Genomic DNA, 115343 nt, shown 5'->3' with positions numbered 1-115343 from the left:
TCTCCTTCGCCTCAGGTGCAGCTTCTCTAATGACCTGCCTCAACGTCTGCAATTTATTTTGAACATCAGGCGGGAACTGTGAAATGAAGGTGTCAATTAATTTACTCTCTGATTTATCCGTTGATGGATTTGTCTCTTCATTATTTTTCATATGGCGCTCCTTTAACGTTCGGATCTATAAATGATTGAGTAAGGAATGGTTTACATAGGAACTCGAACAGGTTAATCTTCTATACAATAGCCTCAGTAATATTAATTTATAGCCGATGAGGAGTGGTCTTATTGGAATCTGCAAAGTTTAGAACATTCTATAATCTCTCTATAATTTTAGGAGTTATATTAATTGTTAGTGGTCTCATTCTTTTTATACCTAGAAGTGTTAGATCCGATACTCCCGATAGTTATTTTTATCATATATTTATTTTACGCTATGTACTACCGATTTCGGGAACGCTTCTTATCCTCATCGGGTCATCTATGTATTCCATATATCGAACGCTAAAAGAAGAAATCAATGCACTCACAGAGAAGCTGAACTTAATAGAAAGAGAATCACGGAAATAGAAAGTTAAGCATACAAGCCAATATATTAGGTATTAAAAAGAGGGGTATCTGCCTCAATATCATTAAGATCAGACTTAGCTTAATGATATTAGGCATCTGCCCCCTCTTTTCTCCATTCAATTCTAATCTCTTACCTTACGAGAATCTGTCTTACTTCTCAAATCTAAACCAGCCAAAGTCAAAGTTACTGCCCGGCAGGAAGATGAACGTCACCTTCTGCTGACCTGTTACTGTCTCCAGCTCAAAGACCTGCTCTTCGTATCCGTTCGACTGCGTGAACTCTACAAGCTGATTGCTCTCGCCATCTGGACCTGCAAACCGGATATGAATCGTATTCTTGTCAATCGGTGAGCTGCCGTAGAATACAACTCTTGAGGCGCCTTCCGCCGTGAAGTCCATATCACTGAACTCCAGAGATACGTTATTACCGATCCCCTCTACGTGATCACCTGCAATGGTGAAGGTATCACCATAGATGTGATCGCACTGTGCGGCTGCATTCTGCTCGAAGGCTCTATTCTTCTTCTCGAACGTAAAGCCCTTGACGTGGATCTTCTGATTCAGCACAAAATAGATCGAAGTGATCCCGTTCAGTCGTTTGGACAGGCGGTACGTCTCCTCTTGATACACATTCCATTTGGATTCCTTCTGGTACACTACATCCGCTAGCAGGGTACTGCCTTCTTCCTCCGGCAGGCCCTCCCAGATCTGAATGAAGTATTCCTCATTGGAGAGCGCAAAGATCGGAATGGTCATCGTGTCCGAACCGTAAGCACCAAAGTCGATGTTCTGGAAGCCTACAACGGTCTTCCCATCACGGCTCGTTGCGAAGCCTTTCTCATTCCCGTTGCTGACATCGCCTATCGCATCATCGTACAGACCTCCGGTAATAAAGCCATACGGATCTTTGAAGGCAGTGCCGAGCCCTTCAGCTCTGAATTCCAAGTGGGAGATCAGCTTGGTCTTGTCGGTTCCGTTCTTGCTCGTGGCGCGTACCAGGAATTCACCATCACCAAGTGCGCTGATTGTAGCCGTATGCCCGTCTGCCTCAATCTTCGCGATGTTAGACTCAATCCCGGCATCGTTAACGACAGACCACTCAAGATCCGTATAGGACGTATTCGCCGGATACAGAATCGCTTCTACGGTTAGTACTGTATTCGATGGATTCAGCACCTGACCTTTACTACTAATGAGCTCAATTTTGCGCAGCGGAACCTCAGCTTCACTTCCCATCACAATCGCCATGGCCTCGTTCTTCGTGTTTGCATCGATGCTGCCCAGCTGTGCTTCATCCGCTGCAGGAACAGACTGGAATTCAGCAGATTGTCCTATAAGACCCTCAGAGCTCACCTCAATCTTAATCGCTCCCGGCTCCTTCGTCGCACCAATAATCGCCATCAGCTTGCCGCTGAACAGTCGTTTGCTCTGTCCTTTGTATTGATCATAATCTGTGCTGTCCCCGCTATCGAGACCAATCAGGCGCCCCGCGCCGCTTACGCTGACATTCACACGATTATTTGCATTCTGTACCACGTTCCCTGCTTCGTCTTCCACATTAATCTCTACAAAAATAAGGTCCGTGCCGTCAGCAGTAAGCTCTGTCTTATCCGGCAGCAGGCGAATCTTCGCTGCATCCGTATAGGATTTTTGCACATCTGTCGCAATAACATGGCCATTCTCGTCATATGCAATCGCCTTAAGCTCACCTGGCTCGTAAGGCACCTTCCACCAGCCGACCAGCTGCGTACCGTTCTCATGATCAATGTCATATGTTCCGATCGTACTGCCGTTCAGCTGCAGCTCAATTCTCGGTGCATTGGAGCACACGCGTACATCGATCATTTGACCAGGGCTGAAATCCCAATGAGGGAAAATGTGAACCATCGGTGCTTTCTTATAATCTGTCCAGGCCGATTGATAGATGTAATAGGAATCTTTTTTGAAAGTAGCGGTATCCAGCTGTCCAAAATAAGAGTTCTTCGTATGATACGGCGTCGGCTCACCAATATAATCGAAGCCGGTCCACAAGTATTGTCCAAGGGAGTACGGCGTGTCTCTTTCGGCCAAAATACATGCCTCCGCCGACTTCGCTCCCCAGCTGGTCGTACTGTTGCCAAGCGCAGAGCACTGCTCATCATCGTCGGCCAGGATCGCTTTTTCAAACGGGAAATGATAGATTCCTCGGCTCTGTACGACCGAAGCCGTTTCGCTTCCGTAGATGATCCAGTCCGGATGCTCTTCATGATGCTCGTCATAATACTTCTCAGCATAGTTATAGCCCGCCACTTTCACGATGTCTGCACATTTCTGCGCATTCTCCCATGGCATGTAGTTAGAGCCGATTGTGACACGTCCATTCTGCTTCGGATCAAATTCCAGCACATAGTCCATCAGCATTTGGGTCACTTCTTGTCCGCGCTCATCTGCATGCGTATCATAAATCTCGTTGCCGATACTCCACATAATAAGGCTTGGATGGTTGCGGTCCCGCATCACCCAGCTCTTCACGTCCGTATGTGCCCATTCCGGGAAAAATCTTGCATAGTCATAAGGCGTCTTGGATCTCTCCCACATATCAAAGCCTTCAGAAACAATCAGCATTCCCATCTCATCCGCCAGCTCCATGAACGCCTTCGCCGGCATGTTGTGAGCTGTACGAATGGAGTTCACGCCCATCTCCTTCAGCAGCTCAAATCTTCGGCGCAGAGCAGTCACGTTAAATGCGGCTCCGAGAGCTCCCAAGTCATGATGCTCGCAGACGCCGTTCAGCTTCATCTTCACACCGTTCAAGCGGAAGCCGTCGTTCGGGTCCATACTGACCGTGCGGAAGCCAATATTCTGAGTCACCTTCTGAGCCGTTTCCCCAGCCATCTTCAGTTCAGTGACCAGCTGGTACAGATAAGGCTCATCGGTACTCCACAGTATAGGGTTCACGGCGGTCAGCTGCTGGCGGTTCGTTAATGTGGATTCTGTTCCTGCCGCAAGCTGATCTGAAGAAGCAGCGATAACCTTCCCCTGATCCATAATGGTGTGAACGAGCTCACCGTCCTGCAGAAGCTCTACATCTGTATCCACTTCAACCAGCCAGCCCTGTTCCTGCTGAGTCGTAGATACATAAATTCCGTTCGTCACGATATGATTGCTCTCTCTGGTCTTAAGCCATACGTCACGGTAAATCCCTGCTCCAGAATACCATCTGCTGTTCGGGCTTTGGTGTACAACCTTAACGATAATTTCGTTCTCACCAGGTACCAGTGCCTTCGTGATCTCATGCTCAAAGGCAGAATATCCATACTTCCATTCGCCCACAAGCTGTCCATTTACATAGACAGAGGAATTCATATAAACACCGTCAAAAGCGAGAAGCACCTGCTTCTCACCCTCGCTGTATGTAAATTTCTTGCGATACCAGCCAATGCTGTTCTCATATAAGTCGAGCGAGTTATAGATTAACCAGTCATGAGGAAGATCGACCGGGACATATTGAAGCTCTGCCGCTGCTGCTGCATCCAGTTCACTCGGATCCTGTCCTCCTATCCCCGCGTCCTTTGCTTCAAGGTGCATCTTCGCAAATTCCCAGCCATCATTAAACAATATTTGTTGATTCATAGGTCACCTCTCACATTTACTCATTTGATTATGATGATTGCGTTTACATATATAGGTACTGGCAGGCAAAAAAAAGAAGAAGCAAAGAAGGCTCCGCCACCGCACCCTCATTCACTTCCTCATTGTAACATGAAAACGTTTGATTTCTTACCCGGATTCTTCGCAACAAAAAACCGCAATAATTCGACATTCACTCTACCTCACGCAGCAAATCCCGAGTATCTTCTCCCAGCTCACCAAGCCGCCATATAGCATACTTATGAATTCCCTCACGACTTGCTGCCTCCATCCAGCCTTGGAGTGTCTCGTGATCGGCGTACCACACCGTATGGGGTGCTCCATCCTCATCCGTGTAATTAAAATACAAGCTGCCGCTCTTCGTATCTCGTTCAGGAGTGATCTCATATCTATCCAGCAAATCAGCAGCTGCCTTCTCCGTAAGAGAGACCGTGCTGCTGCCTTCGGACCAATCAAATCCACCCGCCGAGAAAGCCATGATGGGATCACCTGGTAGATGACTCATCCTCGCAGCAAGCTCCTTAATAAATACCATATCTGCTTTCGAACCTGGTCCGCTGTGCCCTCCATACAAATTGTAGGCCATCATAACATACTCCGGTCCCTCAGGCAGCTTCAGCTCCTCAATAGGTGCCTTGGGTTCAAGTACAATACGCAGAGACACATTCATCTCGTCAAGCTCAAGAGCCAGCTCCTCATAAAACCGGATCATATTCGGCCAATCCTGATCTTTTATCTGCTCGTAATCAATCTCGATTTGATCCAGGCCATATCGCTCTACGATATTCGTAATGCTCTCCATATGTCGTGCTCGCGATTCGTTCGTTGCGGTAAGTCGTGTCAGCAGCTCAGGGTCCTTCTGGACCGCACTTCCATCGTCATGAATGATATCATTGACCAGCGTCAGTCCAATTCGTGCATCAGAATCTGCTTCCACACCCGTCAGCTCATGCAGCCGGGGAAGAGCATTCGACATCGTCTCTGTAAAATACAGCTCATCCCGCTCATCAAAATAAGCTGCAAACAGCTGTACATCAACGGTCCCCTTGTGCAGGGCAGACCAATCCTCAATGCCCGCTTCCCACTGCCAGTCGGTAATCCAGACAGACAGATCCTGGGCTGGCAGCTCTGAGGCCTGCCCAGGAGCTTTAACTGGAGCCTGAGCATTCTTGTTCTGCAGCAGGAAGAACAGCAGGACAGTGAGTAAACCGATCACCAGGAGGACAACAAATACAAATGCCGGCTTCCCATACCGTCCACGTCGCCCACGATTTCCACGTTTCCCGCGCTTTCCATAGCTTGTCCTAACCACATCGTATCTCCATTCTATAACTCGTCATGATTGATCCCAGCTCATCAAAATGTTTCGACTGCCCAATCAATGGCTGAATTGAAAGCATTCCTTACCGAATAGGATACTCTCTCCCAGCCCGTTGGAATATTGCTGTACAGCTTGGAAGGTTCCTCAGCATCCGGTTCACTTACATATACTTCAACCTCTTTAAAGATCCCGTCATAGATCGTGTCCTTCTTGTTCTGCTTGTGATAAGCAGCATAGAGCATAAGCTTACCTTCATCTATGGAAGGATCAACAGGCAGCTGCTTAATCCATTCTGCATCATCTACAGTAACGCTAAGCTTGTCCTTCTGCAGCGATATCTGAATTAGACGTTGATCCGCAATATTAATCGGATATTCCTCATCTGCATCCCGATCTCCCGCCGTTGTCTGCTCCTTGGTATACACAGAGGCTTTATCATACGCCAGGTCTTCATGGGACCAGATCACCGGATCCAGCTTCTCTTCATAGATGGTTTCTTCCTCGTGACCGGCTGTCTTCTGTACGACTCGCAGACTGTTATTTACAAGATCGACCCGCAGGTAGCTCCCCTTCTCTTCATCGTTTCTTAAATACACTCCCTGACGACCCACTACATTGCCTGCAGCTTCGAAGCGCATTGAAATGTCGTTTGAGCCTGTAGAATCAAACAGCGCAAGTCTTCCCATCCCCCCGGCGGGTGATGTGAGAATGATCTCGCCTTCTTTAAACTCAGCTGCCCCTGTTATTAGACGCCACTTCTCTGCTTCGCGCTCATCTCCTTGGACGAACTCCAGAGCCTGACCCGAATCCTGCACGATCTTCATCAGCAGATGATTGGTTGACCAATAGGGGGCGGGCTGAACCCGGCTTAGATTATACACTTGATCGGCCTGAGTATTCAGTGCATTGCCCTCCCGATTAAAGTGAAGGTTGAACAGCTCTCTGATCTGCTGCTCATTGGCATTCGTCACCAGCCTGTTCATCCCGTTTCCCAGCGCATTGGCGTGCATGATCATATATACGCCGGGAACATAACCAAGTGAATCCGTATATATATTTTTCATCAGATCATAATCGGTCTTAATTCTGGCTTCCATCTGCGTTCGGTCTTCAGCAGGGATCATATTCTTGTCCCTTATAAAATCCATTAAGTAATGATTGTAGTACTCGATATCTGATTTATCAGGCAGCTCGCTCTCATCCTTCTCTCCGATGAACCGGCCTTCCTCATCAAATACGTTAATATAACTCAGCCGATAGCCATTCGACCCCAGCTCCCAATATCCCGTCTTCGTCATCTTCAGCATTTCCTTCGGCTGCACAAACTTCCGTTCGCTGTTGCCGATCTTGTTGGCATAAGAGAGAAACGTTGCCTTGTAATTAAACCTCTCTAGCAGAGGCTGAGCGAATAAGCTGGAATCGTTCCGACCATCTTCGAAGGACAGAAACAGTGCCTTCTCCGGCAGAGGCTTCCCTTCATGGTAATAATCAAGGATGTCCTGCTGCGATATCGTTACGTACCCCTGATCATACAGTGCCTCCAGCTGATCCTTCAGCTGATCCTTATCCACAAGCTTGGCTGTACCTGCCCGTCCGACACCAAAGTAGGATATCGCTATAAAACCGTCCGTTCCCGTCCACGCAGCCCGGTCAGGCTCCTCGTACTTATCGATATTAAACAACGTTTTTATGAGCAATAGGGCTAATAGAATTAGAACAATGAACTGGATAATCGACTTGCGCAGCTTCCGTGCATTCTTCTGGTGAACATCCATAGCGGCAGTCTTATGCTTATTGATCATTTAGGCCTGCCATCCTTTTTTCATTTTTCGTTTGTTCTTGCGCTCTTCCTTCTTCTTCCTTGCCTCAATGTCCTGTGGTGTCTCCCGCGTACCCCAAGTGGACTTCCAGAAGGTAAACCAGGCCACAGGCATCTGCCACAAGAGAATGAATTCATAAAATACGCAGAACACAAATCCGAACACCCACAGCTTGCTCTTCCTGAACAAGAGGTGTGCAAGACTCATCAGCAGTGCCATCATGAACAGTCCCATCAGGAAGGTAAAAGGAAAGACATGATGAACAACCGGCACATAGACGAGGTTATAGAGAACGATAACAGGCGCGGCAATGGGAACAATGACTCCAATATAAAAGAATAATGCCATGAACGGTTCTTTGCGCCATATAAAGGTTCCTGCACGCAAGGACTCACGCAGCCACGAGCGCTTCCACCGCATCTGCTGCTTCAGGAAGACATCCATTTTAGATGGAACAATCGTGGAGCATATGGCCGTATCCTGATAACCTGTCCGGTGGGTTTTTAGAATGTAGTTCGTCATACTTCGATCGTCGCCGAAGGTCGCAGGCTGCCCCAGGAACTTCTGATTCAGCCAAGCATCCGCGTGCTGAAGCACCAGTTCCTTGCGATAGCAGGACAACGGACCGGACAAGCAGGTTACACTGTCGAACCAGGATTCCGCTGCTTTCATAATACGAAAAGCGATAAAATAGCGAACGGTCTGCAGCTTGGTGATCGTGTTCGTATACGTATTCTCCACGTCCGTTCGACCAGCAACGCCGCCCATCTTCGGATCCTGGAAGGGCTGCACCAGATGGCGAATAGCCGTTGGCTCAAGAAAGCTGTCCGAGTCAACAAAGACGACAAGGTTATGCTTCGCCATCTTTACCCCTCTAACCAGAGCTTCCCGCTTGCCCCCATTCTCTTCAAGCACAACATAAGAGAGTCTCTCTGCGGTCCCATACCGTTCCGCCTCTTGATGGATCATTTCAATGGTCTCCTGGATGCGCTCTACTGACCGATCTGTGGAGCGGTCATCGACTACAATGACCTCCAGCTTGTTCACCGGGTAATCCTGATTGATACAGCTAAGGATCGTTCGATGAATCCATTCCTCTTCATTGAAGCATGGGATAATAATAGACACACCCGGCGTATACAGCGGATCCACCTTGACATCCCTGTACATCGCGCCGAACAAGTACCGGGTCAGCAAGAAGGCTGCCGCAATCAGACTATATAAGTAAAGAACTACATTATATTTGAAATAAATGATACTCTCTGCTCGCATCAGCATAATCAGCAGCACCGCGAATAGGAGGATGGCACTGGCAGAATAGACAGAATATCCCCAGCGCTTTTTCTGAAGATAAGAGGTCAGCGGCTTCTCAAAATCAAGGGCGATCTGCACACTGCCTTCTGAATCCTCGGTTTGCTCCTGTGTGACAATACGGACCACCTTCGCATCCATATTGACTGACGATTCGAATCCCTCCGGCATAGCCCCCGGCGGGATCTTGAATCTGGCATTCACTCGGCTCCCAACCTGTAAATGATGCTTCGGATGGTACAGCTCCATTAACAGTCCGGTCGAAGAAATATCGATTGACTTGCCTCTAAGTGCATGCCTGCTCTTTCGGCCTTTTGGTGTAACGTTCACTTCAAATTCTGCCAAATAACGCAGACTGAGCTTACGCAGCCGATTAATGTAATCAACATCTATTCCTTCCGTTCCCTCAGCCGCCGCAATACCGCGCCGATCTGTTGAGCCCCGAACCTTCTCGGGGTCTGGCACATAGGACAGCTTCCGCCTGTCTGGACGGGTCTTGGTCAGCTTTTCTCTTGTCAGCTTTTCTTTTTCCTCTTTGATTTTGTCTTTTCTACTTATCATATCGAAGCTCCTATCTGTGGACTACAAGCTCCAGTAGAGAAATCCGCTCTGCTCATACATGTGTCTGTCATATATCCCCTTGATATCAAACATAATCTTCGGCTGTGTATGGCTATATAGCTGCTGCACCTGGTTGAAGCTCATTGCTCTAAAAGATTCGTGGGCTACAGCTACCACTGCGATGTTTAAATCTACTAGATGCGCAGGATCGGAAAGCTCCACGCCGTATTCCTGATAGGCAGTAGCCGCATCGACATAAGGATCGGCTACCAATGGGGTAATCCCATATTCGCTTAGCTCATTCAGAATATCCATCACCTTGGAATTGCGGATATCACTGCAATTCTCTTTGAAAGCAAGTCCGAAAATGCCGATGCGCGGATATCACTGCAATTCTCTTTGAAAGCAAGTCCGAAAATGCCGATGCGCGTATTTCTCAAATCCATCTGCTGCTTCACCATCATCTTGATGATATTCTGGGCGATGTACTTGCCCATACCGTCGTTAATCTGCCGTCCAGCCAAAATAATTCGCGAATGATAACCGCTGTCCTCCGCTTTGTAAGTCAAATAATAAGGGTCTATACTGATACAATGGCCGCCGACCAGACCCGGACGGAACGGAAGGAAATTCCACTTGGTCCCTGCAGCTCTGAGAACGGCATTCGTATCGATATCCATCTCATGAAACAGCATGGACAGCTCATTCATGAAGGCAATATTAATATCCCGCTGTGCATTCTCGATGACCTTAGCTGCCTCGGCTACCTTGATGCTCTCGGCACGGTGAACCCCGGCCTCGACGATCAGCTCATATAGGCTGGCGACGGTCTCCAGCGCCTCCTCATCATTGCCAGATACAATCTTCACAATATTCTCCAGCCGGTGGACTTGGTCTCCCGGATTAATCCGCTCCGGTGAATACCCCACCTTAAAATCCCTTCCGCACGTAAGTCCCGAAACTTCCTCGAGAATAGGTATGCATACCTCTTCCGTTACGCCGGGATATACCGTAGATTCATAGACTACGAGCGAGCCTGGTGTCAGCCGCTCGGCTACAAGCCGGCTCGCCTTCTGTACTGCCTCCAGATCAGGAACGTTCCCGCTCTTGACGGGTGTTGGTACGGCAACAATATAGCAGCGTACCCCAGCAAGCTGGTCCCTATCTGACGTAAAGTCTACGCCGCAATGCCGTACAGCTTCATCCCCGATATCACCAGTCAGGTCGATTCCATCCTGATAGGCTTTTATTTTTTGACGATTCACATCAAATCCAATAACATTCAACTTTCTGGCAAAAGCAGCCGCAATAGGCAGCCCGACATAACCAAGTCCAATCACTGCGAGCTTCTCGTTCCCAGCAGCCAGTTCCTCAAACAATCCCATTATTTTACCTCATCACTGTTTATCCATGTTTTGTTCTGTTCCATTAAATCTACCAAGCTGACAAATGTATACCCTTTGGCTCGCAGCTGATCAATAATCCTTGGAAGAGCTTCAACAGAGTGAATACCATCCAGGATGTGAAGCAGAATAATGCTGCCATTTTCCGTTTGGTCCATAACCATATTCACAATGTCGTCTGCAGAATGGGATACGTCCCAATCCATTGCTGTCACATCGTACATCGCAATGTGCTCATATCCTGTCGCAGCAATCACCTTGGCACTCTGAGCATCGATCGCTCCCGTAGGCGGACGGAAGAGCATCAGCGGCTGCTGTTGGATTGCCTCCGTCAACACCTCATGAGCTTTCACAATTTCCTCCTGCAATTCCTCTGCTGTCAGCGAGGTAACAACCGGATGCGTATACGTATGATTCGCAACATCATGTCCCTCTTCAATGATTGCACGAGCCAGATTGGGATTATCTACTACGCCTCTGGCTCGCAGAAAAAAGGTAGCATGTACTTTTTTCTCGGCCAGGATATCAAGAAATTGGGTTACTGTCTTATCGGTGGCCCAGTCATCCAGTGTCAGAGCCACCTGCTTCTTGTCGGTCTTGACCTTATATATCAGCTCGTATTCGGCGTTCTCATAATCCGGATTGATCTTAGCTGCATCATAGCCGGGTATTTCCTCAAGCGGCTTACGGACTCCGCCATTCTCTGCCAGTTCTCTAAGTGGAATTAACTTATAGCCGATATCCTCCGCGGCTGCCGCAATATACTTAATCGATTCAACAATCTCAGGATTGATATCGGTATTTAAAGTAATAATCCCGCCCCGATGAATATAACGCTCTACATATTCACCAATCTCCTCTGCGCTCTTCATATCCCGATCCTTCGGATTAATGCTGTAGCTGACCACTGCCTTCATCCCCAGATGAGCTGCAGCCAGGGCGAGATCTTCAGGAATATCTCCGGATCTGGTACGGACGTAAACGGGCTCAGCACCCGTATGCTCCTTAATCACCTCATTCGCGAGCTTAACCTCCTGATAGATATCGTTGTAATTCATATCGGTGATATCTAGCTGATTCAGCAGATTATTCTCAATTTCATGTCCCCTGTCCACAATCGCCTGAGCAATATCCGGCTCCTCTGCGACCCTCATGCCGGGCAGGAAAAAAGTAGCCTTAATCTTGTACTTGTCCAGCTCATCCAGCAGGCGATCCATCGTCTCCTTGTCACCCATTCCGTTAAAGGTCAGTGAGAGCTCTCTGCGTCCTGTATATACATAGGGAATCTCCTGACTCTTCTCTCCTTCATAACGCTGCACGACAGGATCCGGATTTACATTTGGATCGTTCGTGATTGTGTCCTTCTTCGCAGTGCTGCATCCTGTCAGCAGAACCAGCAGAGACAGAATGATCAGTCCGGCCTGCCTGTAATATGTAGCTGTGCTTGGCATCTTGCTATGCTCCTTTTCATTATTCGACACGCTTCTCTAGCATGCATAAAATACAATGACCCACTTACATTTCCATGAAATTCTATTCTTCTATTAACCAGACTTGAAGACCCAAGCTCACTTGCTAACTAAGCATATTGGATTAACAATTTTCTAAAAAATGTCACTACTTCAGAACTATTATAAAGCAAAAACACGCACAATATATTAACAATTTTGCGATTTTTGGACATAAAAACAGCCGATTCATCATTATTTTTGTCACCTGTAATATATTAACATTTTAATATTAATATAATTAGTCCTTTATTTTAATATTGCGATGATGTTCGTTCTATACAGTAGGCATATTCTGATCTCAATGGATGGACAACAGGGAGGACTAGAGATGATGGTAGATCAAATTTTGAGAGAAGTACTTGATAGAAGATCTCAGGAAATTGTGGAGATTTGTGAAAGGGAGCATCTCGAGCTCTATAAGCTTTTTAGCGAAACACTAGAAAATATGAGGGAGCACATGCCCGAGCATTTATATCATAAAACAGGACTGCTGGAGGATCTCTTTCTTCACAGCAATATTCAGCTGATTAAGACTGCGCATAAGCTTGGTTATGATGATGCACAGTCGCTCAAACAATGGAATGAGCATCTTGATACTACTGCCATATAAAAATAGCCGATACACGTGATATGGAAGCTTAGCAGCCCAACGGATATTGTGGGTGCTCCTCTCGAAGTGCTCCGTTCGATATGATATGATGATTACCATTGAAACGCATATAGACGGGACAGGTGAAATTATGGAGCATTTAATCAGGCCGGAGGTTCAGAGCATTGAAGTATCCGGTATTCGAAAAATGGCCAACAAGGTCAGTCAATATGAAGATGTATTGTCACTTACGCTCGGGCAGCCCGATTTTCCAACACCACAGCATATTCTGGAGGCAGCCAAGCAAGCCATCGACAGTGGGGAGACGGTGTACACGCCGAATGCGGGAACACTCAAGCTGCGTACAGCAGCGGCCGAGTTCATGACGCAGAAGTACGGACTTACATATGATCCTGCGGATGAGATCATCGTGACCACAGGCGCCAGTGAGGCGATTGATGTGACTTTTCGGACGATTCTTACGGAAGGCTGCGAGGTACTCCTTCCAGGCCCGATCTATCCGGGGTATGAACCCATTATTCGCATGTGTGGTGCACAGCCGGTGCATATCGATACGACCGGCAGCGGCTTTAAGCTGACGGCCGATTTGATTCGTCCGCATTTGACTGAGCGTACTCGCTGTATCGTGCTGGCCTCCCCTTCCAATCCGACGGGCTGTACACTGAGCTCCGGGAAGCTTAACGAGATTGCAGATCTGGTTCGGGAACGTGAGCTGTTCGTCCTGTCAGATGAAATCTACAGCGAGCTTGTATTTGACGGTACGCACACTTCCATTGCAGCTCTGCCTGGGATGCGTGAGAAGACCATTGTGATCAACGGCTTGTCGAAGTCGCACTCCATGACTGGATGGCGCATCGGGCTGCTGTTCGCTCCGGTTTACCTCGCACGCCATATTGTGAAAGTGCATCAGTATAATGTCACATGCGCGAGCTCTGTCAGCCAAGCGGCGGCGGTTGAAGCGCTGACGGCCGGCATAGATGACGCACTGCCAATGCGTGAGGAGTACGCACGACGCCGTGATTATGCCTATGAGCGGTTGGTTAATGCAGGCTTTGAGGTCACACAGCCAAACGGGGCCTTCTACATCTTCCCATCTGTGGCTAAGTTTGGACTTGATTCCACCACGTTCGCTCATCGACTGCTTGAAGAGAAACGGGTGGCGGTCGTGCCGGGCGCCGCGTTTGCACCCTTCGGCGACGACTATATTCGCATCTCCTACGCCTGCTCTATGGAGGTGCTTCGTGAGGCGCTGGACCGCATCGAGTCGTTCGTACAAGGACTGTCCAGCTAAACTCGGATGAATGCTACAAAAAAAAACTGCTTTTGCGCATGAGCGCAGAAGCAGTTTTTGGTATGGAGACCTTCCTTATGAAGAACGATGGCGCAAATAGTTAGATACAACGTTAATAGCCACGCCGATCGCTTCCTCCTGTGGCTCGAGCTTCGCATGATGCAGTCCATAGGGCGTGTCGACCCCAAGCCAAAACATCAACCCAGGAATATCGCGGAGAAAATATCCGAAATCTTCGCCCGTCATGGCTTCCGTGCATTCAATCAGTTCCACGCCTTCAACATGTTGAACGAAGTTCATAAATCGCTCGGCTTCTTCTTCATGGTTGTACACCTGATAATAATTGGAGCCGTAATCCAGCTCGGCCTTACAGTTAAAGCCGGCCTCTACGCCTGTCAGCAGTGCTTCAATCCGGGCTTTTACATCCGCCATTGAATCGGCTGACAAGGACCGAATTGTTCCTTCCAGACGAACCCGTTCTGCAATAATGTTCTGTTTGGTTCCGCCTGTAATTTTGCCAAGTGTCACAACAACGGAATCCAATGGATCGACATTGCGCGAGACGATAGACTGCATCTGCATGACCAGACTCGACGTCGCAACGATCATATCGATGGCCCGATGCGGATAAGCGGCATGGCCGCCTTTACCTGTCAGATCAATAAACAGCTCTGATGTGTTCGCGAACAGGATACCTGGCTTCGTCGCAATCGTTCCTACCGGGTATTCGGGAGCAATATGCAGCCCCATCATGAAATCAGGCTTCCACGCCTTGAATTCCTCGCTGCTAAGCATGGGTAAAGCGCCGCCCGGCCCCTCTTCCGCTGGCTGGAACACGAACAGAACATCATCATTAATCGGCTCTCTCACGATTTCTGTGAGTACCCCAAGACCGATAGCCATATGCAGATCATGTCCACAAGCATGCATGTAACCCGGATGCGTTGACCGGAATTCATAGCTCGTCTCTTCATCGATCGGCAGCCCGTCCATATCCGCCCGGTATCCCAAGCACCGCTCACCAATTAAACCCTTCACTCGAACCAAAATACCCGTACGCCAGGTTTTGACCTCCAGCCGCTCCTGCGGCAGTCCGCCGATGTATTCCAGCAGCAAAGCCTGAGTCTTAAACTCTTCAAAGCCTGGCTCCGGAATCTGGTGAAGCCTCCGTCTTATCTCTACAAACTCGCTCATTCGATCACTCCTCAAGTCACTCGTTAAGCCTTATCGTATCAAGTTATATGCGCCTGCTAACTCAAGCTCTGGCTTAAGCCGCCCATAAACAAACACGCGCCACTGTTGATGGCGCGCGCTTGGATTACTTTTAACTTGCTTATTTCAGGTTACGAAGACCTTCAATAATTGTAGTCTTGGACTTGGTCTTGTCGTCAACCATTTTGATTACACGAGCTGGAATACCCGCAACGACTGCGTTCTCCGGCACATCTTCAATCACGACTGCACCCGCAGCGATTACAGCGCCTTTGCCCACGCGCACACCTTCGAGAACAACAACGTTTGCACCGATGACAACATCATCCTCAATGACAACCGGTTGTGCAGAAGGAGGCTCGATAACGCCAGCGAGTACCGCACCTGCGCCAACGTGGCACATCTTGCCGACTTGAACGCGTCCGCCAAGCGTTGCATTCATATCAATCATCGTACCTTCACCGATCGAAACACCGATATTAATAACCGCACCCATCATGATAACGGCATTGTTGCCGATCTCTACTTTGTCACGAATGATCGCGCCAGGCTCAATACGTGCATTGATTCCCTTCAGGTCAAGCATCGGAATTGCAGAGTTACGACGATCATGCTCCACCTCGTAAGTCTCAATTCCTTTGTCGTTCGCAAGCAGCTCTTGCACTTCTGCCCAATCGCCAAACAGCACGCCGCCGTCACCATAATCAAATACTTTAACGCCTTCTACTGGAGAAGTGATTTTACCGTTGAAGTACACCTTTACAGGCGTAACCTTTTTGCTATCTTTGATGTAATTAATGACTTCCATTGTTTTATCCATGGCTGGTATGTTTTTCTCCTTTTTCTTCAAGCTTATTTTCCTTGCGAACATTGTAGCATACGCGCTCGAACAGAGTCTACTTTTCACACGGCAGGTCTCGACCACATATTCGCTTAAAGCTTACTTCTCGGACTAGATCCACCTGGTGTATGTACTATTGAAGTGGCAATGTCAAATAGTAAGAATAAAATTCGTCATCGATAACATATCCGTGCTTCTCATAAAGCGTCCGTGCTGCCTTATTATCCGGCGCTGTAGATAATGCGATTCCTTTTGCCTGTGTTGTCGTCGCAAACTCCCGTACCTGCTGCAGCAGTAAATCTGCAATCCCTTCTCTGCGATGTGCTTCCATTACATATAGATCATTAAGGACCCATGATCGCTGCATAGAGATAGATGAGAAGGTAGGATAGAGCTGAGCAAACCCAGCGGCTTGTCCATCAGAAACAGCACGTGCGATAAATATTACCGATTCTGCATGATTAAAGCGGTTGAACAAAAACGACCTGGCTCCCTCAAGATTGGATGATTGCCCATAGAACACACGATAAGAATCAAATAGTGGAACCAAATCATCTAAATCATGAATGGTTGCCTGGACGGCAGAATACTTCATTGTCATTTTTAAGAAAGGCCCCTTTTCTAAAGAATAAATCTATAACAGCAGCCCTCTGTTCACTTTACTTCGTTAATGGAGCGCATTATCAAATTATATCTGGCTTTTCAATTTTCATCCATGAATCTTTTTCTATAATTAAATTACCCGAATCACGAACCAGAACAGGCCAAACAGCATGATCCCCCCGGATATCACGGCATTGCTGTACGTATAGACTTTCTTGAATCTTCTCAGCCACAGGAGCAGCGGAATAACCACGGCCAATACTGACAGCTGACCGATCTCCACGCCGACATTGAACGAAATCAGTGCAAGCACAATGGAATCCACAGGCGATTCCTGCAGCACCTGGGCAAACCCGAATCCATGGATCAGACCGAACAGCAGCGCAATGAGCCAGCGCCGATTCACTTGCTTACGGAAGATGTTCTCTACAGCTACATAGGCAATACTGAGTGCAATAAACGGCTCCACGAAGCTCGATGGCAGACGTACTATATCCAGTGCAGCCAGTGCAATGGTCAAGCTGTGCCCGACGGTGAAAGCCGTCAGAACCTTTACATAGTCCCAGGGACGCAGCTTAGCCAACACGAGTGCAAGGATAAACAGCAGATGGTCAATCCCGAACCAGATGTGCTGGACTCCGATCACCAAGTAGTTCCAAGCCGTGACGGCCCAGCCCGGCAGTTCAACCGTCGTACTGCTGCTTCCTTCAGCTGTAATTTCACCGGCAGCCACCTGCTGTCCGTTGGTAAATACAATATCCTTCGAGGCCTCTCCCATTCGAATTGCAGCAAAATTCTGATGATTGGCGTCCATATCAAAGAAAAAATTATAGTTAATTGAATAATCATCCGCCGCTTCTGCAAAATCATATCCGAGCAGCATATGCAGATAGCCGGTGTCATTTCGTTCCACAATCCTGATATCATCAATGGTTGCAAGCTCGGCAGCCTGGCCTTCTCCTTCTACAATTAAGGATTCCTCAATCAAGGATCTGAGCTCGTCCTGTGTCCATGCAACCTCGCCCTCGGGAGGCTGATTACCTCCACCCAGTATGAACACCCCGCCAGATCTTACATCCATCCACTGGGCTACCTCCTGCAGATCAAGCTCTATTTCGTATATCAATCCGCCCTGCTCCACCTGGATGTTGGAATATCCCAACGTATTCATGTGTGCACTTGCCGGTTGAGCAAAAATAGAGGATGTCATTACAAAAAGGATGAGGGCCGCAAGCCACTTGGTGTATCCTCGCAAATCGATGCAGGGCAAGCTTCTGCGCAAGCTCGAAGCACCCGATTCTTCCTCTGTCCTGCCGCATTGACCGTATAATTGCATGCCATATCCTCCTGTAGCGATCTCTTGTACCTCAAATGCAATTAATATAGCATCCTATGTTTATCCGATGATGAAATTATTGTTTAATAATGTAAAATATTCATCTCTTAAAAATAGAAAGGGAGAAAGCCCTTCCTGCAGGCCTTCTCCCTAACCGTGTTATTGCATTTGCTCCAGCATCAGAGCGAGAACCTTCGCTGTCTCAGAACGCAATGCCATGCCTTTAGGATCAAAGCTGTTGTTTCCTTTACCTGCAATGAATCCCAATGCCGTTGCCTTCTTGACCGCTTCCTTGGCCCAATCGCTGATCTGATTGTCATCGGAATAGGCCGTTCCGTTTCCGGTCTCGAGCTCCTTGCCGCTCATATGCTCCAGGGCACGCACAATCATGACAACCATTTCTTCCCGGCTGATCGAATTGCCTGGTTCGAATTGGTCTGCACTTGTGCCATAAACAATGCCCGCCTCATAAGCTGCTTGTACAGCTTCTGCATACCAGCTTCCAGCCTTAACATCGCTGAAGGTATCCGAGCCTGTGGATGCTGTAAGACCAAATGCTCTTGCCAGCAGCGTTACGAATTCGGCTCTTGTAGTCGATTTTGCAGCGCCAAATGTGGTGTCGTTAATGCCGTTCGCGATACCTTGGAAGCTGAGCAGTTGTACATAAGGGTAAGCCCAATGTCCCTCGGTGACGTCAGTATAGAGCTTGTTAAATTCCAGTACGACATACGTACCCGCCTCTTCTACTGATGCTGTATAGCTTCCGTCTGCATAACTTCCGCCAACCCATGTTACTGTACCGTCTGCCGCAATCTGATAAATACCGGACAGAGCAGTATTCTTCACGTTATCGGCCGTAAGCTTAATCGTTACCGAAGCATCCAGCGGCTCCGCTGTGCCATTCACACCGCGTTTGCCAATCTCCACCTTAGCTGGATGGCCGACCACCTTAAAGCTTGCTTTTTGTTCCCTGCTGTAATCTCGGACTGCTCCGTCGACAGCCTCTTCCGAAGCTGATTCAGTAGAAACATACAGTTGTTCATTCGCACCGAGCTCACCAGCCAATGCAGCTCGTTCTTCTGCACTCAAGGTGATCACGGCACCGTCTGCAAGCGTAATCGTCAAGCTCCGGTTTCCAATACGGGTAAGCGCTGCTGAGGTTAAGATCAAGCCTGTCGTATCGTCCTCTGCTCTCAGGCTTACACTGTCACCATCTGCTGAGATATCTTCCGGCGTAATTTCGGTCCACCCTCTGTCCGTCGATGTATCACCACCAGAGCCGTTGTTATTATTACCATTTCCATTACCGTTACCATTGCCATCGCCATTGCCGTTACCATTACCATTTCCGTTTCCATTGCCATCACCGTCACCGTCTCCATTGCCATTTCCACCGCTGCCCGTGGAGAATTTCCAGATTGGCGAGAGTGTCGAGCTGCCGGATGGATCCGTTGCTTTGGCATACCAGAAATAATTCTGATTCGCGTCTAGTGAAGACCAGGTCGTGCTCGCCCTGCTTCCACTTTCTACGGCTTGCTGTGCCCCGATCTCGTTAGTGCTATAGAGATTCACTCCGATATAATCCGTTGCTACTCGCTTGAGAGGATCCTGTGTCTCAAAAGGAATGTAGAAATCGTCGGAACCGTCCTCAAAATAATTCCAGTCATCGAGATAAGGTGAGTATGTCTTTACATGAATTTGTTCTTCCGCTGGATCGAATTCCAGGAATCGCATGTATCCTGAACCACCCATAGGTCCGGATTGATAATCGGCCAGCATTTCTACGACAACGCGCCCGTCTTCCAAATGCTTGACGTTATAACCTACGCCATGAATATGACCGCAGAGGACCATTTTCACATTCGGATTCTTCGCTACAATTTCATCCCAGATCATTTGACCTTGACCGGAGTACGCCCCGGAAGGAGAAATATATTCATGCGTTCCGATAATAGCGTAGCGGTCCGGATATTTCTTCAGCACTTCATTTGCCCACTCCACTGTATCCTCCTGGATGCTCCAGCCCAGATACAAAATGATGAAATCCTGACCGTTGGCAGATACAAGATCATAGTGATCGCGGTTGTTGTTCAAATCGTCTCCGTAAGTCGGCTGACTCTCAAACCGATCACGTCCAAAATATTTCCAGTACTCCGTATAATCGGCAGCATTGAAGTTGACATCATGATTCCCTGCAACGACACCATATGGAAGACCGGCTTCCTCAATAATCTTAAAGCTCTCATCGGCTATCGCCCATTCGTCCGGTCGATACCAGTCGTCCACAATATCCCCGGTATGAATGAGATAACGGATATCCATCTTTTCCTTCATATCAGCGATATACTGCATCTGTGACCGGAAAATATCCGGATAGGAATCTGCGTAGTACTGCGTATCTGTAGAGAAGGCAAAGGTGAATTTGCCATCACCGTCCGGATCTTCGGAAGTGGAGGCATCTTCAGCTACAATTAAGTCCTGAATAAGCACTTGAATCGTCTCGTCTCTTACCATGTCTGCAGCGTTTACGGCAGCACTCAGTTCGAAGTCTTCGGCACCTACGCCTCTGGCTGCAGCTTCCCATTTGCCCGTGTTATAGTTCCACGTATACATGGTCACCTGACGGCCTTCAACCGAGTGTCCCTGCCACACGACTTCAACGGATTCAATTCCACTTGCATCTTCGTCCAGCTTGAATTCATAGCGCTGGTAAGGGAACAGGCCACTCGCATCTGTAACGTAATATTCCCCGTCCTGCTTCGCAACGAGCGCTTCTGCTTCCGCTGTAAATCCTTCCTCACCTTCTGGATTCAGTTCAATTGGCGGCTCACGGTCAACGGCATTGGAATAGGCTTCAATATCCGACTGCTCGTTGTAATCATAACGATAGCCTTGACCAAAGGACACGTCCACTGTATCTCCATTCGGATCACTTGCAGTTACGCTGAGCACTGCATCACGGCTCACTCCTGCTGCACCATCTGCTGGAGTCGGATCCTCAGGAGCGTTCGGTGCCGTTTCATCCGTAGTAAACACACCTTTACGAGTTACCGTATTTCCTGCCGCATCCGTTGCCACTACTTCAAAGATATGCTCGCCCACAATGAGTTCTGAAGCCTGAACCATCGTTGGCAACTCTACTGCTGATCCATCAAGCGTAGCCTTAACCGAAGCGACACCAGATACAGCATCCTCAATAACCGCATTCAGCTCAAATTCACCAGTATACAGCTCGCCGTCTTCAATAGAGAAGCTCTCAAATACAGGCGCGGTATTGTCAACAACAGCGGTTACCTCAGCAGAGTTACCCGAACCTGAGGACAATGTAAATAGATGATCTCCATCCGTTAGTGCTGTTGTGTCTACCTCCGCGTAGATGCTGTGGAATACATCTGCCGGTATGTTAAATGTAATCTCGATATATTCGACATATCCACCGCTATCACCAATCTTGTGGCGGTCAGCCGGATCGATATCGGTAAAGCTATCTGCATTTAATGTCTTGGCACGTGCTGAAGTCCAATCGGCTGAAGTGCCGTCTGGCAGCAGCAGCTCCACTCCTTCAATTCGATAGTCATCGTTGTTGTTCGATGTACCGAACTCCAGCGGGCTCTCTTTCGTTCCGGCCGTAATTTTGATCGTATTTTCTCCTGGCTGCAGAACGTGCTTCGGAATATCAACATACTTTTGCTGATAGTAAGTACTCACTGGCAATAGCGTAACCAGCTCATCATTGATGAATAAACCATTCTGGAAGCCGCTGTTTATATCGTCAACCCGATAGGTTAGTGTTGGCGCTGTATGCATCGCCGGACTAGTGATGAGCTCATTTCCATCGACCGAGAGGGTCAACGTCTCGCCTGCAGCTTCCGTATTGCCCTGAACAACAGCTGTTCCACTTAAAAATTCGACATTTGCAAAATCAATCCACAACGGTCCATAATTCACAAAACCGAGGCTGTAGTTGTCAGATTGGACGATATTCTGTCCATCCGTTGCTTCAAAGTAATAATCAACATGCGCTGCGCCAAGCAGCAGTGCCTTGTTCACTTCAGCGGACATGAATACATCCGAGCCTTCCGCTGTGCGCTTCATATTGACTTCAGTGTAATCCGTATCCATATCCCGTTTGAAGAACAAGGATACCCGTTTTGCCATTTGATCATCGGTCACCGTTGCTTCAAATGTCAGCGAGCCAAAAGGCGTATCTTCTACTTGCTCTTCATGAATGATGACCGGCTGGTTCGTATCATCCGCTACTTCGACAAGCTGTTCAGGCACCTGTGCCTCAATAAGCTGGCCTGGTGTAGCTGTCATGCGTGCAGAACGCTTCACCATTTTGGTAGAACCGTCCTTAGGATATTCATATACGACACTCGTACCGTCGTTCTCTACCTCATCAACACCGACGTTGAACCAGGCTTGCACGATTGGATTGCGGGCATGGTCGACGACATAATGCGAATCCTCGGCAAGAATGATCCGGCCTTCATTCGTATTGTTCATACCGATGGAGTAGATCGACATGACCCGATCCTCTGGCAGGTTGACGCCCCAGTGGCCGTTAAAGCTGCTGACCGGCTCGTCCTTGCTTAGATCAGACTGTACCCAGATGACAGCCGTTTCTCCGGCCGGAAGCTCCAGGTTATGCGGCAAATCCCAAGCATCCGTTCCGCCATGATAATAGACATAAACAACCTGGTAATCTTTCAAATTCACAGTTTGCGTTGAATTGTTGTACACCTCAATGTACTCATACATATCGCTTCCCGTACTGTCTGGCACGAGCTCTGTAATTAGCAGCTCTGGAACTACTGAGGATATGGACTCGAGCACTTTGATTTCGAAAGGCTCGTTCTTCACATCCTTTTTCACAGTAATATGAACTCCGTCCGATGCTTCGAAATAATAGTATAGACGGCTTGCGCCTGTCAGTACTTCTGCCGAAACAACAGCTTCGTATGAATTTCCTGTTTGCTGAGTCATCGCCACAGAAGTGAAGCCTGACATCACATCTGTCTTATAATAGAGCTTCGCTTCTGATACGACGGTATTATCCGTGATTTGAGCGGAGATTGTATAGTCCTCCATCCCGATACTGCCTGCCCCGCGAGTGTGTTCAATAACTGGAGGCAGATAATCATCCGGGAGTGTAACCGTTGTTGAAGGCTTCTGTTCATCCAGTACATAGCCTGGTGTGGGGGTTACTTTTACGCCCCATTTAACCATATCCTCGCTTACATAATTCGGTAAGTACGTAACCGAGGTATCCGTCAAATTATCAGGCGCTGGATTATCTGGAGTTGCATTGTCGTTATAAGCCGCGGATACAACCTTCTGTCCTGATTTGGTTACAACGTTAACCATTCTTGAAGATGTATTCGCAAGGCTGCTGTCCCCTCTGAGATTAACGAGGTCTGCTTCCTCAATCTGCTGATCGCCTGTCAGCTTGTAAGCAGCGTTGAATTTGTCCGCCGTGCCGTTCGCATCCGTCGGCTCCATCCGCAGCACCAATGCTCTGCCGGGCTCCATCTGAACGTTGTCAGTGAACTGCCAAGTATATTGGGTAACACCGCTTAGATCTGTGTAATCAATGTAGTAATCCTGCAGGGAAATGATTTGATCACTGTTGTTGTACAGCTCAATATATTCCCATGCAGGGACGTCAGCACCATTAATATTGGGTCCATTGAACACCATTTCCGTAATCAGCAAATATGGAGGCTCTCCATCAAGCTCGACTTGAAGCTCATAAGTCGCATCTGCCTCTAACGGACTCCGCGAAGTACCATATTCATTTTGAATCGTGAAATAATATTGAATTTGCTGTGCGCTTGCCATCGCCTTAGCCGGAATAACACCTGCTACGGAATAATTCCCTTCGGCGCCCTCTGTAATGGTCATCTCCGCACTGCTGTACAAGGTCTCATAGTCTGCCTTGTAATACAGCTTGGCAGCAATCACACCCGTATCACTTGTCACCTCAGCTTCAATGGATACGTCCTGAGGATTCGTGGTCGTCACCGATGGCTCGTAGCTGATGTGAGGCAGCTGTTCAGGGTCATCTACCTGCGGAAGGGGGACTTGCCCTTCCAGAATGGTTCCCGGTGTCGGGATCTGCTTGGTTGCCAGCCTGTCCATCAGAGCGCCGCTTACCGGATATTTATAGACGACACTGGTCTTGTCACCGTTATCTGTCACATCCTTCGGACCGATGACAGCATCGTTATATCTTGCAGATGATACGATCCGGTCATCACTCGTCTTCTTGATGTTAGCCGTGTAGGTTCCTGTATTGACTAGATTGCCTGAGGGTTGATTCATGATTAGTATCTGATCCTGGGTAAGGGATACTCCGTATTCGCTGTTGACGAGCGTGAGGCTGCCATTTTTTCTGAGCAGCACTACCGTTTTCCATGGCTGCAATTCCTGATCGCCTAAGGTCCAGTTATATACGGTTGTACCATTATAGTTCTCGTAGGATACATAGTAGTCTGATAAATTAATCGTTTCGGTGCTGTTGTTGTAGACCTCAATATATTCCGAGTATTCATCATTCGGAGCGTTAAACACGATCTCGGTGATCAGCAGCTCCGGAATTTCCCGGTCAATAGTAAGCCCATATCTCTCTGTGCGGCTCAGCCCTTCTTTATTGCGGGCCGTTATGTAATAATCTATGCTGTCTGAATAGCCAATAGAGGTAAGTCCAATCGTTCCTGAGAGGCTGTAATTTCCTGCTTCTCCTGTGTCCACAGACATTTCAACAGCTGTATAAGTTATTGCTGAGCTGTCTTTAAAATACAGCGTAGCCGATTCCAGAGGGGTTGGGCTGTGTACGGAAGAGGTGATCACAACATCCTGCAGAGGCATCGTGCCGGCAGATTGATGGCTGATCACCGGAAGCAGAGACGGATTCTCTGCTGATGGATCCGGCACTTGACCATCCAGCAGCGTTCCTGGCGTCGGGATGCCGAAGCTAAACCATTTTTCCATCACAGCGCTGTTCGTATTAAATTTATAAACCACGCTTGTCTTATCCTGATCGTCACCGTTCTCCGAGCTGTTCACTGCTGCATCGTTGTAACGAACCGATGATAAGGTCTCGTTATCTGCAACCGTCTTAATTGAGGCGGTGTACGTACCTGTGTTCACCAGGTTGCCGCTAGGCTGGGTCATGACTGCAATCTGATGCTCGGCCAGCGAAACACCGTAGTCACTGTTCACTTGCGATAGACTGCTGTTCTTGCTGAGCAAGACTATCGTCTCCCATGCTTCTGTTTCCTGATCTGGAAGCGTCCAATCCCGAACCGTGCTTCCATCATGATTCTCGTAATGCACATAATAGTCGGATAAATTAATGCGCTGTGGGCTGTTATTGTAAACTTCAATATATTCGGATACCTCTCCAGAGCCCGGAGCATTAAATACAATCTCCGTAATCAGAAGACTCGGCGTCTCTCCAGCAGGTGGCTGCTCAATCAATAGCTCATATACCGTCCCGTCTTCAGCCGGACTCCGAGTTGTTCCGTTCTCGCTTGTCACCTCAAAATAATAATTCACCATTTCAGCATCGTGCATGACAGACTCCGGAATAATCCCGGATAATTCCGCGTATCCCTGAGCGGGATTGCCGATGTTCATTGGCGCAGCTTCGAATGTTTCATCATTACTACCCTTATAGTATAGTGTGCCTGTAGTAATCGCAGTTTCACTATATACAGACAATGTAACCGACATGTCCATAGGTACGGTTGACTCCGCTTGCTGCTCATAAATAACCACCGGTGCTGCACCAGCGGCTTCAGTTGGAGCTTCAACTGGAGTCTCAGCAGGTGTTTCGGCTGGAGCTTCAGCAGGAGTCTCGGCAGGTGCTTCAGCTGGAGTCTCGGCAGGTGCTTCGCCTGGAACATCAGCAGGAGTCTCGGCAGGTACTTCGCCTGAGGTCTCAGCAAGGGCTTCAGCATATGCTGACTGTACGCCAAGCCATGGCACCGCTCCTCCAGCCGTGCCTGTCACAACCAATACGGCTGTCATACATACGGCTGTCCATCGCTTCATTTGGTTCAAACTAAACATTCCCTCATCTTCATCTCCTCATATTGTATAATGATGAACCTTTTAAAGGGTATCCGAAGAGGAAAGAACACGACAATGGACATTTGATTGGAACCTATGCATTTTTTTAGCTATTTACCGCGAAAAAGCATGAAATGAATAAAATGCAAAAATTCTGAAATATCGACACTAAATTTCTTAACATTCCGATTACATTACATACACATTTATGAAACAATTCTCTATTAGTATTTTGTAAGATACAGCTTGTTTTCGGGGGAGGTTCATTGAGATGAGAATGAGGTGGGACGGCAAATCCATAATGACCATGACGACGATATTTGCACTTATTGCTATCCTGTACCTGTTCACCACCTCCCTGCTGAATAGAGCAGTTACTAATGAAGCGATAAAAGAACACTTATTCCAGTTGGAGCATACCGCCGAACGGCTGAGTGCCTCGCAATCGTCATCGTCACATATAGATATTCCTTATCAGCTTACAGAAGCAGCCCGTCAGGGATTTCTTCCTGAACACCTGATCGTGCTCGCTGCAGATGGGAAGGAGCTGTACCGTTCAGACACAGCAGCACGCTTCCTGCCCCTCCCTTCATTTCAGCCTGGCCAAAATACAGCCCAGATGAATAACCAATACTATTTTTATACGGACACAATAAATGGATTGAAATGGATAAGTACCGTAGGTAATACGGAAGTAGAACGGTCATCCCTCTTTCTAAATACGATCTTAGCCGTTTTGTACTTTTTACTCGCTATCTGCATCTCAGGGCTGTTCCTGTTCTACACGCAGATTCGCACTCCGATCAAAGCGATCGGACAAGCATTAGCCAGTCATGTTTCAATGAACAATACAGATTCCCGGCTTCACCTCCATTCTGCCGCACTTGAAGTGACCCGCCTATCAAAAGAACGCGACCATTATATGAAGTGGACTGCCAAGATCATGCCTTCCATCATCACCTTAGATCATATCAATGAAATCAAGCATCTCAATCCTGATTTAGAACGAGCAGGACTGCATCCCTCTATCAGCAGCACTGTTATGGTTCTGTATAATTTCCTTCCGGATATGGGTGCAGAAGCAGATGACTCAATACACAAACCTTCATACAGAGATACCATGCACCATTTGATCGTTACGATGCGCCAACTCGCCGAAGCGTGTGGACCATCTACCCATACGTTTCAAATCGAACCTATGCACGTCATCTCGATGTTCTATAACATAGACCGGGACGTCCTTATTGCCAATCTAGAAGAACAAATTCCTGCATGGGAGCAAGAGCTGCTTCATAGCGGGAAACTGCAAATCGCTGTCAGTGATTCGTATCCTGAACCATGTCAGCTCAGCGGGATCTACGAGCAGACCCTGCGCTGGATTGAGCAAGCCTCTACATCTCGGCAGATTCAGCTGATCACGAGGCCTGACGAAGGACAGTTAACCGATCCACTTCTGCCAGAGCAGCAATCAACGGTTCTTATTCAAGCCTCAGATGAGAGAAACGAGGTGAGCCAACCAACGGTCGGAATTAAAGACACGCTTGCCATATATGTGCTTGATATCATTCAGCAGAAGTATCACCAGGACCTGTCACTTAACTATCTGTCTGATCTGCTCAATATGTCCAGTACTTACTTATCAACCTATATCAAAGAAAAAACCGGTAGTACCTTCAGCGAGCATCTGCATCGTGTCCGAGTGGAAAAAGCACAGGAGTTGTTAATAACGACCGGCATGACAATCAACCGGATTGCCGCTCAGGTGGGATATGTCAATTTCTCCTCCTTCAATCGAATGTTCAAGAAGGAAACCGGCATGACACCAGGCCAATACCGTAAACAAGAAATTATACATATTCATAAAAGCGTTTGAATCTAATCCATCACTCATTAAAGTAAGGTAAGGTATTCTGAAATGGAGTCGTGTATGAAAATATTACCTAAATCTCTTTCGACATAAGGCGACAAATTTTTCGACTCTGAGAAGGTATGATGTATACGAGAATGTTAATTTCTGATTGATATGAAAAACCGATGAAGAACCCCTAAGCAATAACGAACTTAGAATAATGGACATCAACTGGAGGGCTTAGCGATGGTAGAACAAATGATGAAGGATGCATTTGAAAAAAGATCACAGGATATTGTAGAGATCTGCGAGAAGGAACACAATAACCTTTATATGCTTTTCCGCGAGACTCTGGAAGCGATTAACAATCAAACTCCCGACCAATTGGACAACAGCCTCGGATTACTAGAGGATCTCTTCTTGCATAGTAACACCCGTGTAATGAAGACCGCATATAAAATCGGATTCAAAGATGCTCAAGCGATAAATAAAGAATTCATTAACTTTCAAGGATAATTCCATCCCCCAAGTGAAGAACGGACTTCACTACAGCCCATATTCCTGCATTGGAGTTTGGGCTGTTTTGTTAAGTCATACTTCATTCTATATTTCATTTCTTTATACCTCGTTGTATATTTATGCATTATTAATTATAATAATTCATCATACACATGAAAGGATTAAGGATATGAATAATAAATATATTGAAGAGCTCTCTCTGAATCATTGGCCGTCCTTATCCACCCTTCTCTACGGCGGCTGGCTGCTGCGCTTAGCGAACGGCTTCACGAAGCGGGCAAACTCCATTCATCCCCTATATCATTCAGCGGGTGAAACAGCCCGCAAAATTACAGAATGCGAGAAGCTATATGCAGCTAATGGTCTGCCCGCTGTTTTTAAAATCACCCCTTTTATTCATCCTGCAGAGCTGGATTCCACATTAGATCAAGCCGGTTATTCCGTGGTTGATGTAACAAGTGTTCAAACCGTAGATCTGGCGCATATCCGTAAGCCTCGGCTAACTTCAGTCCAAATCTATGAATGTCCCCACGATGAATGGTTAAACGATTACTATAAGCTGAATCAGGTAAAGGCAGCAGATCGGATCACCATGGAACGCATGTTATCCAACATTAAAACCCGAAGAGGATTCATATCCTTATATGACGATGAACAAGTGGTTGCCTGCGGACTTGGCGTTGTGGAGAGAGAATACATCGGGCTGTATGATATTGTGACGGATGCCAGATATCGCAATCGCGGCTTCGGTGAACAGATGATATTAAATCTTCTGAGTTGGGGTAAGGATCATGGGGCACGGTTCAGCTATTTGGCAGTCATTGCGAACAACGCACCTGCACTAAGACTCTATTCCAAGATCGGTTATACGGAGAATTATAAGTATTGGTACCGGGTGAGAGCCTTGACCACATCCTGACGACATATCAAAAGGCATGAACCGAAGTAGATCATCGGATCCATGCCTTACAGACTTCATATTCGTAGGGGTCTGACTTCAAAAGACTAAGTACGCTCTTCCGTGAGGTAAGTCTTAACTGACGGAGCCGTGTAGTCTGCGAACTGCTGAAGAAGACCTTCCGAGGTGTGATCAGTAAGAACCATCGAGCGATATTTCGGCTGCATGAATTGCTCACGCTCCATCACATCGAACATAGACACCAGCGAATTGAAATAGCCATTGATATTCAGCAACCCGCATGGCTTTTGATGTAAACCAAGCTGTCCCCAAGTAAATATTTCAAAATATTCCTCCATCGTTCCGGGTCCACCCGGAAGAGCAATAAATCCGTCCGCCAATTCAGCCATCTTGGCTTTACGCTCATGCATGGAATCTACCATAATGAGCTCGGTTAATCCCTTATGTGCAATTTCACGAGCTTGCAGAAAATGAGGCAATACACCAATTACCCGTCCGCCATGTTCCAAGACCGCATCAGCAACGGCTCCCATCAGACCTACATTAGATCCGCCGTAAATCAGAGTGACCTGTTGCTCGGCCAACACCTTACCCAGCTGTGCAGCACTTTCTTTGTATATCGAAGAGCTTCCTTCATTGGAGCCACAGAATACAGCGATTGATTTCATTATCCCACTCTCCATTCCTATTATTTAGATGTGTAACGGGCTTGAAGCTTCTCTTTATGCACTTCTTGTTGAGCAAACATTCCCTTAAAAATTTTATCATACCCGCGATCCCCAATCCATGCACAATCACCATCTGAATGCTGAGAAACATGCCAAAAACCTAGAGCTCCCTCTTAGGAGGTGTACTCTAGGTTTTTATTATTTTGCGATATCAAATTAATGCGCTGTATATCCTCCGTCCACAAGAAGGGTCGTACCATTAACGAAGCTGGCATCTTCACTGGTCAGGAACAAGACGGCTTTGGCAACCTCTTCCGGTCTTCCAAGTCTGCCCTGCGGATGAAGTGAGGCCAAATATTGTTTTGTCTCCGCATCCACTTCTTTTAGCAGAGGCGTTTCAATGTATCCGGGACATACAGCATTAATGCGGATCCCCTCCTTGGCATAGGCGGTGCATAGATTTTGAGTTAACAGCTTAACTCCGCCTTTGGCAGAGGAATAAGCTGTTGGATTAGGGAGAGACACAAAGCTGTGAATAGATCCTGCGTTCACGATCGCTCCTCCGCCGCCTTGTTTAAGAAACTGCTCAATCGCATATTTATCGGATAGAAAGACGCCTGACAAGTTAATATCAATGGTACGCTTCCATTTCTCGTAAGACAGCTCATGAGCAGGCGCATCGTCCGCCACACCGGCGTTGGCATACATAATATCCAACCTGCCATACTTCTCCACCGTTTGGTTGATCATGTTCTGAATGTCTTCTTCCTTCGTTACATCCGTCTTCACGAAGAGCGTATCATACCCGCTCGCATTCAATTCAGCAGATAATTCCCCGCCTCGCTCCGAGAAATCTGCGATGACCACTTTCGCCCCTTCTTCTACAAAAAGACGCACAGTCGCTTCACCAATTCCACTCGCACCACCTGTAATAATCGCTGCTTTATCCTTCAGCTTCATAAGGGTCTCTCCATTCCTTGTTGAAATATTATGCTATTGCCGATACTGCAAAAAAGCGCCTGCTTCCAATAGGAGAACGAGGCGCGATGTCTTCATGGCTCATCTTTATTATTGTTGCCTTAACTCGTGAAAAATTAACATCTCAAGAGATATTATTCCGGGATGTTTCCGCCAAGTACACGTCCGCCGGAATCCCCTGACGGATCGGTCATGTGATCATCTTCACCCGCATGAATAATGAGTGAGCGCCCGAGTACAGAGTGGGTATCCTCTTTTTCAAGAGTGGCATCTGGCAGCAGCACCTCTGCTTCTACCGTCCCATCCTGTCCTGCTTCAAGATTGTGCATATCTCCGACATGACTTCCTTCTGGGTGCTCCAGCCCATGATGCTTGTCTGTTGGGTTAAAATGTCCACCTGCTGTCTCAAAATCGGTTCCCTGTACGGGATTCTCATGCACATGGAATCCATGCTTTCCTGGTGTAAGCCCTGTAGCCGTAACCTTCACGACGACTCCCTCATCTGTCTGCTCTAATGTGGCAAAGCCCGCTTCTTCTCCCTCCGCATTAAATAACGGAACCGCTGGCACGCCTAATGATATCGAATGAGACTCCTCGTCCCAATATACTGGCTGATTGACAAGCTCAGATACCATCCGAACGGGTACATAAGTTGTGTCGTTATGAAGGATGTACTCTGGTGCAGCTGTTCCTGCATTATCGTACTCTCCATTTGCAGAGGATTTGTCCTCTCCATTAACATATACACTTAATTTCGCGGCCGACTGCTTCAGGCTGTCCAAGGTAAGATCTGGACTTGCTGCAGCCAGAGAAAATCCCGAAAACAATACAGCTCCGGCCAGAAATGCCCCTGCCATATGCTTGGTTTCATACTTTCTTTTTTTCATTTCAGCGCCTCCTGTCCCTGTAGTCTCACCGCCCCTTACCCTTATTTTCCAGTCGTCAAACTGTTCATCTATGAGCTAACATTACTCATCCGCACGAAAAAAGACACCCGAGGAATACCCTCGAATGTCTTATGGGAATGGGATGTCTAACATCTCACATATTTGCGTTTAAAGCCCAGCTGGTTCTTGTCCACCGCTTTTTGAATATTATCGGTCGCGAGCAAGATCGCCGGCTTCTTATTGTCCCGTTTCATTTCAACAGGGCCTATGGCCTGTGCAGTAAGGACTGCCTTATCGTGAAGCGCGACATAGGACACAGCCGTTGTGTAGACAAAATTGTTCATCGAGGATTTGGTCCGCTCAGGAGATTCGTGAATCGTCTCTTTCACCATGTCAAGCATACGGGCAATCTTGCTCTCCTCAAACTGTATATCTGGGCGACTGCCGAGCAGCCAGCAATAGCAGCTCCATCCTGCTGACATTCTCAGCTCATCTCCACTTGCAATCCACTTATCAGCCACCTCTTGTGCAATATCGGTCTCAGCGAGGGTGACTGCAACGACGTAATCAGACAGCATGTAAAAATAAGCTCCATCGATCCAGCGCTCAAAGTCCGCTTCTGTCATGGATTTTGCATCTGCAATGATGCCCGCAAAGTACATCGCGTCATAGTTTCCTGTCGCATACAGCTGCTCAGCCAAAGGCTGATCAATCTTGATCTTCTTCGCCATGGGCTTCATCGCGCCTGTCGCCACACCAAACAATGGTTCATGGGCGCCATTGGACATGTACATCTTCTTGAGTCGTTCCTTGCCGAGAGCTTCAAGCTCCTGCATGACAGATTCAAAATTCATCGTTTACACAGCCCTTTCTGTTCATCTTAATCTATCAAATTCTCCGTAGCCAGGGTAAATCCTTCGATGACGGCATCTTCGTCAACTTCAATGAGGATGCATCTTTTTCCGCGATAACTCACCTGTTTCAAATACTTTAGATCCTGCGGACTCACTGAAATGGTAGCGACCTTCGTATCAATCTTAATCGATTTGGAGGTGAATTTCGGCATAACGCTGCTCGCTTTAAGCTCATAATTTTTGTCGTTAACGACTGTTTCAAACGCTAGCTCTACCTTTTCTGCCGTCACGTTCTCCACACCGCTCGATGTCAGCATCCGTTCCACATCTTTATAGTCCAGCCTTGGGGGCTCTTCCTGATCGCTTGTCTCAATGACCTGATGAATCTCCTCATAGACATGAGCAATTGTTGCAGCATCGAGCTGTTCTCCTGCGACTTCCTTCACGATATCCTCAAAGATCGTACGTTCCTCTTGTGCCGTCACCGTTCTCTCTGCCTTCAAGACTTCCTCGATGAATTGGTAGTTTGGCTCGTTGGCTCTCCCTGAGGAATACAGAACACGGTTCACGTCAGAATAATTATCGGTCACGCTTGGATAGAAAAAGCCTTGCTCCGGCGTGTTCAATTTGATGATAGGATCAACAAAGACATTATACTTATATTCCCGCTCGACATAATCAAACATAAGTGTTTTCTTTTGCTGCTCTGTGGAGTTCACACTGCATAAAATAAATGAATTCGCAAAGACCTCATTCTTCTCGCTCTCTTCGACCTCTTCATTTCTTTCCTTCGTCGGTCGGTAGTACTGCCCCCGAACAAAAGTGATCACTGTATCTTGCTTATAATGAGTATCGGCCATCATTCTCTCCACGAGCAGGATCATCAGATCCGTCCATTCATCGGGATCCCCGGTCACCAGCGCTTGATGAAGGAGCTCACGTGTCGGTTCCTCCGCTTCCTCCTGGAACTTTAACTCGAACAGCTTCTGATCCAGTTCACCGGTTAACAGCTTCTTGAAGTTAGCCATGTGCAGCTCCTGCTTCTCCCGATCCAGCAGCTCAAACGGCTGACGCTCATAATGATAGATCTCGTTGCTCTCCTTCATAATATACACGTTAAGAATTTCGTATAGCTTCAGCATTTCGTGGTCCATTTTAAACTGCTTACGTATGTGTGCGAGTTCTTTTTTTATCATAATTGATCAGACATCTCCTATAGTAGATTACCCCTGCCAAAATAAACGTTACAGAAGCCCTTCATCCAGAAGGGCTCCTCACTTGATATATCTAAATACGTTTGTTGTTCAACTAACTTATCATACCATAATACCTTCTATAGGGGGCCCGTAATCATAGTATCGTTCTAGGCACCACAGCCACTGATTACGGCAAAATAATTCATCAGGGAAGTCCTACTCTTGCTCGGCTTCATCATGCTGCTTGCTTGCAAAATCATCGAGCAAAGCACGCGCTTCATTCGTTGACTTGGTGTTCATTAAGTTATTTCTTAGTTCACTTGCCCCGCGAAATCCACGAACATAAATTTTAAAGAAACGAGGAAGAGGCTTGAACGAACGGGATTCCATAGCAGAATACTGATCATGGAGATCCAGATGCAGCCGTAACAGGTCAAGCAGCTCCTCACTGCTATGCTCTCTTGGTTCCTTCTCAAAGGCAAATGGATTGTGGAAAATACCACGTCCGATCATAATACCATCCACCCCATATTGCTCAGCAAGCTTCAGACCGGTTTGACGGTCAGGAATATCTCCGTTAATTGTCAGCAGCGTATCCGGTGCCACTTCATCACGAAGCTTCTTAATCTCTGGAATGAGCTCCCAATGGGCGTCTACCTTGCTCATTTCCTCTCTCGTCCGCAGATGAATGGATAGATTAACAATGTCTTGCTTCAGAATGTGGGTCAGCCAATCACGCCATTCATCTACCCTGCTGAAACCAAGCCTTGTTTTGACACTTACGGGCAGTCCTCCGGCTTTGGCTGCCTGAATGATGTCAGCAGCAATGTCAGGACGGCAGATCAGTCCGCTTCCCTTCCCATTCTCCGCTACATTCGCTACAGGACAACCCATATTAATATCGATTCCTTTAAAGCCTTCTTTCGCCATACCGATACTCATTTGACGGAAATATTCCGGTTTATCTCCCCAAATATGGGCTACAATCGGCTGTTCATCCTCCGTAAAAGTAAGCCGCCCACGCACACTGTGGTTCCCCTCCGGGTGACAATAGCTCTCGGTGTTCGCAAATTCAGTAAAAAACACATCCGGTCTTGTCGCTTCACTCACGACATGGCGGAAAACAACATCCGTTACATCCTCCATCGGTGCCAGTATAAAAAAAGGACGTGGCAAATCACGCCAAAAATTCGTTGTCATATCTAAAACCTCTCTATAGTAACAGGACAAATCTTTATCCCTATATTAAAAAGCAAGCTGTTCGTGCTTCTTCTACACTTATAGCATGTTTGAGCACTTTTTATCAAACGATCGCATCCATTGATTTTACAGTAAATGTTTAACAAATCAAATGATCAGGTCCTGGAAGTTCCACAGCAGAATAATCGCAGACCTCTCATCACAAGAAAAAGACTGCCTGCAATTACCTCGCCGACAGTCTGAATGGGATCTTCGCTTCCCTCTTTGCTTTATATTATTTCAATATTAATGTGCCCAATATTAATGTGCCCAGTATTGCTCTGCAATACGCTGACCTTGCTTAATCTTCGCCCATTGCTCATCTTCAGTCAGTTCATTTCCGCCATCGCAGGACGCAAACCCACACTGATGAGACAAGAGCAGTCTGTCCTTATCAATAATTTTGGAGGCTTCATCCAGCATTCTCAAGACACGCTCTTCATCATCCAGTGTATTCGTCTTGGAAGACAGCAGGCCAAGTACAATCTCCGTATTCGGCTTATCTTGGAACACCGCAAGCGCCTCAAGGGAGCCAGCACGCTCATCATCCCACTCCAGGAAGAAACGGTCGTATTTGAGCTGCTTCAAGAACAGATTCGCAATCTTCGCATAGGAGCCGCCGCCCATATTACGGGAGTCATAGTTACCACGACAGTTATGCGTCCACATTTTGAGGCCCAGGCTATGACCGAAGTCAATGACCGTGTTGTTGATATCAATGAATTCAGCAGCAAGAGCCTGCACTTCCTCTTGATTGATGTTCTCACCCGTGTAAGGAGAGTTCGGATTGTCATCAGCGAAGAGCTCCCACAAGCAATCGTCAAACTGCAGAATTTTACCGCCCGCCGCAGCAAACTCCTCAACAAATTCCTTATAAGCCTTAACCAATCCGTTCTTAAGCTCCTGTCTATCCTTATACACGGATTCTGTGCCGCCAATGTTATCCGACCAGGACAGCTCACCAAATATATGAGACGGAGAAGGTACGCACAGCTTCGTTTCACGATCGCCAGCCTGCGCTTGAAGCTTCTTATAAACATCAATAAAATGGTGGTTCTTACCGCTCAGTTCACCCGTAATGCGCAGTCCAATATCTCTGCGTGTCTCATATTTCGAAGATCCATCTGTATCTCTGAAGAAATACCCGTGATCTGCGATGTAGCGTTTGATGCCTTGGAAGCCCCAGACGAAGTCCAGATGCCACATCGATTTGGAGTATTCTCCATCCGTAATTACAGATATATTGTTAGCAATCTCCTTATCGACTACAGCTTGAATCGCTGCGGACTCAGACTGCTCATATCCCTCGAAGTCTTGGTAAAAGGGATAGGTAATATCATCGCGATGCTCGATTTGATGCTTATATTCTAATAAGTCCGACGGACGAAGCAAACTGCCTACGATTTGAAATCTATTACACATGATAAAAGTCCCCCTCTAGATCGCCTATGTCGTTTTTGATTCCTTTGATTCTAGCATGGAGGTTTACATCCTGTATAAGACTTAAAAGCAATATCTAGTTATAGCTAAAAGCTATAGCGAGCTCAGAAATTTATCTTTTGGTTATTATGGAGGGATGAGCTGTTCCGATTCGTCAGCTTCTGTCTAAACCTTTTCGTTCTCGATAGATGAGTCTTCTCATTAAAGCATCGATAGGGCCGTTCCACCCCCGCTTTTCCAGCCAGACTGCGAGACAGACACCCGAGAACCAGATCAACACTGCAATAACAAACACCCCCGCACTATCCAGCACACCTCCTAATCCCAGAGCGACTGGTGATAGCAAGAGGACAAGCATTGCCTCCTGGTAGATGTAAAATGTAAGCGATCGTCGGCCTACGGATGCAAGTGCCTGCGTTATCCTAGGAGCGATGCGGCGGGCTGATATGCTGAACAGCGCAATAAGAGCCGTATATCCTAACCCGCCTGCAACACCCGTGATGATGTGGACGATTACAAACCAGCTGATTAGTCCAGATTCCGGATGCCACATGTTCGCGCCAGTCAGAGCGTAAGGAAGTGCCCCGATCAGCGATATACTGATTCCTCCGATGGTAATTCGTTTCAACTGGGGACGGAAGCGCTCAGGATGATCCAGCCACCGTTTGTGGGCAGACCAAACTCCTAGAGTGATAATTAACAGCATCGGATAGAGCAGCAGATTGATCAATATCATAATCGGAAATGCAATGAAGTGCTCCGAGACGAGAAGAAGATAAGTATGGGAAGGCGTGTATCCCATGTCCAGCTCTTCCCCTGTCAAGATCGGATATACCGTTACCCAGGCAACCGGAATAATAATTATATACACTAGACCAATCAAGATTATAGCCCTGCGTTGTATCCGCTCCGGTTTAAACAGCAGCCATCCTAGAATAAGACCAGAAATGCCATACACGGCAAGGATATCCGCTCCTCCAATAAAGACAAGATGTATAAATCCAAAAACAATGAGCAGCCACGAACGACGTCGTAACAAGCGCTTCACTTCTGTTACAGGTACACCCTTATCCTGTTGGCGTGCTGCCATAGCAGCCAATCCGTAACCGAACAATGCGGCAAACATTGGATATGCGCGGTTATCCACGAACAGCAATCCAACCAAATTCACGATGTCATCTAGCCAATGCTCTCCGAGTGGACGAGTCAGCGTAAATGGCTTCGCCATAAACAAAAATACGGGGGCATGAGCAATCACGATCAGCAGCAGCATAAATCCTCGGCCTAAATCTGGAGCAAGCGATCTCAATCCGTCAAACACCTCACTTTTGGAGTGTATAATTATTGATTGACTTGATCAGTCAATAATTATACTAAGATGGATTCCAATAATTGTCAACCAAATTTTCTGAAGGAACAAAAAGACCCTTCCGCTTTCCTCTCGGATCGCAGAAGGGCTTCGTTCGTTTATAATCAGGTTATGTAGCGAATTTGTTATTTTTGAATCACTCTGAGCAGCATACGTATATTCCAGTCCAAATTTTGATGAAGCCAATTCACATCGTCAGCAATCAGTCCAGACAATATGGTCAAATAAAGATTAGCCAGCATCTCAGGGTCTTCTTTAATCATCTCTTCGCGATGCTGTCCTTCAATAACGATAGGTACTAATAAAGATACATATTTCTCACTCGTCTGACTGATCAGATTCTTTGTCTCTTCATCAAGATCAGGATGCTTCATACAGCTTTGGATCATGCGAAATACATCATGACTTCCTGCGGAGATGGCTGAACGGGTAAAGTGCGCTATTTTGTCCAGCGGATTCGCTGACGAAGCTCGGACCTCCTCGATCAATTGATCAGCACCTTCCATTGCCCAGAGGAGGCTATGTGTAAGCAGTTCTTCTTTAGACTCGAAATAATGATACATCAGACCGTGACTTAGATCAGCAGCCTTAGCGATCATACTCATCTTCGTGCCCTCTACCCCGTACTCCGCAAAAACCCTCAGCGCGGCATTCAGGATTTGAATTCTGCGTGCTTCCCGAATATGCTTGGATTGCTCTTCCTTGTAACGTGCCATGATTTGGGGACCTCTTTTTTTGAATTATGTTCCAGTATAGCATATATTACAGGCAGGTAATCTGGCAGTTATAGAAAAAAACAGCCAAGTGTTATTGAACTGTACCCCATTTGTTAGACACGACTAACAATGGAGGTCCAGTCCATATCATTGGCTGCTCTTCGTGTTACGAAGCTGACTTGTTTCTTTTTTATAACGTGCTGCGCCGCAGCTCATAAAAATACTGAACTATAGGATGCTTTAACTTGATCTTCTCTGCCATGTTTAAGATTCGTTTCTTGCCAAGACGCCGATCCACTAAGGCTAGTACATTCAATAAGATATCATTACTCTCCAGGCTTTCTTCTATAGAAGTGGATAAGAACTTATTCGCTGTAACGACAAAATTGGATTTACTTAATGAGGTCTGTGCTGACAATAGCTCTTTCGCAAGCACCGTTATTTTTCTGCTTCGTGCAATGACGACGAGACGATCCTCCGGAACGGTTCCTTTGGTATCACTTCTTACCCCTTCAATTTCTTCATTGCTGATCGGAATTTGCAATTCTGGGTCACTCTTAATCTCCTGCTCTGTTTGATACCACCGGATGGAGCTGGTTGTATCACTCATATTGAAGACATTCTTTTTGTCTACGGCAATATAACAATCTCCTGATTTATTCATTGCATAACGGTAACTGGTTGCCCGGTATTCAACCCTTCCAACTAACGCAGGTGAGAGGAAGCTCTCCAGCTGCTGCTTCAATTTACTCCAGGACATGTCCATGTTCCTCCTATATTCTCTTAACAAAAGCATCCCATCAATAGGCGGCCTTGATTCTGCTCTTAGGCTTCAATCATACCGTAATGTGATGAAGTCTTCAAAGCATCAAATAACCCGTACATGGACTATTCCTGGAGGGTTCCTTCTTCCAATGAATCTATTTATTCAAACAAGTCCGGTAAGATGTTATATATATACTGGTTCACCCAATACCAAGCATGCGTGCCGCCGTCAGCTGCGATAAAGTAGAAATTCCCCTTTTCCTTATCCGAGGAATAGATGAAGGTATCGGTTAACTGCTTCATGGCATCGATCTGAGGCTTCAAGTTTGGATAAGCCGTATCTGCACTGCCTGTAGCACTAAATACGTAGAAATCCTTCGGTCCATATCCGGCATCTGTCGCAGCCTTCGCCAAATATTCAGCCGTTTCCATGGGTTTAATGCCCCCGCCTCTCTGTTCCACGACCCAGCTGTCACCACTTAATGGCATAAAATATTTGAAATAATCAAGCGCATGCACAAAAGTATTCCAGGTCGTCACAGAACCCATGGAGAATCCACCGAATGCCCGGTGCGCTCTGGAAGCTTTTAAATCATCCAAACTGGCTGTTTCGGAATAGGTATTATACTCGGTCTCCACCAAAGGAAGCACAATGTTAATCAATTCCTCGTGGAATGTAGCCGTGTCATTGGTCCCGCCATAGAAGGAAGGTGTTACTACAATAAGAGGCTCAATATCTCCTTTGGCAATCATGTTATCGATAATCATCTTCAGCTCTTTCGTCTGGCCAGGTCCTCCAAAGATCGTATCTACATTCTCCCCGCCGCCGTGCATTAAATATAGGACGTTATATTTCTTCGTTGTATTCGCAGGATCGTATCCATGAGGAAGGTATACATTCACTCGCTTGTCGTCTGTGCCGTTCTCTACATTAGGTGCTTTGTACGTTAAGCTTTGAATCGTTCCCGGTTCTTCACTCTGCACCCGATATTCATCTGGAACTCTTTCGAAATGTTTCTCGTTTGCCGCTTCTTCTGTCATTTCCAATTTACTGATTGCATGCTTGAGAGCAGCATACTGATCATCGATTTGATCTTGATTTAGCTTACTATTGTCTAGAACATTTTCTGAAACGACCTTCATTATGGCATCTTGTACGACACTAGCATTTCTATATCGTTTATAATCCATCTCTATCGTGCTCTTCACCAAATTCAGAAGGTCATACGGATTCACACCGCTGATATCCTCCTTGGTCTTGCCAGTAAGCAAAACTTCTCCAAATCTTCCTGTATCATTCCATGCGTTGCCTGATGAATCGAAGACATTGATGCTGCCGATTCGTTCTGATCCTTTAGCATCATTCACTTGCAGTTCTATGCCCATCACGGTTCCATTTTCCGGTTTCGATCGGAGTGCAATTCGTGTTTCAACTACATATCCGCCTTCCACCTTTTTCGCAGAAGAATAAATCTGCTCGCGATTGCCGTTATCAATAGACTGAACATTTTCATAATTCACCCGATAGTGCAAATCGTCCGTACCATACTCTTGTGTCTTATTGTTATACTCATCAAGGAATACCTCTACGGAATCCTGCATATAAGGGGTTTCCGATTGTACCGATAAATCTTTGTCCTTCACTTCAGCAAGAATATACAGCGCATGATCATCCCATAACGCCTTAAACTCGGCAGAAGTGTCGAGATTGTCTGATACATGTTTTGGCGTAATCGCTTGCGCTCTGCTCCATACCTTATCCTTATTGCCGTCAATTACAGGTGATCCGAAATAAGCCACCATTCTTCCGTTAGAATCGAATCCATTCTCGTCAACAGTGACCTTTCCCGGTTCTGGAGATGGTTTCTTGGATGCGTTATTCACCACAATCTTGGTTTGTTGAACCGTCGTTTTCCCATTATTAGTGATTAAGCAAGTAATCGTTGCCGAACCAGGAGAGATTGCTGTAACAACTCCGTTTTGATCCACGGATGCCACAGCACTACGGTCACTGCTCCATTGATAACTTACACCTGATTGTTTGTCCCCCATCTTCACAGTATAGGTTTCTCCAACATACATCACTTTATGGCCCTCCTTTTGAGTTAGAGCTGCAGAAACATCCGACCACGAACCGAAACCACTTGTAAATACGAAAGGCAGAGCAGCCATTGTCACCAAAACAGGCTTTAATAACATTCTTGCTCTTGTCATCTGATATCCCCTCCTAGTACCTATAGCAAGACGAATTTAGGTATAGTCTGGCAGCGGTTCGCCTGACTTAAATAGAAGAACTCCCCCGTCAGATCATCTCTACGGGGGAAGTCTTCTTTTGAAAATCAACTGAAATCATTCAACTTCTCATTTACATGTTCCAAATCCGGTAGAGAACCACCGCTGCTTCAGCACGTGTCAAGGTTTCGGATAGGGCAATCTTGCCATCTTTGCCGTTGACAATTCCACTGTCTACAAGGGAAGCTACACTATCCATGGCGTAACCGGAAATACTAGCTGCATCAGAATAAGGAGCGAGATTTCCGTTGCTCGTAACCGGCTTACCTACTGCTTTCAGGGCTTTTGCTGTAAGCACCATCATATCTTGACGCGAAATGCTGCTGCTTGGTTTGAATGTGTTATCTTCAAATCCAGCTGCGATACCCAGTTCTTTGGCAATAGCCACGGCCTGGGCATAATATGCGGCAGGCTGTACATCGCTGAAGGATGCCGTGCTTGGATCCGAACTCTTCAATTCAAGTGCTCTAACGAGCAAGGTGATGAAATCTGCTCTCGTGATCGAAGCTGCAGGAGCGAAGCTGTCATCAGAGATTCCTTTAATCATATCGCGTGCAGCCATCGCTTCAACGGCTTGTTTTGCCCACAGGACCTTTTGCATATCGGCAAAAGATTTGGTTACATTGGCTGCAGCATAGGTTCCGAATTGTGCTGTTTTAAACACAACGGAGCCGGATTTAGCATCATACCGTCCACTCGGTACGACAGTTGTCTGTCCTTGATTGTCAATGTTTAGAATGACGATTTGATGTGCATTGACAAGTTCCTGTGCGGCAGGTGTGTACGGGATAGATACTGTTACTGGCGCCGCAGGATTGTTCCAGGCCAGGACACGGTCACCAGCTGTAAAGCTTAGGTCGATTACCGGACGACTGCCTACATTAGCACGATCACCTGCACTCAAGCGATCTGCTGAGCCTTTGTTTATCTGAATAGAGACTTGGTCTGCTTGTTCTGTAATATTAGAAAGCATGTTGGACGGAATCTGAAGTGTTGCATTGGCCGTCTTAAGCACAAACTCAACATTATTGTTGTCTTGCAGGCTTGAAGTCGGAAATTGCACAACATAGGATTGTGCATTTGCCTGCGTCAGCACTTCAATGCTCACCTGTTTCTTGCCATTTGCATCAGGAGTAGAATTCTCAATGGCTTTATTCAGGCTGTCGCTCGAAACGGTTGCTGTCGCTGTTCCATTTTCGACTTTTATTACCGGTACAATAACGGATCCATTGCCCGGAAGCTCTGGTTGAGGCTGTGGCTGCGGAGTGGTACCTGGGGATCCGCCGTTGCCTCCGTCACTGTTACCTCCCCCCTCGTTACCTCCGCCATTGTTACCTCCACCATTATCGCCGCCGGAAGAGGGTTTACCCGTCAGCGTCAATTCACCGAATACGGACGTATCCTGGTAACCTTGACCAGATGGGTCATTCCATGCGTTCACGCTGATTCTATTGCCGTCTTTTGCATCATTAATCTGCGCATCGAAGCCAATTTTAGCATTGTTCGCAGGCGTTACCTTTTTGAATGGAATCTTCATTTCAACCGTGTAGTTGGTACCGGATACAGAGACTTCGGATTCAAAACCTTCAGCGATCTCCGCAGGATTAAAGGAGGCTAAGTTCTCGAAGTTCACTCTGTATTGTCCATCATCCTCTTGGTAGCTCGCTGTTTTCCCGTTATTCTCATCGACGAATATTTCTACAGAGTCCTGCTCCCATACATTCGGGTTCGACTTGTTCAGTTGATCGTCTTTGATTTGTACCAAGACGTATAGATTTTCGTCATCCCAGAGTGCTTTGGCTGTTCCCGTAGCACCTGACCATGCCATTTGCTTGGTATCCAGCTTCAATTCTGGAGCGTTGCTCCATACGCTGTCCATGGAACCATCAATCACTGGTGTTCCATAGGAAGCGCTTGATTTCTTGTATTCAATCTCTTCCGGTGCATTGTCCGCCAAGTACTTTTCAGGATCATTTACTGCGTAGTAAGCCTCTTTGGCTTGAAAATCCTTGTCGAACAAGGTTGGATTCTGCTCAGCTCTCCAGCTCGTACTGTCATTCAATCCCCAGAAGGTAACACGTGGAATATGCTCACTGTTCTTCTTGTAGAGATCCATCAATTGAGCATACAAATAGGCCTGCTGTTTCTCTTCGCTTTCAGTCATGACTGAGTTGGTGCCTGCCATAATGTCCAGCTCAGTGACACTAACTTCTACACCCAAAGAACTGAAACGCTCAAGTGACATTCTGACATTGTCGATCCGAGTACCCAAATTGTAGTGGGCTTGCATGCCGATGCCATCAATCAGTTTCTCGCCCGGGTGATCTGCCGCGTACTTCTCATTCAGCTCTTTAACCATGCTGTAGATCGCGGTAGATTTATTCTGGTTGTCATCATTGTAGTCATTGTAGTACAGCTTGATATCCCAACCATTTTCGTCGATGACTTCTTTGGCCGCAAGGAATGCCTCCTCAATAAAGTCAGGGCCGATGGCTTGAAGCCAGCCGGAATTACGTAATGCATTCTTCCAGTCGGTTGGATTCGCAGGGTTATCGTTCATCGCTTCGTTGACAACGTCCCAGGAAATCACTTGGTCCCCAAAATGCTCAACGACCGTCTTCACATGTGTTCTTAGATTCGTTAGCGCCTCTTCACGACTTAACGGCTCACCATCCGCTGCCGTATGCAGCCATGTAGGTGACTGTGCATGCCATACAAGCACATGACCATGGATATCAAGGCCTGCATCTTGTACTCGCTTGACAAGCGCATCTTCTGCGGTGAAATCGAATGCTCTGTTTGTATCATAGGCATAATCCGGCTTCATATCATTCTCGAATGTGACGACATTGTAATGCTTCGTCAGAAGCTTGAGCCGAGTCTCGTCGAAGGTAGCAGGATTAACTATGTTACCTATCAGGAATTCATCTGCGTAAGTATCTTTGAGGTTAGGGAGATTCTCTTGAATTGGAGGTGCAGCAGCTACAGGTCCCAAATATTTTAGAGAAAAGTCATCTAAAAAGAAGGTCCGGTTGCCGCCGTCGTCGTTTGCAGTTTCGATATAAGCATTGAGTACGCTTGGAGTCGTAGTGAGCGTATACTTACCAGTTAAGTGTACCCATTCTTGATCAGTAACGATTGCATTTTGTGATACATTCGCATAGCCGCTGTCCGCATATTGAACACTGATCCGAAGTGTTGTGGGTTCCTCACCAGGGGCCATTTTCACCCAAGCAGACAGCTCGTATTCGTGATTCTTTGCCATTTTGCCAGCCGCATCAACTAAGGCTGCGTCATATTGTGTCGTCGTCGTAACAAGCAGGCTTTGCTTGCCGTCAGGTGTATGGTTATCATCCTGAGAGAGAACTACCGTTTCACGGCCGTTCCGTGCTTTGAATCCATCCAAACCATTCTCAAAGTCAGCGGAGATACCTGTCTCATCTACAATCTCAGGTGCAGTTTGACCCGGAGTCACATCCGTAATGATGACTTCATCAATGTAAATATCCGAGGTTAAAGTATTGCTGGAGGGTTCAACATAGATGATGACCTCATTTGTTCTAGAAGGAACTTCATAGCCTTTGGTTTCAAGCAGCGTCCAATCGGAAGCGGTTACAAGCTTGTTGCCGATAAGCCAAGGATATTTCTCATCATCCGCTAAGATTTCAGAATCCATCTTGGAAGCCAGATGGAACTGACCTTCTCCTGAACCGAGTCTAACCTTAAGGGATATGTCATACTTACGGTCGGATTTCATCTTGTCCGTAAGTACGAGAGCAGGAACAGCCTTCTCATCGGCTCGGTTAAAGAACTTCAAAGATTTCGTACCTTCGGAAGCTACGTCATCTACGACCGCAGTATCTCCGTTCGAGCCCCAGGAGAGCTTGTTCCATCCTCCTGTATTTCCATCTTCAAAGCTTTGGTTCAGGACTACCGTAGGCTCGGCAGGTGTTTCTTCTTGGGTAATTGTGATATTCCCGATATAGAAAGATACTTCCTTACCGGCTTCATCCGATTTAATTCGAAGTGCTGTATTGTCCACATTGGCTACAGAGAGATCGGCAGATAATGTAATGCCTTGCCCTGCCTTAAAGTCGGAAGAATAAATCCCTGTGTATCCTTCTCCATCCATGCCCTTATTGGTTACAACCTCCAGGACAGCCTGCCCCGCCGCCGGTGGGTTAGAATCAGCATCCACATAGACGGAAGCAGTTACCGTATATTCTTCGCCAACCTCCAAGCCAAGGTCACCGAACGCAAGGTCCACGCCATCCCAGTTATTGGATCGGTTACTAACTTTCAGAACTGCTCCGTCCTCATTGCCGTCAAACGGCTTGCCTGTTACAGCTTCCAGCTGGGCACCGCCTGATTGAGTTGCCTTGCCTTGACCATTCTGGAATGTTTCTTGATATACAATTGGTGAATCAGATGCCGCTAGATCCGCCGCATTAACTGCTGGAGTAAACAAGCCGACCGGAAGAAGCAGAGCCGCTGCAAGTAACCCAGAAACGGCCTGCTTAAATGATGTTCTCATTCGAAGCAATCCCCCCACACTAAAATTTTTATCACTCATGTGAAGCGCTTACATAATTTGATGTGATCAACCTCCCTCCAACCCAGATAATACCATTTTGTGACAAGGAATTCTTACTCCAAATTAAAGGTGAAACTTAGTTTTTTTCAGATATACTTCAAGGTAACTCGAAACTCACTTTGCTTGAGCGGGAAATGGAGGAATACTCGCTATTTTTCCTTCTTCTCTATATCCAGTCTTCATAATGTTTTTTTATAAATTGAATCTCATTCTCGTAGTGTGCCAAATGTCCCTCATCCATCATTTTTTGAAAGGCTTGATTACCGTTAGCTGCAAAGTTTCTTATCGTATCACATAGTACAACCAATCGATCAATAATCCACTCCTTCATATTGTTAGGAACGGGTAATCCATAAGATTCAAAAAACAATTGTATTCGGCGCCGGCGCTCTTGCGCATCTTTTTCACGCTGATACTGTATTACTTCCATCGTTTCAGAAGAAAAGTCAGGTGTAAAACGACCCAGCGGTACGGACGTGTAAAGGGTATATGCAATATCCCACAGGCGCGGACCTGGGCCAGCCATGTCAAAATCAATGAGTGCTGCGGCCTTCCCATTCTGAAAGACAAGGTTATAGAACGCGGCATCGTTATGACATATTACTTCGTGTTCGGCACCGTCAGGGCCTGTAAGCTGCCATTTGGCTTCAGGACTTGGAACAAAGGATCGGGTCGCATCATGAAATTGTCGTAACAGGTGGGCAAAGTCCACAAGCGTCTCGTCCATCCACCAAGTATGCGATTCTAACTCCGGCTTGTTCATATCACCAGTCACAAATGTTAATATCTCACGGCCAAATTCATCAATGCCAAGAAATTTTGGTGCTCCCTCGAACCCTTGTCTTTCTAAATGCGTAAGCAATTCATGAACACTTGTGCTCCAATATCCTGTAGGACGTCGAACGGTGTCTCCTATACGAACGATATGATTTACGTTTCCGCCGCTTAATACCTCTTCTTGAGTCATAAGGTTTCACTCCTCGCTTCTATAATGTGCTATTCCCCAACAAAAAGAGTCAAATAAACTGTTTTTCAGTCTTTTTTCAAATGAAGTAAAGGGCGCTGGATACGGGCAGCGGGAATTACTGGGGGAAATGCTGGCACTGTACCGCGAAAAGAACCCGGACGTAATGGTAAAAGTAGACCAGCTAGTAGAACTTCTAGGGGGCGAATATTAAAAATGACCGCAGACCGCCTTATAGATCAGCAGCTTAAAGTAGTCGAAGAAGCCGTAGGAAAACATTACGTAAGCCCGCAGCTGGTATTATGCGCTACAGAATTCGCGGAAGAACAGGGGGAACTGCTGCAGAAGTACGACCCAGTACAGCAGCTTTTCTTTTTAACCGACGGGGAACCTTACAGCCACGAAGCCATAGTAAAATACTGCGAAGACAAAAAAGCCGCTGCAAAATAAGCGGCTTTTTTCTGCCTTCTGGCATATTATGAATACGGGAAGCATAAAATTTTTCCAAAGGAAAAAAGCTTTTTGACGACGAAAAATTTTTACTACCCTTATCCAAATAAGCAAAAACAGCCCCGGGACCCCCAGCCCTGGGCTTCTTTTTTATGTTTTTAGGAATAACGTAATACAGATCGTAATACATATTTAACAGATAGGCAGCAGCCTACGGAAAGGGGTAATTTTATGAAAAGTAATATTATACCTTTTAGAATTCGTAAACAGCTGGACGACGACCTTAAGGAACAATTCGAACAGCTGCCCGAAGACCAGGACCGCAGCGAAGTAATAAGGGCAGCTTTAATGAAAAACGTATACTCACTATGAAGCACACTGGAAAAGGAGGATCTAAATGACAAATAACAACCTGTTAAGCTTTTATGATCCCTATGTTTATCAGACCTTATCAACGATCGTTGGTAATGTGGTTACTGTTCAAACCATAAGAGGCAGCGTTCGTGGTTTATTGAAAAACGTATTACCAGATCACATTGTTGTCGAATCTAACGGAACTCCCTTTTTTATTCGTACCCAGCAAATTATTTGGGTTTTTCCTGGTTAACAAAATGAAAGTGGAGGGGAAATCATGTTTAAAAGAATCAATAAATTAGCAATTGAACTTCCTGTACCCGCACACGGCGATATGAATGCTGCAGCTGCAGTACAAGAGCTCTTGGGCGGCAAGTTTGGGGAGATGTCCACCTTAAATAACTATATGTTTCAGTCTTTTAACTTCAGAAATAAAAAAAAGCTAAAACCCTTCTATGATTTAGTGGCAAGCATTACAGCAGAAGAATTTGGTCATGTAGAGCTTGTTTCTAATGCGATTAATTTGTTATCGGTAGGCAATACTTTTCCAGGTGATCCGGATATCACTCCACTTCAAAATGGGAAGGATGCAAGAAATACCTACCATTTTATTTCTACAGCTCAAACCGCAATACCTGGTGATTCCATGGGAAGACCTTGGACTGGGGATCATGTTTTTAATAGTGGAAATTTAGTCTTAGATTTAACACATAACTTTTTTCTTGAGGTTGGTGCACGTACACATAAAATGAGAGTTTATGAGATGACAGATCATCCAGTGGCTAGAACCATGATTGGGTATTTACTTGTTCGTGGAGGGACACATATCCTCGCCTATGCGAAAGCGATCGAAATTGCTACAGGGGTAGATTTGACGAAAATGCTTCCGGTTCCTAATCTAGATAACTCAAAATTTGATTATTCCAAACCGTTCATTGAAAAAGGCTTAAGCAATGTGTTATTCACATGGAGCGAAACAGATTATAGGGATATCGGAATGATCTGGAAAGGAACGAATCCGGAAAACGGGCAGCCGCTTGAAGTGAAAATTGGTACCCCGGAAGGCGCACCCATTCCAGACTTAGAGGAATTACCTGAAGAATTTGCTCCTGGCATTACTAGGGACGATTATGAATTAATTAAAAAACGTCTCATGGCAAATTTATAACGTGTTCTCTATTTGAAGTGCAAAGCATGAGAAAACATTTAAAACAGGATGCCAAATCGTAATTGATTTAGCATCCTATTCTTTGTTGTTATATATTCAAACGTCAAATATAGCCCCCACCTACAAACAAAAGTTTTATTTTAGTCTATCATCGTACATGAATTGAATTTGAATACCGAACGGATCCTCAATAATGCCATATGCTTTGCTAAATACATTGCTGGATAAAGGAACCATGATTCTTACCCTATCATCTGTAGTCAAGCTGTTGTAAAAATGTTCGATTTCTTCTAAATCAGCACTTTGAATACACAATGAGGTGTTGTTGCCAACTACATATTTTTCTGTGGCATCCATCGGATCTTCTGCGATCATGACTTTTGTTTTTCCAATGGATAAGACGGAATGAGTAATATAATGCTTATTTTCATCCGTAAGCTGCATCGAGCTGTCACGTTTTGCTAGGTCTTCATAGGTTACCAGTAACAATTCCTCTGCATTTAAATGCTGTTTGTAGAAATCAATCGCTTCTTTTGCTTTTCCATTCATAGATAAGAAAATAGCTACTTCTAGCGTTGCACTCATGGTACCGTCTCCTTTTGGATCATATTGTAAGGCCATTTGATGTATACCTTGAGCTTATTATAAAATATAAAGGTATCAACTATTGACACCTTTATAAGGAGATTTACGGTGAATAAATCAGAAAGATTAAATGACATGATTAGATACTTGAATGGCCGAGAGTTCTTCAATCTAAGTGACTTAATGGAACAATACGATATCTCCAAAAGTACGGCATTGCGCGACATTAGCTCCTTAGAGCAATTGGGTATGCCCATTTATTCAGAGCAAGGCAGACATGGACGATATGGCATCTTAAAAAACAGATTATTATCGCCTATTATTTTTACGATGGATGAAGTGTATGCTCTGTATTTTGCCATGCTGACGTTAGAAGCCTATGAATCAACGCCCTTTCATTTAAGTGTCAATCAACTAAACGAGAAGTTTGAAAACTGTCTTTCTAACGAACAAAATAAACAAATTCACAGAATGAAAAAAATCCTGCAATTTGAAATGTACAAGCACCATCATGCGAGTCGTTTCTTAGACAAAATACTAAAAAGCATACTTCACGAGAACAGCTGCCGTATTCAGTACACAAAAAACAACCAGGAAAAAAGTTACCATGTTCAGTTTTTCAAAATTTCCGCCAAGTTTGGTCAATGGTATGCTGCTGGAATAGAGTTAAATACGAATAAACATAGAGTATTCAGGTGCGACAGAATAACTTTTATTGAAGAAGAGGACGCTGAATCTCCCTTTTCCATAGAAGAACTCGTCAGTCGCTCATTAGAAATTTACCGTGCTGAGAACAGTATTGAATTTAAAGTCGAGATTTCAGAAGAAGCTCGAGATATTTTTTATAAAGAACATTATCCTTCGATGAGATTAGAGAGTGGCAATAACACAGTTATACGGGGTTTCTATCATCCAGGAGAAGAAGCTTTTATAGCCGACTATTTTATGAGATTTGGACCTTATGTAAGATCCATACAGCCTGTTTCATTGAAACAAATGATCCAAGATCGAATCGAGAATCTTTTAAATCACTATAACAACAAGTTGTAGATTGTAGAAGTTGATAACTTCGCAGGCTTATTGTAGTAGAGGAATTAGGCTCGTTAACGGGTCAGGCTCATATAGGAAATAAAAAAGAGGGCCACAGCCCTCTTTTTTTATACCGTCAATACTTACTGAATTAATGATCCCTTCCAACTAACACCGCTACACTCTCCACATGCACCGTATGCGGGAACATGTCCACCGGCGTGACCTCCATCGTCTTGAACCCGCCGTCCTCCAGGACGCGCAGATCGCGAGCCAGAGTGGATGGATTACAGGACACATAAACCACACGCTCCGGACGCATCTCCAGAATCGTATCCAAGAGTCTTGGGTCGCAGCCCTTGCGCGGGGGATCGACGACGATTACGTCAGGGGTAATGCCCTGCTCCTTCCACTTCGGAATGACATCCTCGGATGGGCCGGTCTCGAAGGTGGCGTTCGTGATCTCGTTCAGATCCGCATTCTTCTTCGCATCCTCAATCGCTTCCTTCACGATCTCTACGCCGTAGACATGCTCGGCGTGCTGAGCGAGGAACAATGAGATCGTCCCGATTCCGCAGTAAGCGTCAATGACGGTCTCTTTCCCCGTCAACCCGGCATACTCTACCGTCTTGCCATACAGCACCTCAGTCTGTACCGGATTGACTTGATAGAAGGAACGCGCAGAGATGGCAAACTTGATGTCTCCGATATAATCATAAATGACCTCACTGCCCCATAACACTCGGGTAACGTCTCCGAAGATAACGTTGGTTTTTTTCGTATTCACGTTCTGACAGATGCTGGTCACCTGTGGGATCTGCTCCCGAATGCCATGTATCCATGCTTCTACATGTGGAATGCTGTCTCCATTCGTGACGAGCACAAGCATGATCTCGCCGGTGCGGAACGCCTTCTTCACGACCACATGACGAAGCAGTCCTTTGCCTGTTTCTTCATTATATGCTCGAATTCCGACACTACGGCCGATCTGCTTAACCTGCTCCACGACCTCGTCATTGTGCTCATGCTGAATCATGCAGCGCTCCATGTCCACGATGCGGTGACTGCCCTTGGCATAGAAGCCGCCGATCAGACCGCCGTCGATCTCACCCATCGGCACCTGTGCCTTGTTCCGGTAACGCCATGGCTCCTGCATCCCTAATGTCTCAAGCACTCGAATACCTTCATACACAGGCTTGTCCCCAGCACTGTGAGTATCTTCCATATCTGTAGCGGAGTTATCCACTTGTGGATAATCGGGTTGTCCATCGATCACATTCAGCTTGCCGATCCGCGTCAAGTTATCCACGACGATCTGGCGCTTCCATGCCAGCTGTCCTTCGTAGCTCATATGCTGCAGTTGACAGCCGCCGCATTGATCATAGATCGGGCATGGCGCAGCGACGCGGTCCTTACTCTCTGTAATAATCTCCAGCAGCTTCGCATAGCCATACTGCTTCTTCGTCTTCAGTACCTTCACACGGACCTTCTCGCCCGGGAGTGCACCTGCAACAAACAATGTATAGCCATCCGCACGGCCGACACCCTCACCGTCATGATTCATCCCGATGATATCAATGACCGTCTCGTCGTTCTTCGCAACGGGCAGTCCGTGCACAGCAGAAAAAGATGCCTCGCCTTGTGGCCGCATCCCTGTTCTTGACCTTACTCCAGTCTGCTTGTTACCTGTCTTCCCGGCACGACGATCCTTCCCTTGAAGACGTCCTCCATTAGCCTTACCTGCTCCTGCACTCTCTGCTCCAGCCTTTACTTCACTACTCCGGCGGTTTTTTCCACGACCGCTGCGGTTGTTGTTCATCTTTGTGTAATTCCTCTCATTTGTTGATTTTCTCGATTTAAAATGTAATTGAATTCCAGTTATTACTCCATTAACAATTCAGCTGTATACTGAATCAGATTTCACATTACTCGAAGTACCTGCCTCAGTCTATCTGTAGATTTGGATATGATGGGGCATATTTCTGAAGCTTGCCGGAAGGGACCCGCCCAGCTCTCCGTCCAGATTAAGCAGCACTTCACCCGGTGAGGTAACCTCCATATAGTCTGTTTGGAAGTGAATGACCTTCTTGTCACCCAGATGCTCTCCGCGGAGCGCCATCGTTACAAGGCGAATCATCTCCGCCAGATTACATTTCTTCAGTGCAATGACATCGAATAATCCGTCATCAATCGTCGCACCCGGTGCCAGCTTCTCGAATCCACCGACCGAGTTCGTATTGGCGATCAGGAACAGCATGAATTCATCATGAATGTCCTCCTGCCCCCTGGCCTTGATGTAGAGCTCCTGCGGGGTAAGATTAATCATCTTCTCCATGCCCTTCATGTAATAAGCTAGCTGACCAATCATGGTCTTCAGACGGCTTGGTACTTCATAGGTCAGCTCTGTCAGCGTTCCACCACCGGCAATGTTGATAAAATAACGATTATTCACAAGACCCAGATCGACAGGACGTGTCTCCTGGCGGATCACCATATCGCAGTAATCCTCCCAATGCCTTGGGATTCCGAGCGCTCTTGCAAAATCATTGGTCGTCCCCAGCGGAAAAATGCCCAGCGGCGGCCGATTTTCTTTACCTGCCATCCCATTAATGACTTCATACAGCGTTCCGTCTCCACCTGCAGCAATGATCATATCGTATCCGCGATCAATCGCTTCCGATGCTTCCCTAGTCGCATCCCCTTCGCCCGTCGTTGCGTGACAGGATGCTTCAATTCCGCCCTCATCCAAACGCTGCAATATTGACGCGAGTCTTCGCTTCGCCTCTTCCCGACCTGACGTCGGATTATAGATTAATCTCGCCTTTTTCATAGTCATGATCCTTACGCCACCCACTTTTAGCAAATATCCCAATGATCCCATACAACCAGCCTTGGGCACTTATCTTATAATTTCACTCCAGTTCGTAATACCCTGAATACCGCGTTATAAAATGAATCCGAGCAAACGATAGAAATAGTATCATAGCGACAGCGATTATGAAATGAATTCATCTTCTTACTATTCCCAAAAACACGGCCGCTTAATGTCTAACTCAACCTGTTTCTTACATCCAATAGTTTATTATACAACAAAAAACCGGCCGTCGTCTTTATTTCAGTTCGCATCATACCACTGTTTTTAGGACAAACGGCCAGGCCTCTATTCCTTATTCTATTGTATTCCATATGCATTTCCAATAATAACCGAATATAAATAACAATCACGATAGAATTATGTCCTGCTATGCGTCCGCCAAGGCTCTCAGCATATCGTCCACTTGCTCCTCAATCCACTGATGCAGCAAAGGATGCGGTAAGAGCGTACGATCTCCGCTGTACTCCACATCAATTCCATCCAGCCGCTTCGGTATCTCTACATTCGTAAAATACCCTGCACTCAAAAATAGCGGCATCGCCAGAACCCGGTACCCTTGTTCGATGTAGCCAGCTGCCTTATCCTTGATATGATCTGGATTCAACAGCGCGTAATCCGCTTCGGATACTCCACTGATCTCCTTCACCAGAGAAGCGAGCGTAGAGAAGCCCTGCTCCCATCGCTGCCGAAATCCGTCGTGACGGCTGCCATGTCCAATCAGCAGAATGACTTCCTTAGAAGGCTCCTGCGAATAGGGCTTCAGCTTGTCCCAGATCATCGTGGCAAGCAGCGGATCATCATGCAGCGGATGTCCATAATGGATACGCGACTTCACCCGAAAAAGCTCAAGATCCGTCTCCTTCTCAGGAACAGGCTTGGCTCCAAGGGCATATTCAATCTCATCTACATGTGTACTTCCCGCAGAGATAAACAAGGGAACAGCCAGTATATCGGTGACTCCATTCTGCTCGAGTTCATCAATTCCATCCTGAATAAGCCTTCCCTCTACATTTTCGAGAAAAGAAGCGTATACAGGTACTCCGTCAGGCAGCGACAGCTGCATGACGGCATGATCCACAAGCTCAGTCCAGCCGGAATCCTTAGATCCATGGCTGATAATCAGAACTCCCGGCTTCTTCATCATTTAACGTCCCAGGCGCTCCAGCGCCATCTTGTAGCCGTCATTTCCGTAATTTAAGCAGCGCTTAACACGAGAGATCGTTGCCGTACTTGCACCCGTCTCCGACTCAATCTGATTGTAGGTATTGCCTTTACCCAGCATACGGGCCACTTCCAGACGCTGAGACAAGGATTGAATCTCGTTCACCGTGCACAGGTCGTCAAAGAATACATAGCACTCCTCAATGTCCTTAAGTGTCAAAATGGCTTCGAATAATTGATCTATACTTTTATCATTTAGCTTCTTCAGCTGCATGTCATCATCCCCTAAGGTTACTATGAATCCTATTTCATTGTAACTACACGTTATTGGTATTTCAAGCATTACCGTTTTCACGCGATGCAGAATAAAATCGTTTACGGGCCTTCATCGTTATACACAGCCGGGTAAGATCTTAGCACACCGTACGCCAAACTACATTATACCATAACGCACAGGTTTGCAATGAAATGTGATACCTTTTGCTACTGACTTATTAGAATCATGGACTTATCTATACCCAGACTTCATGTTAATTCGTTCCCCTGTGGATGGAATCCTGTTGACTCTATTCTATTTATCGGTAAATATCCGTACTTTTTTATCGAAGAGGCCTGCATACACCATCGGGATTCACATGTATTCGCTTGTACATATGCTAAGAGCTCATGCTGTATGCATTCCCTCACTGTTCCTTAAGTGGTACAACCGCTTGGGCCGGAGCCCAAATCCGCCAATATCCCGGAAAATCTCGCATTTTCTTAAACGCAGAGCACCTCATCAACATACACTATACTAAACCATGCGCAAAGGAATGTGATCTACCGATGTCTCAACAACATTACAGAAGACGCAGCCGGCAAGCTCGGGCATTCACGGACCCTAATCAGTATTCACCCTATCCTGGGATTCCACACTATAACCAGCCGTCTGCGCCTGCGCCGGCTCCCACTGCACAACCCTATGCATTAGTACCCACTCAGCCGCAAGCACCTTATGCGGTGCCTCAGCAGCAGGCTCCTGTATATCCTGCGAATCAGGTGACACAGCAGGCAGCCGAAACCGAGGCAGCAGCCGCCACTGGAGGTCTGCTTGGCAATTTAGGCGGTATTGGCAATAACCTGAGCAATCTGAAAGGTCTGTTTGACCGAATTGGCGGTATTGACGGGATCGTTAATGGGATGGGGAAGGTCCAGCAGGTTGTCAACGGAGTCCAGCAGATGGCCCCGATGATGAAGCTGTTTGCAGGACTACTTCCCTTTGGAGCTGCAGCTGCAGCAAATAAAGCAGCAGAGTCCACATCACCCACATACGACGATACTTACTACCGTCCGAGGAAGAAGCGTAAACGCAGGAAGACGACTTCCACGGGCAAAAAACGCCGCAAAACCTCGTCCTCCAAGCCCTACTCTCCCTCATCCTCCAAAAAGAGAAGGAGATAATCCAAGCCGGCTGATGCAGAACACCTCATAAAGCACCCTTCGCAGCTGGATCTTCAGCGCGGGGGTGCTTCTATTTAGGTTAAGGCAGCTCTTGAATGGAGCAAGATTTATTTATTTAAACCAGCCTCTCTTCTTAAACCAAATCATCATTCCACAGCCCAGCAGGAGCATTACCACGATGACCGCTGTATATCCATATCGATAGCCGAGCTCTGGCATATAATGAAAATTCATCCCATAGATGCCGGCGATCAGTGTAAGGGGCATGAACAAGGTCGTAATGACCGTCAGCGTCTTCATAATGCTGTTCATTCGATCCGAATTCAGCGAAATGTAGCTGTCCCGCAGATCTGCCGTCATCTCCCGGTCAGCGTCCAGCATATCTGTCAGCTTCAGCAGATGATCGTAGATATCAATAAAATACAGCTTATGATCACTTCGGCTCTGCCCCTGTATATGCTGTGAGTTAACAATTCGATACAAGAGATCCCGCATCGGCACGATCGTATTGCGCAAACGAAGCAGCTTGCTTCGAATGAGAAATACGTGATTGACCAGTTCATCCATCGGGGCGTTACCGCTCCTTCCTTCCAGCTCGGCCAGCTCATCCTCAATGGCAAACAAGACCGGGAAGTATCCATCGACCAGCTTATCCATCACTGTATAGGCCGCCGCAATGGGCGCTCTGCTCCAGATGGTGCGCCTCTCCGCCTCTCCTCCGATACGCTCCCAGGCCTGATTCAGTTCGTCAAGCGGCTCATGATGATAGGATACCAGCAGGTTCGGGCCAAGAAACAGATCCACCTCGTGCGGCTTCTCCTCCTCCTCACGGATCGCATGAAGCACCATGAATTGAATATCCTCATAGTAATCCAGCTTAGGGCGCTGAAGGACGTGCAGGCAATCTTCAACAGCGAGTGGATGAAAATGAAAATAATCCTTTAGCAGCCGGGATTCCTCTTCTGTCGGAGCACTGAAATCTGTCCACACAAAATCATAATCCTCAATCCGAATATCGAGCAGATGTAACTCTTTGACCAATTTATGATCATGGGTTATTGCCATCGTCCGAATAATGGGGCATCACGCCTTTCCCTATCTATCACAGATATCACGGAACAAAAAAGCCCTGCTTCCTCATCTCTGTTCATTCCCAAATCGTTGAAAGAGAAGCAAGCACGGACTGTATAATTTCAGCTGATTTATCTATCCACAAGTGGATAACTTTTTTATTTGACTTTTATTACTCTTAGATGTCCCCATATTCACAGAGTTATAAACATTTTCCACATGGAGCGATCGAAAAACCCGGCAACAACGCGAAATGAATCCACAGCTTCGCGGTGATCCGGGTTCTATTTATTGTATATCTATTTATATAAAACGAAGTGCTTAGAAGAATAACCACATAATAAGGCCGGCAAGAAAACCGCAGATCGGAATGGTGATAAACCAGGTTACCACAATACGTCCTGCCAGCGACCATTTCACGGATTTGAAGCGTTTAGCTGAGCCTACACCGAGGATCGCCGAAGTGATCGCATGTGTGGTGCTGACCGGAAGGTGCAGCAGCGTTGCGCCGAAGATGACGGATGCCGCTGAGAAATCGGCCGCAAAACCGTTAATCGGCTCAATCTTAAATATTTTTGTACCCATGGTCTTGATAATCTTCCAACCGCCGACTGCTGTACCAGCTGCCATCGCTGTTGCTGCTGCGATCTTAACCCACAGCGGAACATCCATCGTATCCTGCAATCCAGCTGCCACGAGAGCGAATGTAATAATCCCCATCGCTTTCTGTGCATCGTTCGTACCGTGTGTGAAAGATTGAAGTGCAGCTGTAAAGATCTGCATGGTACGAAAGCCCTTGTTGACCGTATGCGGACTGCGCTTGGCAAAGATCCATTTCAGTAACATCATCACGACATAACCAATCACGAACGCAATAATTGGAGATAAGATCAAACCTTTAACAATATCAGTAAATCCGCCCCAATTCAGCTCGCTTCGTTCTCCAATAAATACGGCACCGGCAAGCGCACCAATCAGTGCATGAGATGAAGAAGACGGCAGCCCGAACCACCAGGTGATCAGGTTCCAGGCAATCGCAGCAATAAGCGTTGCTATTACGATATTAATCCCGTTATCGAGCTTCGTCGGGTCTGCAACGCTGCCCCCGATCGTTTTCGCAACCCCAGTAAACATCAGTGCCCCGACAAAGTTCATGCTGGCTGCAAGAATAATAGCCCGGCGCGGTGTCAGTGCTCTCGTCGATACCGATGTTGCAATGGCATTCGCTGTATCGTGGAACCCGTTAATGAAATCGAAGGCCAACGCCAGGAAGATGACAATCCCTAATACCCATAAAGTAGTATCCATAATGTATCTGCTCCTTACGAGTTCCGCATAATGATCGATTCAAGACGGTTGGCAACATGCTCGCAAGCATCGGTTGTCGTCTCAAGACGCTCGTAAGTTTCTTTGCGTTTAATCAGTTCAATTGGATCTGTAACCGTGTCGAACAGGTTCTTGATACAAATACGAAGAAGCTCGTCCCCTTGATTCTCCAGATCGTTCAAACGAATCGTATACTCGCGGATGGCAAGCAGCTTCTTCTGAGAGAGCAAATGTACCGCTTTTTGAATTTCGTAAGCAGACTCGCGAATAATTTCAGCAAACTGCACAATATATTGATCCGGTTCTGTCAGATTGTACATGTAGAAACGGGATGCCGTTGCTTCAATACCGTCCAGCACATCATCAAGCGTCGTAGCAAGCGCCATGATATCATCGCGTTCGATCGGCGTAATAAACGTCTTGTTCAGCTCTTTAATAATGGTATGTGTGTAATTATCACACTCGGTCTCATACTTCTTCATTTGATTCGTAAATTCGACCATGTTGTTCAGGCTTCCGGCATGCTGGGCAAAATAGTCCGCAGCTTGTACAACCGTATTCGCCATGCTTTCCAGTGACTCAAAAAATATATCCTTCTTCTTCTTCAAAGCCATTCTTATATCCCCTTCACAGAAATATTGCGTGAAATGTAATGTAATGAAATGAAATGACAACATTTGATATCTTAACATACTTTACACCGCGTTTACACAAAAACCGAACAATTTTCATAATTCTACGTTGCCATCTTCATGTAGAGTGACCTGATCGCGCATCATTTATCCAAATAACTCACAAAACTTCCATGCTTATCCTTGATATTCCTAGATATAACCATCACATGTGTAAAAAGAAACATAGCTAGATCTTCATGGCTTAGATAAGCGATAATGATCTGACTATGTGGTTAATGAAACGTAATATGCTCTTCGAGTGCCGGAGAATCGGGCACAATGCTGAAGAAGCTTTTTCCCGGAACGAGCGGCAGCTCCTTCTCGTCCTTATAGAACCGAATGATGTCCCCTGAGGATTTCTTCCACTCTGCACGAATCAGCTGGCCCTGCTGGAACAGCATCGCCTCACCGCCGGATGACAGATCAAGGGCGAGTCTGCCTACATCGTCCAGCACCCTATGCGAGGTCGACAGCACAACAATATTCGAAGCAGCCAGGTGCGTTCCATCATTTGCATCCAGATCCTCAGCACCATTCACACTCCTTAAATATTGCTGCATAGTACTGTCGTATTCGTAGCTTACAGTATAGCTGTCATTCAGATAATAAATATCAAATGAACGGACTGCTTCTCCGCTTACCTCCGCTCCTTGCTCCAAATACGAATATACGGGTGCGTTGTTCTCTAGTGAGTATCCTCGGTTCTCTGCGCCTTCTCGCAGCTGATCGACAGAAGAATACAGATTGTGCGGTGCTTTGCGGTCACTGCTTCGGAAATAATAAGGTCCGCCATTCGAGATTTCATCGAGATATGGCTTCCCTTCATTTTGCAGTATCGAGTAGGCAGCCGGGCTTCCTCCCGCATGCGCCAGTATACCTCCATAGCTCTCGCCAAGCTCGATGAGGTACGGGCGAATGCTGCGGATTGGACCTAACGTTTCGGCAGCTCCCCCGCTTTGGAAGATCGCAATCAGCCGGGTAATTCCCCCCTCAGCCAGCACTTCATATATATGATCGGCTTGACTAAGTCCGGATTGGGGTCTTGCTGCCGGGGCATTATTGATCATTACCGCAAGAGGTCTTTCATCAACGGGCTCTGCAGAGCGAATACCTGTTAATGGAGCAGCATAAGCCAGCTCAGGCTCGGGCTCAGCTTCGGGCTCTTCTGTTAACTCCTCAGCGGGCCCCGGCGTCTCCACTACCGGCTCTGACGGCTCAGCTTCAGGCGTGCTATTGGATGAGCAAGCGGTTGTGAGCAGGATGAGTAAGAATAGGATGTATAATGAGGGCTTCCATTTTTCTACGATCTGCACGTAAGTGTGTTCCTCCTTCATCATCAGGGAAAGTAGCAGCATGCTTTTCTACCATTTAATCACAAATTCAAGCGAAATGTCTTTGATTTCCTGCGATAAATTGCACAGATCAGATGAGATTCATGGAAATAGGCGTTTTTTTTGATACATTGTGATTTTTATCACAAACATACGATGGGATATGTTTTAAGATAAAGACATCAAAAGAGTGATCACTTTTATAGATAGAACGAGCAAAAGAGTGTACAAAGATAAAGGCATTAACTTCTATCGCTCAATCTATCTTGATATTAACTAATTATCTTCAGACAAGGGGAATCCTACGATTCCTCACAAAAAAAAGGATGGAGTGGTTTATATGTTTACAACATGGCTGAGAGAAAACAAGGTTGCAATGTGGCTGCTGACCGTACTTCGGGTATATCTCGGATATGACTGGATGACTCACGGCTGGCAGAAGCTGACGGGCGGAGGCTTTGATGCTACAGGATTCCTGACAGGAGCAATCGAGAAATCGACAGGTGAGGGTGCTACAGTTCAAGGCTGGTGGGGTGCTTTCCTTGAAGGCTTTGCCCTTCCGAACGTAGAATTGTTTAACTTCCTCGTACCGCTTGGCGAATTCTTGGTCGGTGTAGGTCTCTTACTTGGATGCTTCACTACCTTGGCTGCAGTGATGGCGATGGTCATGAACTTCGCGTTCCTCTTCTCGGGAACGGTGAGCACGAATGCACAGCTGGTACTTCTGCAGATCTTCATCGTTGTCGCTGGATACAATGCAGCTAAGATTGGTCTCGATAACTGGGTAATCCCTTATATCCGCGGAATGTACAACAAGTTTAGACATCGCAAGGACCCGGTGGCAAAAGTGAACACGAAGACACAGCACACCTAAGCCTCGAAATAGATGATATAGAAACAGGGCAGGCCGCCTGATAAATCTTCCTCCATCGAAAAAACATGGGGAGCAGGTTTATCGGGGACCTGCTTTTTGCTGTAACCATTCATACCGGCACGCTTCCGTGGTATACTCTCTTCACGACCCGCTTCTATGGGCATTTAATCATGATGGAGGTGTGACAACCCCTTGGCTACGAATCGCCGTTTAATCACGAGCCTTGACTTTGAAGAAGCCATGACTCGCAAAAGACGCATTCGCGTTTTTAAAGATAACCAGCAGATCGACTCTGGTGGTGTTATTATTCGCTATGATGAGATGACCATTGTCATTCAATCCAGTGTTAGCGATATTGCCTATCATCAGCGGCAGGACTGTGAGTTCTTCGAGCTTAAATCTTAGGACCTGCCGGCTTGCTCGTATATAAACAATACAAGGCATCCCCTGGGGGAAGATCGTCTCTTCCATTAGGGAATGCCTTTAACTTCGTTATAAGTTAACCGAATTGCCAGCAATTCAGACTCAAACTGCCGTACTGATAGGCTTGAAACAGCTTCTGTGCTCTGCGTTCCTTGTCTGCTGCTCCCATCGCATAGAATAAGGGTGCAAAATGCTCGGAAGCATAAGAAGGGACCGCATCTTGGGCATTCGGGGCTTTTTTCTCGTAATCATAGAGGTCTCGAAGATTCCACTCATCCAGCTTCACTGTGAGCCATTCATCAAACTCGGCAGCCCACGCTGCGGGTTCTGAATCTGGACTAAGCTTCCTCAAATTATGTACCAGCCCGCCGCTGCCAATCACTAATATATCCTCGTGTCTTAAAGGCTCCAGCATACAGCCGATACGGTATTGCTCCTGCTCTGACCGCATGGAATCGACAGACAAGCTGACGACCGGAATATTCGCTTCTGGATACATATGCCGAAGAATGACCCAGGCACCGTGATCAAGTCCTCTTCCTGTAACGAGCTTGTAAGGCAGATTGTGCGCTGCCATCAATTGGCCAATCCGCATCGACAGCTCCGGATCGCCCAGGGCAGGATATTCAATCTTGTACATTTCTTTAGGAAATCCGTAAAAATCATGCATCGTTGTATGAAACTCATCTGCAGACAGTGACTGCACCGGCTCATCATAATGAGCGGAGAATAAGGCAATACCTTTTGGGACCGGTAAGCTGGCACCAAGCTCTCTCAAGAACGCTGTGTAGTTGTTGTCCTCTATTACGAGGGTGGGTGAACCGTGCGCAATAAACAATGCAGGTAAAGTCATCGCTGCCAAGCCTCCAGACACAGGTAGAATGGGTGTATGTGTTTATTTTACATCTAGAGGTGAACGAAATAAAGTTGATTGATTCAGTACTGAAACATTTATTTCTTCCATTAGATCATCCAATGCTGCCAGTCTTGATTGGCGGTACGCTGCTCTGTTAACCACGCACGGGTACGCTTGATGAGCTGCTCACGTTCCGGTCCCGAGGAAAAGGTATGGTCTCCTTGAAAAATAATATCCTTATCACAGCGACCCTCGCTGCGCATCCAGAATACCTTCTGATATAAAAAGGCGTAATCGACCGGGATCGTATCATCGCTCGTTCCGTGAATGACCAGCACATCGCCTGAGAATTTGAGCGCCTCCTGAAACGGCTGGAAATCGGCGAGCGATTCAAAGTATGCCGGAGTAAAGCGATAGCCTAAATAATCTGCCGCCCCCTCTTTGACAGAGGTGTCGTATTTGTCACGGCCTGTTATTTTTATAATGTCATTAAAAGGATACCCTACAGCAGACCACAGAATAAGCTTAGTTACTCGCTTGTCCCTTACTGCGGTATGAAGTGCTGTAGCTCCTCCGAGACTGTGACCTAGCAGCGTCACCTGCTGAGGATCGACATCACAGCAATCCAGGGCATAGTCAAGCACGCTCTTCGTCTGATTTATCATCGACTGCAGCCCTTCAGCGCCATATTCACCTGTACTCTCACCACAGCCGATATAATCAAACCGAAGCACCAGGTTCCCGTCCTCCGCCAGTTCTCTCGCCGTTTTGACAAATAAACGGTCAACACCAATACGATTACCAACAAACCCATGGCAAATAACGATCAGCGGTACTCGTGCCGGCTTCTTGCCTTCTGAGATTTCGGATACCACCGGATAATGGATCGTTGCTGCTATTTCCTCTTCCCCATGCTTAATGCCAATTTGTCGTTCCATATGACTTCCTCCCAGTAAAAAGTAACACCTAAACGAATACCAAACTATATTTCAATTAATTCCGATAAGTTTAATGTGAATTAGTTGAAGATAGTGTAGCACCATTCTTTACCGAAAGTCAATCCACTCCATGGAATTCTCTATGGCCTATTCATAGCTCCGGCGAAACATCGCATGGGTTTCTGATTTGCCCTTCCATTCCACAGGCTCCGCTTCAGTCTCCCCGCGCGGTATTACTCCCTCATCATCTGATCCAAACTCCGTATCCGCTATTGTCCGATAGACGGGTGCTACATTCGCAATCTCAGCACTGATCTGGGCTGTTCCCTTCACCCGCTGGGTCTCTGCAGAACGGCTCACTTGATGAGCCCATGCAAATTCCTCATTACGACTCGTTGTTTCTTCAATATGTTCTGCCTTCACAACCTCATCCTTGACTCCTCTCGACTGGCTGTTTAACAGATACTGTCTCGTTGCATCGTTCTGTGTCATGATCGAAACCCTCCTTATATATGCGTACTGCTCTTAGATAAGCACACGACATAGTGTGTGACAGGAGATAACTGGCTATACACTCCCGCTCTGACCCTGAATTGGCCTCATAAAACTTAATGAGACGGATTAATCCAAGCTCTGATTCGGAATAATAACAAGCAGCAATCGAAGATTACAGGAAAGGAAGATATCACATGAAGCTCATGTTCCACTGGATTGAACATCACCTGGGAAGTGTATTTCTCTGTCTTGCCGTCATCGCTGCCATAATATATGTAGCTGTTCATCATACTCAGCTGTTCTATAAAGAATAAGCCTACACCTAACTTTGCTAATTCCACCTTACTCCCGTATACTTTATTCATATGATGTACGGATATAGGACAGAGGAGTGGACAATAAAGTAATGAATCGCAGCAAACAAATCATGCTGATCAGGAATCGGCAAACTACGGTCATTGGTCAGATGACATCTCCTTCCAGGGAGTTCTATGCCCTGATCGAGGAACAGGTCAGGAACTCGCGCATTCCTGAGCTCGAGCTCGAGGAGCTGCTGCTCCGCATGGGACAGGAAATCTTAGAAGCACAACGTAAGGGCACCGATCTGAAGCAATTATTCGGCGGTAAACCGGACAAGTATATTAAAGAAGAAGAGAATAAATATGCGCTGGGAGCAGCACCCGCTGCAAATTCGAAAGCCTCCTCCACCGTCTCAGCTAAAGATGCGGATAAGATTAATAATGAAAATACAGATAATACCAAAGGAATTAAATTCAATCTCATGATTGCCTGGGCTGCGGTATCGATGGTATTTCTGCTAATGGGACTCATCGGGCAGGTGACTTCGTTAGCGGGCCAAGATCCATCATCCTATACGAGTATCAGCCTGTTTACATTAGCCCTCATCGCCGGTGGCGCGATTGTATTAATTCAGATTCTCCTCTCTTTTAATCATGCACCGGAGGATGAAGAGACCCATCGGTCACCGAGACGCGCTGGATTTAATCTGAAATCCATCATCAATTATCTCATCGTCGTGGTCATCATTTTGCTTCTGGGCTACATATTCGGCAATATGCTTCCCGCTATTCAGCTGTCTGCCATTGCCCTCATCGCTATTGGAGCCATCGGACTTGTGCTCGTTAAACCGATCTTCGGAAGAAAAAAAAGGGCTTAATTCATACATAAACCCCAGAGAAGCCTCAGCCATTGCGGGATGCTCTAGGGTTTATTAACATGTGGATAACATACCAAAGAAGCTCGAATTGCCGCTAATCGCAATTCGAGCTTCTTCCTAATTCCGTCATGCTCCTAAACTGCAGCCATTATATATCCTTAGCAGCCGAGTCTTCTCCGTGTTCACCTGATGTGCGCTGTGATTGAGGTGCAGCTGCAGCAGGCAATTCCTCCATTACAATCGTGTCACTTGCTCTCGACAGGCTGTTCACAGTTGCCTTGTCTCCATCAGCTACGGATAATACAAAGATACGATAGGTAACGCCCGCCTTCAATGTGCTGCCATCTGCATCCAGCGCGTACGTATCAAGCACCGCGCTCAGGTTGTCTCCCATTCTGGAAACCGCGGTATACTGGCTTCTTGGCAATGCATTCGCTTGCTCCAGCGTAAATTGATCTGCATTCGCCGCCTTCACCGCAATGACGGCGTAGAAGGACAATCCGGCTTCATTGCCTGCCTTATTGAAATCCACCTTTATGGCGGGATTCTGAGCAGGCTTATTCTCCACCTTCGTTATGACGGCAGTATCCACTGCGACAGGTGCCTTATTGATCGCGAACGTGTTAGATGGCTGTGACAAAGCATTTTCCGAGCGTACTTTGCCATCTGCTAGCGACAACACGAACACCTTATAATTTGTTCCCGGAGTGAGACGATCACCCCTGACGTCCTTGGTATTCTCGTTCAGCACTTGTGACAGATCTGACCCTTTCTTCGCCACTGCTGTATAATTCCCCGAGTCCACCCGATTTGCCCATGCCAGATCAAACCTGCTCGCTTCATCGGCCCGCACTACCATAACAAGATAACGGGACAGCCCTGTCTCATCCGAAGCCTTCTTGAACTTCACGGTGACATCACGTCCATCCCCATTGGTTCCGTTCACTACCGCCTCTACCGAGGAAGCTGGCTGGGCACTACTCGCCGATAGCTGGATCACAGATGAAGCACCGGACAGAGAGTTCAGCTTGCTGTCACCTCTGTTACTGACCGCAAGAACGAATACGCGGTAGCTTACTCCGCTGCGAATAATGGAACCGTCTGTATCTCTCGCATCAGCAGACAAGGCTACAGATAGATTGCCGCCTGTTTTGTTTACACGCGTGTATCTTGAGCTGTTCATGCTGCTTGCAATAGATACATTAAAAGCCCCTGCATTCCCCGATTTCACGACGAATACGCGATAATGATCCACACTTGCTTCATTCGATGATTTGTTAAACGTCACTCTGAGGTCACGGCCATCCCCATAATCCTGAATATCACTCACCGCAAGTCCACTGATCGGCTTCGTTACCGAGTTGTTCACAAGGGTAATCTGGGCTGAGGCACCAGAGAGCAGATTGGAGTATCCTCCCTGCTGATTGCCCATGGATGCAACAAAGACTCGGTACGTCTCTCCTTCTCGGATTGTATTACCGCTGGTATCCTTAAGTTTTTCAGGCAAGGTGGTGGTGATATTGTTACCTGTCTTGGAGATATCGTAGTAACGGTCCGAGCCCAGCTTATTCGCTTCAGTCATATTAAATGACGATGCTTGATTATTCCTAACAACATATATTCTATAAAAACCGACCTTGGCCTCATTGCCTGCTCTATTGAAGGACAATTGTATATCCCGGCCATTGCCATAATCATTTACATCGTTGACTGCCGTAATGGATGGAGCCGTCAATGTAGCACTGTCGAGTGTAATCGCAGAGGAAGCAACCGACAGCTTGTGCTGCTTATTATTCGTGTTCGAGCTGGCCGAATAGATAAAGACGACATACGGGATGCCGTTCTTGATAATCTCTCCCGATGAATCACGTGTGCCTGACGACAACGTCGTCGTAATCGTTGATGAGCTCGACTTATTCACGGGTGTAGAATAGCTGTTCGCTGCTCTACTGGCTGCGTTCACATCAAAGGATGATGCATCCTTTTGCTTGACGACGAAGATGCGATAATTCGAGATATCGGATGTTGTTCCCGGCTGTTTAAAGCTGACTTCAACATCTCTTCCATCCCCATGGTTCGCAATATCTCGAATTTTAACTTCCGAGGCTGCAGCTACTGCAGGCTTGGCACTCATCGTAATCGGATCTTTAGCCGAGGACAGCACATAGGAGAAATCAGAAGCATCATTCCCCACGGTCAGCACATAGACCTTGTAAGCCGTGCCAGACTGTATCTTTTGACCCGCTGCATCCAGTGTGTTCTCTTTCAACGTCACACTAAGCTTGCCATTCGTTCTCGATACTGGGGTGTAGCTCGTATAAGATACATTTCTGGCTTCATTCAGATTAAAGCTTCCACTGTTTGAGGCTTTGACCAGTATGACCCGGTATTCATGCACCCCGTCTTCGTTCTGCGAAGGGGTAAACTCCACGCTGATATCTCTTGCATCCCCGTACTGTGTACCGACCCTGGTCGTTACAGTGGAAGAAGACAGATCATTGCTGCTCGTAATAATATCTACACGTTTGGCACTGGAGTTCCACAGCACTTCCTCACCAAGTGCCTCCGTCACGAAGCGGATGGGCACCATAGTGCTGCCTTTGATGATCGACGCCGGGACATCGAGTGTGACTCTGCTTCCACTGATCGTGGCATAGCTCGATCCGATCGTCATGGAGACCGTCTGGTCTCCTTTTGTCGCTGTAACTGTCTTCGTCTTATTGTTCCATATTACATTCGCATCCAGCCCTTCAAAGATCGAGCGCAGTGGAACGAGAACCCGATTGCCCTTCATTACAGGCGCTTGGGTAGACGGAAGTCTTTCATTATCGATATAAATTTGGATGGCAGTCGCCGCGTTTAACATACCTGGCGTATGACCAACGCCCGCGGATACCAGTGCAGCAATCACAACCGAGGATACCCATTTCTTCATCAACATTTCCTCCAGCTTCACATTGGATTAAAAAACATCAGATCCATTTGCAACTTATGCGGCTCATTTCACGTCAGCAATCTTATAACGCAGAATAGTGGGATAATGTTCCATATTTACAAGTCAGAAGAAAATTATTTTTTTGCGTGGGCCAAATGTTGGCTCGCTTGCTGAATCAGTAGAGACCATTGTGTGCAATTCGATCATTATTGTGCCACATCATTTCAACTAGAGCAGGTGGGCCTCGGGTAATTAGGGTAAATACTTTAGGTAACCCATGTATGTAAATCTATCCATCATTTTTAGGAGGTTATAATTATGAAGAACACGATACTTCGGCATAAGAACAACCGGAAATCCACCGTAAAATGGATGGCTGTGTTAAGCAGTGCAGCATTGCTGCTGCCTGCCGGATGGAGCCCCGCCTTCGCCCAAAATACCGCGCAAGCAAATACATCAGCACCTGCAGCTGCTGAGGCAGTTTCATCGGAGTCGTCCGTTATCCTGAACAAGTTTCGAGCTTTGCTTAAACAACCGAACGGTCTGCCGGAAGCTGCAACTTATCTGAATAAAAATATATCAAAAGCATCTCCCCATCATGCGACGCTTATGGTGCTCTATTTAGAAAATGCACGGATCAAAGCCATGCCGTCCATTGATAAGAAGTTGTACCCGCAGGACGTTCAAGAGGAGCTGCAGACCTTTTTCAAAGAAAACGACACCATGAACCAGCTGATCCAAAAGGCAAAAACTCAAAAAGTGAAAAACCTGCTGACACAGGCTAAAAATTACGGATACAAGGTCATTACCGCTGAAGGCATGTATTTCCTGACGATGGATTATTCTGCTTTTGAACGCTACAAGGAGGATGTCAAAGAGGATATTTCTGCTTACATCAGCATCCAGGCAGAGCTCTCTCGCAAACAGCTGGGTAAGGATGCCGCTCTTGCGATCGGATATCAGGAGCTTGTCAATCGCGCGTTACTGCTCGAAGGATTTGTTACCAGCTATCCGAACTCTAATCGCACACGGCAAATGGAAGATCAGTATGATTTGTACAGACACGTTATTTTTTACGGGATGAATAATACCCCTCTCTTCCAAGACAATGGAGCGATCAGACCCAATGCCAAAACAGCCTACACGTTCATTGCCGGTCTCCCGAATGAGAACAACAGTCAGCTGCACGAGCTGCTGAAGCAGTTCGTTAACGTACTGAAGGATCATCAGTTCAAGCAAACCTCTGAGGTAAAAGATTGGCTCGAGGAGCATGTCGGAACGAACGGATAGAATGCTAATGTGCAGCACAGGAAGCCCCGCTTACGATTGTAAGCGGGGCTCTATTTTTATCACCTAAAATATATCAGATCAAGAGATTAAAGAGATTAAGATCCTTGTTCAGCTCGGTATATTGAATATTTTTTCGATTCATACGCTCGATGAGCGGCTCGTAATCCTCGGTGTACATCAGCTCAATGCCGACCAGGGCCGGACCGTTCTCTTTGTCATTCTTCTTCGTATATTCAAACCGGGCGATATCATCATTTGGACCGAGCACATCCTCCAAAAATTCACGGAGTGCCCCCGCACGCTGCGGGAAGTTAATCATGAAATAATGCTTCAGCCCTTCATACATGAGCGAACGTTCCTTAATCTCTTGCATCCGGTCAATGTCATTATTGCCCCCACTGATGATGCAGACGACTTTTTTCCCTTGAATCTGATCCTTATACTGCGCAAGTGCAGCAACAGACAAGGAACCCGCCGGTTCAACCACAATGGCATTTTCGTTATACAATTCAAGAATGGTCGTACATGCCTTGCCTTCCGGCACCTTTAAGATATCATCCAGGGCGTTCTTGCAAATATCATAGGTGAGATCACCCACACGTTTAACCGCGGCACCATCCACAAATTTATCAATCTGCTGCAGGGTAACGACCTGCTTCTGATCAATGGCCTCCGTCATGGAAGCTGCGCCTAGCGGCTCTACGCCAATGACCTTCGTTTCCGGATGAACTGTTTTGATATACGCACCTACCCCTGCCGCGAGTCCACCGCCGCCAATGGTCACAAACACATAATCCGCGGGAGCGTCCAGATCCTCCATGATCTCCATACCAATTGTTCCGTTGCCTGCAATGATCTTCGGTTGATCAAACGGGTGAATAAACGTAAGCTCCTGCTCCTTGCATACACGCATCGCCGCTTCATAGGAATCGTCATAAGTGTCGCCTGTAAGGACGACCTCCACATTGCTTCCTCCAAAACGTCTTACCTGCTTAACCTTCTGACTCGGTGTCGTGCTTGGCATAAAGATCTTGCCCTGAATTCCCAAGGCATTACATGAAAAAGCAACCCCTTGCGCATGGTTCCCAGCACTCGCGCATACAATCCCCCGTTCTCTCTCCTCCTGGGACAGACTCCGGATCATGTTGTAAGCACCACGGATTTTAAATGAACGAACGACTTGCAAATCTTCTCTCTTTAGATAAACTTCGCAATTGTATTTCGCAGATAACACAGCATCACGCTGGAGTGGTGTACGTACGATAACCTCTCTCAGCACATGGTGTGCTCTGACGATATCTTCCATTCCCACAACAGGGACATTTCCACTTCTTGATGTCTCTACTGGTTCCATTCTCTCCACACTCCGCTTGAATTTGGTACGCGCAAGGCATGTACTTGAATCCATTCCACAACTCATCAAACGATGGGTGATATGAAAAGAATCCTCTTACGCAGCATTTCTCTGTCTATGACTTAGCTATCAGCTATCATTTCTATGTATTGTACCACTTTCCTGCGCTGGATGCCCTCCTCATCTGTACTTATTTTTACCAGCGAATCGAACTCCAATCAGACCATATTTTTGGGGGATCTTATTTTCAAGATACCGATAATCATGATAGCCTAACAGTATAGCAATAGAGAATAGGAGATGAACAGCCATGGTCAATGATACAGATCTTGCACATTTGAAACGCTGCATAGAGCTAGCAGGAACAGCTCTTGAAGCAGGTGACGAGCCCTTCGGTTCCGTCCTTGTATCCGCTGATGGCACCGTACTTGCCGAGGAACGTAACCATGTAGGAGGCGGTGACCCTACCCAGCATCCCGAATTTGCATTAGCACGTTGGGCTGCAGAGCACATGGACCCACTAGAACGAAGCCAAGCAACCGTATATACATCTGGCGAGCATTGTCCAATGTGTGCTGCTGCCCATGGATGGGTTGGCTTGGGACGGATCGTTTATGCAAGTTCCTCAGCTCAGCTGTGCATGTGGCTAAATGATATGGGCGCCCGCTCATCTCGGGTGCTGAACCTCCCTATTCACGAAGTTATTCGTGATACCGTAGTAGATGGCCCTGTGCCGGAGCTAGCCGAGCAAGTCCGGCAGCTGCATCAGCAGTTACATGCCCGCTAAAAAAAAGAAAAAAGCCCGTATGCCCGGGACTGTACCCTGTCTCATAAACAAGGTAAGGTCCCCATTCGAATGGAGCATACTGGCTTTTTTTATTGCGAGTTAACGCGCGAATTGCATTATCCCATGCTTACAGTTACATTAACATTTCCTTTAATGGCTTTGGAGTACGGGCAATAATCATGAGCAAGCGCCACATACTTGCGAGCTGTCTCCTCATCCAAACCGTCGATTCGCACATCCAGCTCCACCTCAAGCTTAACACCGTTATCTGCCGGATCGGTTTTTAAATATACCGTTGCGGACACGGTGCTCTTCTCGATTTGTACATTGTTCTTCTTCAATTGGAACTCAAGTGCTGAATTAAAGCAGGCACTGTATCCAGCCGCAAACAGCTGCTCAGGGTTGGTAGCCGTTGTATCCTTGCCGCCTAGCTCCGGAGGTGCAGCAACCTCCAGCAAAAATACATTATCCGGAGATTGCACAATGCCTTGACGCCCTCCTGTATTGATTACCGTTGTTTCATACAATGTTTTCATTTTCATGTTCTCCTTTTCATTTTTAATTTTAATTTTAGAATATAGCTTATTTTTATATTGTTATAAATTATATTGTTTACAATTTAATTTTACTAAATTTAATTTGATGTGTAAAGCATAAAATAATTAATTTAGTAAATCCATCCCGTGCTTGAATGAAAAGAAATAAAAATGACTGCCGAGAATTTCTCGACAGCCTAAAGATCCTTAAGGGATTAACTGGTCTTGCTTGATTGGTGATGAGAGTACGATCATGGTCGTTGAGTCACCATATTTTCCAAGCTCATTAATTGCACTCTCCAAGGTTAGTAAAGATTCGGTAACCAGTTTGACAAGAAAATTGTACTGATGTCCGCTGATTCGATGCAACTCAACGACATCGCGTGCTTCTTTACAATAACTGACGAAGTTATCACATCCTTTAGTATAAAACAGAATGAATGCAGATATTTGCTTGTTGATCTTCTCTGGGGTAATGACTGCACGATAATGATCAATAATTCCGTTCTCTTCCATGCGGCGTACTCGCTCCGTAACGGCGGGCTGTGATAAGGAGACGGCCTTTCCTAGATCCGTCATAGAGATGCGCCCTTCCTCCTGCAACCGCAGCAAGATTTGTTTGTCCAGATCGTCCATGAATCATACTCCTTTATATTCAAGGTAAAATTCATCAAATGAAATGAATTTAAAGATTCGAAATCAATATTAACTTTAAAACTCTATAGTACCTAACATCGATATTATATAAAATTATTTATTATATCAATTGAAAGAAGAGGCGTGGATATGATAAATAACGAATTGTTACAGCCCGTTCGAATCGGGCCCTGGCAACTACAAACACGGATTGTAATGGCTCCAATGACGCGCTCATTTGCCAATGATGCTACGGGTACGGTTGGTGAGGATGTCATTGCTTACTATCAACGCCGAGCGGAAGACGGAATAGGCCTTATCATCACAGAAGGCATTTTACCGACAATCCAAGGAAAAGGGACCTTTGGAGTACCTGGATTATATACAAGCGAGCAAGTGAGTGCCTGGCGCAAAGTCACGGAGGCAGTACATGAAAAAGGGGGCACCATTATAGCACAGCTATGGCATGTCGGCAGGCTGACCCATCCTGATTTAACAGGGGGCCGTCCACCTCTTGCCCCCTCTGCTCTGCGAGCTGAGGGGCTTGTACATCGGTTGCATAAACCTTACGCTATGCCTAAGGAAATGACGGATGAAGATATTCGTATGACCGTACATCACTTTAAACAGGCAGCTAATAATGCTATTCAAGCCGGTTTTAACGGGGTCGAAATTCACGGAGCCCATGGCTATCTAATCGATCAATTTGCATCGGAATCCACAAATCGACGTACGGATGGTTATGGTGGTCACAGGACTCAGCGTCTGAGACTGATGAGAGAAATACTTTCTGCCATTGGTGAGGATATCGGTATGGAGCGTGTCGTTCTACGCTTCTCTGAATTGAAAGACGATGAGCCCAGCTTCCGATGGTTAGACCCTATCGCTGAGATCGAGTCATACATCGAGATGTTTCACGAGGTTGGTCTGCAAGTCATCCATCCATCTACAAACCATTTCTCCCAGCCGATGTGGGAAGGTCTGACATTTCACGAGCTCGTGCGGAGTCGATGGGAAGGTTATATCATCGGAGTTGGCAATCGTACTCCCGATTCTGCTGTGACAGCCATCCGTTCAGGTGTGATCGATCTGGCTGCATTTGGCCGTCCCTTGCTGGCAAATAACGATTTTGTTAACCGCCTTAAGACCGGATTGCCGCTCAATCCTTATGATTCAGCAATCCATTTAGCACAATTGATCTAGAAGAGAGCATTTCAGCACTTTTAATGCACTTTTTAAGTGACCAAGATTAAACGATACACCACATGTGTGTACTTTTCCGGTTACTTGAATAAGTGCTTTTTTGTGTTTATTTGCTTTTTCTAATGCTGGTAAACATCGGGTTATCTGCAAATAATCAGGATATTCAATCCATTTTTTAAAATTATTTACAAGTATAGGGTCGTCCGATATAATAAGCAACAAGACTGTAAACGTTTACATTAAATAATTAATAAGGAGATGACTGTTATGTTGGCAAAGTTCAAGAAGATTCCAGCTCTCTTGGCATTATCCTTGATATTCTCCGTTATCACTCTCCTGATTCCGCCTTCCTCTACTGTTCTAGCGAGTTCGGGAGAAACGGCAAGTATTTCCGACATACTCAAATATCAGCAAGCCGATGGCGGATGGAAAAAGGATTACAGCTCGACGAGCGGAGAATGGTCCAAATCTACGATTGATAATAAGGCGACTTATACCGAGATCAGAAGATTGGCCGCGGAATACCAGAAAACAAACAATACTCTATATTCAGCTGCTGCGATCCGTGGAATCAACTTCTTGCTAAACATGCAATATGCGAATGGAGGCTGGCCGCAAATATACAACAGCTCCGGTTATCACAAGCACATCACATTTAATGACAACGCCATGATTAACGTTATGATTCTACTCGATGACGTCGCTAACAAAAAAGGCGATTTTTCCTTTGTGGACAGCACGTTAGCCAGCAGAGCCAGTACTGCTGTATCCAAGGGAATTAACTTGATTTTGCAAATTCAGGTGTCTGTGAACGGTAAACTTACCGTTTGGGGACAACAGCATGATTCCTCAACACTAAAGCCGGCTGGAGCAAGATCCTATGAGGTTCCTTCTCTTAGCGCACAGGAAAGTGTGAACATCGTTAAATTCCTCAAGACTAGAGCCTCTACTACGGCAATTGCAAATAGTATCACGGCAGCGGAAGATTGGTTCAAAGCTGTAAAAATCACCGGTATCAAAGTAGTAAAGACTACGGATGATGTTGTGGTGGTTAGTGATCCGAGTGCGCCGGCCATTTGGGCTCGTTTCTATGAGATCAATACAAATAAACCGATCTTTGTCGGTCGAGATGGTGTAGTGAAGTACAAGCTAAGTGATATTGAACAAGAGCGAAGAGTTAATTATTCCTGGTATGGGAACTGGGCCAACAGCTTGGGAATCTATTAAGATGAGTTAAATAAACTTTCCAAAATAAAAGCAGACAAGGGCGAAGGATCTCTCCTGAACCGTCTTGTCTGCTTTGTCGTTTCCTCCTACGCGGCTAATTCTCTGCATACCTCTGCACAACGGAAACAGGCTTCTGCACACTTCCTGCAGTGCTCCATGTCATGCCGTTGACACTCTGTACCACATGCTTCGCAGATGGCTGCACATGCACTTGCCAGCTCCGATACAACGGGTGTACCTCTCAGTAAAGCTTGTTCAAGAAATCCGCAGATGTCAGCACATTCCCTGTCCAAGCGGATGCACTCGACCATCATACCTACATGTTCTTCCTTCAAGCATGCATCATAGCAATGGTTGCAGGCAGCCATACATTCGTGCAGCGCATGAACTGCTGACTGATACTGTTCTTGTAACATATTACAGACCTCCAGATCATTTTTCTCTCTTATGAAGTACCCTTCTCATTCAATCTCAAACATAGGACCATTCAATGGCTGATGTGATAGAAATGAAATAACAAGCAGCTTCTTTTGCATGTCTATGGGTCATTATGGTTAAATAAGAGCATTGACCTGCAAAGGAGGAAACGATCATGACTGTTAACTATGAACAAGACCTGCTGCCGATCGGTTCTGTAGTACGCATTAAGGAATGGAAGCAGAAGCTGATGATCTATGGCCGGCTGCAAAATGATACTGAGTCTCAGAGTACATGGGACTATGTGGCATGTTATTATCCACACGGCAATTTAACAGAAGACTCTAATGTCTTCTTTAACCACGAGGATATCAAGGATGTTATATTTAAAGGATTTGAGGATCATGAGGAAGTTGCTTTCCGTAAAATCCTTGCTGAAGCGATCAAGGAAGCCGAGTAAGAGGCAATCTGAAGCGTTCTGAAGCGTTCGGTTTTTGGCTGACTCGAGCGTTCGGTTTTTGGCTGACTCACTCCGGTTGACTTCGTCAAAAGTCGTTCTTCATCCAAAAATCTCACTAAGTGGGTGTAAAGAAGTAGCCCAGCTGTAATTTAGCTGGGCTTTCTTCAAAAATCCTTTTTCCATTATTTCAGCGTTGTTTACATAATAATACTCGTCCATAGAACGACCCTGGCTTTTACCTGCCGAGGACTTCATATAAATAGTATTTCTTTGCTACTATCTCTAGAGGTAGTAGCCGCCTACAGTGCCTTGGCTGTATAGATCAGCTCTGTTTCACGGACGTTTGTTTTTCCTGCGGATTGGATCGCTCCGTATTGGTGCATGTTGGTTACAATGACAGGTGTAATTGTTTCGTAGCCTGCTTTTTCAATCTCTTCCCTGTCGAACTCCATCAGGAGATCACCCACGGATACCCTCGCTCCAGCTTGAACCTTCGGACTAAAGAACTGCCCTTTCAGCTTCACTGTATCAATACCAATATGAATTAGCATTTCCGCACCGCTGTCACTGACAAGACCAATCGCATGACCGCTCTTGGACAGAGAGAATACAGTTCCGTTAATCGGAGATACAACACGTCCTTCAGACGGCTGAATGGCAAATCCTTGGCCCATAATCTCTTCTGAGAACGCAGGATCATTCACCGCACTCAGCGGTTTGACTTCCCCCGTGATCGGGCTGTATACTTCCTGATCTTCTACCTTTGCCTCTTCCTCTACTGTTGTCGTAGAAGGAGCAGTGCTCGTTTCATTCGTTGGAGCAGCCTGTGCAGTCACTGCCGATTGAGAAGCATTAGATTCTGTTTGAGCAGCTACTGGAGCTTGTGCTGGTACTGCTTCCTCGAATCCAAGAATGTAAGTCAGAATTGCTGCCGCTGCTGTACCGATAACAAGACCCATGATTGCATAGATGAATGTATCTCCGATGACCATTGGGATACCAGGCAAACCAGCAAGACCACCAATTACATAAGCCTTAGTATTGAAGTAGCTCATGAAGGCACCACCGATACCTGCCCCGAGAAGAGCTGCAATAAATGGTTTCTTATACTTCATGTTAACCCCGTACATTGCAGGCTCTGTAATTCCCATAAATCCTGTAATACTTGTAGAGAACGCAAGGGATTTCGTTTGTTTATTTTTCGTTTTAAGAGCAACACCAAGTGCACTACCTGCTTGTGCAAAGTTGGCTACCATCATCATTGGAATGAGGTAATCATATCCCAGAGCGGCAACAGATCCAATCATAATTGGTACTAGTGCATAGTGCATACCTGTAATAATCAAGAGCGAGAAGGTTCCGCCCACAATAAGTCCTGCAAAAAGACCTGCGTTATCAAACAACCAAGAGAATGCGCCCGTTAAGCTGTCACCAATAATAACACCAAGTGGTCCAACTGCAATGAGTGTTAAAGGTACAATGACAAGTATAGTAACCGTAGGAACAACAATCAGCTTAAGTGATGCATGTGTAACCTTATCTACAGCTTTCTCTACATAAGAAGCGAGCCATACTGCAATCAGAATCGGAATAACCGATGATGCATAAGTGGCAGCGATTACAGGAAGTCCAGCAAACGTGACACTTTCACCTGATGCAAGTAATGCAGTTAAAGTTGGATGAAGTATGGCACCACCAATTGCGGCACCAATGTACATGTTGCTTCCCAGTTTGCGAGCTGTACTAATCGCCAAGATAATAGGTAGGAAGTAGAACGCTCCGTCTCCGATTGCCGACAGAATCTGATAAGCCGAACTCGTCTCTGACATCCAGCCAAAGGTAACAAGGAGAGCAACGATCCCTTTGATCATACCAGCGCCAGTAATAGCAGGAAGGATCGGAGTAAATACGCCTGAGATAAAATCGAACAGCGCACTTAGCGGATTTTTCTTCTCTTTAGTTACCGTAGTTCCGCTGCTAGTACCCGCATCCGGTGATTTACTCATGTTACCTACCAATGCATTGTATACTTTAGGCACTTCGTTACCGATAATGACCTGGAACTGGCCTCCGTTGATCATGACACCCATAACACCCGGTGTGTTTTGAAGGGTTTTCTTATCTGCCTTATCATTGTCATTCAGGTTAAAGCGAAGACGGGTCATACAATGCGTTACTTGATCGATATTTTCTTCGCCGCCGACCAGCTTCAATATATCTTTGGACAATTGCTGTTGATCCATGATGATCTGCTCCTTTTTAGGAAAAGTAATAAGTGAAAAGCTCGTGCTGCATTTATAAAGGGTAAAAAAAAACCTAAACACTGAAACCAAGACAAGATCAACTTATCTGTGATTCAACGTTTAGGTTTTGCCTGTCCTGTACGACAGTAACAATCCCGTATTATTCGGTTGATTGCTCGTTTCTGACTATTCGCTCAATATGAATGGTCAGATATAATATTTCTTCCTTTGATAATACCCGTCCATAAATTTTTCGGGTGTAATCGTTAATCTTCAAGGCACAAGCGTAAGCTTCAGGATATTGCTTGCTGACCAGGTCGTGAAGCGGGTTATCCTCTTCCTTCCCTTCAATCGCGGTCCCTGCTATCACCCGCTGTGCAAAGTATTTCAGATGTGTTAAGAACCGATAGTAACTGAGTGAATCTTCATCCAGCTCAATCACAAAGCTTCGTCTTACAATGTTTAGAATATCCTTGACGATATTCGTAATGCTGATCGTTTCCCTCATCTCGCCGTTCATCTGGGCATTTACAAGATGCATTGCGATGAATGCGCATTCGTCTTCCGGCAGGAGAACGCCGAGCGTTTCTTCAATAATATTCAGCGCCTTCTGACCAATGGCAAACTCCTTGCGGTACATCCGTTTGATCTCCCACAGCAGTGCGTTCCGCAGCTGCATGCCCTGCCGATGACGGTCTATGGCAAAATGAATATGATCCGTCAGCGAGATGTAGATGCTCTCATGAAGCTTCTCGCCAAGTACTGTTTCCGCATAACGGATAATCTCATCCGAGCATTCCACATATTCCGCAGGAATATCCGACAGAAGCGTTTTCAGTTTCTGTGATACTTCCTTGCTTTCAAGTGAGAATACCTTTTCAATAAGAGATTCATCAATCGAGTCTCCTGTGTGTTTCTTAAAGGCGATCCCCCGCCCCATGACAACCTGCTCATTACCACTTGAATCGATGACCGTCACAACATTGTTGTTCAGCACCTTCGCTATTTTCATCTGTTCACATCACCTTGTACTGGCAAAAAATTAAAGGCAAAACCAAAGCAGAGCATTGTTGCAGCCCCGCTTCTGGTTTTGCCTGATTTAACAGTAACAATCCAGTAATATATTAGCTATAGGCCTATCTTACCATATCAACAGCCAAATGACAACGGATTTATGAAAGCGTTTAACATTCCCGAAGGTGCCACTATTCGTTAATTACTTTTTGGCAGCCGGATCTGTAAGACTCGCTCCATTTGTACCAATAACTTCTTTATACCAATCAAATGATTTCTTCTTATACCGCTCGAGACTGCCTGTTCCGTCATTGTTACGGTCTACATAGATGAAGCCGTATCGTTTCTTCATCTCCGCTGTAGACGCGCTGACCAGATCAATACATCCCCAGGAGGTGTAGCCCATAACCTCGACTCCATCCTCGATCGCTTTGCCCACCTCAAACAGATGGTCATTCAAATACTGAATTCGGTAATCGTCAATCACGGTCTTATTCCCCTGCTCGTCCGTAACAAGCTCATCAATAGCCCCAAGTCCATTCTCAACAATGAACAATGGCTTCTGATAACGGTCATAATATTTATTGAGTGTAACACGAAGACCTTGAGGATCGATCTGCCATCCCCATTCGCTCGCTTTCAGATAAGGGTTTTGCACACCTGCGAACAAATTGCCTTTACCTTCATTCCGCTTGTCAGGATCGGCTGTTTCGCAAATGCTCACATAATAACTGAAGGATATGAAATCCACCGTGTGCTTCAATATTTCAGCATCATCATCTTCGAATTGAATGCTAATATTGTTCTCCTTGAAATAACGATTGATATATTTAGGATAATAGCCGCGGGCATGCACATCGGCGAACAGATCATTTCTTTGCTCTGCATGCATCGCTTTAACCACATCATCCGGGTTCGGCGTGAGCGGATAAGTCGGCATACTGAGGACCATACAGCCGATTTTGGCCTCTGGCATCATCTCATGTCCGATCTTCACGGCTAAGGCACTGGCTACCAGCTCATGATGGATCGCCTGATACAAATCCTGCTTGGAGAGCTGCTCCTTCGGAGTAAAGATGCCTCCGCTCATAAACGGCTCCTCCAGAATAGAGTTGATCTCATTAAAGGTCAGCCAGTATTTCACTTTTCCTTTGTAACGGGCAAACAGTGTTCTGACATAACGCTCGTAGAATCCAATCATTTTGCGGTTAACCCAGCCGTTATATGTCTTCGACAGATGCAGTGGCGTCTCATAGTGAGAGATGGTGACCAGCGGCTCAATACCATACTTCAAGCACTCGTCAAACAAGTCATCATAGAACTGCAACCCTTTCTCATTCGGCTCAAGCTCATCCCCTTGCGGGAAAATCCGCGACCAGGCAATCGATGTACGGAATACCTTGAAGCCCATTTCAGCAAACAGCTTGACGTCCTCTTTGTATCGGTTATAAAAATCAATCCCTACGAGCTTCAAGTTGTCTGAAGTCGGTTCTTCTGTTCTCGGCGCTGCAATACCCTTTGGCAGCACGTCTTGAACAGACAGTCCCTTACCATCTTGATTATATGCTCCTTCCAGCTGATTGGCGGCTACAGCGCCGCCCCATAGGAAGTCTTTCGGAAATGAAGTCGTCATATTTGTTCAGCCCTCTCTCGATTGTTATATCCTGCACAGAAGCCGGGCTGTTCATTCTCTCATCCACTGACGAAATAATCTGTTATCGAAACCGTATCAGAGCAGTAATGCAACAGCTCTAGCACTGCGTATCTCTCTTAAAGCACTTCTCCGTTAGAGGCGATAACATTCTTGAACCATTCAAAGGAGTCCTTCTTCAAGCGCTCAAGTGTTCCGTTGCCTGCATCATCCAGATCAACATAAATAAAACCATAACGCTTGGACATTTCAGATGTAGACATGCTGACCAGGTCGATCGGTCCCCAGCTTGTGAAGCCCATCAGGTCTACACCGTCATTAATTGCTTCATTCATCTGCTCAATATGCTTTCTAAGGTAATCCATCCGGTACGTATCATGAATGGAGCCGTCCTCTTCGATCTTGTCATATGCGCCTAGTCCATTTTCTACGATAAAGAGCGGTTTATTGTAACGATCCCATAGCGTGTTCAGTGTAACTCGAAGCCCAATTGGATCGATCTCCCAGCCCCAGTCGGAAGCCTCAAGATAAGGATTCTTCACGCCGCCAGCCAGATTGCCAGCTACCTCTTCCTCATCCGCAGATGCTGATTTCGTTACACTCATGTAATAGCTGAACGAAATAAAATCCACTGTATTGTTGATCAGAATTTCATCATCGCCCGGCTGGCGCTCGATAACCACGTTATTCTCTTCAAAGTATCGTGCCATGTAATTTGGATACTTACCACGAGCATGGACATCAGTAAAGAACAGGTTGATTTGATTTTCCTGCTGAGCCAGTCTTACATCCTCTGGATTGCAGGTCTTCGGATAGGTCTCCATACGAGCCAGCATGCAGCCTACTTGGGAGCCTGGAATAATCTCATGGGCCAGCTTCGTCACCAAGGCACTCGCCACAAACTGATGATGCAGTGCTTGGAAGGCCGTTTGGAGCTTGTTATCCACCTTGTCCACCAGAATACCGCCGCCCGTATATGGGCTGATCAGCATGACATTAATCTCGTTAAATGTCAGCCAGTATTTCACCTTGTCTTTATAACGCGTGAATACCGTCTCTGCGTATCTCACATAATGGTCGATGACTTCACGTCCGGCCCATCCGTTATACTTTTGAGTAAGACCCAGCGGTGTTTCATAGTGTGACAGCGTTACGAGCGGCTCAATGCCGTATTTAAGCAGTTCATCAAATACCTCATCATAAAATTTCAGGCCTTCCTCGTTCGGTACTTCATCATAGCCATTCGGGAAAATACGGGACCAGTGAATAGACATCCGGAATACCTTGAAGCCCATCTCGGCAAATAGAGCGATATCTTCCTTGAAACGGTGATAGAAGTCAATTCCATGACGCTTGGGAAAACGCTCTTCAATCTCTCCAGCGAGGATCTGTTCTATTCGGTCCGAAGTAATATCCATGGCATGGCCACCTTTACGAAGCTCCTTAGGAACATGGGCAATCATGTCTGCGGTGGAGAGACCTTTGCCACCTAGGTTATAGCCTCCCTCAAGCTGGTTCGCTGCGGTTGCTCCGCCCCATAAGAAATTTTCCGGAAATCCTTTTTTGGCTAATGTCATCATTAACAACCTCTCTTCTATGATTTAAATATAGAAATTTCGAAATATAGATAAAGTACACAGGCTTGATTGTTTTCGTAGGTAGACTCCCGAATACGCCGGCTGTCATCCGAGGTCAGAAAACAAAAAAAACCTAAACTCAAGGTAAAAGCACACTCCGCCAAGGAGCCTGTCATTTCACCATCAGTTTAGGTTTTGCCTGTCATAAGCAGTAACAATCCATTAAACGATGCTTCTAAAATATGTGGTTGTCATGTAATGTAAGCGTAACACAGTGCAAATATAAAATCAACTTGGTCACTGAGATGCCATCAATTGTTGCTGTGCCTATAGCTGTCATTATCTACTTTACTCCGAATGTATACTGACCAAGCTATCATTTAGATCATTATAAGAGCAAACAATCGTTTGTTTCAAGCCATAGGCACAGCTTAGGCATCAGACTATTAACAGCCCCTCCTTCAGGAGAGATTCCATAAGAATGAATCCGTCATTTCTCCTCAGGATCCTATTTGCTTCTCTTTCAGAGTTCTTGACATGACTCGGCTGACTGGGCTGGATCACAGCTCAAGTCCTCTTTGAGCACAAGGTAATAATGCCAAACATTGTCCTCCGGACCGTTTATTATTCTGCGGTATACCTTAGATGGAGGATAGATCTCATGAGGATAGTCTTCTCCGTTAATCACCTTGCTCACGACAAGAGCAATCGTATCCTCCGATACACTGCTTTGCTGCCATTCTCCCCCCAAGTGTTTGATGATCGTTTCTCCCAAATAACCGCCCCAAGCCTTGGACATCTGAATCTTCTCGTGTTCTGAAGGGCCCCTTCTAAATATCTTTCTCACACCTCGGGGCAATTCTTCATGATAGCGTTGTAATATCCCTTCCAGGCTCTTGATGCTATCTTCACTGTAATCAAGCTTCTGACCCAGCTTCTCAGCTAACTCAACAGCGTCTTCAGCATAGGCCTTCATCATGTCTGCTACGGTCGGCTTCATTTCGTCTCTTCATCCTCTGCCTTATAATATGTTCCAGCCTATTTCAATGCTTGACCACAGCTTGAAGATCGGCTATATCATTAGACGTTAGAGCGAATTAGAAGTTCTGTTATAATCTATAGTTTCTAATTACGGGGTTTCCAGAAGGTAAGCCCCTCCTGAACATGCTGCCCATACCAAGCCTTGAGCTCTGGCAGCGTCCGGACCCCATAATCCACGACGGCTTCATAGATTCGGACCGACCTAGTATCTGATTTGCTGCTCTTAAATTGTCCTGTGCTTGTGCAAAGACACTCATTGTAATCCCGTCTCCTCCAAAGAATCTAATCTATTCTAGATTTAAATCATCTGTTCCTCAAGCCGCCTAAGCCGTTCCTTCGTCTATGTATGTTATTCCTCGATCCGCTCTAGCTGCCGCCTTAAGTCCGCCTTGATAAGAAGGCACTGGCATCAGTTGATTAGCGTGATCCATATTAATCCAGGCGATTTCCCCTATCTCCTCGGGTGATGTGATTTGCAGTTCTCCTCCGATCACTTCACTTAGAAAAGTAAAGAACAGCACTTGCTCTCCGCGCTTTTCAATAATGCACTCACTTACCCCGACAAGCTCTCCTACTTGTATGAAAAGGCCTGTTTCTTCTCTTGCCTCTCTAACTGCAGCTTGCTCCAATGTTTCATTCGCTTCTACCGCCCCGCCGGGCAGTGACCAGCGTCCGTTATCCATGTTTTGAACCATGAGCACCTTAGAGCAGGTATCATCCATAATTAAGGAGTAGACTACATTCCTTCTTTGCATTTCTAATTCCTCTTCCTACAATTAAGATTGGAAATATAAACCTATTGTAGATCTAAACCATATCAGGAACAAGTGTTCTTTCCCAAAAGAATAAGACACCCTTCTCAATATTGAAGAAGAGTGCCGCTTAATATAAAAATGATAAATATGCAAACATACGATGATGATAGCTTTGTATTCGAGTTACGCAATTACAGCGTACCGAGCTCAGACCAAGGCATGCTAAACGATTGATTAGCCTGACCTTGGAAGATCATTGAATTGCTGTTTGGATCTGCCGTAATGTCCACGATGTATCTAGCCCCGATCTTATCCCAGCGCTTCACCAGATGTCCGCTTGGATCGAACGCCACGACTGCCATTCCTACCCGATTATCTATATAGCTCAGCGGCCAGTAGGTATAACCGTCCGATTTAATGATCGGATATATCGCATTCGGTTGAAGCGTATCTGGAGAAGCCAAGCATGTCGGCTTCAAATCCGATGGAATAGCAGGCAGTGTACTTTCAGGGGCTTTGGCTATCAAGAAGACCTTATGAGGCCCAGGAGATTCCGAAGGTACTTCGTCTTCTGCTGTCCATGATCCACGCTGGTGATCGAGCTGACTCAGCTCGGCAATGACGTTCTGCAGTGTCACAGCATCGGCCTGGGCCAGAGCCGGCTCCACTGTTTTTTGTACAATATTGCGCACAACTGCATCACTGATCTCAATATTGCTCTGCTGAAGAGAATCCAGAGCCCGCTGAATGCTCTTCATGGACTCCACCATGATACTGGCTTTATCGAGAGAGAGCTTCAATGAACCGCGCACTTGATCCATCTGATGTATACCATGCCGCAGCTTGCTTCTTAGGATGGCCCCTTCGATCGCATCAATGGCTAGCCCGATACCTACAACGACAACCGCCGCAATGACTCCAGCAATGAGTCCGCCTGCAAGTGTTCCGACAGCTATCTCGACGCCGAGGACAGAGCCAAGCACCGTTGCAGCCGTCTCCGCTGCCATGATGCCCGAATCGACCAACACGGCGGTTACTCCTGGAGCAAGATATTGCACGGTGATAAGAAAGCTCGCTACATCGACTAAAATATTGGTGATCCCTACAGCCGTATCGCCTGTCGAGACATCATGTGCCGCTCCGCTTGCCTGCAGGATATCAAAGCTCGTAACATCGGGGACAGCCAAGCCATGCTGTATATATAGATCTGCAATCTTGGCGTTAATATCCTGGCTCAGTATCGTAAATTCTGCATAGTTACTTTTCAATTGATTCAAGAAACTTTGTGTATCCGAAGATAGCTCAATGAGTCTCGCCTGCCGCTTATCATTGTCCGGAAAAAAGATCGACATTAATTCGTATCCTCATTTGTCCAGGATTTGCGGTCAGTGTCCAGTCCGCTCAGTTCAGCGTTGACTACATCAAGCGTAATAGCCTGTGCTTTTTGCACACTTGGCAGCACGTCTTTCGTAATCAGATTGGTGATGATCTGCTCATTCAGCTCGATGCCTGCACCCGTAATTGCATCCAGCGTCGTCTTCACGGATTGAATGGAGTTTTTCAGCTCTTTGGTCTGATCAAGTGACATTTTTGCCGTTTGTCTCATCGGGTAAATCTGATGCAGCCCTGTTCTTAATTTGTTTTTGGCAATGGAGCCTTCGATCGCATCGATACCCAGATCAATTCCAGCAACGGCAACGCCTCCGGCGATCCCCCCGAGGATGCTCCCTGCCAGGTCTCCCGCTGTAATCTCTACTTCTCTGTCGATGAGTGGTACCGTAAATTTGGTCAAGACCTTAGCGGCCGTTTCCTCTGTCATAAGCCCTGCTCTGACCAGCATCTTGGTAGCCGCTGGAGCTAGATATTTAACCGAACCGATAAACCCGGCTACATCGACAATGACCTCTGCAATCGCAACAACCGTCTCCTCCGTGTTAATATCCGTAGAAGGATCTGCCTGCTTGATGACATTAATCTGGCTGATATCCGGCTGCTTCAATCCGGCTTCCTGATACACACTTACGATTTGAGCATTGACTTGAGTACACAGAGCTTTAAAATCGTTATAATTCGCTGTTGCATCATATAAGAAATTTTCAGTGTCCGTAGCGAGTTCAATCAATCTTCTCTTTCTATTGTCGTTGTCTGGATAAAAAATTGGCATAACCTATCCCACCTTCTCATTATTTGAGTTTGAATCATTAGTCTGTTGCTGAGAAATACACATTAAGTACGTATCCATCTTGTGGTACTCGGCCAGTCCTCGCCCGCTCCCAGGAATATCTAAGGAGTTTACCTGGATGCCGACTTCCGGCTGAGCGAATCCAAGCTCACTAGCAGGAAGCTTTGGCACAATATCCGGCGCATTATAGATACGCCATGTACTGGGGACCAACTTCTCATAGGCGGACGTAAAAGTCCGATCTCCGACCATGGGAGAACCAAAGGTGTATACCTCTGTCTCCATCCCGCAAAAGGCGGCCGCATACGCCGTCAGTACAGTCAATGCTCCACCGAGGCTATGCCCCGCAACAGTCAGGCTGCTTGCTTGGAGATTCTGGGTATACTCTGTCATGAGCAGGGATTTGTCTCCTTCAAGCAGGTGAACCTTAAGGGAGCGGTACATTCTGGCGAATCCCTCTTCCACCTTGCCAACGCCTCCAGGTTCCGTGTAGGACAGCAGGAAGAATTCAAAATCATCAATCCACTCCAGCTCTGTCTCCGTTCCCCGATACACAATTCCCTTGCGGGAAGGGTCGGTCAAGGATTCCATAACGCAGCCAATCCATTCTTCGGAATGCGATTTGAACAGAGAAGGCTCAATTGAAATCCCGGCGATGATCTTCCAGTTCGGCAGTTCAATCTCGAGGAGTGCGTTCGCATCACTAACTGTTCGATCTGCACTGTAGACGGACTTGATGAAGCCTCCCCATCGCATTGCCTCGTCGTGGTTAAACACCGAGCTACACATATCCGGGATCTCCCAAATGAACCTCAATGCTCTGAATTACAATGGCAGGATTGGACTGAATGAACATCCGTATAATCTCCATCCTTTCTGATTTCGGATAACTTCTTGACATTTCATATCTTACAGACCCGCGTTAAATTTACGTTCAAGCCAATCTAAAGAATCGTTAAAGATACGCTAAAGATACATAAAAAAACACCGTCTATACATAGACGATGTTCTATAACTAATATGAAGTTGATCATCTTCACATCATTGGTGCTTGTTATTGATCCAGTGCATTCAGTTTGCAAATGAGATCTTCGAGCTGTTCCTCGGAAGAGTGATTTTACGAGAATCTTCAATAAGTGGACAGGAATAACCCCGCTTCTATACCGCAAAAAAACGGGGATACGCGAGTAGTCACAATGATCGTGACTGACTCCGTATTCCCCGCATTGCCAGGTTTAACATCATCATTTATGTGATTAATATTTTAAGCTTTGAATTGAACCTTGAACCAGGCAGCTGCGGCAATGACTTCATTACGGCTCAGCTGGTGACCGTTATTCTCCCAATGCATCTTCACGTTGGCACCGGCGCCGGTAAGGAGTTCTTCAAGCTCTTCCGATTCCTGCGGAGCGCACATCGGGTCGTTTTTTCCTGCGGCAATAAATACCGGAGCACCTGCCAAATCCGGAAGCACAGCGTCCCGAAGAGGTACCATGGGATGGTGAAGTATCGCCCCACGCAGCGAATCCGCGTAATGGAACAACAGGCTGCCTGCAATATTGGCACCGTTAGAGTAGCCGATGGCCACGATATTGCGGCGGTCAAAGCCGTACTGCTCTGCCGCTTCATCCAGGAATTCATGCAGCTCTCGTGTACGGAAGATCAGATCCTCTATATCAAATACCCCTTCAGCCAGACGGCGGAAAAATCGGGGCATTCCGTGTTCGCTTACGTTTCCTCTCACCCCAAGTACACTTGACTCTGGAGATACCAGCTCTGCAAGCGGAAGAAGATCGGTTTCTGTTCCTCCTGTGCCGTGGAGCAATAGGATCGTTGGTGCTGAGGGGTTGCTGCCTTCACGATAGATATGCTTCATATTCATACTTTAGTTCCTCCTTCAATATTACGGACAATGACGTCCGGCAAATTTGCTTCGATTGCTTCACGGTGAGGCTCATACCAGGATGGAAGCATGATCTTCTCACCCAGTTTATCAGGTGTTTCATCATTTGCGAACCCAGGAGGGTCTGTGGCGATCTCAAACAGGATGCCGCCCGGTTCTCTGAGATATACAGCGTTAAAATATTGACGGTCAATGATGCCTGTTGGATGAAGTCCAGCCTCTACGGCCATGTTCCGCCAAGCTTCATGTTCTTCGAAATCTTTGGCGCGCCATGCAATATGATGGACTGTTCCGGAGCCGCCGCGTCCAGGAGCCATTTTTACTTTGTTGATATCAATAATATTACCCAAATTTCCTGTTCCTTCGAAACGAACCCATCCTTCCTCTTCAGCTACTTTCGTCAGCCCAAGGAAATTTTCGAGCACCCGGATCGTTTGCTCCGGAGCCAGACTGTACAATACAGAACCGCCAAAGCCTTTGATCGCTTTATCTGACGGAACTCCATTGAAGGACCAGGTATTCAAATCCCCCGCCTCACGTTCAACGAGCTCAAGGACAAGTCCTGCGTTATCCAAAAACCGAATATAGCTCTCGCCAAAACGATGTTTCTCTTCAAAACGGATATCAAATGAGGTCAGTCTTTCCTTCCAAAAATCCATGCTGCCCGGTGGAATTGCATATACGGTTACTCCTGTTTGCCCGCCTCCGACAGCACCTTTACGTGCACCAGCCTGCGGGAAGAAGGTGATGATTGTACCCGGACTTCCTTTCTCATCTCCGAAGTAGAAGTGATATACTTCCGGTGCATCGAAGTTAATGGTCTTCTTCACCAGGCGAAGTCCGAGCACGCCGGCATAAAAATCGACATTGCGCTGAGCATCGCTCACAAAAGCGGTAATATGGTGAATTCCTGCGGTTTGTAACATGTTAATTTCCTCCACTCCATTATTGAATTTTGGTTTATACATTTCCAATCTATATCTGAGCTGCTAAGCTTTGTAAAACATTTCAAATTATAATATCTTAAATTTAAGATAATTTCTATGTCCTTATCATAAACCCTCCACAACGAATTTGCAAGAGGAGATTTTCTATTGTTTTCCAACACAAAAAAACGGCCTCTTTGTATGATGAACCATAATGAAGTTCTGCATACAAAAAAGCCGTTATGGTTTAGTTATTCCTGTGTTGAAACTTATACCAGTGCTTTGGCCGCAATATCGGTCCGCTGATGCTTTCCTTCGAAATCAATGCCTTCCGCTGCTGCATAGGCTACCGCTCTCGCTTCTTCAATAGTGGTACCCCGTCCGACAATACCCAGTACGCGTCCACCGTTGGTTACCCATTCTCCCGCCTCGTTCTTCGCCGTTCCCGCATGGAATACAAGCGCAGACTCCCCGCTTGATACCTCATCCAGTCCTGAAATAACAATTCCTTTAGGGTAAGAAGCCGGGTAGCCGCCCGATGCCTGGACGACACACACGGCAGCTTCTTCACTCCACTCGATGTCGATATCAGCCAGCGTTCCGTTGACGGCGGCCAGGAAGATCTCGAGCAGATCGGTCTTCAGCCTAGGGAGCACGACTTGCGTTTCCGGATCTCCAAAACGTGCATTGAACTCTATTGTCTTTGGTGTTCCATCGGGAGATATCATCAGCCCGGCAAACAGCACTCCACGGAATGGACGTCCTTCTTCTACCATTGCCTTTGCGGTAGGAATGACTATGGATTCTATGGCCTTGTCAATAATGGCTTGATCAATATGAGGAAGCGGAGAATAGGTTCCCATTCCGCCTGTATTCGGCCCTTTATCTCCATCATACACCGGCTTGTGATCCTGTGCTGCCGGCATGCAGCGAACCGTTTCTCCATCCACAAATGCAAGAATGGACATTTCCTGCCCTTCCAGAAACTCTTCAATAACGACTTGAGTACCGGCATCGCCAAATACCTTGTCCAGCATCATACTGCGCAGCGCCTCTTCGGCTTCTTCCATCGTATAAGCTACGGTTACCCCTTTGCCCGCAGCAAGTCCATCGGCCTTGATGACGATTGGAGCCGTGCGTGAGCGCAAATAAGCGAGCGCCTGTTCATAGTCACCAAACTTCTCGTAGGCTGCCGTAGGAATGCTGTATTTCCGGAGCAGATCCTTCATGAATGTTTTGCTGCCTTCGATTTCTGCCGCATTTTTGCGTGGGCCAAACACAGGAATGTCCTTCGCTTCGAATGCATCCACAATTCCGTCGGCCAACGGATCATCCGGTCCAACGACCACCAAACCGATTTCTTTTTCCAACGCAAAAGCGGTCAACTGCTCGAACTCGCTGACTGCAATCGGCACACACTCCGCAATCTGGCCGATTCCTGCATTTCCCGGTGCACAGTAGATCTTGCCAGCCTTTTCCGATTTCGACAAAGCCCATACGATCGCATGCTCGCGGCCGCCGCCGCCAATGACGAGAATATCCATAGGTTAGGTTCCTCCTTAATATCATCCTATAAAAAAGCTTCTATCTAGTGTAAAGCTGAGGACCGGCGACAAGTTATCGCTAAGCCCTCAGCTTCTTTTTCTGGGTAAAGATAAGGATCTGATCACGCTCCGCTTGTCCGTTCAAATCCCCTTTTTGATCTTTTGTGCAGATAACGCTCGAATCCTCTATTCAATTGTTTATCTATTGATTAGTGTTTGAAATGACGTACGCCCGTGAAGACCATGGCAATGCCATGCTCATTCGCAGCCTTGATGGATTCCTCGTCTTTGATCGATCCGCCAGGCTGGATGATGGCTGTAATGCCGTGTTTTGCAGCAAGTTCAACCGTATCGCCCATCGGGAAGAATGCATCAGATGCAAGCGCCGCCCCTTTGGCTTTGTCTCCCGCTTGCTCAAGCGCAATCTTGGCTGCACCGACGCGGTTCATCTGACCAGCGCCTACACCCACCGTCATATCATCGGCTGCAAGCACGATCGCATTGGATTTCACATGCTTAACAACTTTCCAGCCAAAGAGCAGCTGCTTCATTTCTTCGGCAGAAGGTGCACGATCCGTTACAACTTGAAGATCACCTTCATCGATGGAGTGAATGTCACTTTGCTGCACGACCATACCCCCGTCAATGGAAGTGACAACAAACTGGCTTGTACGCTCCTTCGCAGAGCCAAGCTCACCCATTTTCAGCAAGCGGATATTTTTCTTTTTGGTCAAGATTTCCAGTGCTTCCGGTGTAAAGTCCGGAGCAAGGACGATCTCAAGGAAAATTTCACTGAGCTTTACAGCTGTATCACTGTCAATTGTCCGGTTAGCTGCAACAATGCCGCCAAAGATCGAAGTTGGATCTGCATTGTAGGCTTTCATGTAGGCTTCATAGATATTCTCACCTGTACCTACGCCGCAAGGATTCATGTGCTTAACTGCGACTACAGTTGGAGCATCAAATTCCTTCACGATCTGCAGTGCTGCGTTCGCATCGTTGATATTGTTGTAGGACAGCTCTTTACCATGCAATTGCTCTGCAGTAGTGAGTGTCCCGTTCGGTGCAAGCGGTTTGCGGTAGAAGGCAGCCTGCTGATGCGGGTTCTCCCCATAGCGCAGATCCTGGATTTTTTCATAAGTCACGGTGTAGCGCTCTGGTAGTGGATCTCCGTTGACATTAGACAGATAATCAGAAATAAGGGCATCATAAGCCGCCGTATGACGGAAAACTTTTGCCGCAAGCTGTTTACGAGTTTCAAGAGTCGTATCACCGCTCTCACGAACTTCAGCAAGCACCTGCTCATAGTCGGCTGCATCGACAACCACACTGACAAAAGCATGGTTCTTGGCTGCAGAACGAAGCATAGTCGGACCACCGATGTCGATATTTTCGATCGCGTCCTCATAAGAAACGCCCGGCTTCGCAATGGTCTCTTGGAATGGATACAAATTAACGACAACGAGGTCAATGTAATCCAGACCCAGATCTTTCATTTGCTGCTGATGCTCAGCATTGTCTCTAACTGCCAGCAGTCCGCTGTGCACAGCAGGATGCAGTGTCTTGACGCGTCCATCCATAATTTCAGGAAAACCGGTTACGTCCGATATCCCGATCACAGGAACGCCTTCGTTCGACAGCAGGCTGCTTGTTCCTCCTGTCGAGATAATTTCCACACCCAAATTAGACAGCTCACGGCAAAAATCCACGATACCCGTTTTATCCGAAACGCTAACCAGCGCTCTTTTAATACCCACGATTAAGATCCTCCTCTTGTTCATCCCATTTTGGTGCTAAAAATTGTTGTTTTATTTCCCGAGAAATATCATATCTTGCAGCGAACAAATGAGTAATATCGCAAAATGTTACTTTTCCGAATCCTGCCTCTTACTTTCTGACATCATTCTCCGCAATCGTAACTTTGCGTCCATCCAGCGTGACAAGCCCTTTGGTGAACCAAGATACGACCTCTGGATACAGCTCACGTTCCAATTCATGAATCGAAGCAGCAAGTGTCTCTGTTGTATCCTCCGGTGAAACCGTAATGGCTCTCTGGGCTATAATAGCTCCTGTGTCCATTCCTCCGTCCACAAAGTGCACCGTAATCCCCGTCATCTTTACTCCGTAATCCAGAGCTTGTCCAATGGCATCCTTACCCGGAAACGCGGGCAGCAGGGAAGGATGAATGTTAATCAGCCTGCCTGCATAACGGTCAACGACAACAGAGGTTAAGAGCCGCATATAACCGGCAAGGACTACAAGATCAATCTCGCGCTCCTCCAGCTTGGCGACAATCTCCTGCTCGTAGGCTTCTCTTGAAGCATACTCTTTAGGCTTAAACACATGGCATTCAATTCCAGCGGCTTCCGCCTTCTCCACTACTGGAGCCTGTGGTCGATCACTGACTAACAGCTCAATCGTTGCATCCAGCTTACCGCTCGCTGCAGCATCCACCAATGCCTGAAAATTGCTGCCCTGTCCCGAAGCAAACACGGCAATGCGATAGCCAGGCATTAGACTTCCACTCCTGTAAAGGTCACGATTCCGCTGCCTTCGGTCACACGGCCGATGGTGTAAGCTTCCTCACCATTCGCACGAAGGACTGCGAGTGTGTTCTCCGCATCCGCTTCACTGACAACAAGGACAAGACCAATTCCCATATTGAAGGTTGTGAACATATCGCGATTAGAGATGCTGCCTTTGTCCTGCATCAGCTTGAAGATCGGCAGAACCGGCCAAGAGCCATGATCGATGTCCACGTTCACGCCTTCAGGAAGCATCCGCGGAATGTTCTCGATGAATCCACCGCCTGTAATATGCGCCATGCCTTTTACTTTCACTTCATCCAGAAGTGCGAGGACTGGCTTCACATATATCTTGGTCGGCGTAAGCAGCGTACCGCCCAGTGTTCCGCCAAGCTCTGCAATCTCATCCTGCAAGCTGTATCCCGACTGCTCCAGCAGCAATTTGCGAACCAGAGAGAAGCCGTTGCTGTGCACGCCGCTGGAAGCAAGACCGATCACCGTGTCGCCAGGTGCAATCGTGCTGCCGTTAATGATCTTCGTTTTGTCCACGACCCCTACCGTAAAGCCGGCAATATCGTATTCCCCTTCACTGTACATGCCTGGCATTTCGGCTGTTTCTCCGCCGATCAACGCAGCTCCAGCCTGATGACATCCCTCAGCAATACCGGCTACAATCGCTTCGATCTTGTCAGGTACGACCTTGTCACATGCCAGATAGTCGAGGAAGAACAATGGTTCTGCACCTTGTACGACAATGTCGTTCACACACATGGCCACTGCATCAATGCCGATCGTATCATGCTGATCCATCGCAAATGCAATCTTCAGCTTCGTTCCGACACCATCTGTGCCAGACACGAGTACGGGCTCATCGTATTTATCCTTGTTCAATCCGAACAAGGCACCGAATCCGCCAAGATCGGTCATAACTTCAGGGCGAAATGTACGTTTTACGTGTTTCTTCATTTTCTCAACCGCTTCGTTGCCTGCCGCGATATCGACGCCTGCATTTTTGTATGCTTCTGACAACTTGGTCACCGTCCCTCAAATATAAATTCACCCTCCTAAATCCTCCCTGACAGGGAGGACCCCAAAGAGGCCGCGGCCCCTCTGGACACCCGCAAAATGGATTCGCGGACCGGAGTTTGGTTGGATCCTGCTATGGTTACTGTGGTGCTGGGATTCGCTTTCGTCTTGCAGACACGCTCTACTGCTGATTGCGCTATGCGCGCAGGGGCTTCACCCGAGCTTACCCACTGTTTGCCTTCGGCAAATGTGTAGGGATCATGGTGAAGCTCTCTGGCACGCTGCGCGTGGCTGCTCCGCTGGGACCTCCTGCTGTTTGCCTTCGGCAAATGTGCCGGGTCCATTGCGATGCCCTTGGCGCTGCGCGCCTTGCTTCCCTTGAGCCTTCCCGCTGTCTGCCTTCGGCAGATGCGCTGGGGCTCGCGGGGAAGCTCTTTGACACGCTGCGCGTGGCTGCTCCGCTGGGACCTCCTGCTGTTTGCCTTCGGCAAATGTGTCGGGTCCACTGCGGTGCCCTTGGCGCTGCGCGCCTTGCTTCCCTGAGCCTTCCCGCTGTCTGCCTTCGGCAGATGCGCTGGGGCTCGCGGGGAAGCTCTCTGGCACGCTGCGCGTGGCTGCTCCGCTGGGACCTCCTGCTGTTTGCCTTCGGCAAATGTGCCGGGTCCACTGCGGTGTCCTTGGCGCTGCGCGCCTTGCTTCCCTTGAGCCTTCCCGCTGTCTGCCTTCGGCAGATGCGCTGGGGCTCGCGGGGAAGCTCTTTGACACGCTGCGCGTGGTGGCTCCGCTGGGACCTCTTGCTGTTTGCCTTCGGCAAATGTGCCGGGTCCACTGCGGTGCCTTTGGCGCTGCGCGCCTTGCTCCATCAGAGCCATCCCCTGTTTGCGTCGCAAATGTAGGGCGGCTCTTCATGGAGCAATGAGTTCTGCGGCGTATTAACAGCCGCAGCCCGCCTTCGCATCCTTGAAGTCCAGCGTCGTTGGGTAGTCATTATCGAAACAGGCAAGGCATAAGCCGCCTTTATATTCATCCTGGTGGTTACCTTCTATAGAAGAGATCAAACCTTCGGGACTGAGGAATGACAGTGAATCTGCGTTAATCTCCCGGCAGATCTCCTCAATCGATTTGGAAGAAGCAATCAGCTCATCCCGGTTCGGGGTATCAATCCCGTAGAAGCATGGATTCTTGAACGGTGGTGATGTAATACGTACATGCACCTCAGTCGCTCCTGCATCCCGGAGCATGTTCACGATCCGGCGTGATGTCGTACCGCGCACGATGGAATCGTCAATCATGACAACCCGCTTGCCTTCTACGACCCGGCGCACCGCACTCAGCTTCATCTTCACTCCCTGCTCACGCAGCTCCTGACTTGGCTGAATAAAGGTACGTCCCGTATATTTGTTCTTAATCATCCCCAGCTCATAGGGAATACCCGTCTGCTCAGCATAGCCTATTGCCGCGGAAATACTGGAATCGGGAACACCCGTTACGACATCCGCATCCACAAACGATTCAATCGCCAGCCGGCTGCCCATCCGCTTCCGTGCACCATGCTGATTGGCTCCATTCATATCACTGTCCGGACGCGCGAAGTAGATATATTCCATCGCACACAGCGCTTTCCGGTGCTTTTTCTCCTCGAAGCGGTCTTCATGCAGCCCATCGCTGTCAAGCACCAGCATTTCTCCTGGCTCAATGTCCCGGATCAGCTCAGCACCAATCGTCTCCAGTGCACAGGTTTCGGAAGCAAAAATATAGGCATCGCCGAGTTTGCCCATCGTCAGTGGACGCAGTCCATGAGCATCCGATGCAACGATCAGCCGATCGTTGGTCATGATCAGGAAAGCATAGCCTCCAACAATCCGGCGGAATGCATCTTTTGCCGCCTCAACCAAATCCTTAGGTGAACGAGCGATCAAGTGTGCAATAACCTCGGTATCACTCGTCGTTTGAAAAATGGAACCGCCTTGCTCCAGCTCCTTGCGAATCTCTGGCGCGTTCACGATATTTCCGTTCGTCGCAACCGCCAGATCGCCGTCACGATATTTAAATACGAGCGGCTGTGCATTCGTCAGCTTGCTGTCTCCGCTGGTTGAATAACGCACATGACCGATCGAAATATCTCCGGAGAGGGAAGCCATGAGATCCTTGGTAAACACCTCTTTGACAAGTCCCATTCCGCGGTGATAGTGAAATTCGCTGCCGTCACTGACACACATTCCGGCACTTTCCTCGCCGCGATGCTGCAGGGCATGCAGTCCGTAATAGGACAAGGAGGCCGCGTCAGGGTGTCTATACACCCCGAACACCCCGCACTCCTCTTTCAATTTATCAAACAGTCCCTCTTTGCCCGAACCCTCGTTGTAGTAATCGCCGGTCCAAAACTGCGGGGTCTTTACTTCATCAGACATGGAATAACATCCTCCCAGACCTGTTTCAGAACCGCTACCGGTTCGTCCACAGCTGATGTGCCGTTCAACTCCAATTTAAGATTGCTTCCTTTCACTTGTCCGATCACTTGAACCGGAACGCCGCTGTTTCTCACGAACGCTTCCAGTTCCTCTGCCTGTGCTTGGTCTGCCGTCAGTAGAATACGGGATTGGCTCTCGCTGAATAGAGCCACGTCTCCGCGAAGGTCTGTTGTAAAGCTCACGCTCGCACCAATACCGCCGCTGATACAGCTCTCGGCCAGTGCCACGCCAAGTCCGCCTTCAGACAAGTCATGCGCAGATTGTACGAGTCCTTTTTGAATAGCACCCAGTACCGCTTCCTGCAGCTTCTTCTCCACTTCAAGATCAAGCTGTGGAGGGCGTCCTTCCGTCAAGCCATGAACCGCATACTGGAACTCGCTGCCGCCAAGCTCAGCATGTGTATTCCCAAGAAGAAGAATGACATCTCCTTCTTTCTTGAAGCCTTGTGTCGTAATATGGTCTGTATCATGCACAAGTCCGACCATACCAACGACAGGCGTTGGGTAAATTGCACCTTTGGCATTTTCGTTATATAAGCTTACGTTACCCCCGATAACCGGCGTACCCAGTACCGTACATGCCTCAGCCATTCCGTCTACCGCTTTTTCCATCTGCCAGAAGATGTCCGGCTTCTCCGGCGAACCAAAGTTCAGGTTGTCTGTAATCGCCAGCGGCTCTGCCCCAGAGCAAACGATGTTACGGGCAGCTTCGCTGACCGCAATTTTGCCGCCTACTTCAGGATCCAGATATACATAACGGCCATTACAGTCTGTTGTCATTGCAAGACCTTTACGAGTGCCATGCACCGTTACTACCGCCGCATCCGATCCTGGACGAACGGCAGTGCTGGTCCGTACCATATAGTCATATTGGTCATACACCCAAGCTTTGCTGGATACGGTCGGAGAGGACAGCACTTTTTTCAAAGCTCCTGTCAGATCCGACACTTCTTCATAACGCAGGGTGTCGATTTTTTCATTTTCAATATAATAAGCAGGGACAGAGGATGGTTTGTTATATACCGGGCATTCGTCAACCAATGCCGTTACCGGCATGTCGCCAACGACTTCACCGTGATGGTACAGCTTCAGTCGTCCGTCATCCGTAACCTTGCCGACTTTTGCACAGATCACGCCCCAACGCTCAAAAATTTCACGTGCTTGTGCTTCGTCTTTAGGCTCTACGACGAACAGCATGCGTTCTTGAGATTCGGACAGCATCATCTCGTATGGTGTCATACCTTCTTCACGCTGAGGCACTTGATCCAGATACAGCTCCAGTCCATTTCCTGCCTTACTTGCCATTTCCGCACTGGAGCACGTAAGACCAGCAGCACCCATATCTTGAATACCGAGCACGATGCCAGTATCAATCAGCTCAAGACAAGCCTCCATTACCAGCTTCTCCATGAACGGGTCGCCGACCTGTACTGCTGTACGCTTGGATTCAGATTCCTCTGTCAGCTCCACCGAAGCAAAGGTTGCTCCGTGAATACCGTCACGTCCAGTTGGAGGTCCCACGTAAAACACCGGGTTACCTACCCCTTTAGCAACTCCACGCTGAATTTTGTCATGATCGATCAGACCCACGCACATCGCATTTACGAGCGGATTACCGTCATAGCTCTCGTCAAACATCACTTCTCCGCCTACCGTCGGAATGCCGATACAGTTACCGTAGCCCGCAATACCGGATACGACGTGCTCAAACAAATATTTCACACGATCACTTTCCAGCTTGCCGAAGCGCAAGGAGTTGAGGGATGCGATCGGTCTTGCACCCATGGAGAAAATGTCGCGGATAATTCCGCCAACTCCTGTTGCTGCACCTTGGAAAGGCTCAACCGCGGAAGGATGGTTATGACTCTCGATCTTGAATACAACCGCCTGGTTATCTCCAATGTCGACAATCCCTGCACCCTCACCCGGTCCCATCAGGACACGTTCGCCTGTCGTCGGGAAACGGCGCAGCAGCGGCTTGGAGTTCTTGTAAGCACAGTGCTCTGACCACATAACACTGAATACACCGATCTCCGTGTAGTTCGGCTGACGTCCCATGAAGGACACGATCAGGTCATATTCACTGTCAGATACGCCCATTTGCTGATAAAGTTTATGCTCGGCAATCTGTGCTGCGGTTGGTTCTTTAGCGGATACTTGCTGTGTCATGCTGATCCCTCCAGGAGTTCAAAATCGATGTAAACATGCGTTTGCCGTCTGTCGTTCCAAGCACTTCATTCACCGCACGTTCCGGGTGAGGCATCATGCCTACCACGTTGCCGCGCTCATTGCTTACGCCGGCGATGTTATTCAAGGAGCCGTTCGGATTGTTTTTATAAGTAAAGACGATTTGATTGTTTGTTTTAAGCTTCTCAAGCGTCTCTTCATCACAATAATAGTTGCCTTCCCCATGCGCGATCGGGATAATAATCTCTTCCCCAAGTTCATACTCGCTTGTAAATGGGGTGTTGTTGTTCTCCACTTGGAGTACGGAGTCATGGCACACAAACTTCATACCTGTATTGCGCAGCAATGCGCCAGGGAGAAGCCCTGCTTCCGTCAGGATTTGGAATCCGTTGCAGATCCCGATAATGTATTTACCTTGCTCTGCAGCCTTGGCTACTTCGTTCATCACTGGAGCAAATCTGGAGATTGCTCCGCATCTTAAATAGTCACCGTAAGAGAAGCCGCCGGGAACGATAATGCAGTCATAGGCAGATAGGTCTGTTGCCGTATGCCATACATAATCCACGGGCTGTCCAATCGTTTCTTCTACTGCCTTATAGCAGTCAATATCACAGTTGGATCCAGGAAACACGAGAACTGCAAATTTCATGAATTAAACCTCCAATTCAAAGCGGTAGTCTTCGACAACCGTATTTGCGAGCAGCTTTTCACACATGACCTTAACGCGTTCTTCTGCTTCATTACGATCACTTGTATCCAGTGTCAGCTCCAGATATTTGCCGATGCGTACCCCTTCCACTTCACTGAAGCCCATGGAATGGAGCGCGCCTTGTACGGCAACGCCTTGAGGGTCAAGTACACTTTGTTTAATCGTAACGTATACAGTAGCTTTTATCATGATCGGAAGTTCCTCCTAAGGAATGTTTTTAAGGTATGGACTATTAATGATGATAATGATTGCTAATATGAAGCTTTTATCTGCTAAGTTTCCATAACACGGATACGGGTACTTCCCCAGTTCCTATGTCTAAATTAACGGGTCAGCCTGTCCTTAATCTCTTTATAGCGTCGGCTTGTTTCCTCCACGACATGCTCAGGAAGCGGCTCCGGCTGGCTGTTCTTATCCCAATCCGTGGATGCCAGATAGGCTCTTACCGGCTCTTTATCCATGCTGTCGATTTCAATGTCCAGCGCATACTTCTCCTTGGCCCAGAACCGGGAGGCATCAGGGGTAAAGATCTCGTCTATCAAAATGACCTCGCCATCCACGATCCCGAACTCAAACTTGCAATCTGCCAAAATAATACCTCTTTGCTCGCAATAGTCTCTCGCAAACTCATACAGCTGCAGACTCTTCGCTTCAAGCTCAAGCGCAAGCTCCTCACCGACCGCCGATTTCATCTGCTCAATGGAGATATCCTCATCATGGCCGACATCGTTCTTGGCCGCCGGCGTGAAGATCGGCTTATCCAGCTTCGCATTTTTGCGTAGTCCTTCTGGAAGCTTAATTCCGTTAACTGTTCCAGAGGATTGATACTGTCTCCAGCCATTGCCGGTAATGTATCCGCGAACCACGCACTCGATATCAATACGCTCGGCTTTTTTCGTGACCATAATCCGATCCCTCAGCGCTTCTTTATCCAGCACGATATCGCCCAGTTCTTCTACATTGGTATGGACAACGTGGTTTGGCATCCATTCCTTCGTTTGGTCAAACCAGAAAGCACTAACTGTATTGAGTACATTGCCTTTCTCCGGAACAGCCGGCTCCAGCACATAATCAAATGCTGAAATCCGGTCTGTTACGACGATCAGGAAATGCTCACCCAAATCGTACAACTCTCTAACCTTGCCTTTGTATAACAGTGGTGCGTTAATGAGCTCTGCTGCGGTGGATAAAGCCATAACGTTAATCACTCCACGTTTTATTATTTTTTCAAGCCGTATCAGCCCTTCAGATACCTTGCTGGACTAGTTTAATCCCAATTTGTCAAAAATCGTATCCACATGCTTCAGATGCCATGCCGGATTAAAGGCGTCCTCGATCTCCTCTGTGCTGAGCACTTCCGTAATCGCCGGCGTCGCTTCCACGATGTCGCGGAATTGGCGCTGTGTCTCCCATGCTTCCATCGCACGAGGCTGAACTGTATCGTACGCTTCTTCACGGCTGAAGCCTTTATCAATCAGCTTCGTCATAATGCGTCCGGAGAACGGAACACCGAAAGTACGGGCCATGTTGCGCTTCATGTTCTCAGGGAACACCGTCAAGTTCTTGATGATGTTGCCAAAACGGTTCAGCATATAGTTCAGCAGCATCGTGGCATCCGGCAGAATGACGCGTTCAGCAGAGGAGTGCGAAATATCACGCTCATGCCACAGCGTTACATTCTCATAGGCTGTCAGCATATGTCCGCGAATGACACGGGACAAGCCGGAGATGTTCTCGCTGCCGATCGGATTGCGCTTGTGCGGCATAGCAGATGAGCCTTTTTGACCTTTAGCAAAAGCCTCTTCCACTTCACGGAATTCACTCTTCTGGAGTGCACGTACTTCGGTCGCGAATTTGTCCAAGGAAGTCGCGATCAGTGCAAGGGTTGCCATATATTCAGCATGGCGGTCACGCTGCAATGTTTGCGTTGAGATCGGAGCCGGCTTCGTGCCCAGCTTTTTACATACGAATTCCTCAACGAAAGGATCTATGTTCGCATAAGTTCCTACAGCACCTGAGATTTTGCCAAACTGGACATTGTCAGCAGCATGACGGAAGCGTTCCAGGTTGCGCTTCATCTCTTCATGCCATAGCGCCATTTTCAGACCAAAGGTGGTTGGCTCGGCATGTACACCATGTGTACGTCCCATCATTGGAGTGTGCTTGTATTCAATCGCTTTGTCTCTTAGGATCTGAATGAAGTTCAGAATGTCCTTCTCAAGAATTTCATTCGCCTGACGAAGCAGGTAACCGTTCGCTGTATCAACAACATCTGTAGAAGTCAGACCGTAATGCACCCATTTGCGTTCCTCTCCAAGACTTTCGGATACGGTACGTGTGAAGGCAATGACATCATGACGTGTCTCCTGCTCAATCTCGTAGATCCGGTCAATGTCAAAGCTTGCTTTCTCACGAAGAACAGCTGCATCCTCTTGTGGTATGACGCCCAGCTCAGCCCAAGCCTCGCATGCACAAATTTCCACTTCCAGCCAAGCCTTAAATTTATTCTCTTCCGTCCAAATCGCCCGCATTTCGGGTCTGCTATAACGTTCAATCATTTCTATTCGTTCCTCCATATATTGGTTTTGTCTATCCAATCCAGTGCATGCTGCACATCATGGCATAACAGGTTGATATGTCCCATCTTACGTCCAGTCTTGGCTTCGGCTTTGCCGTACAGGTGAAGCTTAGGTACAATGCCCAGTTCGTCTGCGTCTGAGTCCTTTTTGGCAAATCGATCAATTACGGCTTCAATATGTTCTCCCAGGACATTCACCATCACAACAGGGCTCAGCAGGCATGTATCTGCAAGCGGGAGGCCGCATATAGCTCTTACATGCTGCTCAAATTGTGATGTGCTGCACGCCTCCATCGTATAATGACCTGAGTTGTGTGGTCGAGGTGCCAGCTCGTTAACGTACAGCTGTCCATCTCTTGTCACAAACATCTCCACAGCCAGCAGCCCAACGGCTCCCATCGATTCGGCGATCTTAGCTGCGAGCTGCTGCGCTTCGAGCTGGAGCTCTGATGATACTCTCGCCGGTACAACGGAAGTGTGCAATATATTATTCACATGCACATTCTCAGCTGGGGGAAATGTCCGAATCTCTCCTTGGGGATTACGTGCAGCAATAACGGATATTTCGCAGTTAAAGGCTACAAACTGCTCTAATACGAGCTCTGTACCAAGGCTCGCCAGCTCCTCGTAAGCCTCAAGTGCCGCCTCTCTGTCACGAATCACCCGCTGGCCTTTGCCATCATAGCCTCCAGTTACCGTCTTAAGCACACAAGGAACGCCTAGCGCCTCAACCGCTGCGCTCATGTCCTCTGCACTCGTAATTTCCCGATATGGAGCAACCGGCACACCCGCCGCTTCAATGGCACGCTTCTCCCGAAGACGATGCTGAGTCGTATACAGCAGTCTGCTTCCTTGGGGGACATACGCTTCGTTCTCCAGCAAGGCCGCCACTTCGGCATCCACATTTTCAAACTCATAAGTGATTACATCGCACTCTTCTGCAAGCTGGCGTGCTGCATTCTGATCATCGTAACCTGCTACAATCTGCCGCGCGACTTGCCCGCAAGGTGAATTCTCGGTCGGCTCCAGTGTAATAAACCGGTATCCCATAGCTGTACCTGATAGTGTCATCATCCGTCCAAGCTGTCCGCCTCCAAGGATTCCAATCGTGGCTCCAGAAGGGAAGACCTTCGCGCTCTCGCTGATTAGCTTATTTATCATAACGTATCACTGCTTTCTAGTACTTCTTTACGGATTCGATCTCTGCGTTCCTGTGCTCTAACCGCAACCTCAGGTTCAAACGCCCCGATGATCTGTGCAGCGAGCAGCCCTGCATTGGTTGCTCCTGCTTTGCCGATGGCCACTGTAGCTACCGGAATACCGCCAGGCATTTGCACGATCGAGAGCAGAGAATCCAGACCATTCAGTGCCTTGGACTGAACAGGAACACCGATCACAGGAACCAAGGTTTTGGATGCGACCATTCCAGGCAAATGAGCGGCACCTCCTGCTCCTGCAATAATCACTTTGATTCCGCGGTCATACGCGCCCTCTGCGAATTCGAACATAAGATCCGGCGTACGGTGAGCAGAGACAACCTTCTTCTCATAAGCAATGTCCAGCTCGTCCAACACTTCACAGGCATGTCTCATCGTTTCCCAATCTGATGTACTCCCCATAATTACGGCAACTTGCACTGACATGATATCCACTCCCTCGAATTAGATCACAAGCACCTTCAATTTGACGAAAAAAAACCGAAATCCTCGAGTTTTGATGACACTATACGGATTCCGGACGATATGAAGATATCAGAGCTGCAGCCTTACGGGAGAGACAATTACCCACCATGGATGTGCTTCCACACAAGCCAAACCCTGCATCAGCGGCGGCTCATAACACTGATATCCTCGTAGTCCGAAAATTAACGGTTTTCGGGTAGAAACTTCCGGGCCGTATCCCCGGTACTATACGAGATCATTCTATATTTTGAACGAATCAATTACATAACTACGACTACGATCGGTATTAGAATAATTGATTCTTTGTTCTGCAGTTTTACTTATTTCTTTGATTTCCGAGTTTATTCTTTTTACCTTTAACAGTTTAACAATCCCCTACACCTCATGTCAACTTAAAGACGAACATTTTAATCTTTACCATATTTAATGTTCGGATATTTATTGAATTGAAACATAAATAAAACCAGCAGCTCCCATGAAGTACAGGAAAGATACTGGTTTTTTCGAATAAAATGCTCTGTTTCATCTTGTTTATTTCACTACGAGTACGGGAACGTCTGCTTCCTGAACTACACGATGGCTTACACTGCCCAGCACGAATTCACGTATCCCGCTGAGTCCTCTGCTGCCTATTACAATGAGATCCGTTTCGTTCTGTTTCACATACTCCAATATGACATCCACCGGAGAGCCTTGAATGAGTTCAACCCTAGCACCGATCTGCTCATTAACAAGACGTCTCTTAATCTTGTCTACGGTCTCTTCAGCAAGCTCATATACATCACTGTTTACCGACGGTGGGATTGGTGCCAGACCTTCGCCGATAAATACCCGCGGGAAATCATATACATGAACAATATGCAGCTGTGTATTGTCAGATAATTTGGCTAACTCCACTGCGCGCTCAAACGCTTTGTTCGCTAACTCTGATCCGTCGTATGCAAGTAGAATATTGGAAAAAGTCATCAGGAACGCCACCTTTCTGTATGTACTTCTATTTAACCGATTACGGATTTGTTTGAATCACAAGCTGTCTGTCAGCTTCACTAAGCGTTATAATAAACTCAGCTTAAAAAATAGCCATAAAGTATAGCATTAACGAAGAGAAGAACAGGTACGCCAATGGTAAAGCTGGCATGCCTTGTTTTGTGCCGCTTCCGGTACATTGCAATCAGTATGCCGAGGGAACCTCCGATCGCAGCAAGTAAAAACAACGTTTTTTCCGGAACCCGATCTCGTCTTTTTTGTGCTCTTCTCTTATCCTCTGACATCACAAGATAGGCTACCACATTTATAAAAACAAACCATAGAATGATGCCTGTCCGCATTGGCAATTCCCCTTTCTTTAGGGATCGCATTCCCCACTCCATTATAGCTTCTGAAGAAACAGAGTGACAATGAGCTCGGACAGGCTCCGATGTTGTTGGCTGAATATAGTGTATCTATATGGGCTTTATTCTATGCGTCAGTTATCCATAACTTCATACTGCGCCTAAAAGCATGCAAAAGAACCAGATTCAATATTGAATCTGGTTCTCATGCAGCCAGCTTATCACTGCGAATAACAGCTTACAGCTTAGGATTCCTGCTTAGGAATGCCGTTCAAGCTTGGCGGAGTGTGGGCGGCCTTGGCCGGACGAATGGTTCTGCTTTCCTCTAGCACACTAGACTTATTTTGCTGGTTTTTAATTTTCAGCGGTTTATGATAAGGCATGTGTCGCTCACCCCCTACGACATAGATTGTCATCTTCGGACGAGCATTATACGAATACTTCGTATTGCGCCGCACACTGCCCTATTTACCTTCTTTCTTTTCCATCGCTGCCTTCAGCAGATCACCAAGATTCGAGCCAATCGGCTCCTTTTTCTCGAACTGCTTAACAAGCTTCTGCTGCTCACGTTTATTAACCCGCTGCTTGTCCTTATCCAAGGTCTCCGTGATGCCGCATGGCAGACACTGCACATACATCCCTGCCTTGCCCTCTTTAAGCTCCATCTTCTTATGGCATTGCGGACAACGGCGGTTGGACAAACGTTTCTCTGCCGATCGCTTGTAGCTGCAATCCTCCGCAGGACACACGAGGAACTTGCCTCGCTTGGATTTCTTCTCGAGCAGTCTTGTACCACAATCTGGACAATGGCTGTTAGATACATTGTGCGGCTTGTATTCCGTGGTACTATTCTTGACACTGCGCACAAGTTCGTCCGCCATCTTCCGAATTCCGTTTAAGAATGGTTCAGGAGATCCCTGACCTTTGCCAATGCGCTCCAGCTCAGACTCCCATTTGGCAGTGAGCTCAGGTGTACGAAGCTGTGGTGCTGCCAGTTCAATCAGCTGTTTCCCTTTGCCAGTAGGGTGCATCACATTGCCCTGACGTTCAATCGTGTCACTGCTGACAAGCTTCTCGATAATATCAGCTCTGGTCGCAGGTGTACCCAGACCATGCTTCTCCATCTGAGCCAGTAAAGCTGCTTCATTATAGCGTTTAGGCGGCATTGTACGAGCTGACTTGATGATGCATCGCTGAATCTTGATGAGCTCCCCTTCGCGAAGCTCAGGCAGCTGCTGCCCACTTCCTCTTGAATCCGAGGAGTCATCATCAGAAGTCTCTTCATCCTCATCGCTGTAACCTTCTGCACCATATACTTCACGCCATCCGTGATTTTTAACCGTTGTTCCTTTTACAATAAAAGCTTCATTCTCTGCTTCAATCTTAACCTGAACCGCATCATATCGGGCTGGTGGATAGAACAGACTTATAAATCGTCTTACAATCAGATCGTAGAGCTTGCGCTCCTCCGCAGACAATTGATTGAGCAGAACCGTTTGCTCTGTAGGGATAATGGCATGGTGGTCACTCACTTTACTGTCATCCACCACACGCTTCGTGACCAGAAGCTTGGTCCGAAGCAGCGGTCTTGCTAATGAACTATACGGGCCTACCGCTACACTTTCCAGACGCTCCTTGAACGTCTCTGTCATATCTGAAGGTAAGTATCTGCTGTCTGTCCGTGGATAAGTGACCAGCTTATGCTGCTCGTACAATTTCTGCAGGAGATTAGAGGTTTGTTTCGCTGAGAAGCCATATCGCTTATTGGCATCTCTCTGCAGCTCGGTTAAGTCGTATGCCAGCGGATGGGTTTCAACCTTCTCGCTTTTTTTGACTTGAACGACCTTGCCGGAACGTCCTTCAAGCTTGCGCTTAAGCTCTTCTGTCCGAGCTTTATCAAAAATACGAGAGTCTCCCTGAGGCGCTCGCCACATTGCTTGGAAGCTGCCAAAATCAGCAGACAACGTGTCGTATTCCTCTGATCGGAAATTCATGATTTCCTTTTCCCGATTCATGATCATGCCAAGAGTCGGGGTTTGGACGCGTCCCGCAGACAGCTGGGCATTATATTTAACGGTAAGAGCGCGGGTGACATTGAGACCGATCATCCAGTCCGCCTCAGCACGGCAGCGTGCCGATTCATACAAACGATCAAACTGCTGACCCGGCTTCAAGTTTGCAAACCCTTCTTTGATGGCTTTGTCCGTCTGAGACGAGATCCATAAGCGTTTAAAAGGCTTCTTGAAATGCGCCATCTGCATAATCCAGCGGGCCAATAGCTCACCTTCACGAGCAGCATCAGTTGCAATGACGAGTTCCTTGATATCTTGTCGCTTCATGAGCTGCTGCACTGCTTTATATTGATGCTGGGTTTCTCTCAGCACCTTCAGCTTCGTCTGCTTCGGTAGAATCGGCAGGTCCGCAAGGTTCCAGGTTGCATATTTATGATCATAATCCTCAGGCTCAGCCAATCCGACCAGATGGCCCAAAGCCCAAGTCACTACATATTTAGGTCCTTCAAAATAGCTCTTATGCTTCTCTCTGCTTCCCATTACACGCGCAATCTCACGTGCGACGGAGGGCTTTTCTGCTAGAACAAGTACTTTCATGAGACTCTCCTTTCTATAACATCCTTCATTATATCATTCCTTTAAAGTGCCTGCGAAAGAAGAAGTCCTTACATACCAAGAACGTTCATTATGAACGATTGACACTACAAAATTCACAATACGGAGTAAGTAATAGAAAACCAAATAAAGTGAGAGCCCCACTCTCCTAACATGTTAGACAAACGCAGAAGTATACTCGAGAGAACTAACTAGATACTCATAATGTCAATTTAGTTTACATTGAAGCTGTGAGAATAGTCTTAAGACTCCTTGATCAATTTTATTTTCATAGAGATATTTATCTGAAATAAAGAGCAATTTGCAGAAAACAATTGATGTAATCGCTTTATTACATACCTGCTATGCTTGTAACAATTTATGACATTAAATAAGATCTAAGTGACACGAGTTAGGATATGCTATCGACTCTGAGCTCAAGATCAACCTACAAGGAGAGTGTTTATATGAATGTGAACCAGCCGTTACGCCGATGGAAAAAAAGTGGACAAGCCTTGCTTGCAGCTGCACTCCTAACCAGCTCCTTCCTGCTTCCTGCCTATACAGCATCAGCAGCAGACGGAACAACTTCAGGTGGTACATCCTCTGCCGAGCTCACCGGTAACAAGCCTGCAGACGCCGCCTATTTTTACGATCAAATGAAGCGGGCTGCAGAGACTGCGGGGGTTCCATTTACCTTGGAGAGACCCACCAGCACCGTGATATCAAGACAAAGCGCAGCCCAAACCATTCAGGAATGGCTCTCTCTGCCTGCAGCAGACCGTTCATTTAAAGATACCCCTCAAAACAGCTCCTATGCTGATGCGATTAGTGCTGTAGCTCAAGCTGAAATTATGACAGGCTACAGTAAAGACTCCTTCTTCCCAAGAACTCCGCTTACCGTTTCAGATGTCCAGCTTATCTATGAACGTGTCTTAGAATACATACAGCCTTTTGAAATCGAGGAAGCTACCATTTCAGATATGCAACAAGCGATGGAACAAGGAAAGCTGACCTCTGTCCAGCTTGTGCAAATGTATCTGGATCGGATTGAACAGTATGATGATCAAGGTCCTTCTCTAAATGCAGTACTCACAATAAACGATGATGCTCTTGATATTGCAGCTGAACTCGATAAGGAACGTACAAGTACAGGACCTCGCAGTCATCTTCATGGGATCCCGATTCTGGTCAAGGATAATTATGATACGAATGATATGCCAACCTCAGCAGGCTGCCTATGCCTCAAGGATTCTATTCCAGATGAAGATGCAGAGCAAATCGCCAGATTGAAAAAAGCCGGTGCAATCATCTTGGGCAAAACAAATCTGCATGAATTTGCCTTCGGCATCACAACATCCAGCTCACTCGGTGGACAGACCTTAAACCCTTATGCACTGGATCACTATCCCGGCGGTTCAAGCGGGGGGACGGGTGCTGCGATTGCCGCCAACTTTGCAGCTGCAGGCTTAGGCACAGATACCGGAGGCTCAATCCGTATCCCTTCCAGTTTTAATAGTCTTGTAGGGATTCGTCCAACGATTGGACTAGCAAGCCGTGACGGAATCATTCCGCTTGCACTCACACAGGATGTAGGCGGACCTATGGCGCGCACCGTCGAAGACGCTGCGATCATGCTGGATGCTATTGCAGGATATGACCCTGAGGATGTGAGCACCGCAGCAAGCGTCGGACGAATTCCAGAGAGCTATCTCGATCATTTGGACCCACAAGGCCTGCAAGGCGCTCGCATCGGTGTAGCTACTGAGCTTTTCTCCACCAGCAGTGATGCAGAACAAGAAACCTCCTCCATTATTTATAATGCGATTGATAAAATTGAAGGACTTGGCGCTACTGCTGTAGAGATCAAGCTCCCTAATTTGGCCGAACTCTCTAAGTATCCAAGTCTCAGCAGCTATGAGTTCAAATTCCAGCTTAATGACTACCTTAAAGGACTTGGTGAAGATGCTCCATACGCCACCTTGTCTGAGATCATTGCATCTGGCAATTATGATTTAGACCAAGAGCAATCGATGAAGTCCCGCGATGCCCGTGAAACATTGGAAACCGAGGAATACAAAGATATCGTGCTGAAGCGAACGAAGCTGGCCAAAGACTCTCTTCTACAAGTGATGGCAGACCATAACCTGGATGCCATTGTGTATCCTAGTACAGCTGCGGCTGCTGCGGTAATAGGTGAGCCTCAGAATGCCGGCGGTAATAACCGGCTTAGCGCATTCTCTGGATTCCCCGCTATCACGGTTCCAGCTGGTTTCACCAAGAACGGACTTCCTGTCGGGATTGAATTCCTTGGCAGAGCCTATGATGAAGGTAAACTCATCAAGCTCGCTTATAGCTACGAGCAGGGAACACAGCACCGTATAGCCCCTATGTTGTCTGAGTAGTTATGATATCGTTTATAGACACACAACGATTTCATAAGATGAGCACATGCCGACCCAGTCGGTATGTGCTCTTTTTTCAGGGAAAGGATTTAGATAGCCGAGCGGCAAGAAGTTTTATATAATAGAACTCACTGTAAATATTTTGAAAAGTAGTGGAACGCAGCTATGTTTAAGCCGTAAATAAATGCCATAATCCAGCTGCGCTACACAAATTAAAAATGAGGTGGGCTATGCTTTTTTGGCGTAAGGCTTTCGAGAAAATGTTTAAAATGAGCAATATAACGCTTATCTATTTTACACTATCCTTCTTCTTCATAAGCCCGATCATCATTCATATTCTGGAGCCTGAGAAATTCTCGACCTATATCAAAGGTCTCTGGTGGGTTATTGTTACGACCACAACGGTCGGTTATGGGGATTACTTCCCTGAGACCCTACCTGGAATGATTTTCGGTACGATCGTTATTTTTACAGGACTTTTTCTGATCGGGACGCTCGTTGCTAAAGTATCGGAACGATTTATTAAATGGATCAAGATGAAGGAGGAAGGAAAAATGGATTATAGAGGTGAGGATCATTATGTCATTATTGGCTGGTCTGACGATAAGATCAAAGACACCATTAAGGAAATGCTGAACAGCGACAGCGTTCATAACATCGTACTTATCGCTGATCTTCCTTCGAGCCCCATAGATCATAGTCAAATTCATTACATTCAAGGCGAGCCGACAGAATACGAGACACTTGATCGTGCAAATGTGGCCAAATCAAAAGCCGTTATTATCTTTTCTCCTCAAGGAGTACCGGCCAAATATGCAGATGGACAGACACTGCTGATTGCCACAACAATTGAAAGCTACGGCGAGAAAGTGAACCGCCATATATACACCATAGCAGAGATTCTTAAGGAGAATCACCTTATGAACTTTAAGCATGCGAAGGTAGACGAGCTCATCCTTTCACAGCAGTCTATCTCCTATCTGATCGCCCATGCAAGTGTACATAAAGGTTCTTCCAAGCTTTTTATGAATCTGCTCAGCACAGAGAGTGGCGAGAAAATATATGTTATTAACAAAAAGAAAGAATGGATAACTTACAATGACGCGTTCGAGGAAATAAAAGCAATGGGTGCCTTATTGATTGCTGATCACGATGATACTAGTATCATAAGAAGGCCTAATACTATCATTCCAGAACAAGCTAAGTTATTTATTATCGCGGATGAAAATACATTCCAAAAGATAAGCGAGGGATATGTCATAAATTCATAATAGATTTTAATCATGCCAATTCATCGCAGGTCTCTTGATACTCAAATCCATTATGTAAAAGGAATGAGGACAAGCTCCCCATTCCTTATTGTTTTAGTCCCTATCCGGTACGGTCCAGCGCATAATCACTCCTGCATACGTTAGGCCACCACCAAATCCAAACAGCAGCATCTTATCATTATATTTCAGACGCCCGTCATCAAGTCCGAGCTGAATTGCCAAGGGGATCGAGGCAGCCGAGGTATTTCCTCTATACTCTACACTAGTCAATGTACGCTCAATAGGAATCGGGCCTTTCACACAAATGGATTCAATCATTCTTAAATTCGCGCTGTGCGGTACAAACCAATCGATATCTTCCGGCTGCAGCCCTGATTCCTTAATCAGTTGATTAGATGCCTCAGGCACATGGCGTACTGCCCATTTGTAGACCTCCCGTCCGTTCTGAACAAGAAATGAGTCCTTCTCAATATTCAGTCCATCAATCTCTGTAGCAAATGTTCTTCTATATAAATGACCTCCACCACTGCCATGAGTGCCGGATACCGTAGATATAAATCCTGGATGCTCCGCATCTCTTTCGATCAACACAACTCCGGCCCCATCCCCAAAGAGGATGCAGGTAGATCGGTCTGTATAATCTGTGATTTTGGAAAGAGTCTCAGCACCAACAACAAGCACTTTCTTGTGAATACCACTGGATACCATTCCATCTGCCAACTGCAATCCGTAAACAAATCCCGCACAAGCTGATCCTAGATCAATAGCACCTGCTTGTTTAATATTAAAATGCTGTTGAATTCGGGAAGCGACGTTCGGAAAAGTATACTCCGCTGTACTAGTGGCCACCAGAATCATATCTACATCGGTTACATCAACAGCGTAGCGTTTAATCATGTCTGCAACTGCTTTATAGCTCAGATCAGATACAAACTCGTTCTCAGCAGCTATTCTTCGTTCTCGCATGCCTGTACGCTGTACGATCCACTCATCATTCGTATCTACCATTTTTTCGAGATCTTCGTTAGATAATATTTTCTGCGGTACATAAGTACCTATTGCCGTAATTTTCGCATTTGACTGATACATCCTGTTCACCTTCCTTACAGTTAGTATCACCATTATAACACTTGGTACTAGTACTTGGTACTAAATTATTCGATATTTTATGTTTAAGCTCTCGAGCAAAAAAAAGACACTATCGAATTTCATCGATAGTGTCTTATGTGTGCTTGGCGACGTCCTACTCTCCCAGGACCCTGCGGTCCAAGTACCATCGGCGCTGGAGGGCTTAACGGTCGTGTTCGGGATGGGTACGTGTGGAACCCCTCCGCTATCGCCACCAAACAAGCATTTGTGCAACAAATGCGATCCGCGTTGGTTTCGGTACATCACGCTTCGTGAGTATGAAACCATTAGCGTTATGATTTTTGCGCTGTGATATCTTCGGTGAATCATCACCAGCAAAATATCAATCCTTAGAAAGGACATGCAGCTTAAAATCTTTACAAGGATTTACTCCCTGAAAACTAGATACGAAACAATTTGCGATTTATTGCTTTCCCCATTATTGGGGTCCTGTGCTTATGCTTCCGAAGCAAGTTTTCTTCGAAAACTCTTAGGATAAGCCCTCGACCGATTAGTACTGGTCAGCTCCATGCATTGCTGCACTTCCACCCCCAGCCTATCTACCTCGTCGTCTTCAAGGGGTCTTACTAATTGGGAAATCTCATCTTGAGGGGGGCTTCACGCTTAGATGCTTTCAGCGCTTATCCCGTCCGTACATAGCTACCCAGCGGTGCTCCTGGCGGAACAACTGGTACACCAGCGGTACGTCCATCCCGGTCCTCTCGTACTAAGGACAGCTCCTCTCAAATTTCCTACGCCCACGACAGATAGGGACCGAACTGTCTCACGACGTTCTGAACCCAGCTCGCGTACCGCTTTAATGGGCGAACAGCCCAACCCTTGGGACCTACTTCAGCCCCAGGATGCGATGAGCCGACATCGAGGTGCCAAACCTCCCCGTCGATGTGGACTCTTGGGGGAGATAAGCCTGTTATCCCCAGGGTAGCTTTTATCCGTTGAGCGATGGCCCTTCCATGCGGTACCACCGGATCACTAAGCCCGACTTTCGTCCCTGCTCGACTTGTAGGTCTCGCAGTCAAGCTCCCTTGTGCCTTTACACTCTTCGAATGATTTCCAACCATTCTGAGGGAACCTTTGGGCGCCTCCGTTACTCTTTAGGAGGCGACCGCCCCAGTCAAACTGCCCACCTGACACTGTCCTCGCACCGGATTACGGTACCAAGTTAGAACCTAGATACGATCAGGGTGGTATCCCAACGTTGCCTCCACAGAAGCTGGCGCTCCTGTTTCCTAGGCTCCCACCTATCCTGTACAGATCGTACCCAAATCCAATATCAAGCTGCAGTAAAGCTCCATGGGGTCTTTCCGTCTTGTCGCGGGTAACCTGCATCTTCACAGGTATTAAAATTTCACCGGATCTCTCGTTGAGACAGCGCCCAAGTCGTTACGCCATTCGTGCGGGTCAGAATTTACCTGACAAGGAATTTCGCTACCTTAGGACCGTTATAGTTACGGCCGCCGTTTACTGGGGCTTCGGTTCACAGCTTCGGGTTTAACCCCTAACCGCTCCCCTTAACCTTCCAGCACCGGGCAGGCGTCAGCCCGTATACTTCGCCTTGCGGCTTCGCACAGACCTGTGTTTTTGCTAAACAGTCGCTTGGGCCTTTTCACTGCGGCCCCCTCGTGCTATTCACACTACCGGGGCACCCCTTCTCCCGAAGTTACGGGGTCATTTTGCCGAGTTCCTTAACGAGAGTTCTTCCGCGCGCCTTAGAATTCTCTTCTCACCTACCTGTGTCGGTTTACGGTACGGGCACCTTCATCTGGCTAGAGGCTTTTCTTGGCAGTGTGAGATCATGACCTTCGCTACTGTAATTTTCACTCCCCATCACAGTCCAGCCTTAATAGTATGCGGATTTGCCTACATACCAGCCTCACTGCTTGGACAGACATCCATCAGTCTGCGTCACTACCCTACTGCGTCCCCCCATCGCTCGTAACGATTTACGGTGGTACAGGAATTTCGACCTGTTGTCCTTCGACTACGCCTATCGGCCTCGCCTTAGGTCCCGACTTACCCTGAGCGGACGAGCCTTCCTCAGGAACCCTTAGGTTTTCGGCGGATCAGATTCTCACTGATCTTTTCGTTACTCATACCGGCATTCTCACTTGTATGCGCTCCAGCAGTCCTTCCGGTCCACCTTCACCGCTGCATACA

91 protein-coding genes, 2 rRNA genes, 1 pseudogene and 1 riboswitch (2 of these 95 cut by a window edge) are annotated in these 115343 nt (G+C 46.9%); of the genes and pseudogenes, 21 read left to right on the top strand and 73 right to left on the bottom strand.

What is annotated here, in order from left to right; all coding sequences use genetic code 11:
* The 7 genes and pseudogenes from PUW25_RS03615 to PUW25_RS03585 all read right to left on the bottom strand — a co-directional run.
* Window positions 1-151 carry the start of an iron chaperone gene (locus PUW25_RS03615; protein WP_047912853.1) on the bottom strand. 254 nt of this gene lie to the left of the window's left edge, so the window shows 151 of its 405 coding nt (coding positions 1-151); it begins with the start codon at window positions 149-151; its stop codon lies off the left edge, out of view.
* Window positions 152-714: 563 nt separating this feature from the next.
* Complete coding sequence (locus PUW25_RS03610; RefSeq protein WP_047912851.1) at window positions 715-4176, bottom strand: glycoside hydrolase family 2 TIM barrel-domain containing protein; 3462 nt, start codon at window positions 4174-4176, stop codon at window positions 715-717.
* A 190-nt stretch (window positions 4177-4366) separates the two neighbouring features.
* Window positions 4367-5506, bottom strand: a complete 1140-nt coding sequence (locus PUW25_RS03605; protein ID WP_274338103.1) for a glycosyl hydrolase family 18 protein — start codon at window positions 5504-5506, stop codon at window positions 4367-4369.
* Window positions 5507-5550: 44 nt separating this feature from the next.
* Entirely contained in the window at window positions 5551-7317 is a 1767-nt protein-coding gene (locus PUW25_RS03600; RefSeq protein WP_274338102.1) for a polysaccharide deacetylase family protein, read from the bottom strand.
* Entirely contained in the window at window positions 7318-9207 is a 1890-nt protein-coding gene (locus PUW25_RS03595; protein ID WP_274338101.1) for a glycosyltransferase, read from the bottom strand.
* 21 nt (window positions 9208-9228) lie between these two features.
* Window positions 9229-10592, bottom strand: a pseudogene (locus PUW25_RS03590) (nucleotide sugar dehydrogenase).
* Window positions 10592-12061 carry a polysaccharide deacetylase family protein gene (locus tag PUW25_RS03585; RefSeq protein WP_274338100.1) on the bottom strand — a complete coding sequence of 490 codons (1470 nt, stop codon included), beginning with the start codon at window positions 12059-12061 and terminating at the stop codon, window positions 10592-10594. The pseudogene PUW25_RS03590 and the gene PUW25_RS03585 overlap by 1 nt, the downstream one beginning before the upstream one ends.
* Before the next feature lie 388 nt (window positions 12062-12449).
* On the opposite strand from PUW25_RS03585, the gene PUW25_RS03580 reads away from it, so the two are divergent.
* Window positions 12450-12731 carry a hypothetical protein gene (locus PUW25_RS03580; RefSeq protein ID WP_274338099.1) on the top strand — a complete coding sequence of 94 codons (282 nt, stop codon included), beginning with the start codon at window positions 12450-12452 and terminating at the stop codon, window positions 12729-12731.
* 130 nt (window positions 12732-12861) lie between these two features.
* Window positions 12862-14022 carry an aminotransferase A gene (locus PUW25_RS03575; protein ID WP_274338098.1) on the top strand — a complete coding sequence of 387 codons (1161 nt, stop codon included), beginning with the start codon at window positions 12862-12864 and terminating at the stop codon, window positions 14020-14022.
* Window positions 14023-14097: 75 nt separating this feature from the next.
* Here PUW25_RS03575 and PUW25_RS03570 read toward each other — a convergent pair whose 3' ends face one another.
* The 5 genes from PUW25_RS03570 to PUW25_RS03550 all read right to left on the bottom strand — a co-directional run bounded on the left by PUW25_RS03570 (window position 14098) and on the right by PUW25_RS03550 (window position 26090).
* Window positions 14098-15216: an N-acetyldiaminopimelate deacetylase gene (locus PUW25_RS03570; RefSeq protein WP_274338097.1), complete on the bottom strand. Its 1119-nt coding sequence runs from the start codon at window positions 15214-15216 to the stop codon at window positions 14098-14100.
* Between the two features lie 139 nt (window positions 15217-15355).
* Window positions 15356-16054, bottom strand: a complete 699-nt coding sequence (gene dapD, locus PUW25_RS03565) for a 2,3,4,5-tetrahydropyridine-2,6-dicarboxylate N-acetyltransferase (RefSeq protein ID WP_274338096.1) — start codon at window positions 16052-16054, stop codon at window positions 15356-15358.
* Window positions 16055-16208: 154 nt separating this feature from the next.
* Window positions 16209-16676, bottom strand: a complete 468-nt coding sequence (locus PUW25_RS03560; RefSeq protein ID WP_274338095.1) for a GNAT family N-acetyltransferase — start codon at window positions 16674-16676, stop codon at window positions 16209-16211.
* 132 nt (window positions 16677-16808) lie between these two features.
* On the bottom strand, window positions 16809-18014 hold the full coding sequence (locus PUW25_RS03555; RefSeq protein WP_205054202.1) for a HupE/UreJ family protein: 1206 nt from the start codon (window positions 18012-18014) through the stop codon (window positions 16809-16811).
* Between the two features lie 159 nt (window positions 18015-18173).
* Window positions 18174-26090 carry a lamin tail domain-containing protein gene (locus tag PUW25_RS03550; protein WP_205054203.1) on the bottom strand — a complete coding sequence of 2639 codons (7917 nt, stop codon included), beginning with the start codon at window positions 26088-26090 and terminating at the stop codon, window positions 18174-18176.
* A 271-nt stretch (window positions 26091-26361) separates the two neighbouring features.
* Between PUW25_RS03550 and PUW25_RS03545 the strand changes: the two genes are divergently transcribed.
* The 3 genes from PUW25_RS03545 to PUW25_RS03535 all read left to right on the top strand — a co-directional run bounded on the left by PUW25_RS03545 (window position 26362) and on the right by PUW25_RS03535 (window position 29377).
* Window positions 26362-27963: a helix-turn-helix domain-containing protein gene (locus PUW25_RS03545; protein WP_205054204.1), complete on the top strand. Its 1602-nt coding sequence runs from the start codon at window positions 26362-26364 to the stop codon at window positions 27961-27963.
* A gap of 222 nt (window positions 27964-28185) precedes the next feature.
* A complete protein-coding gene (locus PUW25_RS03540; RefSeq protein ID WP_205054205.1) occupies window positions 28186-28455 on the top strand; it encodes a hypothetical protein in 270 nt (89 codons plus the stop codon).
* A 172-nt stretch (window positions 28456-28627) separates the two neighbouring features.
* The gene (locus PUW25_RS03535; RefSeq protein ID WP_205054206.1) at window positions 28628-29377 is read left to right on the top strand and encodes a GNAT family N-acetyltransferase; all 750 of its coding nucleotides are present in this window, start codon (window positions 28628-28630) and stop codon (window positions 29375-29377) included.
* A gap of 86 nt (window positions 29378-29463) precedes the next feature.
* Here the strand turns inward: PUW25_RS03535 and PUW25_RS03530 are convergent, their stop codons facing one another.
* From PUW25_RS03530 to PUW25_RS03470, 13 genes are all read right to left on the bottom strand, one after another.
* The gene (locus tag PUW25_RS03530; protein WP_205054207.1) at window positions 29464-30045 is read right to left on the bottom strand and encodes an LOG family protein; all 582 of its coding nucleotides are present in this window, start codon (window positions 30043-30045) and stop codon (window positions 29464-29466) included.
* A gap of 216 nt (window positions 30046-30261) precedes the next feature.
* Entirely contained in the window at window positions 30262-31005 is a 744-nt protein-coding gene (locus tag PUW25_RS03525; protein WP_205054208.1) for an SDR family NAD(P)-dependent oxidoreductase, read from the bottom strand.
* 152 nt (window positions 31006-31157) lie between these two features.
* Window positions 31158-31910, bottom strand: a complete 753-nt coding sequence (locus tag PUW25_RS03520; protein ID WP_205054209.1) for a superoxide dismutase family protein — start codon at window positions 31908-31910, stop codon at window positions 31158-31160.
* Between the two features lie 146 nt (window positions 31911-32056).
* Window positions 32057-32764 (bottom strand): DNA alkylation repair protein, encoded by a 708-nt coding sequence (locus tag PUW25_RS03515; RefSeq protein WP_205054210.1) that lies wholly within the window; start codon window positions 32762-32764, stop codon window positions 32057-32059.
* A 26-nt stretch (window positions 32765-32790) separates the two neighbouring features.
* A complete protein-coding gene (locus tag PUW25_RS03510; RefSeq protein WP_205054211.1) occupies window positions 32791-33960 on the bottom strand; it encodes a DUF4317 domain-containing protein in 1170 nt (389 codons plus the stop codon).
* A 216-nt stretch (window positions 33961-34176) separates the two neighbouring features.
* Complete coding sequence (locus PUW25_RS03505) at window positions 34177-35160, bottom strand: tRNA dihydrouridine synthase (RefSeq protein ID WP_205054212.1); 984 nt, start codon at window positions 35158-35160, stop codon at window positions 34177-34179.
* Between the two features lie 300 nt (window positions 35161-35460).
* Window positions 35461-36621, bottom strand: coding sequence for a cobalamin-independent methionine synthase II family protein (locus PUW25_RS03500; protein ID WP_274338094.1), 1161 nt, complete (start codon window positions 36619-36621; stop codon window positions 35461-35463).
* 172 nt (window positions 36622-36793) lie between these two features.
* Window positions 36794-37948, bottom strand: a complete 1155-nt coding sequence (locus PUW25_RS03495; RefSeq protein ID WP_274338093.1) for a DUF418 domain-containing protein — start codon at window positions 37946-37948, stop codon at window positions 36794-36796.
* A gap of 185 nt (window positions 37949-38133) precedes the next feature.
* A complete protein-coding gene (locus PUW25_RS03490) occupies window positions 38134-38724 on the bottom strand; it encodes a TetR/AcrR family transcriptional regulator (RefSeq protein WP_274338092.1) in 591 nt (196 codons plus the stop codon).
* Between the two features lie 190 nt (window positions 38725-38914).
* Complete coding sequence (locus PUW25_RS03485; protein WP_274338091.1) at window positions 38915-39484, bottom strand: SF0329 family protein; 570 nt, start codon at window positions 39482-39484, stop codon at window positions 38915-38917.
* A gap of 164 nt (window positions 39485-39648) precedes the next feature.
* The gene (locus PUW25_RS03480; protein WP_274338090.1) at window positions 39649-41703 is read right to left on the bottom strand and encodes a sugar-binding protein; all 2055 of its coding nucleotides are present in this window, start codon (window positions 41701-41703) and stop codon (window positions 39649-39651) included.
* Between the two features lie 151 nt (window positions 41704-41854).
* The gene (locus PUW25_RS03475) at window positions 41855-46315 is read right to left on the bottom strand and encodes an endo-1,4-beta-xylanase (RefSeq protein ID WP_274338089.1); all 4461 of its coding nucleotides are present in this window, start codon (window positions 46313-46315) and stop codon (window positions 41855-41857) included.
* A gap of 226 nt (window positions 46316-46541) precedes the next feature.
* Window positions 46542-47342, bottom strand: a complete 801-nt coding sequence (locus PUW25_RS03470) for an aminoglycoside phosphotransferase family protein (protein ID WP_047912831.1) — start codon at window positions 47340-47342, stop codon at window positions 46542-46544.
* Window positions 47343-47555: 213 nt separating this feature from the next.
* Here PUW25_RS03470 and PUW25_RS03465 point away from each other — a divergent pair, with 213 nt between their 5' ends.
* The 4 genes from PUW25_RS03465 (at window position 47556) to PUW25_RS03450 (ending at window position 49311) form a co-directional block, all read left to right on the top strand.
* Window positions 47556-47789 carry a hypothetical protein gene (locus PUW25_RS03465; protein ID WP_047912830.1) on the top strand — a complete coding sequence of 78 codons (234 nt, stop codon included), beginning with the start codon at window positions 47556-47558 and terminating at the stop codon, window positions 47787-47789.
* Window positions 47790-48020: 231 nt separating this feature from the next.
* Entirely contained in the window at window positions 48021-48161 is a 141-nt protein-coding gene (locus PUW25_RS03460) for a hypothetical protein (protein ID WP_274338088.1), read from the top strand.
* 25 nt (window positions 48162-48186) lie between these two features.
* Window positions 48187-48396 carry a YuzF family protein gene (locus tag PUW25_RS03455; protein ID WP_047912829.1) on the top strand — a complete coding sequence of 70 codons (210 nt, stop codon included), beginning with the start codon at window positions 48187-48189 and terminating at the stop codon, window positions 48394-48396.
* A 24-nt stretch (window positions 48397-48420) separates the two neighbouring features.
* Window positions 48421-49311, top strand: coding sequence for a manganese catalase family protein (locus PUW25_RS03450; protein WP_047912828.1), 891 nt, complete (start codon window positions 48421-48423; stop codon window positions 49309-49311).
* 135 nt (window positions 49312-49446) lie between these two features.
* Here PUW25_RS03450 and PUW25_RS03445 read toward each other — a convergent pair whose 3' ends face one another.
* Complete coding sequence (locus tag PUW25_RS03445; RefSeq protein ID WP_047912827.1) at window positions 49447-49896, bottom strand: VOC family protein; 450 nt, start codon at window positions 49894-49896, stop codon at window positions 49447-49449.
* Window positions 49897-50004: 108 nt separating this feature from the next.
* Here PUW25_RS03445 and PUW25_RS03440 point away from each other — a divergent pair, with 108 nt between their 5' ends.
* Window positions 50005-50946 (top strand): helix-turn-helix transcriptional regulator, encoded by a 942-nt coding sequence (locus tag PUW25_RS03440; RefSeq protein ID WP_047912826.1) that lies wholly within the window; start codon window positions 50005-50007, stop codon window positions 50944-50946.
* Between the two features lie 130 nt (window positions 50947-51076).
* Here PUW25_RS03440 and rlmD read toward each other — a convergent pair whose 3' ends face one another.
* The 4 genes from rlmD to PUW25_RS03420 form a co-directional block, all read right to left on the bottom strand.
* Window positions 51077-52576 (bottom strand): 23S rRNA (uracil(1939)-C(5))-methyltransferase RlmD, encoded by a 1500-nt coding sequence (rlmD, locus tag PUW25_RS03435; protein WP_047912948.1) that lies wholly within the window; start codon window positions 52574-52576, stop codon window positions 51077-51079.
* A gap of 297 nt (window positions 52577-52873) precedes the next feature.
* On the bottom strand, window positions 52874-53755 hold the full coding sequence (locus PUW25_RS03430; protein ID WP_047912947.1) for a diacylglycerol kinase: 882 nt from the start codon (window positions 53753-53755) through the stop codon (window positions 52874-52876).
* Between the two features lie 412 nt (window positions 53756-54167).
* On the bottom strand, window positions 54168-54941 hold the full coding sequence (locus tag PUW25_RS03425) for a sirohydrochlorin chelatase (RefSeq protein ID WP_274338266.1): 774 nt from the start codon (window positions 54939-54941) through the stop codon (window positions 54168-54170).
* Between the two features lie 3 nt (window positions 54942-54944).
* The gene (locus PUW25_RS03420) at window positions 54945-55235 is read right to left on the bottom strand and encodes a YerC/YecD family TrpR-related protein (protein WP_047912825.1); all 291 of its coding nucleotides are present in this window, start codon (window positions 55233-55235) and stop codon (window positions 54945-54947) included.
* Window positions 55236-55786: 551 nt separating this feature from the next.
* On the opposite strand from PUW25_RS03420, the gene PUW25_RS03415 reads away from it, so the two are divergent.
* Window positions 55787-56401, top strand: coding sequence for a hypothetical protein (locus PUW25_RS03415; protein ID WP_274338052.1), 615 nt, complete (start codon window positions 55787-55789; stop codon window positions 56399-56401).
* A gap of 111 nt (window positions 56402-56512) precedes the next feature.
* Here PUW25_RS03415 and corA read toward each other — a convergent pair whose 3' ends face one another.
* The 4 genes from corA to PUW25_RS03395 form a co-directional block, all read right to left on the bottom strand.
* Entirely contained in the window at window positions 56513-57478 is a 966-nt protein-coding gene (gene corA / locus PUW25_RS03410) for a magnesium/cobalt transporter CorA (protein WP_274338265.1), read from the bottom strand.
* 315 nt (window positions 57479-57793) lie between these two features.
* Window positions 57794-58780: an inorganic phosphate transporter gene (locus tag PUW25_RS03405; RefSeq protein WP_274338051.1), complete on the bottom strand. Its 987-nt coding sequence runs from the start codon at window positions 58778-58780 to the stop codon at window positions 57794-57796.
* 14 nt (window positions 58781-58794) lie between these two features.
* Window positions 58795-59412: a DUF47 domain-containing protein gene (locus tag PUW25_RS03400; protein ID WP_274338049.1), complete on the bottom strand. Its 618-nt coding sequence runs from the start codon at window positions 59410-59412 to the stop codon at window positions 58795-58797.
* Between the two features lie 293 nt (window positions 59413-59705).
* Window positions 59706-60785 (bottom strand): DUF3048 domain-containing protein, encoded by a 1080-nt coding sequence (locus PUW25_RS03395; protein WP_274338048.1) that lies wholly within the window; start codon window positions 60783-60785, stop codon window positions 59706-59708.
* A gap of 358 nt (window positions 60786-61143) precedes the next feature.
* Between PUW25_RS03395 and PUW25_RS03390 the strand changes: the two genes are divergently transcribed.
* Together PUW25_RS03390 and PUW25_RS03385 are read left to right on the top strand one after the other, a co-directional pair.
* Complete coding sequence (locus PUW25_RS03390) at window positions 61144-61677, top strand: DoxX family protein (RefSeq protein ID WP_205054247.1); 534 nt, start codon at window positions 61144-61146, stop codon at window positions 61675-61677.
* A gap of 192 nt (window positions 61678-61869) precedes the next feature.
* A complete protein-coding gene (locus PUW25_RS03385; RefSeq protein WP_274338047.1) occupies window positions 61870-62082 on the top strand; it encodes a hypothetical protein in 213 nt (70 codons plus the stop codon).
* Between the two features lie 94 nt (window positions 62083-62176).
* Here the strand turns inward: PUW25_RS03385 and PUW25_RS03380 are convergent, their stop codons facing one another.
* The 3 genes from PUW25_RS03380 to PUW25_RS03370 all read right to left on the bottom strand — a co-directional run bounded on the left by PUW25_RS03380 (window position 62177) and on the right by PUW25_RS03370 (window position 64386).
* Window positions 62177-62953: a DODA-type extradiol aromatic ring-opening family dioxygenase gene (locus PUW25_RS03380; RefSeq protein ID WP_274338045.1), complete on the bottom strand. Its 777-nt coding sequence runs from the start codon at window positions 62951-62953 to the stop codon at window positions 62177-62179.
* Window positions 62954-63063: 110 nt separating this feature from the next.
* A complete protein-coding gene (locus PUW25_RS03375) occupies window positions 63064-63894 on the bottom strand; it encodes an alpha/beta hydrolase (protein WP_274338044.1) in 831 nt (276 codons plus the stop codon).
* A gap of 147 nt (window positions 63895-64041) precedes the next feature.
* Window positions 64042-64386 carry a hypothetical protein gene (locus PUW25_RS03370; protein WP_047912809.1) on the bottom strand — a complete coding sequence of 115 codons (345 nt, stop codon included), beginning with the start codon at window positions 64384-64386 and terminating at the stop codon, window positions 64042-64044.
* 409 nt (window positions 64387-64795) lie between these two features.
* On the opposite strand from PUW25_RS03370, the gene PUW25_RS03365 reads away from it, so the two are divergent.
* The gene (locus PUW25_RS03365) at window positions 64796-65566 is read left to right on the top strand and encodes a DUF1129 family protein (RefSeq protein WP_047912807.1); all 771 of its coding nucleotides are present in this window, start codon (window positions 64796-64798) and stop codon (window positions 65564-65566) included.
* 148 nt (window positions 65567-65714) lie between these two features.
* Here the strand turns inward: PUW25_RS03365 and PUW25_RS03360 are convergent, their stop codons facing one another.
* Window positions 65715-68501, bottom strand: coding sequence for a copper amine oxidase N-terminal domain-containing protein (locus PUW25_RS03360; RefSeq protein ID WP_052512111.1), 2787 nt, complete (start codon window positions 68499-68501; stop codon window positions 65715-65717).
* Window positions 68502-68819: 318 nt separating this feature from the next.
* Here PUW25_RS03360 and PUW25_RS03355 point away from each other — a divergent pair, with 318 nt between their 5' ends.
* The gene (locus PUW25_RS03355) at window positions 68820-69791 is read left to right on the top strand and encodes a hypothetical protein (protein ID WP_052512109.1); all 972 of its coding nucleotides are present in this window, start codon (window positions 68820-68822) and stop codon (window positions 69789-69791) included.
* A gap of 73 nt (window positions 69792-69864) precedes the next feature.
* Here the strand turns inward: PUW25_RS03355 and ilvA are convergent, their stop codons facing one another.
* Window positions 69865-71145: a threonine ammonia-lyase IlvA gene (ilvA, locus tag PUW25_RS03350; protein WP_205054254.1), complete on the bottom strand. Its 1281-nt coding sequence runs from the start codon at window positions 71143-71145 to the stop codon at window positions 69865-69867.
* 310 nt (window positions 71146-71455) lie between these two features.
* Between ilvA and PUW25_RS03345 the strand changes: the two genes are divergently transcribed.
* Window positions 71456-71932, top strand: a complete 477-nt coding sequence (locus PUW25_RS03345; RefSeq protein ID WP_274338042.1) for a nucleoside deaminase — start codon at window positions 71456-71458, stop codon at window positions 71930-71932.
* A gap of 116 nt (window positions 71933-72048) precedes the next feature.
* On the opposite strand, the gene PUW25_RS03340 is transcribed toward PUW25_RS03345, so the two are convergent.
* Together PUW25_RS03340 and PUW25_RS03335 are read right to left on the bottom strand one after the other, a co-directional pair.
* Window positions 72049-72468 (bottom strand): organic hydroperoxide resistance protein, encoded by a 420-nt coding sequence (locus PUW25_RS03340; RefSeq protein WP_274338041.1) that lies wholly within the window; start codon window positions 72466-72468, stop codon window positions 72049-72051.
* A gap of 207 nt (window positions 72469-72675) precedes the next feature.
* A complete protein-coding gene (locus tag PUW25_RS03335) occupies window positions 72676-73104 on the bottom strand; it encodes an Lrp/AsnC family transcriptional regulator (protein WP_047912803.1) in 429 nt (142 codons plus the stop codon).
* A 150-nt stretch (window positions 73105-73254) separates the two neighbouring features.
* On the opposite strand from PUW25_RS03335, the gene PUW25_RS03330 reads away from it, so the two are divergent.
* On the top strand, window positions 73255-74307 hold the full coding sequence (locus PUW25_RS03330) for an oxidoreductase (protein ID WP_274338040.1): 1053 nt from the start codon (window positions 73255-73257) through the stop codon (window positions 74305-74307).
* A 267-nt stretch (window positions 74308-74574) separates the two neighbouring features.
* Complete coding sequence (gene pelA, locus PUW25_RS03325; RefSeq protein ID WP_274338038.1) at window positions 74575-75534, top strand: pectate lyase; 960 nt, start codon at window positions 74575-74577, stop codon at window positions 75532-75534.
* Window positions 75535-75620: 86 nt separating this feature from the next.
* Here pelA and PUW25_RS03320 read toward each other — a convergent pair whose 3' ends face one another.
* Complete coding sequence (locus PUW25_RS03320) at window positions 75621-75950, bottom strand: four-helix bundle copper-binding protein (protein ID WP_274338036.1); 330 nt, start codon at window positions 75948-75950, stop codon at window positions 75621-75623.
* A 176-nt stretch (window positions 75951-76126) separates the two neighbouring features.
* Here PUW25_RS03320 and PUW25_RS03315 point away from each other — a divergent pair, with 176 nt between their 5' ends.
* Entirely contained in the window at window positions 76127-76411 is a 285-nt protein-coding gene (locus PUW25_RS03315; protein ID WP_076312445.1) for a DUF4176 domain-containing protein, read from the top strand.
* Window positions 76412-76710: 299 nt separating this feature from the next.
* Here PUW25_RS03315 and PUW25_RS03310 read toward each other — a convergent pair whose 3' ends face one another.
* From PUW25_RS03310 to PUW25_RS03175, 28 genes are all read right to left on the bottom strand, one after another.
* Complete coding sequence (locus PUW25_RS03310; protein ID WP_274338035.1) at window positions 76711-78654, bottom strand: beta-glucoside-specific PTS transporter subunit IIABC; 1944 nt, start codon at window positions 78652-78654, stop codon at window positions 76711-76713.
* 160 nt (window positions 78655-78814) lie between these two features.
* Window positions 78815-79666 (bottom strand): BglG family transcription antiterminator LicT, encoded by an 852-nt coding sequence (licT, locus tag PUW25_RS03305; RefSeq protein ID WP_274338034.1) that lies wholly within the window; start codon window positions 79664-79666, stop codon window positions 78815-78817.
* 204 nt (window positions 79667-79870) lie between these two features.
* Complete coding sequence (locus PUW25_RS03300) at window positions 79871-81301, bottom strand: glycoside hydrolase family 1 protein (RefSeq protein ID WP_274338033.1); 1431 nt, start codon at window positions 81299-81301, stop codon at window positions 79871-79873.
* A gap of 137 nt (window positions 81302-81438) precedes the next feature.
* Window positions 81439-82896: a glycoside hydrolase family 1 protein gene (locus tag PUW25_RS03295; protein WP_274338264.1), complete on the bottom strand. Its 1458-nt coding sequence runs from the start codon at window positions 82894-82896 to the stop codon at window positions 81439-81441.
* Between the two features lie 523 nt (window positions 82897-83419).
* Entirely contained in the window at window positions 83420-83896 is a 477-nt protein-coding gene (locus PUW25_RS03290) for a hypothetical protein (protein WP_047912796.1), read from the bottom strand.
* Between the two features lie 364 nt (window positions 83897-84260).
* Window positions 84261-84692, bottom strand: a complete 432-nt coding sequence (locus PUW25_RS03285; RefSeq protein ID WP_047912795.1) for an NUDIX hydrolase — start codon at window positions 84690-84692, stop codon at window positions 84261-84263.
* Window positions 84693-84883: 191 nt separating this feature from the next.
* Window positions 84884-86044, bottom strand: a complete 1161-nt coding sequence (locus tag PUW25_RS03280; RefSeq protein ID WP_047912794.1) for a hypothetical protein — start codon at window positions 86042-86044, stop codon at window positions 84884-84886.
* Window positions 86044-86856 carry a hypothetical protein gene (locus tag PUW25_RS03275; protein ID WP_047912793.1) on the bottom strand — a complete coding sequence of 271 codons (813 nt, stop codon included), beginning with the start codon at window positions 86854-86856 and terminating at the stop codon, window positions 86044-86046. Before PUW25_RS03275 ends, PUW25_RS03280 begins: the two co-directional genes overlap by 1 nt.
* A gap of 3 nt (window positions 86857-86859) precedes the next feature.
* Window positions 86860-87663, bottom strand: coding sequence for a lipase family protein (locus PUW25_RS03270; RefSeq protein WP_052512105.1), 804 nt, complete (start codon window positions 87661-87663; stop codon window positions 86860-86862).
* Between the two features lie 475 nt (window positions 87664-88138).
* Window positions 88139-88756 carry an alpha/beta hydrolase gene (locus PUW25_RS03265; protein WP_047912792.1) on the bottom strand — a complete coding sequence of 206 codons (618 nt, stop codon included), beginning with the start codon at window positions 88754-88756 and terminating at the stop codon, window positions 88139-88141.
* The gene (locus PUW25_RS03260) at window positions 88753-89703 is read right to left on the bottom strand and encodes a ring-cleaving dioxygenase (RefSeq protein WP_047912791.1); all 951 of its coding nucleotides are present in this window, start codon (window positions 89701-89703) and stop codon (window positions 88753-88755) included. The genes PUW25_RS03265 and PUW25_RS03260 overlap by 4 nt, the downstream gene beginning before the upstream one ends.
* A gap of 269 nt (window positions 89704-89972) precedes the next feature.
* Entirely contained in the window at window positions 89973-91247 is a 1275-nt protein-coding gene (gene purD / locus PUW25_RS03255; RefSeq protein WP_047912790.1) for a phosphoribosylamine--glycine ligase, read from the bottom strand.
* A 209-nt stretch (window positions 91248-91456) separates the two neighbouring features.
* Entirely contained in the window at window positions 91457-93004 is a 1548-nt protein-coding gene (gene purH / locus PUW25_RS03250; RefSeq protein WP_047912789.1) for a bifunctional phosphoribosylaminoimidazolecarboxamide formyltransferase/IMP cyclohydrolase, read from the bottom strand.
* 130 nt (window positions 93005-93134) lie between these two features.
* The gene (gene purN / locus PUW25_RS03245) at window positions 93135-93761 is read right to left on the bottom strand and encodes a phosphoribosylglycinamide formyltransferase (RefSeq protein WP_047912788.1); all 627 of its coding nucleotides are present in this window, start codon (window positions 93759-93761) and stop codon (window positions 93135-93137) included.
* Window positions 93761-94801: a phosphoribosylformylglycinamidine cyclo-ligase gene (purM, locus tag PUW25_RS03240; protein WP_047912787.1), complete on the bottom strand. Its 1041-nt coding sequence runs from the start codon at window positions 94799-94801 to the stop codon at window positions 93761-93763. Before purM ends, purN begins: the two co-directional genes overlap by 1 nt.
* Before the next feature lie 255 nt (window positions 94802-95056).
* Entirely contained in the window at window positions 95057-95707 is a 651-nt protein-coding gene (locus tag PUW25_RS03235; protein WP_274338032.1) for a hypothetical protein, read from the bottom strand.
* A 23-nt stretch (window positions 95708-95730) separates the two neighbouring features.
* Window positions 95731-97209, bottom strand: a complete 1479-nt coding sequence (gene purF / locus PUW25_RS03230; protein WP_047912785.1) for an amidophosphoribosyltransferase — start codon at window positions 97207-97209, stop codon at window positions 95731-95733.
* Window positions 97194-99437, bottom strand: coding sequence for a phosphoribosylformylglycinamidine synthase subunit PurL (purL, locus tag PUW25_RS03225; protein WP_047912784.1), 2244 nt, complete (start codon window positions 99435-99437; stop codon window positions 97194-97196). Before purL ends, purF begins: the two co-directional genes overlap by 16 nt.
* Window positions 99415-100104, bottom strand: a complete 690-nt coding sequence (gene purQ / locus PUW25_RS03220) for a phosphoribosylformylglycinamidine synthase subunit PurQ (protein ID WP_047912783.1) — start codon at window positions 100102-100104, stop codon at window positions 99415-99417. The genes purL and purQ overlap by 23 nt, the downstream gene beginning before the upstream one ends.
* A gap of 3 nt (window positions 100105-100107) precedes the next feature.
* Window positions 100108-100353 (bottom strand): phosphoribosylformylglycinamidine synthase subunit PurS, encoded by a 246-nt coding sequence (gene purS, locus PUW25_RS03215; RefSeq protein WP_047912782.1) that lies wholly within the window; start codon window positions 100351-100353, stop codon window positions 100108-100110.
* Between the two features lie 134 nt (window positions 100354-100487).
* Window positions 100488-101369, bottom strand: coding sequence for a phosphoribosylaminoimidazolesuccinocarboxamide synthase (locus PUW25_RS03210; RefSeq protein WP_047912939.1), 882 nt, complete (start codon window positions 101367-101369; stop codon window positions 100488-100490).
* Between the two features lie 57 nt (window positions 101370-101426).
* Window positions 101427-102722 (bottom strand): adenylosuccinate lyase, encoded by a 1296-nt coding sequence (gene purB / locus PUW25_RS03205; protein WP_047912781.1) that lies wholly within the window; start codon window positions 102720-102722, stop codon window positions 101427-101429.
* A gap of 2 nt (window positions 102723-102724) precedes the next feature.
* Window positions 102725-103903, bottom strand: coding sequence for a 5-(carboxyamino)imidazole ribonucleotide synthase (gene purK, locus PUW25_RS03200; RefSeq protein ID WP_047912780.1), 1179 nt, complete (start codon window positions 103901-103903; stop codon window positions 102725-102727).
* Window positions 103900-104385 (bottom strand): 5-(carboxyamino)imidazole ribonucleotide mutase, encoded by a 486-nt coding sequence (gene purE, locus PUW25_RS03195; protein ID WP_047912779.1) that lies wholly within the window; start codon window positions 104383-104385, stop codon window positions 103900-103902. The genes purK and purE overlap by 4 nt, the downstream gene beginning before the upstream one ends.
* Before the next feature lie 190 nt (window positions 104386-104575).
* Window positions 104576-104677: riboswitch (purine riboswitch) on the bottom strand.
* A 278-nt stretch (window positions 104678-104955) separates the two neighbouring features.
* The gene (locus PUW25_RS03190) at window positions 104956-105390 is read right to left on the bottom strand and encodes a universal stress protein (RefSeq protein ID WP_047912778.1); all 435 of its coding nucleotides are present in this window, start codon (window positions 105388-105390) and stop codon (window positions 104956-104958) included.
* 98 nt (window positions 105391-105488) lie between these two features.
* On the bottom strand, window positions 105489-105752 hold the full coding sequence (locus PUW25_RS03185) for a DUF1294 domain-containing protein (RefSeq protein ID WP_047912777.1): 264 nt from the start codon (window positions 105750-105752) through the stop codon (window positions 105489-105491).
* 248 nt (window positions 105753-106000) lie between these two features.
* Window positions 106001-106138, bottom strand: a complete 138-nt coding sequence (locus PUW25_RS03180) for a hypothetical protein (RefSeq protein WP_177178806.1) — start codon at window positions 106136-106138, stop codon at window positions 106001-106003.
* A gap of 81 nt (window positions 106139-106219) precedes the next feature.
* Complete coding sequence (locus PUW25_RS03175; protein ID WP_047912776.1) at window positions 106220-108364, bottom strand: DNA topoisomerase III; 2145 nt, start codon at window positions 108362-108364, stop codon at window positions 106220-106222.
* A gap of 464 nt (window positions 108365-108828) precedes the next feature.
* Between PUW25_RS03175 and PUW25_RS03170 the strand changes: the two genes are divergently transcribed.
* Window positions 108829-110766 (top strand): amidase family protein, encoded by a 1938-nt coding sequence (locus PUW25_RS03170; protein WP_047912775.1) that lies wholly within the window; start codon window positions 108829-108831, stop codon window positions 110764-110766.
* A gap of 269 nt (window positions 110767-111035) precedes the next feature.
* Complete coding sequence (locus tag PUW25_RS03165) at window positions 111036-112037, top strand: ion channel (protein ID WP_193746072.1); 1002 nt, start codon at window positions 111036-111038, stop codon at window positions 112035-112037.
* Window positions 112038-112130: 93 nt separating this feature from the next.
* Here PUW25_RS03165 and PUW25_RS03160 read toward each other — a convergent pair whose 3' ends face one another.
* The 3 genes from PUW25_RS03160 to PUW25_RS03150 form a co-directional block, all read right to left on the bottom strand.
* Complete coding sequence (locus tag PUW25_RS03160) at window positions 112131-113126, bottom strand: ketoacyl-ACP synthase III (RefSeq protein ID WP_047912773.1); 996 nt, start codon at window positions 113124-113126, stop codon at window positions 112131-112133.
* A gap of 141 nt (window positions 113127-113267) precedes the next feature.
* A 5S ribosomal RNA gene (gene rrf, locus PUW25_RS03155) occupies window positions 113268-113384 on the bottom strand.
* A 272-nt stretch (window positions 113385-113656) separates the two neighbouring features.
* A 23S ribosomal RNA gene (locus PUW25_RS03150) occupies window positions 113657-115343 on the bottom strand (it continues 1244 nt past the right edge of the window).

The organism is Paenibacillus urinalis, assembly GCF_028747985.1.
Taxonomy (GTDB): Bacteria; Bacillota; Bacilli; order Paenibacillales; family Paenibacillaceae; genus Paenibacillus; species Paenibacillus urinalis.
Note: the sequence above shows the minus strand (reverse complement) of the source record. Positions and strands in the feature narration are given on the sequence as shown.

Coding starts and splice junctions, on each gene's coding strand:
- PUW25_RS03610 (WP_047912851.1), bottom strand. CDS start 4,176: ATGAATCAACAAATATTGTTTAATGATGGCTGGGAATTTGCGAAGATG.
- PUW25_RS03600 (WP_274338102.1), bottom strand. CDS start 7,317: ATGATCAATAAGCATAAGACTGCCGCTATGGATGTTCACCAGAAGAAT.
- PUW25_RS03595 (WP_274338101.1), bottom strand. CDS start 9,207: ATGATAAGTAGAAAAGACAAAATCAAAGAGGAAAAAGAAAAGCTGACA.
- PUW25_RS03585 (WP_274338100.1), bottom strand. CDS start 12,061: ATGCCAAGCACAGCTACATATTACAGGCAGGCCGGACTGATCATTCTG.
- PUW25_RS03580 (WP_274338099.1), top strand. CDS start 12,450: ATGATGGTAGATCAAATTTTGAGAGAAGTACTTGATAGAAGATCTCAG.
- PUW25_RS03575 (WP_274338098.1), top strand. CDS start 12,862: ATGGAGCATTTAATCAGGCCGGAGGTTCAGAGCATTGAAGTATCCGGT.
- PUW25_RS03570 (WP_274338097.1), bottom strand. CDS start 15,216: ATGAGCGAGTTTGTAGAGATAAGACGGAGGCTTCACCAGATTCCGGAG.
- dapD (WP_274338096.1), bottom strand. CDS start 16,054: ATGGATAAAACAATGGAAGTCATTAATTACATCAAAGATAGCAAAAAG.
- PUW25_RS03560 (WP_274338095.1), bottom strand. CDS start 16,676: ATGACAATGAAGTATTCTGCCGTCCAGGCAACCATTCATGATTTAGAT.
- PUW25_RS03555 (WP_205054202.1), bottom strand. CDS start 18,014: ATGCAATTATACGGTCAATGCGGCAGGACAGAGGAAGAATCGGGTGCT.
- PUW25_RS03550 (WP_205054203.1), bottom strand. CDS start 26,090: ATGTTTAGTTTGAACCAAATGAAGCGATGGACAGCCGTATGTATGACA.
- PUW25_RS03545 (WP_205054204.1), top strand. CDS start 26,362: ATGAGAATGAGGTGGGACGGCAAATCCATAATGACCATGACGACGATA.
- PUW25_RS03540 (WP_205054205.1), top strand. CDS start 28,186: ATGGTAGAACAAATGATGAAGGATGCATTTGAAAAAAGATCACAGGAT.
- PUW25_RS03535 (WP_205054206.1), top strand. CDS start 28,628: ATGAATAATAAATATATTGAAGAGCTCTCTCTGAATCATTGGCCGTCC.
- PUW25_RS03530 (WP_205054207.1), bottom strand. CDS start 30,045: ATGAAATCAATCGCTGTATTCTGTGGCTCCAATGAAGGAAGCTCTTCG.
- PUW25_RS03525 (WP_205054208.1), bottom strand. CDS start 31,005: ATGAAGCTGAAGGATAAAGCAGCGATTATTACAGGTGGTGCGAGTGGA.
- PUW25_RS03520 (WP_205054209.1), bottom strand. CDS start 31,910: ATGAAAAAAAGAAAGTATGAAACCAAGCATATGGCAGGGGCATTTCTG.
- PUW25_RS03515 (WP_205054210.1), bottom strand. CDS start 32,764: ATGAATTTTGAATCTGTCATGCAGGAGCTTGAAGCTCTCGGCAAGGAA.
- PUW25_RS03510 (WP_205054211.1), bottom strand. CDS start 33,960: ATGATAAAAAAAGAACTCGCACACATACGTAAGCAGTTTAAAATGGAC.
- PUW25_RS03505 (WP_205054212.1), bottom strand. CDS start 35,160: ATGACAACGAATTTTTGGCGTGATTTGCCACGTCCTTTTTTTATACTG.
- PUW25_RS03500 (WP_274338094.1), bottom strand. CDS start 36,621: ATGTGTAATAGATTTCAAATCGTAGGCAGTTTGCTTCGTCCGTCGGAC.
- PUW25_RS03490 (WP_274338092.1), bottom strand. CDS start 38,724: ATGGCACGTTACAAGGAAGAGCAATCCAAGCATATTCGGGAAGCACGC.
- PUW25_RS03485 (WP_274338091.1), bottom strand. CDS start 39,484: ATGTCCTGGAGTAAATTGAAGCAGCAGCTGGAGAGCTTCCTCTCACCT.
- PUW25_RS03480 (WP_274338090.1), bottom strand. CDS start 41,703: ATGACAAGAGCAAGAATGTTATTAAAGCCTGTTTTGGTGACAATGGCT.
- PUW25_RS03475 (WP_274338089.1), bottom strand. CDS start 46,315: ATGAGAACATCATTTAAGCAGGCCGTTTCTGGGTTACTTGCAGCGGCT.
- PUW25_RS03470 (WP_047912831.1), bottom strand. CDS start 47,342: ATGACTCAAGAAGAGGTATTAAGCGGCGGAAACGTAAATCATATCGTT.
- PUW25_RS03465 (WP_047912830.1), top strand. CDS start 47,556: ATGACCGCAGACCGCCTTATAGATCAGCAGCTTAAAGTAGTCGAAGAA.
- PUW25_RS03460 (WP_274338088.1), top strand. CDS start 48,021: ATGAAAAGTAATATTATACCTTTTAGAATTCGTAAACAGCTGGACGAC.
- PUW25_RS03455 (WP_047912829.1), top strand. CDS start 48,187: ATGACAAATAACAACCTGTTAAGCTTTTATGATCCCTATGTTTATCAG.
- PUW25_RS03450 (WP_047912828.1), top strand. CDS start 48,421: ATGTTTAAAAGAATCAATAAATTAGCAATTGAACTTCCTGTACCCGCA.
- PUW25_RS03445 (WP_047912827.1), bottom strand. CDS start 49,896: ATGAGTGCAACGCTAGAAGTAGCTATTTTCTTATCTATGAATGGAAAA.
- rlmD (WP_047912948.1), bottom strand. CDS start 52,576: ATGCGGCCACAAGGCGAGGCATCTTTTTCTGCTGTGCACGGACTGCCC.
- PUW25_RS03430 (WP_047912947.1), bottom strand. CDS start 53,755: ATGAAAAAGGCGAGATTAATCTATAATCCGACGTCAGGTCGGGAAGAG.
- PUW25_RS03425 (WP_274338266.1), bottom strand. CDS start 54,941: ATGAAGAAGCCGGGAGTTCTGATTATCAGCCATGGATCTAAGGATTCC.
- PUW25_RS03420 (WP_047912825.1), bottom strand. CDS start 55,235: ATGCAGCTGAAGAAGCTAAATGATAAAAGTATAGATCAATTATTCGAA.
- PUW25_RS03415 (WP_274338052.1), top strand. CDS start 55,787: ATGTCTCAACAACATTACAGAAGACGCAGCCGGCAAGCTCGGGCATTC.
- PUW25_RS03405 (WP_274338051.1), bottom strand. CDS start 58,780: ATGGATACTACTTTATGGGTATTAGGGATTGTCATCTTCCTGGCGTTG.
- PUW25_RS03400 (WP_274338049.1), bottom strand. CDS start 59,412: ATGGCTTTGAAGAAGAAGAAGGATATATTTTTTGAGTCACTGGAAAGC.
- PUW25_RS03390 (WP_205054247.1), top strand. CDS start 61,144: ATGTTTACAACATGGCTGAGAGAAAACAAGGTTGCAATGTGGCTGCTG.
- PUW25_RS03380 (WP_274338045.1), bottom strand. CDS start 62,953: ATGACTTTACCTGCATTGTTTATTGCGCACGGTTCACCCACCCTCGTA.
- PUW25_RS03375 (WP_274338044.1), bottom strand. CDS start 63,894: ATGGAACGACAAATTGGCATTAAGCATGGGGAAGAGGAAATAGCAGCA.
- PUW25_RS03370 (WP_047912809.1), bottom strand. CDS start 64,386: ATGACACAGAACGATGCAACGAGACAGTATCTGTTAAACAGCCAGTCG.
- PUW25_RS03365 (WP_047912807.1), top strand. CDS start 64,796: ATGAATCGCAGCAAACAAATCATGCTGATCAGGAATCGGCAAACTACG.
- PUW25_RS03360 (WP_052512111.1), bottom strand. CDS start 68,501: ATGAAGAAATGGGTATCCTCGGTTGTGATTGCTGCACTGGTATCCGCG.
- PUW25_RS03355 (WP_052512109.1), top strand. CDS start 68,820: ATGAAGAACACGATACTTCGGCATAAGAACAACCGGAAATCCACCGTA.
- ilvA (WP_205054254.1), bottom strand. CDS start 71,145: ATGGAACCAGTAGAGACATCAAGAAGTGGAAATGTCCCTGTTGTGGGA.
- PUW25_RS03345 (WP_274338042.1), top strand. CDS start 71,456: ATGGTCAATGATACAGATCTTGCACATTTGAAACGCTGCATAGAGCTA.
- PUW25_RS03340 (WP_274338041.1), bottom strand. CDS start 72,468: ATGAAAACATTGTATGAAACAACGGTAATCAATACAGGAGGGCGTCAA.
- PUW25_RS03335 (WP_047912803.1), bottom strand. CDS start 73,104: ATGGACGATCTGGACAAACAAATCTTGCTGCGGTTGCAGGAGGAAGGG.
- PUW25_RS03330 (WP_274338040.1), top strand. CDS start 73,255: ATGATAAATAACGAATTGTTACAGCCCGTTCGAATCGGGCCCTGGCAA.
- pelA (WP_274338038.1), top strand. CDS start 74,575: ATGTTGGCAAAGTTCAAGAAGATTCCAGCTCTCTTGGCATTATCCTTG.
- PUW25_RS03320 (WP_274338036.1), bottom strand. CDS start 75,950: ATGTTACAAGAACAGTATCAGTCAGCAGTTCATGCGCTGCACGAATGT.
- PUW25_RS03315 (WP_076312445.1), top strand. CDS start 76,127: ATGACTGTTAACTATGAACAAGACCTGCTGCCGATCGGTTCTGTAGTA.
- PUW25_RS03310 (WP_274338035.1), bottom strand. CDS start 78,654: ATGGATCAACAGCAATTGTCCAAAGATATATTGAAGCTGGTCGGCGGC.
- licT (WP_274338034.1), bottom strand. CDS start 79,666: ATGAAAATAGCGAAGGTGCTGAACAACAATGTTGTGACGGTCATCGAT.
- PUW25_RS03300 (WP_274338033.1), bottom strand. CDS start 81,301: ATGACGACTTCATTTCCGAAAGACTTCCTATGGGGCGGCGCTGTAGCC.
- PUW25_RS03295 (WP_274338264.1), bottom strand. CDS start 82,896: ATGACATTAGCCAAAAAAGGATTTCCGGAAAATTTCTTATGGGGCGGA.
- PUW25_RS03290 (WP_047912796.1), bottom strand. CDS start 83,896: ATGAAGCCGACCGTAGCAGACATGATGAAGGCCTATGCTGAAGACGCT.
- PUW25_RS03285 (WP_047912795.1), bottom strand. CDS start 84,692: ATGCAAAGAAGGAATGTAGTCTACTCCTTAATTATGGATGATACCTGC.
- PUW25_RS03280 (WP_047912794.1), bottom strand. CDS start 86,044: ATGTCGATCTTTTTTCCGGACAATGATAAGCGGCAGGCGAGACTCATT.
- PUW25_RS03275 (WP_047912793.1), bottom strand. CDS start 86,856: ATGCCAATTTTTTATCCAGACAACGACAATAGAAAGAGAAGATTGATT.
- PUW25_RS03270 (WP_052512105.1), bottom strand. CDS start 87,663: ATGTGTAGCTCGGTGTTTAACCACGACGAGGCAATGCGATGGGGAGGC.
- PUW25_RS03265 (WP_047912792.1), bottom strand. CDS start 88,756: ATGAATATGAAGCATATCTATCGTGAAGGCAGCAACCCCTCAGCACCA.
- PUW25_RS03260 (WP_047912791.1), bottom strand. CDS start 89,703: ATGTTACAAACCGCAGGAATTCACCATATTACCGCTTTTGTGAGCGAT.
- purD (WP_047912790.1), bottom strand. CDS start 91,247: ATGGATATTCTCGTCATTGGCGGCGGCGGCCGCGAGCATGCGATCGTA.
- purN (WP_047912788.1), bottom strand. CDS start 93,761: ATGCCTGGCTATCGCATTGCCGTGTTTGCTTCGGGACAGGGCAGCAAT.
- PUW25_RS03235 (WP_274338032.1), bottom strand. CDS start 95,707: ATGAAGAGCCGCCCTACATTTGCGACGCAAACAGGGGATGGCTCTGAT.
- purF (WP_047912785.1), bottom strand. CDS start 97,209: ATGTCTGATGAAGTAAAGACCCCGCAGTTTTGGACCGGCGATTACTAC.
- purL (WP_047912784.1), bottom strand. CDS start 99,437: ATGACACAGCAAGTATCCGCTAAAGAACCAACCGCAGCACAGATTGCC.
- purQ (WP_047912783.1), bottom strand. CDS start 100,104: ATGAAATTTGCAGTTCTCGTGTTTCCTGGATCCAACTGTGATATTGAC.
- purS (WP_047912782.1), bottom strand. CDS start 100,353: ATGATAAAAGCTACTGTATACGTTACGATTAAACAAAGTGTACTTGAC.
- purB (WP_047912781.1), bottom strand. CDS start 102,722: ATGATTGAACGTTATAGCAGACCCGAAATGCGGGCGATTTGGACGGAA.
- purK (WP_047912780.1), bottom strand. CDS start 103,903: ATGATAAATAAGCTAATCAGCGAGAGCGCGAAGGTCTTCCCTTCTGGA.
- purE (WP_047912779.1), bottom strand. CDS start 104,385: ATGTCAGTGCAAGTTGCCGTAATTATGGGGAGTACATCAGATTGGGAA.
- PUW25_RS03190 (WP_047912778.1), bottom strand. CDS start 105,390: ATGACTTTTTCCAATATTCTACTTGCATACGACGGATCAGAGTTAGCG.
- PUW25_RS03185 (WP_047912777.1), bottom strand. CDS start 105,752: ATGCGGACAGGCATCATTCTATGGTTTGTTTTTATAAATGTGGTAGCC.
- PUW25_RS03180 (WP_177178806.1), bottom strand. CDS start 106,138: ATGCCTTATCATAAACCGCTGAAAATTAAAAACCAGCAAAATAAGTCT.
- PUW25_RS03175 (WP_047912776.1), bottom strand. CDS start 108,364: ATGAAAGTACTTGTTCTAGCAGAAAAGCCCTCCGTCGCACGTGAGATT.
- PUW25_RS03170 (WP_047912775.1), top strand. CDS start 108,829: ATGAATGTGAACCAGCCGTTACGCCGATGGAAAAAAAGTGGACAAGCC.
- PUW25_RS03165 (WP_193746072.1), top strand. CDS start 111,036: ATGAGCAATATAACGCTTATCTATTTTACACTATCCTTCTTCTTCATA.
- PUW25_RS03160 (WP_047912773.1), bottom strand. CDS start 113,126: ATGTATCAGTCAAATGCGAAAATTACGGCAATAGGTACTTATGTACCG.